The following is a 112,996-nucleotide window of genomic DNA, read 5'->3' as shown; positions in this document are numbered from 1 at the left end:
TGACCTTCTCAAGGTTGTAATGGTCTTTGTCTAGGATACTCTTTGCCCTCTCCAGATCGTAGTTGTCCTTAGTCTTCTTGTTCCAAGGAAGGTCAAGCACCCAGTCTAACCAAGTCCTTATAACACCAGCTTCTGCCGAATCGGGGTGTAACCTTTCAAACCTATCTATCTGTTTTTTTATCTCCTCCCTTATCTCTTTACTGAGCTTGAGCTTTTGGAGTTTTTTCCTGTACTCGTTGGCTTCTACCTTCCTCTGATCCTCTTCCCCAAGTTCTTCTTGTATAGCTTTTAGCTGCTGGCGGAGAAAGTACTCCCTCTGTTCCTTCTCCATCCTCTCTCTGGCTATCGACCTTATCCTGTTTTGGATCTCCAGAAGACCCACCTCGTTTAGCAAATGATTATGGACTAGCCTTAGTCTCTTTATGGGATCCAAGGTCTCTAGTATCTTCTGAGCTTCGGAGGACTTTATGTCAAGCAAGGAGGCCGTAAGGTCTGCTATCTTTCCAGGATCTTCTAGGTCTTTTATGAGCATTACCAAGTCTGGAAGTACCTGCTTACCTAACGCCAAAGCCCTATCCAAAAGTTCCTTCGTAGAAGCTATGTAACCCTTATCTTCTTGCGTGAGTGACTCTATAGGTACTTCTATCTCCTTTATAGGCTCTACGGTTGCTACCCAATGATCTTCCTTTTGCACAAAATCTATAAGCCTTGCCCTTTGAACGCCCTGAACTAATGCTTTCAATCTACCTTCTTCTATAGTGGCACTCCGAAGGATCTGAGCTATTACTCCAAAGTCGTATAGATCCTCTCTCTTTGGATTCTCTTCATGTTTGTCCTTTTGCAGTACCAAGAATATGAGCCTATCCCTTCTTAGAGCCAGCTCCACAGACCTTACAGACAAATCTCTTCCTACGAAGAGGGGAACCACCATAGAAGGGAAGACCACTATGTCTCTCAAAGGCATTGCAGGTAGCTCAACTATACCCTCAGGTATAGGTGGTTCCTTTGCAAGCTGTTCTTCAAAGAACATCCTTACCTCCTCAGCTTAAAAGTTCTTCCACGAAGGCTTCAGGTTCAAAAGGCTGAAGGTCTTCTAAGCCCTCTCCTAAACCTAAAAGCTTTATAGGGATCTTGAGTTCCTGACAGATAGGCACTACGGTACCCCCTTTGGATGTACCGTCTAACTTAGTAAGGATTATACCAGATATGTCTACGGCTTCTTTGAACACTTTTGCCTGGGATATGGAGTTCTGACCTATGGTAGCATCAAGAACCAGTAGTGTTTCCACATCTTCCTCACTCACAAACCTCAATATTGTCTGCTTTATCTTCCTGAGCTCCTTGATAAGAGGTTCTTTGGTATGCAATCTTCCAGCAGTATCTATTAGTACCCTCTGATAACCCTCACTTACAGCTTTTTGAAGACCTTCGTAAACTACCGCTGCAGGGTCAGAACCTTCCTGCTTTTTTACTATGTCTGCTCCGCTCCTCTGTGCCCAAACTTCTAATTGCTCTATGGCCGCAGCTCTAAAGGTGTCTGCCGCACATAGTAGAGTTTTTTTACCTTCCTTTACAAAGCGGTAAGCAAGCTTTCCTATAGTAGTAGTCTTTCCAGAACCGTTTACGCCTAAAAAGAGGTAAACTACAAGTTCATCTTTCTGTTTTATCTCACCTTTACAGTCCTTTATGTACGATATGAGCATGCCTTTCAGAAGATCCTTTAACTCTTCAGCTTGTTTTATGTTTCTCCTTATAGCTTCTTTTCTTAGTTCCTCCACTATCTTAACCGTCAACTTGACTCCTATGTCTGCTCTTATAAGTCTCTCTTCCAACTCTTCAAACAACTCTTCATCTACCTTCCTTCCCCTGAAGAGAAGACCAAACTCAACAGCCTCCTTTGTCTTCTTGAGACCTTTTTTAAGCTTGTCTATAAAGCTTTCTTTTTTTACTTCAACCAGACCAAGATCCACCTTGACCTTCTGTATCTTTTCCTCTAGGGTTTGCCTTTCCAAAAGTGGAGCTAGTTTGAGCGCTCTTTGATATACTTCAAGAGCTTTTTCCTTTTCTCCCATACTGTAGAGAAGATCACCCGCATGAATAAGGCTTTCAAAATCTCCTACCTTGAGATACTCTTCTACAGCCTTTTTATATTGGCCTGCCTTTGCATAGACTAAAGCCCTCTCCTTTGCTGTCCCTAAGTTCGGGTCATAACCCTCCAATAGTTGATAGGCATAGTAATACTTACCTTCCTTCAAGTAGAGGTCAAACAGGATAGGTCTTAATTGAGGGTTGTCTTTAAACTTTTCAAGTATCTGTATAGCCTTCTTTACCTTGCCTTTCTCTATGAGGGAAAGGATGGCAGTCTTGTCTCCTTCCTCTGCCTTTCTTTCCTCCTCTGACTTTTTCCAAAAGAGCATGGTCTGATATTATAAACTCTCTTAACTTTATGCTATAATTTCTCTTTAAAGCTTAGCCCAGGTAGCTCAGTCGGCAGAGCACACCCTTGGTAAGGGTGAGGTCGCCGGTTCAAGTCCGGTCCTGGGCTTTATCAGGAGGTAAGCTATGGCGAAGGAGAAGTTTGTAAGAGAGAAAGAACACGTAAACGTGGGGACCATAGGGCACGTGGACCATGGAAAGTCCACCCTTACATCTGCCATAACATGCGTGCTTGCAGCTGGCATAATGCCAGGCGGCAAAGCTAAATGCTACAAATACGAAGAGATCGACAAAGCACCAGAAGAAAGAGAAAGAGGTATAACCATAAACATCACACACGTAGAGTACGAAACTCCTAAAAGACACTACGCCCACGTAGACTGCCCAGGCCACGCAGACTACATAAAGAACATGATCACAGGCGCAGCTCAGATGGATGGAGCTATACTCGTCGTATCAGCAGCAGATGGCCCCATGCCCCAAACAAGAGAACACGTCCTCCTTGCAAGACAAGTTAACGTCCCATACATAGTAGTCTTCATGAACAAGTGTGATATGGTAGATGACCCAGAACTCCTTGACCTTGTAGAGCTAGAAGTTAGAGAACTTCTGTCTAAGTATGAGTATCCTGGAGATGAAGTACCTGTGATAAGGGGTTCTGCTCTGGGAGCACTTCAAGAGCTTGAGGCTGGAAAGCCAGACAAATGGTGCAACGCTATAGTAGAACTTCTGAATGCCCTTGACGAGTACATACCCACACCTCAGAGGGATGTGGACAAACCTTTCCTCATGCCTATAGAGGACGTCTTTAGCATATCTGGGCGTGGAACAGTGGTTACTGGAAGGGTCGAGAGAGGTGTACTAAGACCTGGTGATGAAGTTGAGATAGTAGGTCTTAGGGAAGAACCTCTGAAGACAGTGGCCACTTCTATAGAGATGTTCAGGAAGGTGCTTGATGAGGCTTTACCTGGTGACAACGTAGGAGTGCTGTTGAGGGGAGTAGGTAAGGACGATGTGGAGAGGGGACAGGTGTTGGCAAAGCCTGGTACGGTGAAACCTCACAAGAGGTTCAGGGCACAGGTGTACGTGCTTTCCAAGGAAGAGGGAGGAAGGCATACACCTTTCTTTGTGAACTACAGGCCACAGTTTTACTTTAGGACTGCGGACGTTACTGGTACAGTGGTTAAGCTTCCAGAGGGTCAGGAGATGGTAATGCCTGGTGACAATGTGGAACTTGAGATAGAGCTTATAAAGCCTGTGGCTATGGAAGAAGGTCTTAGGTTTGCTATAAGAGAAGGTGGTAGAACTGTAGGCGCAGGCGTGGTCACCAAAATACTTGACTAAAGGAGTTGAAAGATGGCTGCAAAGGCAAGGGAAGTTATAGTTTTAGCATGTACGGAGTGTAAGAGGAGGAACTACTCCACTACCAAGAACAAGAAAAAGCACACCCAGAGGTTGGAGCTTAGGAAGTATTGCAAATGGTGCAAAAAGCATACATTACATAGAGAGGTCAAGTAGGGGCACTAGCTCAATTGGCAGAGCGCGGGACTCCAAATCCCGCGGTTGGGGGTTCGAGTCCTCCGTGCCCCGTATGGAGAACCCATGGAAAAGATAAAAAAGTTTCTGAGTGAAGTAAAGCAGGAACTTAGGAGAGTTAGCTGGCCTGATAGAGACTTGGCTCTAAAGGCCACTTTTGGTGTTATAATGTTCTCTTTAGCTATAGGATTGTACTTGTGGGTTGTGGACCTTATCCTTGTTAGGTTGGTACACATGCTTTTGACTTTGAGGGGTGGCTGATGGACGAGGCAAAGTGGTACGCCTTACAAACAGAAGCAGGTAAAGAAGTAGTTGCCAAAGAAAACCTCCTAAAGGTTCTAGCTTTAGAAGAGCTAGAGGACCTTGTAGAGGAAGTGGTAGTCCCAGCAGAGGAAAGAGTAGTCATAAAGGCTGGGGGTAAAGAAAAGTACAGACTGTCTTTGCACGGCAACAATAGAGACATAAGCGTACTCGGCAGAAAAGGCGTTACCACCTTTAGAATAGAAAACGGCACAGTCAGAGTGATAGAGGCACCGGAGGGTGATACATGCATAGAAGCACCACCCATATCCAAACCTGGTCAAAAGATAGTATGTAAAGAGAACAAAGTAGAAGCAAAGATAATACTAGATTCTAAGATGTTTCCCGGATACATACTGATAAAGGCAAAGATGAACGACAAGCTGCTTAGAGTCATAGAGAAGACACCGCATATATACAGGCCAGTGCTGGTGGGTGGAAGAATCGCACCCATAGAGGAGAAGGAAGTAGAGAGGATACTCAACTTTGTAAAGAAGGGAGTCAAGCCCACCAAGGTACCCTTTGAAAAAGGCGATCAGGTAAGAGTTATAGAAGGCCCATTTATGAACTTTACAGGAACTGTAGAAGAGGTAAATCCACAAAAAGAAAAGCTTACAGTGTTGATAAGCATATTTGGAAGGCTAACGCCTGTAGAACTTGACTTTTCCCAAGTTGAGAGGTTGTAAGGAGGAGGTAATATGGCTAAGAAAGTTACAGCTGTGGTTGAATTGATGCTTCCTGCACAGCAAGCAACGCCGGCACCTCCCGTAGGTCCGGCCCTTGGTCAACATGGTGTTAATATAATGGAGTTTGTCAAACAGTTTAATGCAGCTAGCAAGGATTACGAACCTGGTACAATACTCCCTGTCGTGATAACCATATACTCAGACAGAAGCTTCTCTTTCATAATGAAAACTCCCCCTGTTTCGTACCTACTCAAAAAGGCAGCAAAAGTAAAAAGTGGCTCTGGAGATCCTAAAAAGCAAAAAGTGGGCAAGATAACCCTTCAACAGCTTAGGGAGATAGCCATGATAAAGCTTAAGGATATGAACACCAGAGACATAAACGCCGCCATGAGGCAGATAGCTGGCACAGCAAGAAGCATGGGTATAGAGATAGAAGGTTATAAGGAGTAAAGCCATGAAGAGGAGCAAAAGATATCAAAAAATGTTATCCTTGTACGATAAGGACAAGGCTTACACGGTAGAAGAAGCTGTAAGTATATTGAAGAAAATGCACGAAGTAGCTGGTCCCAAATTTGACCAAACGGTGGAGCTAGCATTCAGACTAGGTGTGGATCCCAAGTATGCCGACCAGATGGTAAGGGGTTCTGTTGTCCTTCCTCATGGCCTAGGTAAACCTATAAAGGTTCTTGTATTTGCAGAAGGCGAAGCTCAGAAGATAGCTCAGGAAGCTGGTGCAGATTACGTAGGTGGTGAAGATCTCATAAACAAGATACTAAAAGAAGAATGGGTTGATTATGACGTAGTTATCGCTACGCCCGAGATAATGCCCAAAGTAGCCAAGCTAGGTAGGATACTAGGTCCTAGAGGTCTCATGCCAAACCCAAAGACGGGAACTGTGACTACTAACATAAAGCAAGCTGTAGAGGAAGCAAAGAAGGGTAGGGTAGAGTTTAAGGTGGATAAGACTGGTAATGTGCATGTGCCTGTAGGAAAGATTTCCTTTGACGAAAAGAAGCTTATAGATAACATATACGCAGTTATAGATGCTGTCGTAAAGGCAAGACCGCCTGGAGTAAAAGGACAGTACATAAAGAACATCACCCTCAGCGCCACAATGAGCCCAGGTATAAAGATAGATATACCATCGACGCTTAGAAGGCTTCAAGAACTGGTAGCATAAGGAGGCAGAAGATGAGAAGGAGTTGGGAAATAAAAGGAAAGCTCATAGAGTCCTACAAAGAGAGGATAAACAGGGCAAAGCTTGTCATCTTCTTTGACTTTACCAAGGTAGATGCCTATCCTCTCAGTAAGCTTAGGCTTGACATAAAAGATCTTGGTGGTGAGATAGTTGTAGGTAAGAATACCCTGTTTTACAGAGCCTTTATGGACACGGTTATAGCAGATCATAGGGAGGTGCTTGTAGGTCCTACAGCTTTAGTTTTTGCCTACCAAGACCCAGCAGCTGTAGCTAAGAAGATCTTTGAATTTTCAAAAGAACTCAACAAAGACAATCCACTGGCTAGGATACGCGGTGGTTATATGGAGGGTAGATTCCTAAAGCCCTCCGATGTGCAGATGATAGCAGAGCTCCCTCCAAAGGAGGTACTCGTAGCAAAGCTTATGGGTGCACTCCAGGCTCCTCTGATAAACTTTATACTTGCTTTGAAGAGTGCACCACAAAAACTTGTACTCACTTTGAAAGCCATAGAAGATAAAAAATCTCAAACTTAAGGAGGTTGAACCATGGCAACGCTGAGCATTGACGAGATCGTAGAAGCCATAGGCAACATGACCCTTTTGGAGATCGCCGAGCTTGTCAAGAAGCTTGAAGAAAAGTTCGGCGTCTCTGCTTCTGCAGTCATGGCAGCGCCCGTAGCTGTTGCAGGAGCTGGAGCACCTGCTGCAGCACCAGCTGAAGAAAAGACTGAGTTTGATGTAATACTCAAGAGTGCAGGTGCCAACAAGATAAACGTCATCAAGGTGGTAAGGGAGATAACCGGTCTTGGTCTAAAGGAAGCCAAGGATCTTGTAGAAAGCGCTCCCAAACCTATAAAGGAGGGTGTATCCAAGGAGGAAGCAGAACAGATAAAGAAGAAACTCGAGGAAGCTGGTGCAGAAGTAGAAATAAAGTAATCTTGATGGGTCTTTTACATCAGCTTTTCAGGGGCCATTGGCCCCTCTTTATCTACTTGACAAGACGCGTTTCTTCTTTTATAATATCCTGTTCCAACACTAAACGTATGAGGGTTACAGCATGAGGAGGAACATAGCGCCTTTAAGAAAGTATTTTGGCCCTAGTGAATCTGTTTTATCGCCACCATACCTTCTCTTTCTGCCAAAAGAGTCCTTTGAAAATTTTATCCAATTTTACAAGAAACCGCAAGAACGTAAGAATGTAGGCCTAGAATACGTATTTAGAACGTCTTTTCCTTTTAAGAATCCAGATGAGCAGATAATAATAGAGTACCTTGGTTACGAGGTAGGTGATTGGGAGTGTAAAAAGTGTGGTTATAAGTCTAGTACGGACAAATCCTTCCTGGCTGGCTATGGTGTAAACTGCCCTAAGTGTGGTGCTAAGCTTATATACAGAGAAAAGCATACACCCGAAGAGTGTAAGGTAAAAGGTTTTACCTACAGCATACCTCTAAGAGTTTTGGTTAGGTTGAGAACTAAAACCAAAAAGGGAGAAAGAGTAGGAGAGCCCGTAAAGATATCCTTCGGTGAGATTCCTCTTATGACGCCGACTGGATCATTCATAATAAACGGGAGTGAAAGGGTAGTTGTTAACCAGCTTATCAGAACTCCAGGTGTCTTCTTTGAAGAAAAGGATGAAAGACAAAGAGAAAGCACCGTAGTAAGGTTACTATACAGAGCCAGCATAATATCTGACAAGGGCTCAAGGATAGAGTTTGAAATATCAAGCACTTCAGACATACTTGCAGCCAGGATAGACAAGAAGAAACTGGCCGGCGGAACTTACATACTAAGAGCCTTTGGCCTTGAAACAGCCTATGACATTCTCAGATACTTCTACCCTCAAACAAAGAAGCTATTTGTAAAAGGCGGATCCATCTTTGATGCTACTACAGGTGAAGAATACTCTCTGGATGACCTGTCTAACCACTACATTTTTGCCTTACTAAGGTATCATGCCTCCATAGAATCTAAGAAAACAGAGGAAGAAGTTATAGAAGAGAGATACATAGAAGACATAGGTCAACTTGATCGGATATTGAAGGACGAACGTATAAAGATAGATATGCTAGCTATAGTTCCCAAAGAAGCCGTAGCTCAAAGTAAGTACGGAAGGATAATCCTAGAAACACTTATAGCAGAAACCCTTAAGAGAGATCATACAAGTCAGATGGTCATAGAGTCCAAGTACACCCTCAGGGACATAGCTCTAGTGGATATCTATAAAAAGGTAAGGTCCATAGAACCTACCGTTATGGACCAGGAAAGCCTAATTCAAAGGGCAAGGTCTTACTTTGAACTTTACTTTAGAGACTTAACCAGATACGACCTTTCTGGTGTAGGAAGGGTTAAGATAAACGCAAAGGTACATAAGGTTCCAAAGGTCCTAAAACCTACAGACATAGACTTGCTCAATGAACTACCTCCCCTCGCTCTGGATGAAGATGTAGACAACTACACGAAGGGCACCCTTTTAACAAGGGAGATTCTAGAGGATATCTTCAAAAGCAGGAGTGAAGTTAAAGTAAAGGAACATACAGAAGGAGAGTCAAGACTTTTACAACCCATAGATCTAATAAACATCATAAAGTACCTTATTGACGTCCGTTATGGAAGGGAGAAGAAGGATGACGTGGCTCACTTAGGTAACAGAAGAGTGCGCGCCATAGGAGAACTCCTAGAAAACCAAGCTAGGATAGGCATAGCTCGTATGGAGAAGTTCTTCAGAGATAGGTGTACTACAGTAAACCCAGATGACCCTAACCTCAGGCCGCAGGATCTTCTAAACCCCAGGTACCTCACAAGTACCATATACGAATTCCTCAAGGGTGGACAGTTGTCCCAGTATTTGGACAATACAAACCCTCTGTCTTCTCTAACGCATAAGAGAAGACTTTCAGCTTTAGGACCCGGAGGACTAACGAGAGAGAGTGCAAAGTTTGAGATAAGGGACGTCCATCCATCCCACTATGGAAGGATATGCCCCATAGAGACGCCAGAAGGTCAAAATATAGGACTTGTTACTTCCCTGACAGTTTACGCAAGGGTAAACGAGCTTGGCTTTATAACCACACCATACAGGAAGGTTGTAAACGGAAAGGTTACAGATCAGATAGAGTACCTTGCAGCTTACGAGGAAGAGAACTACGTAATAGCCCAGTACACACCTACAGACCAAGAGGGTAGATTGCTTGCAGACAGAGTATACGCACGTTACAAGAACGATATACAGATAGTAAAACCTGACAAGGTCCAGTATATGGATGTATCTCCAAAGCAGGTGGTGTCCGTCTCAGCTTCACTCATACCCTTCTTGGAACACGACGATGCTAACAGAGCCTTGATGGGTTCGAACATGCAAAGGCAAGCTGTACCTCTCATATTTACCTCCTCTCCCATAGTAGGTACGGGTATGGAGAGTAAGGTAGCTCGTGACAGTGAAGCAGTTGTAGTAGCTAGGAGAGGAGGAGTAGTAGAAGAGGTAGACAGCAGCAAGATAGTCATAAGGGTAAACCCAGAGGAGATAGATCTAAACGATCCCACAGATGTTGGCATAGACGTTTATAAGCTTGTAAAGTTTGAAAGGACCAATCAAAACACGTGTATAAATCAAAGACCGCTGGTTTACAGAGGTCAAAGAGTAAAGGCAGGAGAGCTAATAGCCGATGGTCAGTCAACTTATAAAGGTGAGCTTGCTCTAGGTAAGGACGTGCTGGTGGCCTTTATGCCATGGAGAGGTTACAACTTCGAAGATGCCATAGTCATCTCCGAAAGGCTTGTCAAGGATGATGTGTACACCTCCATACACATAGAGGAGTTGGAAGTAGAGGTAAGGGAAACGAAGCTCGGTGCTGAGGAGATAACAAGGCATATCCCCGGTGTTCACGAAAGATTCCTGGCACATCTCGACGAGTTTGGCATAGTTAAGATAGGAACATATGTAAAGCCCGGTGATATCCTCGTAGGAAAGGTAACACCTCAATCAGAACAACAGCTTACCCCTGAGGAAAAGTTACTGCAAGCCATCTTTGGAGAAAAGGCAAGGGATGTAAAAGACACCTCTTTGAGATGTCCTCCAGGCATTGAAGGAACGGTTGTAGACGTACGTATATTCATCAGAAACGAAGGACCAAAGAAGAGCCCACTCGCAGAGCTCGTAGAGCGAGAAGAAAAGGAAAAGTTAAGAAAAGAGATGGAAACCAAAAAGAGGATCATAGTGGAAGGTAGAGACCAAACAGTAAAGGAACTCCTGCTGGGTAAGAAGCTTGAGAAGGATGTCACCATAAAGCGTAAGACTTACAAGGCTGGTACTGTTATAGACGAAAAGTTCCTAAACGATAACCTAAACCACATAATCACTAAACCGGATAACTTCTTTGAAGATGAAAAGCTTGTAAAACTCATAGAGGAGCTAAGAGAAAGAACAAAGATCCAGGTAGAAACCATAGAAGCTATCTACAAGGAAAAGATAGAAAACGTAGGAAAGCGTACGGATCTTCCATCGGGAGTGTTAGCTCTGGTCAAAGTTTACATAGCCCAGAAGAGAAAGATAAAGGTTGGAGACAAGATGGCAGGTCGTCACGGAAACAAAGGTGTCATATCAGTAGTCTTACCCGTGGAGGACATGCCCTTCCTTGAAGATGGTACACCTGTGGATATAGTACTCAACCCTCTTGGTGTTCCATCCCGTATGAACGTAGGTCAAATACTTGAAACACACCTTGGGTGGGCTGCCAAAGAACTAGGCAAGAAAGTGGGTAAACTCCTTGAAGAGGCAAGAACTAGAGAAGAGATAACCAAATACCTGATGGAGATCTACTCAGTGGGTAAAGGTAACGCAGAAGAGCTCAAGAAGTACCTTGACGATCTCTCAGAGGAAGAATTCAGAGAGCTCATAAAAGAATACGCAGAAAGAGGAATACCCATGGCCACTCCCGTTTTTGAAGGAGCTACAGAAGAAGACGTTAAAACACTCTTAAAAATGGCAGGACTTCCTGAAGACGGTAAGACGGTCCTGTACGATGGGCTTACTGGTGAACCTTTTGACATGAAGGTGACAGTTGGATATATGCACATGCTCAAACTCATCCATATGGTAGATGACAAGATACACGCAAGGAGCACTGGCCCTTACTCCTTGGTCACGCAACAACCTCTGGGTGGAAGAGCCCAGTTTGGTGGTCAAAGGCTTGGAGAGATGGAAGTTTGGGCCTTGGAAGCACACGGTGCTGCCTACACACTACAGGAGATGCTCACCGTAAAGTCAGACGACATAGAAGGAAGGACAAAGGTTTACGACTCTATCATCAAAGGAAAATACCACTATACTCCAGGTATACCAGAGTCCTTCAGAGTACTTGTGAGAGAACTTAAAGCCTTAGCCCTTAATGTAGTTTGTGAAAATGGCGAAAAGAAGCCTTGTGATCAAGTAGAGATAGAAGAGGAGGATAAAACATGAAGAAGGGTATCCTTCCCTTCAACAAGATAAAACTTATGATAGCTTCTCCAGATGAAATAAGAAGCTGGAGCTATGGTGAAGTTAAGAAGCCTGAAACCATAAACTACAGAACTCACAAACCTGAAAAAGAAGGACTTTTCTGTGCGAAGATATTCGGTCCTATAAAAGACTATGAATGTCTGTGCGGTAAGTACAGAGGAAAGAGATTTGAAGGGACCATATGTGACCGCTGTGGTGTTGAAGTCACAAGGTCCTACGTAAGAAGACAAAGGTTTGGACACATTGAACTGGCAGCACCAGTTACACATATCTGGTTCTTAAAGAGTACACCGTCCAAGATAGCAACACTGCTAGGTATATCTTCGAAAGATGCCGAAAGGGTAGTCTACTTCGACTCATATCTGGTCATAGAGTATCCACTCACTGAAGAGGAAGAAAGACAGTTTGAAGAAGCTGAAGACACCATACCCATCAAGGATGAGCTAGGATACACAAAGTTCATAAAGCTTCACGTAGTAGACGAGGATACATACCAAGCCCAATACGCTACAGACTTAGAACACAAGTACGAAGGTGGCATGGGCTCGGAGATGATAAGAAGAGTCCTTGCCAGCCTAGACCTTGAAGCCTACGCAAAGAAGCTAAGAGCTGAGATCAAACCTTATAGCTTTGGCTTTGAAGATATGGGCAAAGCTATAGAAACGCCCAAGTATAAGAAGATATACCATCGAATGATAAAAACGGTAGCAGATTTCTTCAGAACTTTCGGTCTAAACCTAGAAATACCAGAAGGTAAGACACTGGAAGAAGTTCTACTGGGTGTGTTCAACGAGGAACTCTACATAGATCCTAATACAGGAAAGGTTTTAGAAGAAGAATGTGAAGGGTGTTTGACCGGTAAGGATGCCATAAAGGAGTTCTATGAGAAACAAAGACAAAAGATAAAAGACCTGCCTGTGTTTGAAAGGCTCAAGGAAGAGGTAAGATCAACAGTCCTAAAGGAAGTTTCCGAATCCAAGATAAAGAAGCTTCTTAGAACGTTGAAGATAGTAGAAGACTTCATAAACAGTGGAAACAGACCTGAGTGGATGGTGCTCGAGGTACTTCCTGTTTTACCCCCTGAGCTAAGGCCTCTTGTTGCTCTAGAAGGTGGAAGGTTTGCCACCTCTGACCTTAACGACCTCTACAGGAGGATAATTAACAGGAATAACAGACTAAAGCGTATGCTTGAACTGGACGCACCAGACATCATAGTACGTAACGAAAAGAGGATGCTCCAAGAGATAGTAAGCGCTCTTATAGACAACGGTAAAAGAGGGAAAGCAATAACTCAGAATGGAAGACCACTCAAATCCCTGGCAGACTATCTAAAAGGTAAGCAGGGTAGGTTCAGACAAAACCTCCTAGGTAAGAGAGTAGACTACTCAGGAAGGTCTGTGATCGTAGTGGGTCCACACCTTAAGATGCACCAGTGCGGGCTTCCGAGGATAATGGCTCTGGAGCTCTTCAAACCTTTCGTGTACAGAAGACTTGAAGAGAAGGGATACGCCACGTCCATCAAGAGTGCTAAAAAGCTAGTAGAACAGAAAACACCCGAGGTCTGGGAATGCCTTGAAGAGGTGGTAAAGCAGCACCCCGTACTCCTAAACAGGGCTCCAACCCTCCACAGGATGTCCATACAAGCCTTTGAACCTGTGCTAGTAGACGGTAAGGCTATACAGCTTCACCCGCTTGTATGCCCACCCTTCAACGCAGACTTTGACGGTGACCAGATGGCAGTTCACGTACCCCTCAGCATAACAGCCCAGCTTGAAGCTTACATTCTTATGCTCTCTACCCAGAATATCCTCTCTCCCGCACACGGAAAGCCAATAACCATGCCATCCCAAGACATAGTACTAGGTATATACTACGCAACGCAGGAGGCTGTAAAAGCCAAGGGTGACGGAAAGCTATTCCTATCAAAGGAAGACGTGCTTCTTGCCCTAGAGAACGGAGTGGTTGACATACACGCCAAGATAAAGCTAAGACTTGAAGACGGAAAGGTAATAGAAACCACACCCGGAAGGGTACTTGTGAACACCGTATTTCCAGAGGGTTATCCCTTTGTGAACGAACCAATAGACAAGAAAAAGCTCTCCAAACTTATAACGGATGTGTATGTCAAATATGGAGTTGAAAGGACTGCCAAGTTCCTAGATGACCTTAAAGACCTCGGTTTCAACCTCAGTACGAGGGCAGGCATCTCCATAGGTATTACAGACCTGCAGGTACCTCAATCAAAGAAGGAGATAGTTCAAAAAGCCTTTGAACAGTCTGACGAAATAGCAGACCAGTACATGAAAGGCTTGCTGACTTCAAAAGAGCGCTACAACAGGATAATAGACCTCTGGTCTGAAATAACCGACAGAGTCTCAAAGGCCATGTTTGAAGAGATAGAAAAAGGAACCATTACTGTAGGGAACAAGGTACTAAAAGGTGTGTTCAACCCTATATACATGATGGCCAATTCAGGAGCTAGAGGAAACAGAGATCAGATAAGGCAGTTGGCTGGAATGCGTGGTCTTATGGCAAAGCATACGGGTGAGTTCATAGAAACACCCATCACGTCCAACTTCAGAGAAGGCCTATCCGTCCTTGAATACTTTATATCCACCTACGGAGCACGTAAAGGACTTGCCGATACAGCTCTAAAGACAGCCTTCGCTGGATACCTAACAAGAAGGCTCGTAGATGTAGCTCAGGACATAATGATAACTGAACACGATTGTGGTACTACAAAAGGAATAGAGATGACAGCCATAGTGGAAGGTGGTGAAGAGAAGGTTCCCCTCAGGGACAGGATAATAGGCAGAACCTTAGCTGAAGATGTGGTAGATCCATACACAGGAGAGATAATAGCCAGAAGGAACGAGATAGTGGACGAAAAACTTGCAGATAAGATAGTCCATGCTGGTATAGAAAAGGTTATAGTCAGGTCACCCCTCACCTGTCAGACTAAGTTTGGCGTGTGCGCTATGTGCTACGGATGGGACCTTTCTCAAAGGAAGCTCGTCGACATAGGAGAGGCTGTTGGTATCATAGCCGCCCAATCCATAGGTGAGCCCGGAACACAGCTCACCATGAGAACCTTCCACATAGGTGGTGCAGCTATAGCAGAAAAAGTTCAGAACTTCCTCCAAAACGAACAGGCAGGTTGGGTTAAGTTCTACAACGTGAAAACCATAATCAACAGACAGGGTGAAGTGATAAACATCTCAAAAGATGCAGCCATAGGCATAGTGGACGAATCCGGTAGGACCATAGAAAGACACTCAATACCTTACGGAGCCCACATCTTAGTAGAGGAAGGCAAGCGTGTAGAAGAAGGTACCATACTGGCCGAGTGGGATCCATTTAACATATACATACTGGCTGAGAAAGCTGGAAAAGTTGAGTACAAGGACATCATCCTTGACGTAACGGTAAAAGAAGAAAGAGACACTCTAACAGGTAAAAGCTCCACGGTCGTCTCCTTTACAAGACCAAAGGATGCAATGCTCCACACTCCACGTATATCTATAATCACTGAGGATGGAACAGAAGTAGTCTATGACCTCCCAGTAAACTCCATACTGAACATACCAGAAGGAAAGGTAAGCCTAGAGTGGTACGTATGCCCTACCTGCACAGAATCCGAAGGTACAGAAGTTCAACATAAGTACTACGTAGTAAAGGATTTCTACGCCCAACCCGGAGATGTGCTAGCAAGGATACCCAAGGAAATGGCCAAAGTCAGAGATATAGTAGGTGGTCTCCCGAGAGTGGAAGAACTCTTTGAGGCAAGAAGACCCAAGAACCCAGCAGTACTTTCGGAAATAGATGGCATAGTCCGTATATACGAAGATGCAGATGAAGTACTCATATTCAACCCCAAAACCATGACCACCAAAAAGTACGATATAAAGAAGGACGAGTACATACTAGTATCACACGGACAGTACATACAGAAGGGAACAAAGATAACAGATACTATAGTAGCTGACATAGACGGGCAGGTTAGGATAAAGGGTAAAGGCTACAAAGTCATAGTCTACAACAAAGAAACAGGCCTACAGAAGGAGTACCACATACCTAAGGGTAAACATCTCCTTGTAAAGAACGGAGATACGGTAAAAGCTGGAGAACCTCTAACAGATGGTACTCCAGATCCACAGGAAATACTGAGAATAAAAGGAGTTGAAGAGGTTCAGAAGTTCATACTCAAGGAAGTACAGATGGTTTACAGACTTCAAGGTGTAGACATAAACGACAAGCACTTTGAGATAATCATCAGGCAGATGCTCAGGAAGAGGCGTGTCATAGATCCAGGAGACAGCAGGTTCCTAGTAAACGAAGAGGTAGACATAGAAGAGCTTGAGAGAGAGATAGAGAGGATAAAAGCAGAAGGTGGTAAGCTACCCAAGGTAGAACCTATACTGGTTGGTATATCAAAAGCAGCCCTAACATCCCAAAGCTGGATATCCGCAGCATCCTTCCAGGAAACAACCAGGGTACTTACAGATGCAGCCTGCGAGGGTAAAGTAGATCCCCTCAGAGGTATAAAGGAAAACGTAATAATAGGTAACCTCATACCAGCAGGAACTGGTAGATACAACCCTGAAGATGTAGAGGTTTCTCAAGAACTCGCCAAGGTTCAAAAGGATGTGCTATAATAATAGCTTACGCTTAAGGAGGTAGGTTATGCCCACCATAAACCAGCTTGTAAGATATGGAAGAGAGGTTAAAAAGAAGAAAAGTAAGGCTCCTGCTCTACAGGGTAACCCTCAAAAGAGGGGAGTATGTGTAAGAGTATACACAGTAACACCTAAGAAGCCTAACTCCGCCTTAAGGAAGGTAGCCAGGGTAAGACTATCCAACGGCATAGAGGTAACTGCATACATACCCGGTGAAGGGCACAACCTACAGGAACACTCTATAGTACTCGTTAGAGGTGGAAGGGTAAAGGACCTACCAGGTGTTAGGTACAAGATAATCAGAGGTGTCCTTGACGCCGCCGGTGTTGCAGCAAGGAGACAATCACGTTCTAAGTACGGAACCAAGAAACCTAAAGCTCAAGGTCAAACTCAAGCAGGAGGTAAAAAGTAATGCCAAGGAAAGGCCCAGTACCTCCAAGACAGATACCACCAGATCCCAAGTACGGAGATGAGCTTGTACAGAGGCTTATAAACAGGGTTATGAAAGATGGTAAGAAAAGCGTAGCAGAATGGATAGTCTACACCGCTCTCGAGGAAGCTGCCAAGGTTGCAAAGATGCATCCCGTTGAGCTTCTCCATAAGGTAGTAGATAACCTAAAACCAGAATGGGAAGTAAGACCCAGAAGGGTAGGCGGTGCCACGTACCAGGTACCCGTGGAAGTTCCACCTAGGAGGCAGATAAGCCTAGCTCTAAAATGGCTTGTGGAAGCAGCCAGAAGCAGACCAAGGCATAGGGGTAGCTATACCATGATAGAGAGACTAAAAGCTGAACTCCTAGATGCCCTTGAAGGGAAAGGTGGAGCTATCAAGAAGAAAGAAGATACCCATAAAATGGCAGAGGCTAACAAAGTCTTCGCCCACTTTAGATGGTAAGGAGGTAAACCATGCCGAGAATGGTCCCAATAGAGAAGCTAAGAAACATAGGTATAGTAGCTCACATAGATGCTGGAAAGACTACCACCACAGAAAGGATCCTCTACTACACAGGTAAGACCTATAAGATAGGAGAGGTGCATGAAGGCGCTGCTACTATGGACTGGATGCCACAGGAAAAAGAAAGGGGAATAACCATAACCGCCGCTACCACAGCATGTTACTGGAAGGACCACCAGATAAACATAATAGATACTCCTGGACACGTAGACTTCTCCGTGGAAGTTGTCCGTTCTATGAAAGTCTTGGATGGTATCATATTCATATTCTCAGCAGTAGAGGGAGTACAGCCTCAGTCTGAAGCAAACTGGAGATGGGCAGACAGGTTTAACGTACCAAGGATAGCTTTTATAAACAAACTTGATAGACTTGGTGCAGATTTTTATAGAGTTCTCAAGGAAATAGAAAATAAGCTTTCTATAAAACCAGTTGCCGTACAGATACCCATAGGTGCCGAGGATCAGTTTAAGGGTGTTATAGACCTTATGAACATGAAAGCCATCATATGGTTGGAAGAAACCCTCGGTGCCAAGTACGAGATAGTGGACATACCTCCAGAGTACGTAGAAAAGGCCCAAGAGTGGCGTGCCAAGATGGTAGAGACCATAGTGGAAAAGGATGACGAGCTAATGATGAGATACCTAGAGGGAGAGGATATCCCTGTAGAAGATCTAAAGAGAGTACTCAGGAAGGCTACCATAAACAGAGAACTAGTACCCGTTCTGTGTGGTTCTGCCTTCAAGAACAAAGGAATACAACCACTCCTTGATGCTGTCATAGATTATCTACCTTCACCCCTGGATCTTCCTCCTGTAAAAGGAATAAACCCGAAAACAGAGCAGGAAGAGATAAGAAGACCCTTAGACGATGAACCTTTCTGTGCGTACGCCTTCAAAGTTATGAGCGATCCATACGCAGGACAGCTCACGTACATAAGAGTATTCTCAGGAAAGATTACGGCTGGTTCTTATGTATACAACGCCACAAAGGACAAGAAGGAAAGAGTAGGAAGACTATTGCTTATGCACGCTAACTCAAGAGAAGATGTACAGGAAGCTGCAGCTGGTGAAATAGTAGCCGTTGTAGGTATGGATGCTACGACAGGTGACACCATCTGTGATGAAAGGCATCCCATAGTCCTTGAAAAACTTGAATTCCCAGAACCTGTCATATCAATGGCTATAGAACCAAAGACTAAGAAGGATCAAGAAAAACTTTCACAAGTTCTCAACAAGTACATGAAGGAAGACCCTACCTTCAGGGCTACCACAGACCCAGAAACAGGCCAGATACTCATACACGGAATGGGAGAGCTACACCTGGAGATTATGGTAGACAGAATGCGCAGAGAGTACAACATAGAAGTCAACGTAGGAAAACCTCAGGTAGCCTACAGGGAAACCATAAGAAAGAAGGTGGTATCAGAAGGAAAGTTCATCAGACAGACAGGTGGAAGAGGTCAGTACGGACACTGTGTTATAGAAATAGAACCTTTAGAAAGAGGTCAAGGTTTTGTGTTTGAAAACGCCATAGTGGGTGGTGTAATTCCAAAAGAGTTCATACCTGCAGTCGAAGCTGGTATAAAGGAAGCTATGCAATCGGGAGTCTTGGCAGGATATCCAGTGGTAGACGTGAAGGTAAAGCTATTTGACGGTTCTTACCACGAAGTGGACTCCTCAGAACTAGCCTTTAAAATAGCTGCTTCTATAGCCTTTAAGGAAGGTATGAAGAAGGCAGATCCCGTTCTACTTGAACCCATAATGGAAGTAGAGGTAGAAACCCCAGAAGAGTATGTAGGAGATGTTATAGGAGACCTCAACTCAAGGAGAGGAAAGATCGTGGGTATGGAAAACAAAGGAGTGATAACAGTTATAAAAGCTTACGTACCTCTAGCTGAGATGTTTGGTTATGCCACAACCTTGAGAAGCTTGACACAAGGACGTGGAACCTTTATAATGAAATATTCCCATTACGAAGAAGTTCCTCAAAGCATAGCCGAGCAGATTATAGGAGAGCGTATGGCAGCAACAAAAGGATAAAGGAGGTAAGCTATGGCGAAGGAGAAGTTTGTAAGAGAGAAAGAACACGTAAACGTGGGAACCATAGGGCACGTGGACCATGGGAAGTCCACCCTTACATCTGCCATAACATGCGTGCTTGCTGCAGGTATACTGCCAGGCGGCAAAGCTAAATGCTACAAATACGAAGAGATCGACAAAGCACCAGAAGAAAGAGAAAGAGGTATAACCATAAACATCACACACGTAGAGTACGAAACTCCTAAAAGACACTACGCCCACGTAGACTGCCCAGGCCACGCAGACTACATAAAGAACATGATCACAGGCGCAGCTCAGATGGATGGAGCTATACTCGTCGTATCAGCAGCAGATGGCCCCATGCCCCAAACAAGAGAACACGTCCTCCTTGCAAGACAAGTTAACGTCCCATACATAGTAGTCTTCATGAACAAGTGTGATATGGTAGATGACCCAGAACTCCTTGACCTTGTAGAGCTAGAAGTTAGAGAACTTCTGTCTAAGTATGAGTATCCTGGAGATGAAGTACCTGTGATAAGGGGTTCTGCTCTGGGAGCACTTCAAGAGCTTGAGGCTGGAAAGCCAGACAAATGGTGCAACGCTATAGTAGAACTTCTGAATGCCCTTGACGAGTACATACCCACACCTCAGAGGGATGTGGACAAACCTTTCCTCATGCCTATAGAGGACGTCTTTAGCATATCTGGGCGTGGAACAGTGGTTACTGGAAGGGTCGAGAGAGGTGTACTAAGACCTGGTGATGAAGTTGAGATAGTAGGTCTTAGGGAAGAACCTCTGAAGACAGTGGCCACTTCTATAGAGATGTTCAGGAAGGTGCTTGATGAGGCTTTACCTGGTGACAACGTAGGAGTGCTGTTGAGGGGAGTAGGTAAGGACGATGTGGAGAGGGGACAGGTGTTGGCAAAGCCTGGTACAGTGAAACCTCACAAGAGGTTCAGGGCACAGGTGTACGTGCTTTCCAAGGAAGAGGGAGGAAGGCATACACCTTTCTTTGTGAACTACAGGCCACAGTTTTACTTTAGGACTGCGGACGTTACTGGTACAGTGGTTAAGCTTCCAGAGGGTCAGGAGATGGTAATGCCTGGTGACAATGTGGAACTTGAGATAGAGCTTATAAAGCCTGTGGCTATGGAAGAAGGTCTTAGGTTTGCTATAAGAGAAGGTGGTAGAACTGTAGGCGCAGGCGTGGTCACCAAAATACTTGACTAAAGGAGTTGAAAGATGGATCGGGAATACATACGCATAAAGCTAAGATCTTACGACCACAGGCTCTTAGATCAGTCCGCGAGACAGATAATAGAAGTGGCCAGAAGAACAGGTAGTATCGTCAGAGGTCCCATACCACTACCCACCCGGGTGAGACGCTGGGTGGTCCTGCGCTCCCCTCATAAATTTGACCAATCAAGGGAACACTTTGAAATAAGAGAACACAAAAGGATAATAGACATAGTAAGGATAACTCCACAGACGGTAGAATCCTTGATGTCTTTAAATCTACCAGCAGGTGTAGACGTAGAGATAACATAAAGGTGAGAGGTGGAAGATGGGTATAGGAGTTATAGGTAAAAAACTTGGTATGACAAGGATTTTTACGAAAGATGGTATAGCTGTACCCGTAACCGCTATAAAGGTACCTACAAACTACGTAGTGGCCATAAAAACTGAAGATAAGGACGGTTATAAAGCTATAGTTGTAGGAGCTTTTGAAGCAAAAGAAAAACACTTAACCAAGCCACTCATAGGTATGTTTAAAAAAGCTGGTGTAGTTCTCCTCAGAAGGCTTAAAGAGTTCAGAGTGGACAACCCTACCGACTACCAGGTAGGACAAGAACTGAAAGTAAAGGATGTATTCTCTCCCGGTGAACTTATAGACGTAGTAGGTATAAGCAAAGGAAGAGGATTCACCGGTACCATGAAAAGATGGGACTTTGGTGGTTTTCCCAAATCTCACGGGCACAGGTACCACAGAGCTGTTGGTTCCATCGGACAAAGAACAGATCCAGGTAGAGTATGGAAAGGTAAAAGAATGGCAGGACATTACGGAGCTCAAAAGGTCAGAGTCCAAGGTCTGCTTGTGATGGATGTACATGATGACTTACTCCTTGTTAAAGGTTCCATACCAGGACCAAACGGTGGTATAGTTCTGGTGGAAAAAAGCACCATAGCCAACCGCAAATCCCAAAAGTTGAAGCTAAACAGAGAGAAGCACCTTGTTGAAAACATACTCAAAGGGGTTGAGACATGAAGGTGGGTGATGTAGAACTACGGGATGACGTCTTCAACGTAAAAGTTAAAAAGCATATCCTTTGGGAAGTGGTAAAGTGGCAACTTGCATGCAGAAGACAGGGAACACACAGCACCAAAACAAGAGGAGAAGTCAATTACAGCGGCAGAAAGCTACTACCTCAAAAGGGAACTGGAAATGCAAGACACGGTGAGAGAGGAGCAAACATTTTCGTAGGTGGCGGTGTCGCGCATGGACCAAAACCAAGAGACTATTCTTACACACTTCCTAAAAAAGTAAGGAAGCTGGGTCTGAAGATGGCCCTTTCTGATAAAGCTCAAACTGGAAACCTTATCTTTGTGGATGAAGTAAACGTAGGAGATGCACCCAAGACCAAGAAAGCTGTTGAGTTTTTGAAGAATCTGGGTGTGGATAAAGAAAAGGTCTTGTTGGTGCTACCTGAAAAAAGAGAAGTGGTGATAAAGTCTTTCAGGAACCTTCCTAACGCTAAGGTACTCCCTGTTGAAGGTCTTAACGTCTATGACATCCTCTGGTCGGATAAGCTTATCATAGAAAAACCCGCCATAGAACTAATCTATAAGAGGGTGGAAGCATGAGAAGACCTGAGGAAATCATCATAAGGCCTATCATAACGGAGAAGACAAACAGGCTTATGGAAGAGAAGAAGTATGTCTTTGAGGTAGCCTTAGATGCCACAAAACACGAGATAAAGTATGCCATAGAAAAGCTCTTCTCCGTACCCGTTCTTAAGGTAAACACCATGATAGTAAAGCCAAAGAAAAAGAGGATATTTGGTAAGATAACAAGGCGTTACGGTTATACCAGGAAGTACAAGAAGGCTATAGTGACTATACCACCTGATAAAGAGATAGATCTTCTTAGTTTGTGAGGTGAGAAAGGATGGGTGTAAGAAAGCTTAAACCAGTAACCAACGGACAGAGACATGCAGTTCTTTATGACTTTGCTGAGGTAACAAAGGAAGAGCCCGAAAGGTCATTATTAGTATACTGGCACAGAGCAAAGGGTAGATCCAGACAACAGGGTAAAATAACCACCAGAGGAAGAGGTGGTGGAAACAAGAGAAAATACAGGCTCATAGACTTTAAGAGAGATAAGAGTCTCGTACCGGCAAAGGTTGTAGCCATAGAGTACGATCCTAACAGGTCGGCAAGGATAGCCCTTCTGCAGTATGCAGACGGAGAAAAAAGGTACATACTCTGGCCTGAAGGTCTATCCGTTGGAGATACAGTTATGTCCATCTCCTACGAAGATGCGGAAGCAGGTAAACCCCTCCCCGAAATAAAACCTGGTAATGCACTCCCCCTTAAGTATATACCTGTGGGTACTCTTGTACACAATGTGGAGCTTCACCCTGGGAAAGGCGGTCAGCTCATAAGAGCAGCAGGTACATCAGGACAAATACTTGGTAAGGTGAAAGATTACGTGCAGATAAGGCTACCCTCTGGAGAGGTAAGGCTTGTACACCAAAGGTGTATGGCAACCGTAGGAGTTGTTGGTCTTGCGGAACACGAGCTTGTAAAGCTTGGTAAAGCAGGAAGGGCAAGGTGGTTAGGAAGACGTCCCATCACCAGAGGTACAGCTATGAACCCAGTAGACCACCCACACGGTGGTGGTGAAGGAAAGACTAAGGGTAAACATCCAGAATCCCCTTGGGGTTGGAAGACAAAAGGATACAAGACCAGAAGAGGTAAGAAGTACTCAGATAAGTTCATCCTCTCAAGGAGGAAGGAGGTCTTCAAGCAATGAGTTTTAGGGGTGCGTGGAACAAAAGGAATAAGCTTATAGAGGATCTGGATAAATTCCTGAAGCTTTACAAGAAAGTCCAAAGGATATACAAAAGAGTAAGAAAGGTTCAGCATACTCCTGAACTCTTTGAAAAGGCAGTCCAAAAGTATAACGAAGTATGGAATGAATACAGAAAACTCGTGAACAAGAAGGCCTGGGTTGACCCTAAGCTTTGGATGAGGATACGCAAGATGAACGAGGCAGGAGAGAGAAAGGTTATAAAGACCTACAGCAGAGACAGTACCATAATACCTGAGTTTGTAGGACACACCATAGCAGTCCACAACGGGAAAACCTTTGTACCAGTCTACATAACTGCAGATATGGTAGGACACAAGCTAGGAGAGTTTGCTCCCACAAGAACCTTTAAAGGCCATCCAGAAAAGACTGCAAAGGTAGCAAAGAAGAAGTGAGGTGTGTAGCATGGAGGTAAAGAAGGAAGCAAGGGCTATACTTAGGTACGCCAGGATAAGCCCTACAAAAGCCAGGCAGGTGTTGAACGTCATAAAAGGTAAGTCTGCAAGTGAAGCTCTCTACCAGCTTAAAGTAATCCCTAAGAAGGCAGCACGTATAATAGAAGGTGTGCTCAAGAGCGCTATAGCTAATGCAGATCAAAAAGGTTTAAACCTTGACAAGCTCTACATAAAGAAGGCTGTAGCAGATCAAGGCCCCATGTATAAAAAGTGGATGCCAAGGGCACACGGTAGAGCTACCATGATACGTAAGAGGACCTCTCACATAACCATAGTGTTAGAAGAAAGGGAGGAAGACTGATGGGTCAGAAGACACATCCTATAGGCTTCAGGCTTGGAATAATAAAAGATTGGCAGTCAAAGTGGTTTGAGAAGAAACAAAGGTATACCACTTTCCTCCATCAGGACATAAAGATAAGGGAGTACATTAAAGAAAGGTATGCCTCTGCGGGTATATCCAAGGTGATCATAGAAAGGCTTGCCGGTGTAATAAAGGTAAGGATACAAGCTGCAAGACCTGGTATAATAATAGGTAGAAGGGGAGCAGAGGTAGAGCAGCTTAAAAAGGACATAGAGAATATAGCAAAGACAAAAGACATTACCATATCTGTTGAAGAGGTAAGGACTCCCGAACTGGACGCTCAACTTGTAGCTGAGGAAATAGCCCTTCAGATAGAAAGAAGGGTATCCCATCGAAGGGCTATGAAAAGAGCTATAGATAACGCCATAAAGGCTGGAGCAAAAGGAGTAAAAGTCCAGGTAAAGGGACGTATAGGTGGAGCTGAACTCGCTAGAGCAGAATGGTTCCTAGTGGGTAGGATGCCACTGCAAACACTAAGGGCAGATATAGACTACGGATACGCTAGAGCTTACACCAAGTACGGTGTCCTAGGTATAAAGGTTTGGATATACAAGGGTGATGTACTCAAGGGCGGGAAAGAAGAGATAATAAAGAAGATAGAGGAAGACCTGAAGAAGGCAGAAAAGGAGGTGATTTAATATGTCTTTCCTTGCACCTAAAAAGACCAAGTACAGAAAAGCTCAAAGAGGTTCTATGAAAGGATTCGCTTTTAGGGGTAATAAACTAGCCTTTGGTGAGTATGGCATACAAGCCCTTGAAAGGTGCTGGCTTACCCAAAGACAGATAGAAGCTGCAAGGGTAGCCCTAGTCAGATCTTTGAAGAAAGGAGCAAAGGTGTGGATACAAATCTTCCCAGATAAACCCTACACCAGAAAGCCTAACGAAGTACGTATGGGTGGTGGTAAGGGAGATCCAGAAGGCTTTGTAGCAGTGGTGAAGCCAGGTAGGATACTTTTTGAATTCTCTGGCGTACCTGAAGATGTGGCAGAAGAAGCCTTTAAGCTTGCTGCTGCTAAGCTTCCCATAAAGACTAGGCTGGTCAAGGGGGGTCTAAGAGCATGAAGGCCAGCGAACTTAGAAACCTTACCATAGAAGAGCTCAGGAAGAAGGAAGAAGAGTTAAGGAGAAAGCTCCTGAGCCTCAGGATAAAGAAGAAAATAGAAGGTCTTAAGAATCCTATGGAGATAAGACAGATAAAAAGAGATATCGCTAGGATACTAACTGTTATAAGAGAAAAAGAGTTAAGAGGTGAGTCATGATGGAGAAGAAGTGGCACGAAAAGAGAAAAGAGCTTGTAGGTGTTGTGGTTAGTGATAAAATGCAGAAAACAGTAGTGGTTAAAGTTGACAGAAAAGTTCCACACCCGCTTTACAAAAAACATATCATAAAGAGCAAAAAGTATCACGCCCACGACCCTAACAACGAATGCAGGATAGGGGACGTAGTGGTGATAAGAGAAACCAGGCCTATCTCAAAGACGAAAAGATGGGTTGTAGTTAAAATACTTCAAAGAGCCAAGACTCCTCAAGAAGAAGTTGGATGATAATTACCAGGTTCGCTCCAAGCCCTACGGGCTATCTACATCTCGGGAACGCCAGGACGGCAATCTTTAGCTACTTGTTTGCTAGACACCATAAAGGGAAGTTCATACTACGTATAGAGGACACAGACCTAGAGAGGTCCACGAAGGAATTTGAAGAGTCCATCATAGAAGATCTAAAATGGCTCGGTATAGACTGGGATGAATTCTACCGCCAGTCAGAACGTTTTGATATCTACAGAGAATATGCTCAAAGGCTTTTAGATTCAGGACACGCTTACGCATGCTTCTGTACATCAGAAGAACTGGAAGAAGAAAGGAGGATAGCTCAAGAAAAGGGGATAGCCTACAGGTATTCGGGTAAGTGCAGACATCTAACCAAGGATGAGGTAGAGAAGTTTAAAAAGGAAGGTAGACCCTATACCATAAGGTTTAGAGTTCCTGACGGTAGAGTAGTAGTTTTTGAAGACCTTATAAAAGGTCACATAGCCATAAACGTGGATGATTTTGGAGATTTTGTTATAGTCAGGAGTGACGGAACGCCCACGTACAACTTTGTTGTGGTGGTGGACGATGCTCTGATGGGTGTCACCCACGTGGTAAGGGGGGAGGATCACATACCAAACACACCTAAGCAGATACTTATATATGAAGCTTTAGGCTTTAAGGTTCCTCTTTTTGCTCACCTTCCTGTCATACTTGGACCAGATAGGAGCAAACTTTCCAAAAGACATGGAGCTGTTTCTGTGAGGAATTACAGGGAGGAAGGTTACCTTTCTGAAGCTATGTTTAACTATCTGTGCCTTCTAGGATGGTCTCCACCAGAAGAGGGTAGGGAAATCTTTTCAAAGGAAGAGCTCATAAACCTCTTTGACTTGAGTGCAGTGAACAGTGCACCTGCTATCTTTGACAAGGAGAAACTAAGATGGATGAACGGAGTCTATATAAGACAGATTCTGGATTTGGACACTCTTGCAGAGAGGATAAAACCCTTCTTCCATAAGGCTGGCTACAGCTTTGAGGACGATTACCTTAAGAAGGTTCTTGAAAAGGCTAGAGATTCCTTTAGTACTTTCTCAGAAGCCGTAGAAAGATTGAGGCCCTTCTTTGCCGACCCTGAAGAGTTCTCCGAAGAAGCAAAAGCCATCCTTGAGACTGAAAATTCCTATAAAGCTCTATCTTTCGTGTTGTCAAAGTTGGAAGAAGCCCAGGAGATAAGTGGACAGTGGATAAAGGAGGTGGCAAAACAGGCTCAGAAGGATCTTGGTATAAAAGCAAAGGACTTTTGGCATGCCTTGAGAGCCTGTCTTACCGGTAGCTTAGAGGGAGTGGGTGTAGACATACTGTTTGATGTTCTTCCCAAGGACAAAGTAGTCCAGAGGATAAACAAAGTCTTGCTAAAGTTCTCCTAAGAGTGTAGGATATCCCTATAGGAGGGGGTGTTTCATGGGTGGGAAAAAGCTCTTGGCTCTTGGGCTTTGTCTTGGACTTCTAGCTTTTGCTCACGAGGACACAAAAGACAAGAAGGTAACCATACAAAGGCCGCCCAAGTCCTTGGACAACTACTATCCACCCAAGGATAAGAACCTCTCCTTTGTGAAGGATATGCACGCTATGAGCGTGGCTTTTTATGGAGTTCGTGTGAACGTAAGCCAAGGCGACTGGGAAAAGGCTCTTATGTGGGCAAAGCAGTTGGAGGAGGTTTATGTAAACAACTCTAAGAAGGTTCCCGAATGGAAAGATCACTACAAGCCTGAACTTGCTAAAAAGCTTGTGAAAGCAGTACAGTCAAAGAACCCAGACCTCGTAGCCAAAGCAAGCAAAGCTTTGGGAGAGACTTGTCAGAAATGTCACGCACAACACCAGATAGCCGTAAAACTATACTATCACTTTCCACCTTACGACAATATAAAACTCGAGGATCCTGTTGAACTCCAGGTATTGGGAGTCAAGGATTATATGGTAAACATGACCAACTCCCTAAAAGGCCTTATAGTTTTTCTAAACCAGGGAGAAGAGGATAAGGCGAGGGATGAGGGAAAAAAGTTCGTGGAAAGGGCAAAAAGCCTTACCAAGATGTGCTACGAATGTCACAAGTCAGAGAAAACCATAGAATCCTTGGCAGGGCAGGACTACAGGAGCACATTGGAAGACCTACAGAGCTTTTTAAAAGAACAAAAGTTGGACCACCAAAAGATATTCCAAAAGCTTTCGCAAGTAGAAAACTACTGTTACAGGTGTCACAACGTACACCTTGTACCGGCACTTGTCAGGGATGCTCTAAAGTGACCTGAGGGAACTTTCAATCTGCTCCCTCCACTTCTTTGCTATAAACCTTAGATAATCCATGTCTATTGTCTTTAGTTCCCTCTTTTCCATGAGAACCTTTCCCTTACATATTACTGTGTCTATGTCGGACGATTTGGCACTGTAGATGAGCTGAGCCACAGGATCGTAAAGGGGTTGAAGATGTGGCTTGTCCATATCTACTAGTATTAGGTCTGCTTCGTAGCCTTCCTCCACTTTACCGGCTTTTATCCCACATGCAGAAAAACCGTTGTAAGTAGCTATCCTAAGAGCTGTTTCTGAATCCATAGCCTTCGGGTCTAAGCTTACACCCCTCTGGAGCTTTACCATGGTAGAGGTTTCCTCAAGCATGTCCAGGTTGTCATTGGAAGCAGGCCCATCTGTACCAAGGCAGACGTGTATGCCTCTTCTTACGTAATCCCAGACAGGCGCTATACCAGAGGCTAGCTTTAGATTACTCTCTGGGCAGTGAACTACCTTTACGTTCCTCTCTTTGACCACTTGTCTTTCTTCTTCGGAGAGCCAAACCATATGGGCACAGATAACCCTATCAGAAAGAAAACCAAGACTCTCCAGGTGCATCACTGGAGTTTTTCCATAAGTTTCTCTTATCCTTTCTACCTCCTCCTTAGTCTCTGCTACATGTATGTGGATGTATAGGTTTTCCTCATCCGCGAGCTCCTTTATCTTAAGGAGTGTAGAAGGTCCGCACGTGTAGGGGGCATGAGGACAAAGTACAGGGAAAACCAGATGAGCACCTTTGAAGACTTTTACAAACTCCCTGGCTCTCTTTATATACTCCTCTTGAGTCTTGGCTACCTTTGTGGGAAAATCAAGGATACCAAAGCCAAGGCCTATCCTTATACCCACTTCCTGGGCTACAGCTCCAATCTCCTCTTCAAAGAAGTACATGTCCATCAGCAGGGTAGTACCTGATAGAATACTCTCAGCTATTCCCAAGAGGGCACCATCCCTTACAAACTCTGGGCTTACAAACTTACCCTCCAAAGGCCATATGACTTTCTCTAACCAATCCTTTAATGAGAAGTCTGCACCAATACCCCTAAGAAGGCTCATGGATATGTGGGTGTGCATGTTGGCAAAGGCAGGAAATACATACTTACCATGGGCATGGATGATTTCCTTAGCATGACTTTCCCTATCCCCTACGTAGGATATGACACCATCCTTTATACCTATGTTTACCCTTCCCTTACCTGGCAGTTGAGCATCTTTTATAAGAAGGTCAAACATGTTTAAGTATTATAAAAGCAGGCGGTCAAAAAGCTTCTTAGGCCAATCTTCATCATCTAAGAACAATACATTTTTTCGTTCGTACTCACTTTGCTTTGGAGGAGAAGCAACACCCTTTATAAGATCGTTGTAAGGTGTAGTTGATAGGATAAAGGACTCTAGGACAAGGTCCTTCTTGCCTATACTCTGCTCTATCTCTTTAATCTGGTGGGCAAACTTTATTTTTTCGTCATCTAAACCTTTAGCATGTATCAATCCGTGTGGTTCAATAAACACAATAATCTGTTTTTCAGGCTTCTTTACCCACATGATAAAGTCAGGATAAAAACGTGACCATTCTAGTTGGAATCCAATGCCAGACCTTGACTGATTTCGTAAAAGGTAGATCTCAAGGTTTGTAAACCTGTCTTTGTTCTTCTCTATATACTCCATTAAGCCGATGATAAACTTACCTTCACTCTCTACAAGACCAGAAGGACTAATGACTATATCATAATCCTTATCCTTACTGTCCTTTTTCAGGAGTATTGGTAGGTACAGATGTCTATCAAAGCAAATCACTTTCAAGATGTGATCTTCCTGACACAGTTTGTTTAAATCTTCTGCTAGCTCCTTTAATCTTTTTATCAACTCTTCATTTTTCTTACCATTTTCCTTACTCTTAGTAATCTTAACTTCATAGCTATAAGGAGATGATACAAAGCCGGAAAGCACATATTCTCTGCCCAGATGGTTACAGCTCATGTTTTCTGTCTCAAAACGCCTCGCATGCCGTTTGTAAAACTGGTCTATGTACTTTTTGAGAATCAAAATTGCTATTTCTTCCACTCTGATCAAGTCATCCAAAGTTTTCACTTCAAGACTTTCAGGTAGAGTATTTACTTTGTAGTTATCCGATTGTAGGATTGTTTTCAGTGTATCTATGTCAAAAACTAGGTTCCAGTACCCTCTCATGATTTTAAAATCATAAATCTCCTTCCATATCCTTTGCCAGTTTAGTAGATGTATGGTCTTCTCTGGCAGTCTTTGTCCAGTTCTTAGTTTAATCTCTTCTGGACCTTCATCTTCTTCCAGTTTTCTTCTTTCTACTTTTTGTAGTTTTATCGAAACATCCAGGTTTATAAAGATCTTATCATCCAAGCTTAACCTTAAAACTTCCTCTTCCTCAAACTTTTTGCCTTCTTTTGGGGCAGGTATATAAAGGTCTTTCCACTTTTCCTCGTGCAGTAGTTTGATGGGTATCCTTATGGTCTCAAACTCAACCCCTTCTTTACTGATGGCCTCCAAGAATTCATCAAGGTAATCACCCTTTATGCTGTATATGTTCAGGGTTTCTAGAATCTTGAGTGGACCTTCTTCTCCACTTCTCTTAAGGGACATGTCTTTACCCTTTAGCCTTACGCCCCTTCCAAAGAGCTGAATGATCTGAGGACCCTGACCCTTTCCTATGTTGATAAGGCCCATAGATGAAACTCTCCAAGTGTCCCACCCTTCTATGAACTTCTTGGAACCTATTAGGATGTTTATGAGAGAATCTGGCTTCTTGATGTCATCAAAGAGAGAATCAGATATTGCATCATCTTTTATAGATATTCCTTCCTTTTTCAATTCATCCTTGAACTTACTAGTATCACCTATGTTTACTACACCAAAGTAGGGATTGTCTCCGACCCTTAGACCAAACTCACCCTGAGCCCTTTTGATTTCGTACACTTGGAAATCTCCTTTACCACCAAAGATTCTCATGTAGAGATCATCAACTTCAAACCCTAGTTCCCTTATGTAATGAAACTTATCCCTAAAAATATCACCCCCTTCATCTCTCAACTTCCCACTTAGTATCTCTTCCACTTTTTCTCTTAACCAGTCCTCCTGCTTGATCACCTTTCTGATAAATTTCACTATTTCGACAACATCTGAATTTTCTCCTTTACCCGTGACTGTAGCTCCAACAAAGACCCAAAGTGGTTTTTCAATATTGTATTCTCTAGCTATATTTCTATTCTTTTCATAGACAAGTAACTGTTCATAGAAGTCAAGCATATTGGCAACAAACATGATTTCTCTGAAATTTTCCATAATCTTTTTATTCTGTTTTATGTCTTTGACATTAAGCACGTAAAAATCTTTACCATAACCATCTAAATAAAAGTACTTGTAGGAGTAGTCAAAGATTATGGCCTTGGCATACTCCTTAAGAGTATCTTTGTTCTTTTCATCCAGTATCTGACCAAAGGTGGCACTGTATTCAAAAACAAACCCATCCTCAGCGAGTTTATTCCTTATCTTTGCCCATTTTTGTTCTTCTGATCTTTTACCTTTATGGCCTTCGTCCACAAATACAAGGTTCCTACCTTCAAAAGCACTCACAGGTATGGTCAAACCACCACCTTTTTTCTCTTCCACAATCTTCGTTATCTCTATGACTAAAACTTCGTTATTTCCTCTGTATAGCCTACTTCCGTTTAAGTTACCCTCGTAAAGCCTACATGGCACACCACTCTTCTGTAATTCTTCAAAATGTTGTTTTGATAGCCCTTCGTTTGGTGTGAGAAATATTATGTTGTCCGGTGAGAATAGATTGTAATTAAAGAATTGGTGGTAGTTTATATGAGCTATTAGAGTTTTACCCGAGCCAGTAGCCATCCAAAAAGCAATCTTGTTTAAATCACGTTCCGTGAATTCATCTATCAAATCAATATCTCTCTTCTTCTTGTAATCTTTAAGGAATTCGTTAAGTTCTTGGATGAACTCCGCCTTTCTGTTTCTGAGGTTGTCCAAAACTATTTCAGTAAAGAGTACTGCAAGGTATTGGAAATACTTAAGCTTTATAGGTCCTCTTTTATGACTAATCTTCCTAACGTAATTTTGGATGTTTTGATCGTAAGTAAGTAGAGCATCCTCTGAAATCTTCCTTTCACGGAAGGATTTTAGGACATTTATAAAATGACTTCTACCATCACTATCCACACCCTCCTCTACATCTTTTAGCCTCTTTTGAAGTTCCTTAAATTCTTCAACGCCAAAAAGTGAAAGCAGATACTTATTTAATACAAGGTGCTTTTCTATCCTTTCTATTTTCATGGTACGGTTTCTTCCATCAGCTTTCCAAACTCTTGTTCAATGCACTTTATCTCTACTGTGAGTTTTCCAAGCCTCGGAGTTAGAACACTTTGGCCGTTAACATAGACTACTGCAGGCTCCCAATCCTCAAGCTCCTTTATGATAAACTCTTTATCCTTCTTAAAATCTTCTTCAGTCCATGTATCTTCGTACTCACGCCATACAACAGCAATGTTTTTATCATCCTTCTCACCAAGAACAAAAAGGTACTTTCTTCCATCGTTGTTTCTTACCTTTACCTTCTTCACCTTCAATCCTATTAGGTAGTTAAAAGTCTCGGGTATGTCTACTACCATCTCCTGTGGTTCTCCTACACTTGTAAGATTTACCTTCAGTTTGTAAGCAAAGGGGTTTTTAAGCATTTGAATGTTGAGTAAGTATGGGCTTTCTCTTGTCTCAAAGCTAAGGAAGTACTTAAGAAGGTACTCATCTTTAAACATCTCTTGCAATTCTTCCTTTGGCGTAAGCTCAATGTTGTCCAATGCGTCCTCGTACTGTTCAAGGATTTGATACTTGAAAAAGCCGCCTGCAGTCTTTTCATTGTACTTTTCCTTTACATCCTTTTCCTTGCTTATTCCTGATTTGTCATAAGCTAAGACCTTTTTCATTCTTGGCAAAATCACTGTCCAAAAATGTTCTCCTGCTTCTATACCAATCCATTTTCTTTTAAGCTTATGTGCCACTGCTGTGGTAGTACCAGAGCCAAGGAAGAAATCCATTACTAAATCGCCTTCGTTGGATGTGGATTCTATAACACGCTTGAGAAGGATTTCGGAGTTTTCGGTTGGGAAATAATTATTTATTAACTTCGAGGTAATATTTGAATAACTAGGAATATCAACCCAATTAGAATCTACGGCTAATTCCTCGCTTTCCAATTTATAAATCATTCCTCTTTGAAATTTAATTTTTAATTTTTCGATTTCTTCTCTAGGTAATTTGGATAGTATTTCTCCTTCATCTGTAATTGCAATTATTTTCCCTTCATTAAATAATCTATCTATATTTTCTTGACTTTGATTCCAATGATATCCAGAAGGACTTACAAATTTAATTCCATTTACATAGCACCAATTCTTAATTGGATTATCCTTAGGAGATAACATTTTTACCCATTTTAATTCATGATCCTTTTTCTTAACTATCGGTTTGAACAAACCTGTTTCCAAATTTTTAAAATAAAAAAATAAAAAATCAGTAGCTGGATTAAATCTTGAAGGCAATGCAGCTTGAACATTTCCTTTTCTTAATATTATCTCATTCCTAAAATTCTCCTTTCCAAAAATCTCATCCATCAAAGGTCTCACAATCCAGTTTCCGTTATAATCACATCTTACAAAAATGCTTCCCTTTTCATTCAATAATTCTCTTGCTAATCTTAATCTATTCTCAAGCATCGTTGCCCACGTAGAATCTTTATACTTCACGTTGTAAAGGTAGTCAGCATCTTGCTCTTTGTTAAAGGGTGGGTCAATATAAATCGTCTGCACTTTTTCCTTAAACTTTGGCAGAATGGTATTCAGCGCCTGCCAATTCTCACTCTTTATAAGCAAGCCATCCAGGATATCATCTAAATCCCTCTCCTCTGTTAGCTTCTCCAGCAGCCTCTCCTTAAACTCCTGACTGAAGTACCTTGTGTCTATGGGTAGCTTCTTCCACTCTTTGCCGTGTAAAGTTTTGTTCTCAATTAAATCTTCTTTCCCCTTAACTTCAATGCCAAACAATTCCTTCCATTCCTCTAGCTGCTCCTTGTTTTTCAAAATCTCGTCTATGATTTCTTCTAAAAAATCTTCTCCTGCGTGTTCCTTGATCTTGTCTAAGGTTATCACATACTCAGTCTTTATCACAAACTTTTTCTTCTCCCACAACCTCTTCTGAAAATCCTCTATCTGAGAAAGGAAGTCTATTATGGCCTCTCCTATCTCACGCACTACCTTTGCCCTGGTTATATGCTTGTCTAAAAACTTTTCTTTTTCTAACGTCTCGATGGAAAGCACTTCTGACTTTATAAAGTAGTCTAGTTGCTCCGACAAAAATCTTTTTAAGTTCTTGTGAATGAAGAAATCCCTTATGTTTTTTGCGGTAAATCTAGAAATTTGATACAATAAAAGCTGCTTGCCCTTGTAGTCTTTGGCCAAAACTTTCTTTAAGTGTGGATCATCCACTTTACTTATTATCTCCTCGTAAATCCTTTGGTTTATCTTTTCCTGTTTTGAGCTGATGCTTCCACTCTCTACCTCGTACTCTTTTATCTCTTCTTCTGTCAACACCCTGTACTGAAAGCGGATTATGAAGGTTTTATCATCCAATCTCTCCAATGGTTTTTCCTTATCAAGGACAAAAAGCTTTCCTTTTATATCTTTGTTTGGTCCTATTTCATCCTGAGCCTGGACTGTACGGAAGATTATAGTATAGCCATCGGCTTTAAAGGTGTAGTCCCTGAAAAGCGTGCTTGTCTTTATGTAGTACTGGTCATAGTTTGCCCAATAGAGTTTTATCTCCTCTCCGTTGTATGGGATAGCGTACTTATGTCCCTTTATCGAATACCTATACTGTGGAATAAAATCACCATCCTCGTAGTACCTTGAAAAGAAGTTGTAAAGATCGTTAAACACCTGCGACTTTATCTGGTCTATGGTTTCCATATCTTCTTTACGTTGCTTTAACTGAAGGTATTCCCTGCCAAGCGGTGTTTCCTTAAATTCTTCTTTAATGTCTCCTGTTGATGTAATGGCATTTTCACCCAAAGCTTGAATAATCTTTTTCTTTAAATCTTTAAGTTTTTCATTTATGTCCTCAAGCCTTTCATCCTTGTACTTAGAAAAAGCTTCATCAACCTTCTTTTTTAAATCTTCATCAATAAACTTTTTTATCTGTTCTCTTTTGTAGTTTAAAATCCTGTAAATGCCAAAGTCTAGGTCTGAGGCTTCAAACTCAAAAAGCTTCTCCAATAAATCCTTGAATTTCTCGAAACTATCCATCATACCTTCCTAATTATAAGTATCATTATACTAAATTGCCTTAATATTATATCCTTATGCTAGGGGTAATAGGTGGTAGCGGGCTTTACAGCATAGAGGGTTTAAAGGTGGTTGAAGAGGTTGACGTTTCTACACCTTTTGGTAAACCTTCTTCCACTGTTGTTCTCTGTGAGCTGGAAGATAGAAAGATTGCCTTTATTTCAAGGCATGGAAAAGGTCACTCCATTCCTCCTCACTTGGTACCTTACAGGGCTAACCTTTGGGCCCTTAAAGAGGTAGGAGTTAAAAGGGTGCTTGGTATTTTTGCTGTCGGTGGCATATCACATTATCTAAAACCTGGTGATTACGTGGTGGTGGATGATTTTATAGAGTTTACAAAGGGAAGGGTAAGCACCTTTTATGAGGGTGCTATGTCTGTAAAAGTGGAGGGCAAGGACAGACCGTCGGAGCTCCTTAAGGCTGGTAAGGTAGTTCACATAGATCTTAGTCAACCTTACTGTCCGCAGATGAGAAAGGTTCTTATTGATGTTCTTGAAGAGCTGAGGCTTCCTTATCATAGTTCTGGTGTGTACGCGTGTACTGAGGGTCCAAGGTTTGAAACACCAGCGGAGATAAGAGCTATAAGGCTTTTGGGTGGCGATGTGGTGGGTATGACAGGGTACCCTGAGGTTGTTCTGGCGAGAGAGTTGGAGATGTGTTACTCTGCTCTGTGTGTGGTTGCAAACCCTGCCGCAGGAATATCATCCAACAAGCTTACCAGCGATGAGGTCATACAGATGATGAAACAGAAAGAGGAGGAGATAAAAGAAGTGATAAAGCTCTTTGTCAAGAACCTTCCTGAGGAGAGAGTATGTCCTTGTCCTTCTGCCCTTGAGGGTGCTGTGGTTTAACTTATGAGGGAGTACCAGAAGAGTAGACCGTCGTGGTATCCGAGGATATCCTCGCTTGCCCTCTCTGGATGTGGCATAAGGCCAAAGACGTTACCTTCTTTGTTACAAACTCCAGCTATGTTAGATATTGAGCCGTTTGGGTTAGCTTCTTTGGATATGTTTCCATCTCTGTCACAGTATCGCAGGACTATCTGACCGTTCTCCTCAAGGGTTTTGAGTTCTTCTTCGCTTACGTAGTACCTTCCCTCTCCATGTGCTATGGGGACTACGAGGACCTGTCCTTTCTCCATGCTTTTTGTAAAGGGTATGGCGTTGTTCTCAACCCTAAGGAAAACATCCTTACACACAAAACGCATGTTTTCGTTCTTGAGTAGAGCTCCTGGTAAAAGGTGAAGCTCTGTCAGGATCTGAAAGCCGTTGCATATACCTAGGACAAGGCCACCTTTTTGGGCAAAGTCGTATACAGCCTGTCCGAGGGGTGTCTTGCTGGCCAAGGCTCCTGCTCTTAGGTAATCTCCAAAGGAAAAACCTCCTGGTAATACTACACAGTCCACGTTCTCTATCTTTCTGGTAGTATAGGGCAAGAAGACTACATCCTTTTGAAGAAGGTCCCTTATTATGTAGTAAGTGTCATAGTCACAGTTAGAGCCAGGGAAAACACAGACACCAAACTTCATTCTATCAGATACTCCTCAATGAGTGGGTTTACCAAAAACTTCTGTACCATCTGATCCACGTTCACGTCACCATCCACCGTAATTTCTAACACTTTTCCAACCTGGACATCCTTTACAGGATAACCGTTTTCTACAAGCATCTCTTTTATAGCTCTCCCTTCAGGATCAAGCAGGCCTTTTTTGGGAAGTATAAGGACTCTATACCGTTTCATGGAAAAGATTATAAGCCAAGCAGAAGGTTGTACAGGAAGAAAATGGGTGGTACTATGATCCTCTGGATTATACCAAACATTAAGAGCACCATTATTATCCAAAAGCCATAGACCTCAAACCTGTAGAAGAGATCCCAGTATCTCACGGAGAAAAGGCTCATAAGGACACGACTTCCGTCTAAAGGTGGTATGGGTAAGGCGTTGAATACTGCCAGCACGAGATTCACAAGCACGACCTTGGCTGAGAATATAAGAAGAGGTTCTGTGATGCTAAGTGGTAGTACATCGTACAGCTTTTTGTCTAAGATGTTGTATAGGATGGAGAAGATGATAGCAAGCAGAAAGTTCATGCTTATGCCAGCTATGGACACCAAAAAAGTACCGAGCCTTAGATTCCTAAACCTCAAGGGGTTTATGGGTACAGGCTTTGCCCATCCGAAGAGGATGGGAATACCCATCAGCATAAGGAGGCCTGGAAGGATTATCGTTCCAAAGGGGTCTATGTGTGGCAAGGGGTTTATGGTAAGCCTTCCTTCTTCCTTCGCCGTAGCGTCTCCCATCCTGTAAGCCATCCATCCATGAGCGTACTCATGAAACACTACGGCCATCATTAAAGCTGGAAGGGATATGACAAGGTTTCTAAGGTCTGGTTCCATCAGAGCCTTACCTCTTTAAGCCAGTCCCAGTTTTCTAAAAACCACTCTACCGTCCTTCCTATGCCTTCCTCTAGGCTTACTTTAGGCTCCCAATCCAAGAGCCTCTTTGCCTTCTCTATGTTGGCCCATGTGGCCTTCATGTCGGCTTTATGAAACTCTCTGTTTTGCACTGAGACCTTTTTGCCCGTGTAATCTTCTATGAGGTTTATAACCTCCTGTAGGGTGTGAGGGTTGTTGTTACCGAGGTTTATTATCTCATAGCCTAATGGCTTTAGGGCTTTTATGGTTCCTTCGGCTATGTCGTCTATGTATGTAAAGTCTCTGCTTTGGGCTCCGTCTCCGAATACCTCCAAAGGTTTCTCCTCTAGGGCCCACTTTATAAACCTAAATATGCTCATGTCTGGTCTGCCTGCAGGACCGTAGACAGTAAAGTACCTAAGCACGGAGACATCTATACCGTAAAGGTAATGGTATGTATAGCTTATGACTTCCGCGGCCTTTTTGGAAGCAGCGTACGGGGATATGGGGGTGTTCACGGGAAGGTCCTCCGTAAAGGGCATGGGTTGTCCTGCATACAGGGATGAAGTGGATGCGAGTACAAACTTTCCTACTTGGTATCTTCTGCAAAGTTCAAGCAGGTTAAGGGTTCCGTTTGCGTTGGTGGTCATGTAAACGAAGGGATTCTCCATAGAGTAGCGCACTCCAGCTCTTGCAGCTTCGTTTATAACTGCGTCAAACTTATACCTTTGGAATATCTCCTTTAGACCCTCAAAGTCCTCTATGTCCACTTTGTAGAAGATGAAGTTCTTGTGATTTTGAAGGTCTTTAAGCCTGTATTCCTTCAGTTTCACGTCGTAGTAGTCGTTTAGGTTGTCCACACCTACTACCATGTGGCCTTCTTCAAGGAGTTTCTTTGACACTTTCCAACCTATAAAGCCTGCGCAACCTGTAACCAGAATCATCATGCTCATATTTTACTTTTTCTTGGGTATCCTTCTCTCCCTTTTGTAAAACTCCTCCAGTTTTCTTACCACGAGCCTGTCAAACCTATCAGCTGGCATATCCATCATTAGTTCTATAACATCATCCACGTGGTCGACCGTGTATATGTGAAACTCTCCTTTTTGCAAGCTTTCAAGGACTTCATCGTCAAGGACTAGGTTGTCGTAGTTTCTCGAAGGTAGGACCACCCCCTGTTTACCGTTCAGACCCTTTGCCTTGCAAACCCTATAAAAACCTTCTACCTTCTCCCTAATGCCACCTACGGGTTGTACGTTGCCATACTGGTCTACGGAACCTGTTATGGCTATGTACTGAGGCAAGGGAATACCACTTATGGCTGATAAGATGGCCATAAGTTCGGCTACAGATGCACTGTCTCCTTCTACTTCATCGTAAGACTGTTCAAAGGTGATGCTGCAGGATATATGCAAAGGTACATGTCTTGAGTACCTACTGGCGAGAAGTCCAGAGAGTATGAGTACAGCTTTTGAGTGTATGGGCCCGCTTAGCTCTACTTCCCTCTCTATGTTTATGACTCCTTTCTCTCCAGGATAAACGGTTGCACTTATGCGTACGGGTCTACCAAAGCTTATGTCTCCTAACTCGTACACGCTTATACCGTTTACCTGACCTATGGCCTTTCCTTCTACGTCTACTATGATTTTCCCCTCTACTATTGCCTGTCTTACCTTCTCCTCAATCAGGTTTGATCTGTAAACCTTTTCCTTCAGGACCCGTCTTATATCCTTAGCATCTATCATGGATTCACAGATGGCAGAAGCTTCTCTCAGGATGTCCACTATGGGTCCCATGATGGTGGAAACCTTATTCCTACTCCCAGACATCCTTATGGCTTCTTTAAGTAGCTCAGAGAGTCCATCTGCCGTAAGGTCTTTTAAACCCTCTTCCTGTACTATCTTTTTGATCAACCCAGGGAAGACCTCTATCACCTCTTGGTTTAACTCTACAGTTGGATCAAACTCAGCTTTTACTTTGAATAGCCTGTTAAACTCTGGGTCGTACATGCTAAGAAGGTGGTATGTGAGCGGATCACCGAGGAGTACCACCTTTATGTCTGCAGGTACAGGCTGGGGATTTATGCCCACGTGAGGGACTATAAGGTCGTCCAAAAACCCTGTCATGTGTATCTTCTTGTGCATGAGGACCTTCTTAAGAGAATCCCAAAGAAAGGGGATCTTAAGCACATCCAAAACCCTTAGGACTAAGTAGCCACCCCTTGCCCTGTGTAGAGAGCCACAGCTCAAACTCATGTGATCTGCATAAAGAACTCCCATCTCAGCCGTGTAGGATATTCTCCCAAAGAGTGTTTGAAAGGAGGGGACTTCCTCAAACACTACGGGAGCTCCCTCCAAAGCCGAGTTGTCTACGAGGACATTCACCTTGAAGATATTAAAGTATTTCTCCAAAGCTCTAAGCTGGGATGGGTTTCCTTTTGAAATGTGCCACTCCATAAACAAGTCTATGTTCTTTACTATCTCCTGCTCAAGTTTTTCGAAGAAACTTACCACCTGCGGTATGTCCTTGTATTTCTCCTTGTAGCGGGAAAGAACTTTATCCACCACGTACATAGCTGTTTTCTCTCTGAGCTCCAAAAGCTTGTCTGAGAGCTCATGGTCTATTTCTCTCAAGGTCCTTAAGTATTCTCTGAACTTGTCCTCAAAGGCCGAGTAGTTCTTCTCGTAAATCTCTTGTAACCTTGGGTTTGCCATGAGCTCATCGTGTGGGACTATCCTTCTTCCTACAAGTGGTAAAAGCCTTATACCAGAGGGTGTAAAGATAACACCCAAACTGTGTTTTTCTGCATCCTGTATAAGGTTGTTTATGACTTCCTCCCTTCTTCTCTCAAACTCCTTGGTTATCCTCGCTACTTCCTCATCGTATTCTTTTGATTCAAATATCTTGGGAAGTTCTACCTTTAGGGATTCTATAGCCTTGTCCACATCCTGGCTTAGGGTCTTGCCCATACCCGGTGGTACGAGGAGATAAAGGGGGTTCATGGGACTTTCAAAGTTGTTCACGTAGCAGATGTCCTCGGGTGTCGGCTTCTTCTTTGCCTCTTGCAAAAGACGTCTGAGCGTATAGGTAGCCTTACCTATGCCTTCTGGACCTGAGACGTAGATATTGTAACCCTCCTTGTCCACTAGGAGAGCAAGGTCAAAGGCCCTCTTTACCCTATCCTGCCCTATGAATACTTCTACAGGCTTTACCTTGTCTGTGGAGACACTGTAGCTTACGTTTATGGTAAGCTCCTGATGGCTGAGCTTCTTTATCACACTAGCTTACCTTCTTTATCTGCCTTCCTATCTTCTTTTCTACAGATTCTACCTTTGACTTTATCCTGCCAGACTTGCCTTCCCTGTAGTCTATCTTCATGGTTATGGAAATGCGCGGACAGTCCTTCTTAAGAGCTTCAAAGCCCTGCTTTAGAACCTCCATAACCTCATCCCATGTTTCTCCCTCTATGATGGTACCCATGGGGGTGAGTATGTAGTCAAGGCCAGACTTGTCTACTATGTCCACAACCCTAGCCACGTACTCACTCACACTCTCTCCCTTTCCTAACGGTGTCATGCTAACGAACACGAGTACGCTCATGGTGTTTAAAATTTTAATCTGTTTTTTCCTGAAGTTCCACGTAGGGCATTATTTCAGCGAGGTCTATGAATTTATCGCACGCGTTGATGAGCTCTACGGAGGAGCTCTCTCTTGTAGAGACGCAGACTATTTCTTTCCCAAAGCTCCTTAGAGTCCAGACGAGCTTTTCAAAGTCGCTGTCGCCTGAGCACAGCACCGCCACGTCGTAGTTATCCTTAGTTAGTATCATATCTATGGCTATGTCCACGTCCAGGTTGCCCTTGTAAGAGCCATCCTTTAAATGCTTTATAGGTTTTTTTATGACTGTAATCCCACTGAAGGCCAAAAGCTTTATAAAACTCTCTTGTTTTTCGTCGCCTTCCCTGTAGGACAGGTAGAAAAAGGTGTTGTATATATCGTAATCCTTCCTAAAAAAGTCTACAAACTTGTGCAGATCCACCTTTTTGTTGAGAATATGCCTCTGCATAAAGTAGAAGTTTGTACCATCTATGAATATGCCAGCTCTTTTTCTTATTCTTGCATGTACCATACTCTAATCCCAACTGTTACGTGGGTGTTCCTTTCCCAAAGAGTCTCTACGTTTATAACCTTGACGTTGTTTATCTTTATCCATTCGTTTACTTGCTTCTCTATAAGCTCGTCCAGGCTCTCGTCCTTGAAGGGGGTCATCTTCCTGTGAAAGTCCTTGTACTTTATAACCATCACGTTACCTCTTCTTCGGGTACTGATACAATGACTCTTGCAGGCCTGAGGACCTTATCGTGTAGGTAATAGCCTTTCCTTACCACTTTAATCACTGTGTTAGGTGGTACATCTGGGTTGTAGTCTTTGTCCACCGCTTCGCACAGGTACGGGTCAAAGACGGAACCTTCTACTTGCATTTCCCTTACGCCATAATTTTCAAGTATGTTCTTCAGGGACCTGTATATGATCTCAAAGCCCTGAAGATATGAACTCTCATCCTTTGGTATGCTCTCAAAAGCCCTCTCGAAATCATCAAGCACGTTGAGAAGTTCCAAAGCAAGCTTCTCGTAGCAGTACTTTTTATGCTCTTCCAAATCCCTCCTGTACCTTTCCTTTAGGTACTCGTACTCCTTTTGGAGTTCCATAAACCTTTGGTTTACCAACCTAGCTGTATTTTCAAGCTTGGCAAGCTTCTCCTTATGCTTTTCTAATTCTTCCTTGAGCTTTTCCAGCTCCTCCTGTTGCTGAGCTTCTTGAACTTGCTGTAGCTCCTGTACTTCTTGCTCTTCCTGCCTCTTTTCAGCCTCCATATCCATAGAAAGATATTATAGAACTCGTTTGGCTTATAATGTAAATTGAGAAAAATTTGCAAGGAGGTGAAAACATGGCAGTACATAAAGTTCAACCCAAGGACCACCTTAAACCTTCAAACCTCAAGGGCATATCTGACCAGCAGATAGAGCCACACTTTGAAGCTCACTACAAGGGTTATGTAACCAAGTACAATGAGATACAAGAAAAGCTAGCGGACCTTAACTTCTCTGACAGATCTAAGGCAAACCAGAACTACTCTGAGTACAGAGAGCTCAAAGTAGAGGAGACCTTTAACTACATGGGTGTAGTCCTGCACGAGCTGTACTTTGGACATCTTGGACCCAAGGGTCAACCTTCTGAGGAGCTAAAGAAGAAGGTAGAGGAAGACTTTGGTTCATGGGATGCCTGCGTGCAGGAGATAAAGGCTGCAGGCATGGCCTTCAGGGGATGGGCCATACTAGGACTAGACATCTTCTCCGGAAGGCTTGTAGTTAACGGCCTTGACGCCCACAACGTGTACAACTACACAGGACTCATACCCCTTATAGTGCTGGACACTTATGAACATGCTTACTACGTGGATCAAAAGAACAAGAGAGCTCCTTACATAGACGCCTTCCTAGAAAACCTAAACTGGGATGTAATAAACGAAAGGTTTGCTAAGGCTATGAAGGCTTACGAGGCACTCAAAGACTTTATCAAGTAAACCGCGGGGGCCTTCCCCCTTTTTTAATGAAAGAAACCAGGATAATAAAGTACATAAAGAGCCTTATAAGGAACAGAAAGTACATGACCACAGAGGATATAATGCTTTACCTTGAGAAGTACTACAGTCTTCCTATTAACATACCATCTGTGTACTACAAGTACAGGACCATAATAAGAGAGTGCAGGAAGGAAGTCTACAAGGAAAGGAGGAAAAGGAAGAAGGATGGAGTTTGACCTTGTAATAGTAGGAGCAGGCTCTGGTGGATACGAAGCCTGTCTTTATGCCCACAGAAGGGGACTCAAAGTAGCCCTCGTGGAGCTCTCTCCCGAGACGGTAGGCGGTAACTGCCTAAACAGGGGATGCATACCATCCAAGTACATGAGACACGGAGCTTATCTGATTGAAAAGCTAAATCACATTAAAAACTACGGCGTGCATCCTCAAGGCTATACCCTTGATATGAAAAGCCTCAAGGAAAACAGAGACAGGGTAGTGGTTACCATAAGGGAAAACTTTAAAAGGTTTGCTGAGCACATAGGCATACCCATATTCTACGGAAGGGGTATCTTAGAAGACAGGAACACTGTCTACGTGGAAGGGTCCGACGTAAAACTAAAGGCCAGGTTTATCCTCTTGGCCACTGGTTCTTCAGTAGCATCTTTGGGTGATCTAAAAAGCGATGGCAAGTACATCCATGACACGGACAGCATATGGAGCTTAGAGGAGTTTCCCAAGAGGATGCTAATAGTTGGTGGTGGTGCCGTAGGTGTTGAGTTTGCCTACATCTACAGGATGTATGGTGTGGATGTCATACTGGTAGAGATAAAGGACAGGATCTTACCCTCTCCTGACATACCCGAAGATTCTGCCAGATACTTAGGTAGGAAGCTCAAAAAGCTAGGTGTAGACATAAGGCTTAAGACCTCTGTACAGTCCTGCAGCGTGGTTGATGGCAAGGTCTACGTCAACCTATCGGATGGCAAGCAGGAGGTGGTGGACCTTGTACTTCTTGCAGTGGGTAGGACTCCCAATACCTCTTACATAGGTCTTGAGGATATAGGTGTTGAAAAGGATCAAAAGGGCTTTGTGAAAGTAAACTCCTACTGTCAGACAAGCGTGTCCAGCGTATACGCCTGCGGAGATATAACCTCCCAACTCATGCTGGCCCACAAGTCCATGTATGAGGGGAAAGTGGCCATAAGTCATATGCTTGGAGAGACAGATTTAAAGAAGGATGACAGATGGGTACCTAAGATCATATACTCAGCTTACGAGGTGGCCAGTGTGGGACTTACAGAAGAACAAGCCGAGGACGAAGGCTACGACGTGAAGGTGGGTGTAGTTTCCTACGTTACAAACCCTAAGGCTATGGACGATGGTGAGAACGAAGGTTTTGTCAGGTTAGTGGTAGACAGCGACTCTGGCAACATACTAGGCTGTCACATAGTCGGCCCCAATGCAGGTGAGCTTATACACCAAGTGGTACATGTAATGAGGGCGGGACTTAAAGCGGATTTCCTCTCCAGAAGCATGTACACACATCCATCCCTCTCAGAGGCTATAGGTCAAGCTGCCTCAGAGGTTCACTACGGACCCATATCGTGGTCTAGAAGAGCCTAAGCCTTTTGGTTTATCATAATCTCATGTATCCTATAACCTTTAAAAGAGACGTATCGGAGGACTATTTCCTTCTGGGGATAGAAGCAAAGCATCTGACAAACTTCCAGCCAGGACAGTACGCCATTTTGCAGACAACAGAACTTTCGGAGAGGATACCCTTGAGCATACTGAGGGTAGAAAACGACAGAGTTGAGTTTCTGGTTCAAAAGAGGGGTAAGAGCACGCTTGAGCTTTACCACTCTACTGAGATCTTCTACGTGGCAGGTCCTCTTGGGAAGCCTTTTCCTCTTGGCGTGTACGGTAAGGTCTACATGTACGGTATAGATTGGGGTCCAGCATCCCTTTACAGCGTGGCCAAGGCTCTAAAGTCCTTAGACAATAAGGTCTACCTTTTTGTATCCGGAAAGTATCCACCCTTGGAAATTGTAGAAGATGCCTTTGATAAAGTCTCTCTATCCTTTGAAATGCCAAAAGATGCTGACCTTGTGGTGGTGGCTGGAAAGGCCTCGGAGCTAAAGGATTTTGTAGAATCCCTTAAGGGTTACCCTTGCATAGCTCTCTCCACAGCTCCTATCCTGTGCGGGGTAGGCCTATGTCTCTCCTGCAGGGTATACTCAGAAGGTAAGGAAAGGCTCTCGTGTACCGATGGCCCTTGGTTTGAAGCAAGCTCCTTAGACTGGCAGAGTCTCACCCTGAGAGAAAACCTTTACGTGGAGGAAGAAAGCCTAGCATTAGAAGAGTACCTTAAGGAGCTTAGAAGAAGAGCTTTGAGGGAGGCCACATCATGAAAATAACTGTAGTGGGTGCTGGCTACGTGGGCCTCACCACAGGTGTATGCTTTGCACACCTGGGACATGAAGTTATGGTAGTTGAGAAGATCCCTCAAAAGGTTCAAATGCTAAAGGAGGGAAAGGTTCCCATATACGAGCCTGGCATGGAAGAGATGCTGTCAGAGGTCCTTCGGAAGGGAAGGATACACTTTACCACAGAGTTGGCAGAGGGTATAGAGTTTTCGGATGTTATCTTTATATGTGTAGGTACACCACAAAAGCCCGATGGCTCTGCAGAACTATCGCAGGTAGAGGAAGTAGCAAGGGAAACAGCCAAGCTTATGAACTCCTACAAACTCCTAGTGGAGAAGTCTACAGTACCAGTAAACACCCACAAGCTAATAAAGAGAACTGTACAGAGATACCTAAAAAAACCTATAGAGTTTGATGTAGCTTCAAACCCTGAGTTTTTAAGAGAAGGTAGTGCTATAAAAGACTTCTTAGAACCAGACAGGATAGTAATAGGTGTAGAGAGCGAAAGGGCTCGCAAGATACTCGAAGATCTTTACAAAGACTTCAACTGCCCCATACTCGTCACAGATCCCGCAACTTCAGAACTCATAAAGCATGCTTCCAACTCTTTTCTGGCAATGAAGATCTCCTTCATAAACATGGTGGCCGACCTTTGCGACAAGGTGGGAGCCGATGTAAAGCTCGTGGCTGACGGCATGGGTTTTGACAAGAGGATAGGTAGGGCTTTCCTAGATGCTGGTCTTGGTTGGGGTGGTAGCTGTTTTCCAAAGGACATAAAGGCATTTATAAAGATGGCAAAGGACCATGGCGTGGACTTTAGCCTCCTTGAGGAAGTAGAGAGGATAAACAGCAGGAGGATTGACGTTTTTATAGATAAAGTGAAGCAAGCTCTTTGGAGCCTAAAGGGTAAAAAGCTTGCTGTCTGGGGCTTAGCCTTTAAACCCAATACGGATGACATAAGGGAAGCTCAATCCATAAAGGTAATAGAGAGACTGCTAAAGGAAGAGGCTATACTGCACCTGTACGATCCAAAGGCCATGGATAACTTTAAGCTCCTCTTCCCAGAAGGAAAGCAGATAAAATACTTCCCAGACATGTACTCAGCCCTAGAGGGTGCCACAGCCTTACTCATCCTTACTGAGTGGGACGAGTTTAAGAAGGCAGACCTACAGAGGGTAAAAGATTTGCTGGAGATACCAGTAATAGTGGACGGAAGGAATATGTTTGACGTAGCATGGATGAAAGAGCTGGGTTTTGAGTACTATTGTATGGGAAGATGTTAAAGGACCTCTAGCTTAGCCTTCAGAGCTCCAGCCTGCTTGATAGCTTGAAGTATAGATATTATCTCGCGTGGAGTAGCTCCTATCCTGTTTAGAGAGTCCACCAGCTGCGAAACAGTAGCTCCCTGTAAGCTTAGTATTCTCCTTTCTGCTTGTTGTACCTTTACCTCCGTCCTTGGTACCACTGTTGTCTGTCCACCCGATAGGGGTGGTGGTTGGGAAACTTCCGGTCTTTCTGTTATGGTTACCGTAAGGGTACCCACAGTAACCGAAACAGGGTCTATCGTTACGTTACCACCGAAGAGAACTACACCAGACCTTCCATCTATCACAACCTTGGCCGGTGCAGACACGTTTACGTCTATATCCTCCACCTGCGCTAGGAAGGCTATGGGATCCATTCCATCAGGCAGTGTAAGCTTTATGGTGGAGCTGTCTACCGCCTTAGCCACCTGCTTGCCAAAGTGGTTGTTTATAGCTTTCTCTACAAGGTTTGCAAAGTAGAAGCTCGGGTTGTCCAAATACAGACGCACCTCCGAAAAGTTTGAACTAAAAGGTAACTCCTTCTCCAAAACTCCACCGTTGGGTATCCTACCCACAGTGGGTGTGTTCTGTACCTGTCTTGCCGCCTGGCCTCTAGCCTCGTAGCCGCTTACTATCACCTGCCCCTGAGCTAGAGCGTAGATTTCACCATCTGGACCCTTAAGAGGTGTCATCAGAAGAGTTCCGCCTTCTAAACTTTTAGCATCACCAAGAGATGAAACCTCTACATCAAAAGTCATACCAGGCTTTGCATACGGTGGTATCTTAGCAGTTACCATAACTGCCGCCACGTTCTTAGTGGTCATTCTTCTTGGATCTACTTTGATACCCATACGTGTCAGCATGTTAGCTATGCTCTGTACTGTAAACAGGGTACTTTTGCTGTCTCCCGTGCCTTTTAATCCCACAACCAGGCCATAACCTACAAGGTAGTTACTCCTGTTACCTTCTATGGTGGCTATATCCCTTATCTTGGCTCCAAAGGAAACAGACACAAAAGCTATCAGAAGGGCAAGACTTTTGCGAATATACGGGCTAACCATCCTGGAGTACCCCCATCCTCAGCAAAACCCTTACCATCCACAAAGACATAAAGGTTCGCTATCTTGTTGCTAGGTACAGTGTTAGAGCTATCAAGATCTTCCTGTCTCACTATACCCATTATGACTACTTCTTTGTTTGAACCATTCACGTATATGGTCTTTCTAGCTTCAACGAGCATAGTACCGTTAGGGTATACCTTCATCACCCTGCCTGCCAGGGTAGTTGTAAGGATTTCGGAGTTTTGGGATTGAGCATTAGCTGAACTGTTAAAGCTTCCAGAACCAGAAGCCGAAAGCTTGTTTAAAAGACTCTGACTTAAACCAAAGAAAGAAGCTACAGACTCTTTTACAGAGGCACTCCTCTTACTCTGATTGGCCACACTTTGCACAGCCCTTAAACTTTCAACCACGTTTATAAAGATAACGTCCCCCACCCTGCTGGCTTTTGCATCTGCGTACATGTTTACATCAACATTCTTAGGCATAAGGCTGTTTTTAGAAGCGTAGATTATACCCTCCTTACCAGGGTAAGGATTTTCCTTTTCGTACTGCTCTAACGTCGTTGCCTTTTGAGAGCAAGAAAATAAAAAGGCCAAAAGTAGAAACAAAATGCTGAACATACTTAATAATTTAAACCCCCCAGCTTACTTTCCACTAGCTTCACATCTTCTTCTGTATCTACTCCATGGTAGTAGTTTTCTGTGATTATGACCTTTATACTTATGCCGGCCTGGAGCAGTCTTAATTGTTCCAAACCTTCTGTTTTTTCCAAATCCGATACCTGCATGTTTACAAACTCAAGCAAAGTTTCCTTTCTATAAGCGTAAACACCCACATGCTTTAGTGGGTAAAACTGATGCTCTTCCCTAAAGTATGGTATGGGGCTCCTAGAAAAATAGAGGGCCCTGCCCAAGTTGTCTAAGACTACCTTAACAGATGATGGGTCAGTGTAAGCATGTGGGTCCCTTACCGCAAGGGTAGCCACGCTGTAATCTTTTAGAGCTTCAAAGAGTTTCTCTATGTCTTCCTTGTACACGAAGGGTTCATCTCCCTGATAGTTGATTACGTAGTCAACAGACAAATCCTTTATGGCATAAGCGACCCTGTCGCTACCTGAAGGTAGATCCGAAGGCGTAAAAACCACTTCTACGGGTAGGTCCTTTACACAGTCGGCTATACTCTGACTGTCCGTAGCTAGAAGTACCTTCTCACCAGTTTTTAAACATCCTTCAACCACCCACCTTATAAGCGGCTTTCCTGCTATTACTCTTAAAGGTTTATTAGGCAACCGAGTAGAAGAAAGTCTTGCTGGAATAACTATAAGCCGCATGGGTTATAATCATAAAGTGTATCCTATTCTCCTTATAGTTATACTTTTTGTTTCCAACTTCATAAACCTTCATCTTTACGAATTTAAAGGGGAGGAAGACCTTCGTCTGGAAGTAGCCTACGAAATGTTCCATGGTGGAAACTACTTCCAGCCTACTCTCTTCGGGCATTATTACTACAACAAGCCCCCCTTTTTTAATTGGCTTATTCTGCTGTCCTCCCACTTGGTGGGATGGAATGAGCTAACAGGTAGAGTAGTATCGTTAATCTCCCTAGCAATCCTTCTTGTAGTATGTTTTATCTTTTCTTATAGACTCTATAGGAATTTCTTCATTTCTGCACTTTCCGCCCTTATCCTCATAAGTTTTGGAAATGTACTTTTTTTCTATGGGTACCTAGGTGAGATAGACATAACCTTTACCCTTTTTGTCTTCATCACGATTATCCTTCTGTACCTTTCTGTGGTGGAAGGTAAGTCTTATTTACTTCTTTTTGCTGGACTTTGGAACGGATTAACCTTCTTATTGAAAGGTCTACCAGCTTATGCCTTTTATGGTCTTTCTCTGATAGTGCTTTCGTTGTACAAAAGAAATCTTAGACTTCTTCTCTCTGTGCCAGCCATACTTTCTTACATTCTTTCTGTACTCTTACCCACGCTTTGGCTCATGAACACAGTAAACCCTCTAAAATACGCTGCAGTGTTGATTCACGAGAGTATTGCGAGATTAGAGAATGAAGATAAATCAAGTTTTATATCCGCACTTCTCAAAACTTTCAAGGATCTGCTGCCGCACTCTGTTCTTTTTTTTGTATCCCTCTATATACTGCGTAGGCATAACAACCTAAGCGTTCCAAACAAGCCTCTCTTATTGGTTTTGGTAGTAAATTCCCTTCCTTATCTGCTCTCTGGTAATGCAGGTAGGTACATCCTTCCCCTCTACCCGCTGATGGCTATTCTTATGTCCTATTACGTGGTGAAGGCTTTTAAACTCTCACAAACCTTCAGAAAAGTTTTCTTCTGGACCATACTCGGCGTAATCATCCTTAGAATACTTTACGGTGCTTTCTTCTTTCCAATATACGACAAAAAGAAATCTGCAGCTATGGAAATGATGAAGGTGGTAGGTACTTCGGAAGTAGCATGTGACTGCATCAAGCTTAAGGCTTTATGCGTCTATGTAGGCATATGGAAAGGCAAACCGCTAAAAGCTCCAGACCTATCTAACTGGGATTACCTGATAACATGTAAGCCTGTACAGGGTCTTAGGACTTTGAAACACTACAACTTTGGCAATGACAAAGAAGTCTGGCTACAGGCAAGATAAACCTAACAGTCTACCCTTTCAACTCCACACTCCACCAGGAAGATTAGAAACTTCATAATTTCAGAAAACTGCTAAAGCTTGAAAATCACTTTCAACTCCACCAGGAAGATTAGAAACTAGACTTTACTTACAAAGCAGAGATTAACGAGATCGATGCTTTCAACTCCACCAGGAAGATTAGAAACTTGTAAAAATCTTTTAAAGGAGGTAGGTGCCATGAAGCACTTTCAACTCCACCAGGAAGATTAGAAACTTTCATCTGCATCACGTAAGCGATTGAAACAGTTATTCTTTCAACTCCACCAGGAAGATTAGAAACCTCGTCTAAGTTAATTGAATACAATGCTTCACTGTATCTTTCAACTCCACCAGGAAGATTAGAAACCTGTCTGAACCCAGACAACAGCGCGCCGGTAATCATCCTTTCAACTCCACCAGGAAGATTAGAAACTGTAGTGGGTGCTGTACGTGTGCGTTTTATAAGCGGCTTTCAACTCCACCAGGAAGATTAGAAACGTTGAGATCAAGACATACAAGCCAGTGCAGCTAAACAAACTTTCAACTCCACCAGGAAGATTAGAAACTGGCGAAGTGGCTTCGTAAGAAGCCACGAAGCCACGGCTTTCAACTCCACCAGGAAGATTAGAAACATCTACAAGAGCTTGAAGACCAAGAGCAACCAGGTCCTTTCAACTCCACCAGGAAGATTAGAAACTTCATTACCATCTCACCAATATCGTGCGTGCTCCGTACTTTCAACTCCACCAGGAAGATTAGAAACTCTAGTAAACATCCCAGCTCCATTTAATTTCAATCACTTTCAACTCCACCAGGAAGATTAGAAACATGAATACACTTCAGAAGCGTGCTTATTGAAATTTGTCTACTTTCAACTCCACCAGGAAGATTAGAAACAATTTTCCGCTCAAAGAACTCAAGATAGAAGCATCAGGCTTTCAACTCCACCAGGAAGATTAGAAACAAATTTTTAAGCTATATTGATAGACATGAAAACTTTTGACTTTCAACTCCACCAGGAAGATTAGAAACGGTACGGAAGTACATCATAGAACACTTTTAACCATCCAGGCCCTTTCAACTCCACCAGGAAGATTAGAAACTAAGAGATAAGTTTTTAGAGTATGATAGAGAGAAGTATCTTTCAACTCCACCAGGAAGATTAGAAACGTTCGACAGGCATAAAAAGAAAGACCTAGAAGAAGACTTTCAACTCCACCAGGAAGATTAGAAACACTGATAAATACGCGATAGCTACAGTTTTTAATATAGAGCCTTTCAACTCCACCAGGAAGATTAGAAACCTCAACTTTACCTATCTATCTATTATACACACTTCAAAGATTTTGTCAAGGGGGTACCCCCTTCAAGTGAAGGTGCATTTCCGGAAACCGCCAGTGGGCCAGAAGGACCCTCAAAAACAGCACTTTCACCCTCCTAAAGTCATTGAGTATCAAGCCTCAGAAATGCATAAACATGAGGAATCCAGATATCTAAAAATTTGAAAATAAAGACTCTCCATACCCTTCACAAATCTTTGATTTTCAAGCTTTTTAAAAGATACACATCAGTTTTAGACACCCATAAGGTCAAAAAGTGCAAAAATTGCGTTTTTCCAAAAGTATTCCCAAAAGTACCCTTATAAAACTTTTGTCTTGCAAGGACTATATGGCAGTAAAACTGAACGACAAAATTTTTAACACCTCAAGGATGGTAATCTTTGATTTTTGGGAAACTATGCCATCGAACACTTTGAGTATCAACAACTTCACAACACGACTCTACAGAATATAAGGTTAGAGATAGTTAGGGTGATCAATCCGAGACCATACAGAAAAATCTTTATAAGATCTGTGTAGAGGCTATATTTAAATTTGTTTGTGGTATGTGGTTGATCAGTCTTATACTGGAGGTGATCCTTATGAGTGTAGCTCTCGCGAGTCCTCTAAAAGTTTACAAGCTGCCAAACGGTGCTACCTTGGTTATAAAAGAGAGAGAAGATACCCAAGCTGTGGCGTTGCACGTTTGGTTTAAGGTAGGTTCCATCTATGAAAATTACACCCAGAAGGGAATGGCACACTTTTTAGAGCATATGTTATTCAATGGTTCTGAAAAGTATCCATATGGGCAGATAGACAAGATAGTTGAAGGCTACGGTGGTCATATAAACGCAGGAACTTCCAAAGAGTACACCTTCTACCATATAGAGATAGCAAAACCCTACTGGAAAGAAGGACTCGAGATCCTTTACCAACTTACACAAAAACCACTCCTTTCAGAGGACATGATAGAGAAAGAAAAGCCCATAGTCATAGAGGAGCTAAGGAGAGGCAAGGACAACCCTCAAGACGTCCTTTGGGAAGAGTTTGAAGCTCTTGCTTACAAGGTCTCCAACTATAGGTATCCCATAATAGGCTTCGAAGATACCATAAGGAAGTTTACAAGGAAAGCACTCCTTGAATTCTTCAACAACTTCTACCAACCTAGGAACATGTACATAGTGATTGTGGGTGATGTAAATCCAGAGGAGGTAAAGGAGGAAGTCTTAAAAACCTTTGGTAAGGAAGAAGGCAGACCCGTGGCTAGGCCTGACATCCTCCCAGAACCTCAACAACTCGAAAGCAGGTTTAAGGAGATAGAGGATAAAAGACTAGAAAGATCCTATTGGGTAATAGGATGGTGGGCACCACCAATAACTTCCAAAGAGTACTATGCTCTGTTGGTTCTTGATCAGATCTTAGGATCTGGAAGGACATCTCTCTTTTACAGGGAGCTCAGAGAAAAAGGCTTAGTCTATAGCATAAGTACCTATGACTTTGGAAGACCCAGGGATAACCTATTCGTAATCTACGCAGCCCTTGATAGAAAGATGTACCCAGAGGTCAGGACAAAAGTGTTCGAACTCCTTGAAAAACTTAAAACAGAACTAACAGATGATGAAGTAGAGAAGGCAAAAGATAGGATAATCAACTCAGAACTCTTCGCGAGGGAAAAGGTGGACTCCGATGCTTACTATATTGGCTATTCTCTTACCGTTGCCGGTACCCTTGATTTCTACAAGTACTTTACTAACAACATAAGATCGGTAAGAAAGCAGGATGTGATAAGAGTATTAGAGAAGTACATCCTGGGCAAACCTTACAACGAGCTTCTTATGGTACCATGATATACCTTCTTCTGCTTTTAACTTTCTTTTTTTCAGCCTTTGGCTTTGGAGGAAGCAGGATGGTGGAAAAGACCTTGAACAACGGAGTGAGGATTATACTCAAGGAAACCAAAGGAGAAGGCATACTAGGTGGTTACACTTTTATAAAGTCTGGAACTCACGAGGAATGGAAGAGAGGTCTCACAAACCTCACGTCAATAATGCTCCTGAGAGGGACAAAGAAGTTTGACAGTTTCCAGATAGCCTCTGCCTTTGAGGACTACGGTGGCAGTATATCTGCGGACACTACGGACGACTATGTACAAATAGGCTTTGCCACTAAAACAGAAGGATTAGACAAAGCTTTGGAAGTTTTAGAGAGTATGCTCCTTGAACCTACCTTCCCAGAGGAACAACTCGAGAGGGAAAAGAAGAATGTCATAAGCGCCATAAGATCTAAGCGGGAGAAGGGCTTTGAGCTTGCCATGGAAAACTTAAGGAGGTTGACCTTTAAAGGTACACCCTACGAAGTTTCACCATTAGGGACCGAGGAGGATGTCTCTAAGATAGAAAAGGATGACCTTGTCAAACGTTGGAACCAAATACTAAAGGGGAAAAATGTGGTGTTTGTCTTGGTTGGAGACTTCAATGCAGAAGAAGTCCTCCCAAAGGTGGAGAAAGTCCTCTCTAAGATACCACCAGGAGAATTTACTTTCAAGGAGGAGAACACATCCGTAGAAGAGTCTAAGGTGGTCTACGTAAGCAGACAAGGTGCTCAAGCTACTATCCTTTGCGCGTGGAACGGTCCTAAGTTGGATGATGGCAACTGGTTTTCTTTCAAAGTCCTTGACGCAGTCCTTGGAACAGGGATGACCTCTAAACTCTTTCAGTTTTTGAGGGAGCAAAAAGGGTATGCGTACGCCACGTACTCCATGTTCCCTACAAGGTTATTCTCTCCGAGACTCTTCACATACGTGGGTACCTCTCCGGATAAAGCTGAGGATGCCCTTAAAGATATGCTTGAAGTTGTAAGAAACTCAACCATAAAGGAAGAAGATGTAGAGCTTGCAAAGAGCAAGATAATAGGTGGGTTTCTCCTTAGCCATCAAACAAGGTTAAGCCAAGCCTGGTACCTGGGATTCTACGAAGTTATGGGCTTAGGCTGGAAGATGGACGAAGAGTATCCAAAGCTGATACAAAAGGTAAGCCTAAAGGACGTTTTATCCGCCAGGGATAGATTTATAAAAGAACATCATTGTGTGGTAGTAAAGCCATAAAGGAGGATATCATGAAAGGTTTTACTCAAGCAGGAAAGGATAAGGGTGACCTGGAAAAGGAGCTTGAAAACCTCATAGTTTCCATAAAGACCACCATCAGAATGTACTCCGCAAGCATAGAAGACCTTACAGAAGAAGAGCTAAGGTGTGACCTTGAAGAGTATCAAAGGCAGTACAAAGAGCAGGTTAAACCCATCGTGGACAGAGCCTTTTTGACAAGGAATGAAAAACTTATGAAGATGGCTAAAGAATATGAGAACCTCCATCTTAAGCTTATAGAACTCATAAAACAGAGATTAGATACTTTCTGATCTTCTCAATGGCATCCTCTTTTATCTGGGATACTCTAGCCATGGAGACGCCCAAAATCTTAGCTACTTCCTTTATGGGTAGTTCTTCATAAAACACAAGTTGCAGCACCAATTTTTCTCTATCGTTCAGCCTTTCTATGGCTTCCTTTAACTTTTCCTCCAGGTCCTCCCTGATGACTATATCTTCTGGAGTTTCCTCCGAAGAGCTGAATATCTCTTCATAACTCCTTCCCTCTTTAAAGATCTCATCCAGATAGAGTATTTGCGAGGCTGAAAGCTTTTGTAGATCCTTATGGAGATCCTCCACACTTACGTCTAGGTACTTAGCTATTTCTTCATCCGTAGGTTCCTTTTCTTTGCTTAACTCCTCAAGGGCCTGCCTTATCCTTTTAGCCTTATCTCTTAAGCTTCTGCTTACAAAGTCCAAACTCCTAAGGTAGTCGTACATAGCTCCTCTTATTCGTAGCCTGAGGTAGGCTTCCGGATTTTTTGTTTTGTCTAGCTTGTTTATAGACTCTAAGATGGCTAGCACTCCATAACCTATAAGGTCACGTATGTCCACAATGCCGTAAACATGCCTGTGAATGCTTTGAGCTATCCTCCTTACCAGAGGAAGGTATTCCAGTACAAAAGCCTCCCTGTCCTTCTCGTACTTCTTCATAGTAGTTTATCCAGCTAAGTTTTAAAATTATAAAGACTAGATGATTTATAATCCTTCACATGCCCGTAATCAGGGAATACAAGGGTAAAAGTCCAAAGATAGGTGAAGGTGTTTTCATAGCGGAGAATTCTGTGATCATAGGAGACGTGGAGATAGGACCTGACTCGAGCGTGTGGTATGGTACAGTCATAAGGGGTGATGTAAACTACATACGCATAGGGAAAGGAACCAACATACAGGACAACTCAGTCGTACACGTGACGCACGACACGCATCCCACTATAGTGGGAGATTACGTAACGGTGGGTCACAGAGTCATACTCCACGGCTGCACAATAGGGAACTACGTATTGGTTGGTATGGGAGCTGTGGTCATGGACGGCGTGGTTGTAGAGGACTTTGTACTCATAGGTGCTGGTGCCTTGCTTACTCCCAACAAGAGGTTTCCGTCGGGTGTACTGGTGGCTGGGGTGCCGGCGAAGATAGTGAGGGACCTAAGACCTGAAGAGATAGAGCTCATAAAAGAATCTGCCATGAACTATATAAACTACAAAAATCAGTACCTTTCGTCAAAATAGACCGAAGTACTTCAATAGAGCCGTAGCTACCACGTTTAGCAGGGCTATGGGTAGCATGTACTTCCAAGCTATCTCCGTTATGTCCTTGGCCTGAAAGCGTGGAAGCGTCCAGTGAAGCCACAGGATAAAGAATACCAAGGCAAAGGTTTTTGCCAGGAACCAGAAGTAGGGTGATATAGGTCCTAGGATGTTTGGACCGTGCCATCCACCGAAGAAGAGTATGACGGCTACCATAGAAAGGGCCATGACGTTTAGGTACCACTCAGCTAATGGGAAAACACCGAACTTCATACCACCGTACTCTACGTTATAACCGGTGACTAGCTCAGCCTCAGCCTCCTGAATGTCAAAAGGTACCCTTCCAGACTCGGCAAGCATACAGAACAAGAACAGTATGAAAGCAACAGGTTGGTACACTATGAACCATGTACCCTTCTCTATCTGGGCCTGTACTATTCCGGTGGTGCTTAGCGTACCGGCAAGAAGCAGAGGACCAAGAGCAGCAAACCCAAGCACCACCTCGTAACCTATTATGACGGCGGACTTCCTAAGGGAACCTATAAAGGCGTACTTAGAGTTTGAAGCCCATCCTGAAAAGATGGTACCGTATACGGCCAAAGATCCCATAGCAAAGACTATAAGCAGGGCTATGTTGACATCAGCCACTATGGGTTTTATCTCATGGCCGAAAAGCTTAAAGGAAGGACCAAAGGGTATGACAGAGAAGATAAGAAGAGAAGGAGCAAGGGCCATAACTATGGCAAGGTAATAAACAGGCTTGTCAGCACCTCTTGGTATTATAGCTTCCTTGGTAAGGAGTTTTATACCGTCTGCCAGCGGTTGCAAGAGGCCAAAAGGGCCTACGAGCTTTGGTCCCATGCGGGCCTGTATGTGTCCTGCCAGCTTCCTTTCAAACCAAGTCAGGTAAGCGCCCACACCTAAAAGTACTCCTACAAGTACCACTATCTTTACCAAGGTAACCAATACGTAAAGAGCTAGCTCACTCATCTGTCCGTCTCTCCTACAACAGGGTCTAAGCTTCCAAGTAAAGCTATTGCATCGGCTATGGTCCTACCTTCTATTAGCTTAGGAAATATAGATAGGTTGTACAGGGCTCCAGACCTTATCCTTAGCCTGTAGGGTTTTGAACCACCTGTAGAGTAGATGTAAAAGCCTAGCTCTCCCCTTGGGTTCTCACCGGAGGCGTAAACCTCTCCCGGTGGAGCGCTTTCTCCATGTACTACTATCCTAAAGTTCTTAACCATGTCCTCGAGGTCGTTAAACACATACTCCTTAGGAGCCATGACAGCAGGATGCTCTTTGTTTACGTACGGAGCGCTCTTTGGCATCTTCTCAAGCTTTGCCACGCACTGCTCTATTATGCGCAAGCTTTGGACCATCTCCTCCATTCTCACCAGATATCTGTCGTAGACATCTCCTACCTCTCCCACAGGTATGTCAAACTCTACCTCATCGTACGCTGCATAAGGTTCCAGCTTTCTGATGTCATAGGGTACACCTGAACCTCTTGCCACTGGACCTGTAAGTCCATAGTTGAACACGTCTTCTCTGGTAATCACTCCCACGTCTTTTGTCCTACGTAACCATATGCGGTTCCTGGTAAGAAGCTGATGGTACTCTGCGAGTCTCTTTGGAAAGTCTTTTATGAAGGCCTTTACCACATCCAGAGTTCCTTCGGCCAGATCATAGTGTACTCCACCTATGCGGAGAAAAGCTGTGGTAAGTCTGTAGCCTGCGTTTCCTTCTATTATATCCATTATCTTCTCTCTTTCTCTGAAGGCGTACAGGAACACGGTTAGAGCTCCAAGGTCAAGGGCTCCCGTGCCAAGCCACAGAAGGTGGGAGTTTATCCTCTGAAGCTCAGCAAACATGGTCCTTATATACCTTGCCTTCTCGGGTACTTCTACGTCCAAAAGTTTCTCCACTGCTGTTACGTAGGCAAGCTCGTTGCATATGGCCGATATGTAGTCCATCCTGTCTGTGTAGGGTAAAAACTGGAAGTAGTAGAGGTTTTCGGCTATTTTCTCCATACCGCGGTGTAGCTGGCCAAGGATAACATCACATTGGACTACCTTCTCACCATCCAGGTCAAACATAAACCATATGGTTCCGTGAGTACCTGGATGCAGAGGGCCCCAGTTTAATACTAGCTGCGCCTTCTTCTTAAGCCTAGCCTTTTCTGTTCTTTCAAGGTCTTCTAGAGTAGCCAACTTTGTGTGAAGGAGTTCAAAGTCGTGGCTAGGTGGGTCTGTTCTTCCAGCTAGCACCTCTGTCAAAGAGGGTAGCTCCACTTCTGGGAAGCCCTGCAGAGGGAAGTCCTTCCTAAGAGGAAAGTACTCATAGCCCTCCCACATAAACATACGTCTTAGGTTCTCGTGTCCTTCGAACTCCACGCCAAACATATCGTAGGCTTCTCTTTCCGCCCACTTGGCACCAGCCCATAGGTGGGTAAGGGTAGGGAGCTTACCATCCTTTGCCCAGGTCTTTACCAGAACCCTCTCGTTGGTGTCTGGATTATAGAGATGACAGACCCCCATAAACCTGTTTTTCGTCTGTGGAAAGTCTATGCACGTAAAATCTATGAAATGTCTAAAACCTTCTTTTTCCTTTAGATGCCTTAGGAACTCTATGTACTTGTCCCTAGGCACGTGAATGCTTACGCTCTTACCTTCTTCTACAGTTATGTCCTTGAACTCAAACTTCAGCCTTTCTAGAGTTGCTCTGTTTATCCAGGGCATTAAACCTCTACCTCTTTAAGTCCTTGTCTTACAAGGTCCTTTTTGAACTCCTCAAAGGCCTTATCATACTTCTTGACACCTTTTTCCTTTATCTTCTTCTGAAGCTGTAGGATGCCGTATAAGAGTCCTTGGGGATGTGGCGGACAGCCTGGTATGTACACGTCCACGGGTATTATCCTGTCTACACCTTGGAGGGTTGAATAAGTTGGGAAAGGTCCTCCTGCTGAAGCACAACCTCCCATGGATATGCACCACTTAGGGTCTGGCATCTGGTCCCAAATGAGCTTTAGCATGGGCGCCACTTTGTTGACAACGGTACCTGCTACTATGAGTAGGTCCGCTTGCCTCGGAGAAGCTCTAAAGATGACTCCAAGTCTATCTAAGTCAAAGCGGGAAGCCGCTGCATGCATCATCTCTATAGCACAACAGGCAAGGCCTATGGTCACAGGCCAGAGGGCGTTTCTCCTTCCCCAGCTTAGAAGCTCATCCACCGTGGTAAGTACAAAGCCGTTGGAGTTTATGCTAGCCATATTCCAACCTCCTTGATTATTATAAATTTAACTTTTGGTAGGCTTACTCAAAAACTGTTGATTCAGATCATAACTGCCAGTCAAGACCACCCTTCTTCCACTCGTAGAGAAAGCCTACAGTAAGGATGACTATGAAGAGCAGAGCGCCTATGAGGCCTTGAGTACCTACATCCTTAAATACTACTGCCCAGGCAAAAAGGTAAGCTACTTCTATGTCAAAGAGTATAAGAAGTAGCCCAAGGAGGTAATAACCCTGGTTGAAGTTTCCTCTTGCCTCTGGATCGTAGAGGGGTACTCCACATTCGTAGGGATAGTCTTCAAGCTTATCCTTTGCTTTGGGGCCAAGAAGGTCGTTTAGGAAAGCAAAAGCGAAACCTATAAACAGAGCTACTAGGAAGAATATCAAAATTCCTAAGTATTCCATGGTTTACCTTTCCCTCCTTATGCTGATTTCCTTTATGTCTCTAAGATAGAAGCTGGCATTCCCTATGGAGCTCTTGCCTTCACAGTAAAGGTTCTTTGATACATGCAGTTTCTCTCTCTTCCCTGAACTCAGGGTTAGCATGACGGATAGTCTATCTCCTTCCTCTTGTAGAACTTTAATGTCCCTGATCTCCGACAGAGGAACTGAAAACTCTACAGCGCCTTCCTTTGCTCTAAGGTAATCCTTGCCGGAGCAACTCAGGGAAGAGAGCTCAAAGGTGTTGCCATACTTGTCTGTAACCTCTACTTTTGCCTCTTTGAGGTATACGGGCTCTCCCATTGAGAGAATAAGGGGTAAAAGGATTAAGATCCTCCTCATCGGGGTTTAATTATAATGCAAGCCCCCAAAAGGGGGCATGTACCATCAGCCGTAGTTCCTGACTATGACTATAAGTCCCACTCCTATCCACACGATAGCCCACAGGATGACCACGAATACAGCCGCATCACCCAAGTGATGTTCCGTTTCGTTAGCTTCGTACACTTTGCCGCGTTGTGTCCTACCGGCTCGGTAGGCCATCCACCATGCGTAGGAGTATAGTATAAGACCCGTGAGCGTAGTACCGAGAAATAGCAGAGGGCTGTACCATTCTAAGTTTAGCTTGTACTCGTATATGGAGTATCCAAAACGCCCCACTGAAGCCATCCTTAGGTATTCCCTGAAGACTGCTACCAACAGTATGGCTAAAAAGCTAGACAGAACAGAAGGAATGGAGAATTTGGCAGGGTTTTTCTGAGCTACCAGGATAACACCGGCGCAGATCAACAGTCCAAGCACGCTAAGCCACGTTATAGGATTAGTCTTAACTCCCCATTCGGATGGGACTGAGAGGATGTAAAGGGTATGGGAAGAAAGCCAACCTAATCCTCCATAAAGAGCCAACTTAGAACCAACGCTCCCGGCCCAGTCTAAGTAAGCCTTATCCATGTCCTCCCTCGGGTAGAAGTACCAGTTGTACAGCATCAGGAGTACACCCGTAACCGAAACAGCTGGAAAGACCAAGAAGGCCAGGTATCTAAAGAGGTTAAAGGCGTATATGTTCCACCCACTCGTGTTCATAGTGGTACCACCGGATGTGTACCACTCTACCCACTTCTCCGGATAGAGGGCCTGATAGTTGACCACGTGGATGATAAAACCTACCATCAGCAGAAAAACGACTCCTAGTAAAGAGAATACTAAGGCTCTTTTGGGGTTGTCTTTCATAAAGTAGGATGCCCATATCATGTAGTAGCCTATGAGTAGGAATACTATGAACATGATGTACCATGCAGCTGAAAGGTTCGCAGACGTATACCAAAGCGGATCGTAGATAACCTGATAAAAGAGTAACGGAGCCACTCCAAGTACTATAGCAAGCGACACGCTCACCTTTGCTAGCTCAAGGGTGGCCTTAGCCAGTCTAGTCCAGTTTTCTCCACCTTTAGAATAGCCGTATATGCTTACAAAAAGCCCTCCTATTGATGTATAGACGAACAACATGTGCAGTGCCCAAGTAAGTACCTGTAGCACCTGCATGACGACGGGAAAGAAGGGAGAGCCAGCTTTATCTGCCTGGGCTTTCAAGAGAGAACCCACATCCACAGCAAAGGAAGATCCGTAAACCAGCATTAGAGACAGCACAAGGAGAAGGAACCATCTTACAAACTCCATCTCACTCACCTCCTTACTTTTTAGCCTCTAAGCTCTTCTGAGGCACTACAATCCTGGCCGATACAGAACCACCCTTGGATACAAGGTCTGCTATGTAAGCGGCAAGTGCTCTTATCTCTTCATCTGTACCCACCAACCTTGGCATGTATGGCGGAGGGTTGTCTCTGAGGTAAGACACCAAGAAGTTATACACGGAGTTTTCATCGGTCATGCCTGCAAACTTCTGGCCGAAGGGTCTCAGACCTGTGGAGCCTGTTACGTTATGGCATCCAGAACAGGCCAGGACTGCAAAAGCTTTTCCAGCCATGACCTTGTTCTCAGGCGTTATGGTCTTTAGGCCCTCTGGTACGAAGGGATCCAGCTTGAGTAGACCCTTCTGGTTTATTACAGGTACCTCGGAGCTTATACCCTTCGCCGGCACATCCTTAGCTATAATCTGGTTGACCCATACGAACTCTCCAGCCACGTAAGGTTTACGTATGGTCTCCCTTATCTTCTCTTCTGGATAGACACCCAAGAAGAATATGGATATGTACAAAGGATAAGCTACCCACACCCTTGCAAGATCAGGTTTCACTGCTGTTAGGAGGAAGTGGGCAAGCAGCAGTACAACTATGATACCTAAGGGTACTATAAGGTAAGAGGGTATGATGGAGTTTAGCTGTAGTATGGATCTTTCTGGTAGTGTAGATACGTACCAAGCAAAGAACATAAGGCCAAAGACTATGCCCCCTATCCCCCAGTAAGACATAGTCTTTACTATGTCTTTGTAAGTTTTTTCATCTACGTCCTTCTTCATCAATGCTGCTATGGCTATACCTACGGTACCGGCTATGGCGAACATAAAAGAGCTCCTCATAAGTAGGTGTGGAAAGTAGTTCTTGTTATAAAAAGCGTCCAGTATATTACCAGTAGTAAACCACTTTTCGTGTCCAGGAGAAAGCATGAAGGAGAGTATTCCAACTATCACGTACATGGTAGCCCATGATCCTATGGCGAACGTCCATACAAGCCTAAGCCAGCTCTTCTGATCTATGCGTCCGAGTGTATAAAAGAGTATGTAGACTAACGTGACCTCTGCCACGAACCATATCCATTCAGAAGCCCAGACCCAAACGAAGTTGTGTATGAGTGCCGATATACCCCTTGGGTTGGCAACTGTTGCGGAAAACCATATACCCGGACCAGTTATAGATCCAGACACGTAGGAAAACACAAGAAGACCAAGAAGATACTTTTTGATGTAGTCGTAGATCTTTGGGTTGTTCTCTTTGTACGCTTTAGTAGCAAGGTAAGCGAGGAGTATGGAAGCTCCTACAGAGGTGTGTGAAGCCATCACATGGATGGTAGCTATTAGGGCTATGGTAAAGGCACTACCAAAGATCGGTACGTACCACATGGGGTACAGACCTAGCACATCCATGACCGCTAACCTCCTACGTTATTTATAACGTTAATTTAATTTTAATATTAACTTAATTTTAACACATGTCAAGATAGTAAAATCACACAGATCGCCGAAGAGGATCCTAAGGGTAGTCCTGCTTAAGGAGCTAACACGTGTTTTTCAGGTACTACACAGATAAACTCTCCTTCAAAGACTTCTTCTCCACCTCTGGTTACTGTAACCTTCACTATGCGTTTTTTACCTTCTTTGGATAAGAGCTTTCCTTCTGCAAGAAGTGTATCTCCTACCACTACGGGCTTTTTGAACTTGACGTTGGCTCCAGCCAAGACTACAGTCTCCTCGTTTACCGTAAGCATGGCACAGTAGTCTGCTAGGCTGAAGATAAATCCACCGTGGACAAGGCCCATCTCGTCTGCAACCATACGCTCGTCTGTCTTGAGCTCCACGAGCGCATAACCTTCCTTTAGCTCTATAGGCTTTCCGCTCAAGCTCTGGTCAATCTTTAGATGAGTCCTTAACTGCATGCATGAACTCCTCCATTTTTTTGTGGTCTTTTACACCAGGAGACTTTTCTATACCAGAGGACACGTCAACTGCGTAAGGCCTTACTTCTTTTACGGCTGCTTGTACGTTTTGTGGGTTCAGTCCGCCTGACAGGAATATCCTAAAGCCCCCCTCCACGAACCTTCTGGCTACAGACCAGTCAAAGGTCCTTCCTGTCCCACCGTAAAGGCCTTCTTGGTACGTATCTAGAAGGATGGCGTAAGCTTCCTTCCAGCGTTGGTCTATACTAAAGTCTTGTTTAACCCTGAAGGCCTTTATCACCCTTTCCATACCTATTTTTCTGGCAAAGTCTATGCTTTCATCTCCGTGCAACTGGATAAGATCAGCACCATAGTCTAAGGCAAGCTTAACTTCCTCGTAGGATGGTTCAACAAAGACGGCAACCTTCTTTGCATCCTCAGCCACTTTAAAGAGCTCCTTCAATCTTTCTGGCCTTACATACCTCTTGCTCAAAGGGTACAAGATAAAGCCTACGTAGTCCACACCCAGGCTTACGGCTTTGGAAACGTCTTCTTCTCTCGTAAGGCCGCAGAACTTTACCTTCATACTATAAATATGAAGGTATTAAAAGCTGCTGAAATGTCATCGGCAGACAGGAGAGCTATAGAGTACTACGGTATACCCTCCGTAGTACTCATGGAGAGGGCTTCCCTTGGCCTATTTAGAGCTATAAGGGATGAATTCCCTTACGCAAAAAGGGTTCTTGTAGTAGCTGGTAAAGGCAACAACGGGGGAGATGCCTTAGCCCTTGTAAGGCATATGCACCTGCATGGCTACAAGGTAGACTACCTTCTTCCCTTAGGAGAAGACCTGAAGGGTGATGCCAAACTGCAGTTTGATATTCTCCTAAAGCTAGGTAAGGAACCCCTGAAGGAATTCCCCTCGGGTGGTTATGACCTTATAGTAGACGGCCTTTTTGGTACGGGCTTTAGACCGCCCGTTGATGAGAAAGCTAGCCGTGTAATAGTCTGGATAAACTCCTTGGGTGTACCAGTGGTCAGTGTAGACATCCCCTCGGGTCTTTCTGCGGACAAGCATACTATCTACGAGCCTTCTGTAAGGGCAGACCTTACAGTCACCTTTGCCTTTCCTAAGGTTTGCCATGTGTTACATCCCGCCGCCAAGAGGTGTGGAAAGGTTGTAGTTGTGGACATAGGCATACCAGAGCAGGCCGCTGAAGGAGTAAAAAGATGGATAATAGGGGATGTAGAGGTTCCAAAGAGAGAAGTGGACGTGCACAAAGGTATCATGGGTCACGTGCTTCTGGTGGGTGGCTCCTTAGGTAAAACAGGAGCCCTCATGATATCTGCAAGGGCATGTACTAGGACTGGTTCTGGGCTTGTGAGTGTAGGAGTTCCTAAAGGCCTTAGCCACATCTTTGAGTCTTCCCTAGTGGAGGAGATGAGTATACCCCTACCTGGAGACGAGAGGCTTGATGAAAAGGCTCTAAACCTTATCCTTTCCATGAAGGATAGGTTTTCTGCTCTTGCTGTTGGCATGGGCATGGACAGGTACAAGGAGGGTCAGAGGATAGTCTGCGGTCTGCTGGAAGGATGGGAGGGACCCCTCCTTTTGGATGCAGACGGTCTTAACAACCTATCGGACGGTAAATGTTTGGAGCTTCTCAAAAGAAGGAAGTCTCCTACAGTGCTCACACCTCACGTGGGAGAGTTCTCAAGGCTTACCGGCTACAGCAAGGAGTACATACTTGAGAACTTTATAGACCTTGCGCTGGAGTTTTCCACAAACTACAGCTGTTACCTGGTGCTAAAGTCTTCAAGGACTGCTGTAGCAACTCCAGACGGCAAGGTTTTTATTTCCCTTAGAGGCACACCAGCTATGGCCAAGGGTGGTGTAGGTGATGCCTTGGCAGGCGTGCTTACTTCTCTCCTTGGAAGGGGCATGCATGTAGAGGATGCGCTAAAGCTTGGAGTCTTTTTGCACGGAATTGCCGGCGAGATAGCACACGAGAAGCTACACAGGGAGAGCATAGGAGCCATGGACCTTGTAGAATGCATACCTGAAGCCTACAAGAGAATAGAAAATGGTACTGTTACTGATAGCATTAGCCTTATTGTTTAGTGGATGCGCTTCCACAGACAGGTGGCAAGCGGAAGAGCACAAGGCAAAAGAGGTTACATCTTGTAAGGTGCATTTTAGAGAAGAGAAAGATTTTTCCTTCTTCAGGATAGAGGCAAACAGAAAGGTGGACTACAGAGTGTTTACGATGAAGAACCCAAGCAGGGTAGTTTTGGACCTCTTCTGTCAAGATGTAAAGGTCTCTACTGGACCTATCCGCGTAGGCAAACATCCTTGGGGGACGAGGATAGTCTACCAGGCTCACGTAAAGAAGATAAGGGAGGAAATAGTAAGCTCAGAACCTTTCATATTGGAGATCAAGGTAGAAAGGCAGACAGAAAAACTTCCAGAGGAAGAAAAACCCCTAAGGGTAAAGGTGCCCGCCTTTTCTGTAAGAGGCATAAAGAAGGAAGCCAAAGGCTACTGGATAGAGACATCCTGTGATGAGTTCTTCAGGGCAGTAGAGGATGGGCAAGTACTCTACGCAGGTAACGATTTAAAAAGCTACGGATGGGTGCTCATAGTAAAACACAAAGATGGGTACATGTCTGTTTATACCTACGCGAGTGATCTTTTGGTGAAAAGGAGGGGAGAGGCTGTCAAAAAGAACCAACCCTTAGGAAAGGTAGGCAGGAGAGACGAGTCATGTGGAATCCTCTACGAGCTTAGGTTCCCAGATGGCTCTCCAGTCAAGTTTGAGTTGGAGAGATAACTCCTTAGGAACTCTATGGCTTCCTCCTTTGTCTTCACCTTTCCTTCCATCTGGGCCTCTAAGAGTAAATTTTTTAGCTTACCGACAATAGGACCCTGCGGAACTTTGAATATCTCCATGATCTCTTTTCCGTTGAGCAGTGGCTCCAGCTTAGTTTGACTATTCATAGAAAGCTTAAAGTGCGTTAGCTCTTCTATGGTTTTTAGTAGGTTTAGCATCTCCTCCTGAGAGTCTCCACTTGCTAAGCCATCCGCTATGGCGTGCAAAAACAGGTGCGGAGCTACATCTTCACAGTCTACCCAGAACCTAGCCAGACCCTTCCTGGTTAGCTGTCCTTTTTCCAACGACTCCCTCAGGTAGAAAGGTCTTAGGTGATGTTCCACTATCTTTGCCACGAACTTTGCGGCCTGCTCTCCTAGCCTTAACCTTCTGCATACTTCAAGGGCTATCTGGCTTCCCAGCTTGTCGTGATTGTAGAAGGTTACCTTCCCGTCCTTTATGGCAAAGGTATGAGGCTTGGCAATGTCATGGAGCAGACTAGCAAGCTTTAAAAGCTCAACGTCAGAAAAATCGCCGTGGACATGCATAGAACCCAGATCCTTAAGGAGTTCTGCATGTAGGTACTTTTCCTTCTCCTTTAGCACTTCTTCAAGATGCTCCAAGACCTTAAGGGTGTGCTCGTCAAGGGGATATATGTGGTGCTGTCCTTGATCCTTTATTTCTCTTAGCCTTGCCACCTCTGGTACTATCACTTCTAAAATACCATGCTCGTAGAGGTCCCTTATTACCCTTGCAGACCTCTCACTCCTCAGGATCTTAAGCAGTTCCAGGCTTATCCTCTCCGCAGGAGCTTTGGCTAAAAGGTGGGCTTTCTTCTTCACAAACTGGTAAAAGTCTTCTGTAAGCTGTAGATCCTTTTCTACAGCAAGTCTAAAGCCTCTAAGTATCCTGACAGGATCCTCCTCTAAATTCTGTGTGGACACAGGCCTTAGAATACCTTTCTCCAGGTCTTCCACTCCGCCCGTAGGGTCGTATATTATGGTCTGCTTTGCTCCTATACTTAGAATGTCGTCTATGCTTACAGCCATAGCGTTGGCTGTAAAGTCCCTACTTTTTAAGTCCTCTATAAGAGCCTTCTCCACATCCCTGCCCTTTATCTGAGAGAAATCAAACCTGTAACGGTATGGTCCAAGTCTCAGCACTACTGTAGCTACCGTGGGTCTTCTCAAAAGTCCCTTCTTCTCAAACTCAAAGTATGAACCACCTATAAGCTGAGCAAACTCCTTAGCTATCTTTGTAGGACTGCACGTAACCAAAAGGTCTACATCTACACTGTAGCCTATGGGTTCCCCCAGAAGTCTGTCTCTTACCCAACCGCCCACCACAAAACAATAGTCTTCTCTAGGTAGCAGTCTTGCAATGTCATCAAAGTAAGACAGGTAGAAGTTGAGTCCGTGCGCCGTATGCTTTACTCCCTTGACAAACTCTACGTTTTCCATCATGATGATATAATTTATCCACAAAGGCGCGTAGCTCAGACGGAAGAGCGCCGGCCCGACACGCCGGAGGTCAGGGGTTCAAGTCCCCTCGCGCCTATTTTAGAAGACATGAAAAGGCTTATCTACCTTCTCCCCATCCCTCTAGCTGTACTCTTAGTCCTTGGTATCATCCACAAGCTTAGAGAAACAGACAAACACTACACAGTCCAAGAAAGAGTGATAAAGGTAATGGTCTATGCCTCAGGCTACACAAGACCAGAAAATTATGTGATCGTAAAGTCTGAAGTTTCGGGAGTAGTGAAAGATGTCTACGTTAAAGAGGGTGACTTTGTAAAAAGAGGCCAGGTTTTGGCCACCATAGATAGCTCAACCTTAAGAGAGCAGTTAAGGGCTCTAAGGGAGAGACGACTGTTAGTCGAAGAGAGATTAAAAGAAGGCTCACCCTACAGGAAAAGCCTTGAGGAGGAGATTCAAAATCTTGAGGAGAATGTACAGAAGCTAAAAAGCTACTACGAGAGGAGGAAAGAGCTATACAAGCAGGGTCTCATACCAAAGGAACAGATGGAGGAGGCCGAAAGGAGCTATACAGCAGCACTAAGATCTTACGAAAGGGCAAAGAGCTCCTACCAGGACAACATAAGCGCCCTCACGACAGAAAGGAGAGAACTCCTTGCTCAAGAGAAAGCCCTCCAAGAGGACATCAGAAAATACACAGTAAGGAGTCCTACGGAGGGATACATCCTGGCAAAGTACGTAAACCCAGGCGACTACGTAAACTCTGTATCCGACAACAGGATGTTTGAAATAGGCGATATAAAAAAGATGGAGGTGTGGCTGGACGTAGATGAGGAGTACATGAGTCTTCTAAGGGAAGGGCAAAGGGTGTTCATAAAGCTTGATGCCTTTCCAGGCAAGACCTTTGAAGGCAGGCTCGTCCTGGTGAATAGGAGCATAGACAAAAGCAGGAGAACCTTTAGAGTAAAGGTGGAGGCAAACCTTCCACCCGATACCCCAGCCAACGCCACAGTAGAGGCCAATGTATTCGTTGAGGAAAAAAAGGCTCTACTTATACCAAGAGAAGCTTACAAGGACGGCTATGTGCTCAAGGACGAAGGCATAAGGGTGGTAAGGGTACCCGTCAAGGTAGGCCACATGGTGGAGGATAGGTACTATGAAGTGCTTGAAGGTCTAAAGCCAGGCGATAAGATACTCCTACCATGATACACATCCTCTTTGTCTCTTTTAAACTACTTACGGAAAGAAAAAGGCAAACCCTGGTCTCCATCCTTGGCGTGGCCATAGGTGTGACTGCTTTCGTGGTAATGACATCTCTTATGTTTGGCTTTCAGCATTACTTCGTAAACCAGGTTATAGATCTAGAACCTCACATAAGCATAAAACCTAAGGAAGACCTAAGGATTAGTAGGATAGTAGAAGGGTTTGTGGAGGTCTATGGAAGCAAACCAAAGGAAGAGGACAGGATAAACGGATGGTTTGAGCTAATGAGGGAGCTAGAAGGTATGCAAGAGGTGATAGGTGTAGCCCCACACCTGGTAGTGAGGGGTGTGCTAAAGTACGGAGTAAAGGAGAAGCCAGTGAACATAATAGGCATAGATCCAGAGTACGAAAGGCGGGCAACGGTCGTAGAGAGGTTTTTGGAGAACAAAAGGCTCCACTCGCTCAGCACCAACAAGGATGGAATAATACTTGGAAAGTTGGTAGCTAGAGACCTTGGCATAGAAGACCTTGGTAAGAAAGTGATCCTTGTTACTCCTAACGGAAAGACTACCCTTCTTAGGGTTCAAGACTTCTTTAACTCTGGTATAACCAACATAGACAACTCAAGGGTCTATGTGAACATAAAAACTCTCCAAGCTTTAACAGACAGACCCAACGAGGTGAACGAGATAGTGGTAAGGATAAAGGACGTGAATAAAGCCGAGAGCCTAGCCAGGATGATAGCAAAGGAGGTAAACTACCAAGTGGAAAGCTGGCAGAGGGCCTACGTAAACTTCTTGCAGATCTTTAAGATACAGAATCTCATCACCTACATGATAGTCTTTGCTATACTCACCGTGTCAGCCTTTGGCATATTCAACATAATAATGATGAGCGTGCTGGAAAAGAGAAGAGACATAGCCATACTCATGGCCATGGGTTACTCAACAAAGGACATAACCCTCATATTTCTGCTGGTGGGAACCCTTATAGGCATCGTGGGAGGATTGATCGGATGTTTGGGAGGCTTCTTGCTTCAGGAGTATCTTTCCTCCGTGGAGCTTGAAGTGGAGGGCCTAATAAGAACCAAAGGCTTCATACTGGATAGGGATCCCATGTACTTTGTCTATGGGTTCATCTCCTCCTTTATCTTTTCGTTGCTTGCAAGTCTTTATCCTTCCTACAGGGCTAGCAAGGTAAACCCGGTAGACATATTCAGGAGTTCAGGCTAAAGAGGCTGTCCATAAGTTGGCTCTTCTTTTCCTCCATGGCTTTACCCAAGTCTGGTCCAGAGAGTCCAGAAAACTCCCTTGGGTCCACCTTAACATGTCTTAGCTTCTCAAGGTAAAGCTTTACTCTGTCTTGAACCTCTGGGAAACTCATAAGCAGGAGGAGTACAGAAAGATGCTTACCTTTAAGGAGTCTGTAAACCTCCGAGGGTTTTTGGGCCTTCTTTAAGTCTCCAAGCAGTCTGTCTAGATCCTTCTTGAGGAAGGTATACCCCTGCCTTACCCACGAAGGTGCGTTAAGGAAATTCATGTAGCCAGCTGCGTCTACCCTTAGGAGAAGGAGCATGAGGTAAAGCCACCCGTAGTCTAGACGTTCTTGAGGAAATTCTATCCTGTGCCATTCTATAACGGACCTTAGACCTTTCAACCTTCTCTCCAGCTGATCGTCCCAGCTGAAGCCTTCAAATAAACTCTCCAGCACACGGTACTTTTTGTAAAGCTTTATTATCTCCGGAAGGTTTTCTTCCCTTAGTGCTAGCCTTATCTCAGAGAAGATCCTGCCTTGTGGAGCTTCCTTCAAAAGGCCTAACTCTACTGCTTTTATCAACAGTTTTTCTGTACTCTTTGAAAGCCTAAAGCCAAGCCTGCCTGCAAACCTTAGAGCCCTAAGTATTCTTACAGGGTCTTCCACGAAGGATAGTGGGTGCAGAACTCTGATCAGCTTATCCTTTAGGTCTCTTAGACCACCAAAGTAGTCTATAAGAGTACCAAAGTCTTCAGACATCAAGGAAACGGCCATGGCGTTTATGGTAAAGTCCCTCCTTAAAAGGTCCTCCCTTAAAGATGCAAACTCTACTAACGGGTAAGCTCCTGGATGCGGATAGGTCTCCCTCCTGGTGGTGGCAAACTCAAGCTTTATGGAGTCTATCTTAAGGTGTGCTGTTCCAAACTCTGGGAAGGGATGGAGATCCACGCCATGGATCCTGGCGAGCTCTCCAGCAAGCTCTATAGCATTGCCCTCTACTACCACATCCAAATCCCAAACTTCCTTGTTCATGAGCATATCCCTCACCACACCACCCACCAAATAAGCCTTGTATCCCATCCTCTCGGCAAGTGATCCTATTTCCCTACACAGGCTTTCTATGTTCTTGGGAAGCTTCAAAGTTTTTATATGTGCCTTCTGTGGATAGGTATGCTCCTTTAGGATCCTAAGTATGTCAAACCTTGTGACTACACCCACAGGCGCACCGCTGTCATCCACTACCGGTATGAGTTTCTCTCCAAAGCTGGAGAGGATCTCCTCGGCCTTCCAAATGAGGTCATCTTCCTTGAGGGTGTGTACCTCTTCCACCATAAAGTTCCCTATAGGGTCTTCCTGATATCTTTTTAGGACCTTAAGGAGGTTCTTCTTGTAGACCACTCCCACCACCTTGCCTTCATCGTCTACCACAGGGCAGCCGGCGAAGTTTCTCTGGGAGAGCTCGCTCACAGCATCTTTCACAGAAGTGTCCTTATGCAGGACAAAAGGTGGATAGCTCATCACATCCTTCACACGTAGTGGAACGTGCTCACCTTTAAGGAGTTTGACAAGTAAAGACCTTACCCTTTCGGCAGAAACATGATGTAGCTTTAGAGCACTGGCATATTCGTGTCCACCACCACCTAGCTTTTCCAGAACCTGGGCCACATCAAAGGAGCCTCTTATGGATCTTCCAAAAAGGTACACCTTGTCCCCTGCTTGGACTATCACGAAGAAGGCATCAGAGTCCTCAACCTCTCTGAGCCTGTAGACATCCTCCAACAGACCTTCCCTGTACTCCTCCGCCTTAAAGACCAAGATGACTATTCTCTTGCCGTTTAGGTATAGCTCTTCTATGGACTCTACGCTTTCCGATAGGAAACGAAGATCTTGAAGACTCACGCGCCTGTGTAATATGCTCTTTATGAGCTTAAGGTCCACCCCAAAGCCGAAGAGCCACTCAAGGGCTTTCACGTCCCTCTGTGTAGTACCTTCGTAGGTGAGGCTTCCCGTATCCTCATAGATACCCAGGGCTAAGAGGGTAGCCTCCTTAGAAAACAAGGAAATCCCCCTCTTCATCAACTCTTCTACCACCAGCGTAGTGGTGCTTCCCACAGGCTCTACCTTTCCATCAAAATCCTTGGGCGCCTTTGGATGGTGATCGTAGATGTAAACCTTTTTTATCCTATAGAGTCCTAGGTAGTCTTCCACGTTGTGAGAGTCTACAAGAACAAGCTCAAACTCCTCGGGTAGCTTGTCCGTCTTTCTTATGATGTCGGAAAATATCTTATAGGCCTGCGATGCCCTGTAGGAGAGTTTAGAAGGCACGTAGACGTATGCATCTTCAAACAGGAGGGTCACACCAAAAGCGGAAGCCAGAGCGTCCAAGTCTGCCCCTTCTTCTAATACCACTACCTTCATCACATAAATAGCTTAAAATAGTTGGACTATGGAGCTTCTGAAGGAGTACAACCCCTATTTGGAGTATAAAGATGGTGAGCTTTACATGGAAGGTGTTTCTCTAAAGGAGCTTGCCCAAGAGTACGGGACCCCTCTGTACGTCTACAGCGCAAGCTACATAAGGGACAGGATAAGAGAATACAGGAAGGCCTTCCCAGAAGCCCTCGTGTGCTATGCGGTAAAGGCCAACTTCAACCCTCACATAATACAGATAGCCAAAGAAGAAGGTGCTGGTGCTGACATAGTATCGGGGGGAGAGCTACACGCCTGCCTACTGGCTGGCATGGACCCTAAGAAGATAGTGTACGCGGGTGTGGGGAAGACTATCCAAGAGCTTGAATACGCTCTAAGGGAAGATATCCTTATGTTCAACGTAGAGTCTCTCATGGAGCTTGACGTACTGAATGAGCTAGCTGGGAGGTTAGGAAGGAAGGCAAGAGTAGCCATAAGGGTAAACCCAGACGTAGACCCAAAGACCCACCCTTACATATCAACGGGGATGAAGAAGAGCAAGTTTGGAGTGGACATAAAGACTGCGAAAGAGGTATACGAGTATGCCAGAAGCCTTAAAAACATAGAGGTTGTAGGCATACACTGTCACATAGGCTCTCAGATACTGGACATATCACCTTACATAGAAGCTGTTCAGAAAGTAGTAGAACTCTACGAGTACCTAGAGAATAAAGGCTTTAACATCCAGTATCTGGACGTAGGTGGGGGTCTTGGCATAAAGTACAAACCGGAGCAGGCAGCTCCTCATCCCTCGGACCTGGCTCAGGCCATAGGTCCTATCCTTAAGGGAGTGAGAGCTAGACTCGTGCTTGAACCAGGAAGGTCCATAGTAGGGAATGCAGGCCTTCTGATAACCCAAGTACAGTTCCTTAAAGACAAAGGACACAAACACTTCATCATAGTGGACGCAGGTATGAATGACCTTGTAAGGCCTGCCATGTACGAAGCTTATCACCACATAGTGCCTGTGGTTTACAAGGATACAGGTTACCTAAAGGCAGACGTGGTGGGTCCCATATGCGAGACGGGAGACTTCCTAGCGTTGGACAGAGAGATACAAAGGGTAGAGAGAGGAGACTACTTGGCTGTACTCTCGGCTGGTGCCTACGGCTTTGCTATGTCTTCTCAGTACAACGCAAGACCAAGAGCGTGCGAAGTGCTTGTGGAAAAAGGTCAGGTCAGAGTCATAAGAGAAAGGGAAAGCTACGAAGACCTTTTTGAAAAGGCAAGGGTATGAAGATAGGCGTCATAAACTTGGGCTGCGCCAAGAATCTCGTCGATACAGAAAACCTAATAGGCAGGCTTCTGGCTGGGGGTGCAAACATAACGTCCAACGCAGAAGAGGCAGACCTCATCATAATAAACACGTGCGGTTTTATAGAACCTGCCAAACTGGAAAGCATACAGACCATTCTGGAATTTGCTGAGAACAAGAGGGTTATAGTAATGGGGTGCCTGGTAGAAAGGTACAAAGAAGAGCTACAAAAAGAGCTTCCAGAAGTAGAAGCCTTTTTTGGAACACAGAGCCACGAGGAGATAGCCAGGTACCTCAATCTCGAAGAAAGGCCCTACGAGAGAGTCCTTACCACCCCCGGTGCTTACGCTTATCTAAAGATAGCCGAAGGATGTAACAGACTCTGTTCCTTCTGTGCCATACCTATGATAAGGGGGCGACACAGATCCAAACCTATTGAGAAGATAGTCTCGGAGGCTGAGAACCTGGCCAGGAAGGGTGTTAAAGAGCTATGCATAGTCTCCCAGGATACAGGCTACTATGGAAAGGATCTATACCACAGGAAAGCTCTAGTGGAACTCCTTGAAAGGCTTCAAAGGATAGAAGGAATAGAGTGGATAAGGCTTCTCTACCTGTATCCTTCAGACGTGGACGAGGATCTCCTTTCCTTTATGGCCAGCTCTCAGAAGGTATTACCCTACCTGGACATCCCCCTACAACACGTATCGGACAAAGTCCTAAAGAGTATGAGAAGAGGCTACACAAAGAAGGACATCATGGATCTTCTGGATAAGATCCACAAACACCTACCCAACGCAGTACTTAGGACAACCTTTATAGTAGGCTACCCAGAGGAGGAAGAATCTGACTTTCAAGAACTACTTAGGTTAGTTGAAGAGGGACACTTCCACTGGGTGGGAGTCTTTGAGTATTATCATGAAGAAGGAACGCATGCCTACAGCTTGGGAGATAAGGTACCCAAGAGGGAAAAGCACAGGAGGTTTAAAGAGCTCACATCCCTGGCCAAAAAGATCTTCAAAAAGAAGGCAAAGGAGCTCGTAGGTAGGAGGCTGATGGTTCTTGTGGATGGTTTTGACCAGGAGTTTGGTCTTGTACCCATCGGAAGGTCTTACATGCATGCTCCAGAAGTAGACGGAGTAATTTACATAGAGTCAGAAAGGGAGCTAAGGAAGGGAGACATGGTAGAGGTTGAGGTGCTCAAAGTCAAAGATTATGACCTTGTAGCCCGCGTGAGCTAACAGAAAGACTGATGGACCTTTTAAAGCTACCTCTGAGGCTGCTTGGAATAGTGGAAGAGGGATGTATAAACTGCGGTGGTACTTTAGACAACCTCAGTCAGGGTTACTTCTGCAGTCCCTGCCTTGACAGCATAAAGCCCTTCCATCCGTACGAGTACAAGAGGATTCCTTATCTCTTTTCGTACAGAGTGTTTGGTCTCTACCAAGGGGTACTCAGGGAGGTAATAAGGGTTATAAAGTTTGAAAACTCCAAGACTCTTGCTTATGAGCTTGGCAGAAGGATAGCACCATACCTTTGGGAGTACATAGAGGAGATAGGGCCAGACGTAATAACCTACCCACCTTTAAACATAAGAAGATTTTGGTCCAGGGGCTTTAACCACGTGAAGGCCATACTACAGGGAGCACAGGTGCCAGCTCTACAGCTATTTGAGAGGGTTGGTCTTTCCAAACCCATGGCCCTAGCAAAGGGCAAAGAAGAGAGAAAAAGATATGCTAAAGAGTACAGGCTTAAGAAAGAGATCATAGACTTTGTGGAGGGTAAAAGGATACTAGTAGTGGATGATCTTATAACCACGGGCACTACAGTCAGCAGGCTTGCAGAACTTTTACTCTGCGTAGGTGCGGATGAGGTTCATGGCTTTTTTGTGGCGGGAGAGTGAGGGAATCGAACCCTCCGAGGAGTAGCCAGAGCTACCCTCCACGGGATTTGAAGTCCCGGGGCGACACCAGTCCGCCATACTCTCCCTACCTAAGTACGAGAGTAAAACTGCCTAAGAAGTTGGAATACTCATCTTTCATCCAGTTCATACTGCCATAGGCTCTGATCGTAGCTCCTTTTTCCTGGGTAGTACCCTGAGAAGAGTCCAGTTTCTGGATCGAAGTTGTACGTGTCTTTCACTATGTACGGTGCGTTGGTAAAGTGCTTTACATACTCCTCGTTGTACCTCACTATGCTCTCGCATCTGTTTATAAGATTTCCTTCCACTCTTTGGCTCCAGGTGGTCTGTAGAGGGGTTTTATAGGTATTTGGGGTGAGTTTATAAAGTCCCTGATTAAGGTCCTTTGAATTATTCCAAAATGTACTTGATGATTTCTTCAAAGGGAAGGTTATTCACTTTCAACCCTTCTAAAGGTATGTCATCCACCACCAGCCTTTTTACACCCCTAAGATCCTTCCAACCTTCTAAAAAGACTACGTGAAAGTCTCTAAAGTACTCCTCAACTATCCTAAAAGGGTCGGGTGTACTTTTGTCCCAGAGAACTACAAAGTCCTTTGATATTAGGCATACCCTGTCAAGGATGGAGAACATCCTGTGGGTGTCCGAACCTTCCTTATCCGTCCTGGCGTGACCCTTTGGATCATGCTTGACGTACCCAACCCTGTAGCCTCTCCTTTGCAGCTCCTGGGAGAGCTTCTCTATGAGGGTGGTCTTCCCGCTGTTGTGGTATCCGCTCACAAAGATGAGCTTAGGCATTTAATCCTCTCCATTATGTCCTGAGCTACCTGTCTGTAGACCCTTGGACTCTCCTCTTCGTGGTGATAGACCACAGGCTCACCTATAACCACCTTTATAGGATGTCCCAACGATGGAAAGCTCTTTCCTCTAGGAAGTACCATATCCGTACCATGTATGTATACGGGGAGGACAGGCTTTCTGCTCTTTACGGCAAGAAGGCCCACCCCCAGCTTAGGCTTTAAAAACTCGCCTGGGTTTGCCCTCGTACCCTCTGGAAAGATACATACCTTACAACCTTTGCGGAGGAGCTCCAGGGATATCTCCAGTACTTCTACATCGCCCGAACCTCTTTTTACGGGAACAGCCCCCATGTGGGGAAGTAAAGGGCCCAAGAAGGGAACCCTGAAGAGTTCCTCCTTGGCCAAAAATCTGAGCGGTTCATCAAAGACGGAGTTGAGTACAGGTGGATCCAGGTGGCTCCTGTGGTTGGAAGCCACTATGCAGGATCCTCGCGGAACCTTGTCTAAACCGTATACCTCTATCTTGAAGATCTTTCTAAAGAGCTTCTTAGTTATAGGGCAGAAGGGCTTTAGGAAAGCTCTAGCGAAAAAACTATGTGGGCACGCTTGCCCCATGCCCTAAAGCTCTCCTAAGATGTTCTTCAAACTCCTCTACTGACATGCTTCCTAAATCTCCTTCTTTCTTACTCCTTACAGACAAGGATTTGCTTTGAACCTCTTTGTCTCCCACTATGACCATGTAGGGTATCTTTTGGAGTTCTGCTTCCCTTATCTTGGCTCCAAGTCTCTCCTCTCTTTCATCTAGTTCCACTCTAAACCCCTTGGAGGTTAGATAATCCTTTATCTCCCTCGCGTACTGGATGTGTCTGTCTGCCACAGTGAGTATCCTCACCTGTACAGGAGCTAACCAAAGAGGTAAAAGTCCCGCATAGTGTTCGAGGAGGATGCCTGTGAACCTTTCTATGGAACCTAGTATGGCCCTGTGTATGACGTAGGGTCTGTATCTTCTGTTGTCAGATCCTACGTACTCTAGATCAAATCTTTCGGGTAGGTTAAAGTCAAACTGTATAGTGGAGCACTGCCAAAGCCTGCCTATAGCATCCTTGATCTTTACGTCTATCTTGGGACCGTAGAAAGCTCCACCACCTTCGTCTATTTCGTACTCAAGACCTAGACCTTTAACGGCTTCTACAAGGGAGCTCTCTGCTAACTGCCACTGCTCTTCGGAGCCTATGGCATCCTCCGGCTTAGTGGAGATGTAAACTTTAAAGTCTTCAAACCCGAAGTTTTTGAGCATCTGTATGGCAAACTCCAAAGTTTCCTTTATGACCTCCTGCACCTGTTCCTTAGTGCAGAATATATGAGCATCATCCTGTGTAAAACCTCTTACTCTCATAAGCCCGTGCAGCACTCCAGACATCTCGTACCTGTATACGGTCCCAAGCTCTGCCAGCTTTAGAGGAAGTTCCTTGTAACTCCTTACCTTACTCTTATAGATGGTTATATGGAAGGGGCAGTTCATTGGCTTTACGAAATATTCTTCGTTTTCCATCTTCATCTCTGGGAACATGTTCTGTCTGTAGTAGTCGAGGTGCCCGCTTATCTCCCAGAGTTTAGCCTTTCCTACATGCGGTGTGTACACGAGTTGGTAGCCTCTCTTTAAGTGTTCCTCCTTCCAGTAGTCTTCTAAGATTTTCCTGTATATGCCGCCTTTGGGAAGCCATATAACGAGGCCACCCCCCACGTCTTCATCTATAAGAAAAAGCTCAAGCTCTTTGCCCAGTTTCCTGTGGTCTCTTTTCTTTGCCTCTTCTAAGAATTCAAGCCTCTTCTGAAGGTCTTCCTGGCTCCAGTAGGCTATGCCATATATCCTTTGAAGCATAGGCCTTGAGGAGTCACCCATCCAGTAAGCGCCGGACACATGGGTTAGCTTGAAGGCTCCTGCCATGCCCGTGGAGGGCAGGTGCGGACCCTTGCACAGATCCACGAACTCCCCCTGTCTGTAGACAGAGATAACCTTGTCCTTCTCTATCCTCTCTATAAGCTCTATCTTGTAAATCTCTTTTAACCTTTTGAAAAGCTCTATGGCTTCTTCCCTGCTTAACTCCTCCCTCACTATGGGATAGTTTCTTTGGATTATCTCCCTCATCTTCTGCTCTATGACTGGGAGGTCTTCTTCCGAGATGGTTTTACCCTCTACCTGCACATCATAGTAAAAGCCATCCTCAGTAGTAGGACCCACACCTAGGTGTACCTTATCATCTCCATAGAGTTCCTTTAAAGCTTGCGCCATTATGTGAGAGAGGGAATGCCTTAGTATCTCTAAGCTTTCAGGATCCTGTTTTGTTATCACCTTAACCTTTCCCGATATCCTTATTGGTGTCTGAAGGTCCAAGACCTCACCATTCAACTTTATACCAAGGGCATCCTGTACCCCCACCTGGGAAAGGAAGTCCCTTACAAGCGTTCCTTTGTCTATCTCATACGTCTGTCCATTGAACTCCAAGCTTACCTTTTCCATAATGGATAGTATAATTCTACTCTATGGACAAAAAGCTCCAGGAGTACTACAGGGATATACCCTTGGAGGAGCTAAAGCAGAAGCTTACGCGTAGACTGTCTGAAATACCACCCACCATGGAGTACGTGAGGAACCTCATCCTTGATGCCAAGATGCTCTTAAGGATCCTCCTAGACCCAGACTTTGATTTAAAGGAAGAGGCAAGAAGAGACTTTGTAGGAGCTTTACTCTTCCTCATAGAGAAGAAAAGCCGACTTCCCCTAATAGGTCTATGGGAACATTATAAACTCCTAAGGTACGTAAAAGAAAAGCATAAGGATGAGATAGAGAGGTACTTTTCAACCACTAAACATTATATAGCTAATTACTTCTGATGTTTAGATTCTTGTTCTTTAGACTTCTTCAGGCCATACCTACGGTAGTAGGTGTTACCTTTCTCTCCTTCCTTCTTATAAAGCTTGCACCCGGAGACTACCTGGATCAGCTTAAACTAAACCCACAGGTGTCTCCTCAAACCATAGAGATGCTAAAAAAGCAGTACGGATTGGACCAACCTATCATCCTTCAGTATCTAAAATGGCTCAAGTCTGCTATCCTCTTTGACCTTGGTTACTCTTTTCAGTACCACGCCCCAGTAGCAGATCTTATAAAGGAGAGGATAGGAAACACGCTCCTGCTTACAGTAAGTTCCGCCATCCTATCCTGGTTTTTTGCCTTCTTCCTAGGCTTTGTGGCAGGCATGAAGGAGGGGAGTCTTCTAGACAAGCTTATAAGGCTCTTCTCTTACACCTTTATGTCTGTCCCTTCCTTTTTCCTTGCTTTCTTACTCATACTTCTGAGTGCCAAGACAGGAATCCTACCCGTAGGTGGCATAAAAAGCCCCAACTACGATAACCTTTCTACCGTAGGTAAAGTTGTAGACATACTAAGGCATATGGCATTGCCTGTCTTGACACTTACACTCATATCAACAGCAGGGCTTTTAAGGTTAGTAAGAAGCAGCGTCATAGAGTTTTTGAACAGCCCCGTAGTGGTAATGCTAAAAGCCAAGGGAGTCTCCCAATGGGTGCTCATAAAGCATGCCATAAAGAATGTACTCAATCCGTTTACCACTTTGATAGGTTTTGAGATAGCCGGTCTTCTTTCTGGTGCAGCGTTGGTAGAGATAGTTCTAGATTGGCCTGGTCTTGGCTCCTTGATGCTAAACGCCGTCCTCTCTCAAGACCTGTATTTGGTGATGGGTGGACTCTACATAGGTACCCTCATGCTCATAGTAGGAAATCTCATAGCTGACCTTCTCCTAGCGTGGATAGACCCAAGAGTAAGGGAAAGGGAGGTCAGAATCTAATTCTGCTATAATTTCAGGCTGTAGGTCTTATGGGTATACTAGACAGGTTTAGGAGAAAACCTCAGCAGGAAAGTCTATGGACCAAGTGTCCTGACTGTAAAACCATCCTGTATATCCCAGAGCTACAGAAGAACCTGAAAGTGTGCCCCAACTGTGGCTACCATTTCCAGATGGGTGCTTTTGAGAGGATATCAAGCCTTCTGGACGGTACTTACGAGGTACTCTTTGAAAACGTCCTACCAGATGATCCTCTAAAGTTCAAAGATACAAAACCCTACAAGGACAGATTAAAGCAAGCTCAAGAACAGACCAAGCTTACAGAGGCTATGGTAGTGGCAAGAGGCAGCCTTGTAGATCAGGAAATTATCCTGACAGTCATGGACTTTGAGTTCATAGGAGGAAGTATGGGTTCTGTGGTGGGAGAAAGGTTCTACAGGGCATGTCTGTTGGCAGTAAAAGAGGGCATACCCTTAATAAGCGTCATAACATCTGGTGGTGCGCGCATGCAGGAGGGGATAATATCCCTCATGCAGATGGCAAGGACATCTATGGCCGTCGGCTTTCTTAACAACTCTGGAGTTCCTTACATAACGGTGCTTACTGATCCTACCATGGGCGGAGTCTCTGCCAGCTTTGCCTTCTTGGGGGACATAATAATAGCCGAACCAAAAGCTCTTATAGGCTTTGCAGGTCCAAGAGTGATAGAGCAGACCATAAAGCAACAGCTTCCAGAAGGTTTTCAAAGGGCCGAATTCTTACTAAAAAAGGGTATGGTGGACATGGTAATAGACAGGAGGCAGCTTAAAAGCACACTACACAGACTTTTAAAGATGAGTACCTTTTGGAGGAAGGCCAAAGATGGTAAAGGATATGCTTAAGGAAAAAGCAGGATACATACTCTCAAACTTGCTTTCTAAGGGAGGAACTTACGGAGAGATCTTCTACGAAAGATCCAGAACGTGCAGGATGCACTTAGAAGACAACAGGATAGACAGAGTACTATGGGGTGTCGAGGAAGGCGTAGGCATAAGACTCATAAAAGACAATAAGACCTATTACGGATACACCACAGAACCAACTTACGAGAACCTCCTTGAGATAGCCAAAGCTCTAGCTGGTGGTTCAGGACACGGTCCTGTAGCCATAGGAAAGAAGTATATCCTAGGTCGGACAGACTGCCTAATAGACATAGACCTTGTGGATCTAAGATACAGAGAGGAAATACTTAAAAGAGCAAACGATGCAGCTAGAAGCTACTCAGATAAGATAAAGCAAGTGCAGGTAGTCCTTATGGACAAAACTAGAGAGGTAATGATCATAAACTCTCTCGGACAGCTCGCTGAGGACACCCAAAAGAGGGTAGTGTTCTTTGTGGAGGTAGTGGCAAGCGATGGCCAAATACTACAAAGGGGTTATGAGTCCTTAGGTGGTATGGGTGGTTTTGAAATCTTTGAAAGGACACCACCGGAACAAGTGGCCAAGAAAGCAGCTTCAAGGGCTGTTCTGATGCTTTCTGCAAAGCCCGCTCCCGCAGGAAACTTTACCGTGGTTATGTCTGCTCAAGCTGGTGGGACTATGATACACGAGGCAGTTGGTCACGGTCTTGAAGCAGATCTTGTGCAAAAGGGCCTCTCCGTTTATAAGGACAAGCTTGGGCAGAAAGTAGCCAGTGAGCTAGTCACCGTGGTAGACGATGCTACTCTTCCAGGACACAACGGCTCTTTTACTGTAGACGATGAAGGAGTACCAGCCCAGAGGACTGTACTCATAGACAAAGGTTACCTCGTAGGCTACATGTACGACAGATTGAGCGCGATGAAAGATGGTAAAGAATCCACCGGCAATGGAAGAAGACAGAGCTTCATGCACATACCCATGGTGAGGATGACCAACACCTTTATAGCACCTGGTAAAGAAAATCCCGAGGACATAATAAAAAGTACCAAGAAAGGTGTGTTGGTAGTAAAGATGGGTGGAGGCGAGGTCAACACGGTAACAGGAGATTTCGTCTTTGAGATAATGGAGGGGTACCTGATAGAAAACGGTCAGATTACACATCCCATAAGGTCTGCGGTTCTTATGGGAAACGGTCCCAAGGCCCTTATGGATGTGGACGCCGTTGGTTATGACCTAGGATGGTCCATAGGCACGTGCGGTAAGGAGGGTCAGGGTGTACCCGTAACGGACGCCCAACCCACAATAAGGATAAGGAACCTCCTCCTTGGTGGAACACAAGTCTAGGCTTAAATTAGAAAATTATGCTCTTCAAGGAATTAGATACCCAAACTCAGGCCGAAATAAAGGAGTACTTCCAAAACAAGGACTACATGGTCATAGCCGTACCAAGGTACGAACCCATAAGAGTATACACCCTACGTGCAACTAACACAGTAAAAACAGCTCAGAACATACACAACCTGGACAAGGATAAAGCTAAAGTCCTCGGAGAGGCCCTAATATGTGCCCTTATGCTTACGTCCTTGCTAAAGCATGCCACAGACCAGAAGGTACTCTTTAAAGTAGAACACGCCGACGGTGTCGTAGTAGCTGAAGCAGATGCAAAGGGTAGAGTAAGAGGTTTTATAGAAGGAGATATTCCCCGGTACCCTGATGGAACCCTCATGGTAGTCAAAGAACTACGCCTGGGAGTACCATACACAAGCATAGTACCGCTGGTGAGTACAAACCTAAAAGAAGCTCTAAACTACTACTTTTACCAATCAGAACAGCTAGAGACCTATACGGACATGGCTGTACTCTTCGACGAAGGAGGAAGGGTAAGCTTTGCCGGTGGATACATGGTCCAGGTGATGGGAGGAGCAACCCAAGAGGCTAAGGAGCTCATAAGTTCAAGGGCAGCCTTCTTACCTCCCATGGAAGAGCTTGTAAACAAGAGGCCAGAGGACATAAGTGTAGAGCTTCTTAAAGGTATGGAACCAAGAATCTTAGGACTAAAGGAAATAGAGTATTACTGTCCGTGCAACGAAGATATAGCCAAGGCCAGCCTTCTTTTACTCTCAGAAGAGGAACTCTCTGAGATACTCAAGGAAGGTCCAGCTGAAGTAGTATGTAAATTCTGTGGCAAGGTCTACAGGTTTTCTCAAATATAAGCAACTTCTGCTATAATTTTAGATGCCATGGAAAGCATAAGCTACACGCATGTCTACCTGGGTATAGTAGCTATGGGAATATCCCTAGCTCTTATACTGATGGCTGGCAAACCTTCCATAAGGCCTACTAAATTTCAAGCCATCTGGGAAGGGTACCTCAGGTTTGTCAGGAGTATGATACTGGAAAACATAGGAGAGGAAGGATTAAGTTATGTACCTTTGATAGCAAGTATAGGACTTTTTGTCTTCTTTTCTAACCTTCTCGGCATGGTGCCAGGTTTAGAAGCTCCAACAGCTAACGTAAACACAAACTTGGCTTTGGCTTTACTCGTCTTCCTTTTTTACAACTTTGAAGGTTTTAGACACCATGGTATAGGCTACCTTAAGCATTTCATGGGACCAAACGTCTACCTTGCTCCCGTCTTTTTTGTGATAGAAGTGATTTCACACCTGGCAAGGCCTATAACTCTAACCTTAAGGCTTTTCGCCAACATGAAAGGTGGAGCTCTACTCCTATTAGTGTTAGTAAGCTTGGTTATCAAAAACTACCTTATAATGGCTGTATCACCACTTTTGCTGCTATTTATAATAGCTATAAAGTTTTTGGCTGTGTTCATACAGTCATACATATTCATGATACTTTCGGTAGTATACCTCGCAGGTGCAGTTGTCCATGAAGAACATCACTAAGGAGGTTGAAAGATGAAAAGACTTCTAAGCCTTATGGGTCTATTGCTGCTTAGCGGTTTGGCAATGGCTCAGGAGCCTGGAAACGCAGGCAATACCCTCAAAGAAGGGCTCATGTACCTGGGTGCAGGCCTAGCCATAGGTCTCGCAGCTCTGGGTACAGGTATAGGTATGGGCCATGCTGTTAGGGGTACACAGGAAGGTGTAGCCAGGAACCCAACCATAGGTGGTAGGTTGCAGACCATAATGTTCATAGGCCTTGCTTTCATAGAAACGCTAGCCTTGTATGCTCTACTCGTCGCTATAATATTACTGTTTGTAAAGTAAGGGGGTTTCTCCCCTGCTTTTTTAAAAGGAGGAACCCATGGCAAGCGCCAGGAACATAACTCACATCTCTAACCTAAAAAGGAAAAGGAAGAGTGGTTTTTTAGCCCGCATGTCTACTAAAAGCGGTAGGAAGATCATAAAGAGAAGAAGGAAGAAGGGCAGACACAGACTAACACCCTGATGAAGAAACCTCTTATCCTTTTCTTAAGATTGTGGAGGCTTTTTGTATCGCCCTTTTATCCTCCTTCTTGCAGGTATTATCCCTCTTGTTCTGAGTACGCCATAATGGCTGTAGAAAAGTACGGCGCTTTTAAGGGTATGTACAAGGCTATAAAGCGTGTGCTCAGATGTCATCCTCTAGCAAAAGGAGGCGTTGACTATCCCTGATGGAAAACAAAGACCTGGATGCAAAAAGGATATTCCTATTTGCCCTTTTAGTCCTTTTGATGATGTTTGCTTTACAAACTTACACCCTATTCTTTTCTCCCAAGGAGACACGAAAGCCAGAGCAAACAAGACAAGAGAAGACTGAAGCACCCAACCTCCTTCTAGGAACTACTAGAGAAGGTCAACCACCAAAGAATGTACAAGAGTTTGACTTTCAAAACTTCAAAGTCTCCGTAGCCCAAGAAGGTGGAAAGATCGTAAGCATCTGGGACAAAAAGTACAATCATCAGCTTGTATCTGAGTTGGAGAAAAAGCTAAACGTATACCCACTCGAGGTGTTCACCGGAAACCCAGAATTAGACTTTAAGCTAAACTTTTCCCCCTACCAGCTGCAGCAGCAAGGAAACTCCATAAGGCTAGAGTATAAGGATGAGCAGGTTAGAGTAGTCAAAACTCTCTCCTACATGGGTTCGTACTTCAAGCTTACTCTTCAAGTAGAAGGTATAACATCACCCTTGTATGTACTTGCCGGAAACCTAAGTAAAGAGGACAGCTTTTATACACACGCTGGTCCAGTGCTAAACCTAGATGGTAAAGTGATCAGAATCTCCACAGAGGATGTGAAAGGAAAGGAGATATTCCAAGGTAGCATAAGCTTTGCTGGTGAAGAAAACAGGTACTACTTTAAAGGTTTTTCTGGCAAGATTGACACCGTTGCAGTATACAATGTGGATGGTAAAGATACTTTTGTAGCAGTAAGATACAAAGAACCTATCTATTTCTATGCAGGTGCAAAAGAATACACAAGGATAAAGGATATAGGCCTTGTGGACGTTATAGACTGGGGTATGCTAAAGTGGATAGTAAAGCCCCTCTTTGTGTTCATGTACTTTATCTATGAACATTTACACTCTTGGGTAGTGTCCATACTTGTTCTTACACTCATAGTCAGAGTGTTTATGATACCTCTGACTTATAAGAGCACAATTTCCATGATGAAACTCTCAGAACTAGCACCCAAGATGCAAGAGATAAGGGAAAAGTACAAAAACGACCCAGTAAAAATGCAGGAAGAGATCATGAAGCTCTACTCAGAAGCTGGCTTTAACCCTCTTTCAGGATGCCTGCCCATACTCTTTCAGATCCCAGTATTCTTTGCTCTGTACAAGGTCCTTATAATCACAGCAGACCTGCAGCTAGCCTCCTTACTGTGGATACCCAGCCTGGCTCAAAAGGATCCCTACTACATCCTCCCCATACTCATGGGGCTAACCATGATAGGACAGCAGTTCATAAGTCCAAACCCTGACAAAAGCCAGAACGTGATGATGTATGTCTCCTCTGTTATATTTACTTTCCTCTTTGCCAGCTTTCCATCAGGCTTGGTACTCTACTGGACTTTCAACAACATCCTCAACATAGGTCAAAGCTACTTTATAAAGAAGTACATCCTTAAAGATAAAGGTAAGATGACCAAGGAGAAAACTAAGAGGAAAAAATGAGGGTTTTAGTAACAGGTGGGGCTGGCTTTATAGGTTCAAACATCGCAAAAGAGATAAACAAACTCTATCCAACAGCAAAGGTTTATGTACTAGACAACTTCTCCTCTGGACACTTTAAGAACCTCATAGGCTTTAAGGGTGAGGTAATCACAGGTGACATAAAGGACCCAGAGCTGTGGGAGTACATTGAAAAAAACTTCCAGTTCGATGTAATATTCCACGAAGCCGCCATAACGGACACCACTGTCCAAGATCAGTTTTTGATGATGAAGACAAACTCAGACAGTCTTAGGTACGTACTGAACTGTGCTTTAAAGTGGAAGGCAAAGGTGATCTATGCTTCCTCAGCGGGAGTTTATGGCAACTCATCACCACCCATGAGAGAAGACAGAGGATTAACTCCAGAGAACGTATACGGATTTTCTAAGCTCATAATGGATCAGATAGCCCTAAACTTCGTGCAGGAATATCCAGACTTGAAAGTAATAGGTCTTAGGTACTTTAACGTCTATGGCCCTGGTGAGAGCTTTAAAGGTAAGACGGCAAGCATGGTTTACCAGATCTACCTCCAGATAAAACAGGACAAAAGGCCAAAGCTCTTCAAGTGGGGAGAGCAAAGAAGGGACTTTGTCTACATAAAGGATGTGGTCAAAGCCAACCTACTAGCCATGGAGAAGGATGTATCCGGAGTCTTCAACGTGGGTAGTTCCCAAGCGAGAAGCTTCAACGAGATAGTACAGATAATAAACGGACTATTGGGCAAAAACATAGAACCTGAGTATATAGACTGTCCGTATGACTTTTACCAGAACTATACCCAAGCAGACATAAGCAAAGCTAGAGAAATACTAGGCTACAGCCCAGAGTACTCCTTAGAAGAAGGCATAGAGGAGTATGTAAAGTTTTTACAAGGATTATAATAATTAGGCTGGTCCAATACCGCCCGCTGGGGAGGACCAGCCTTGAAAAGGCGGGATACAAATACCCCAGCCTGGCTGTGTTGAAACACAGTCAGAGAGGTTTTAAGAGGGTATGAACATAGAATTTGTGGGAAAGTCAGTTGAGTGGACAGAAGCTATGAAAAGCTTCGTAGAAGGTAAGCTCCAAAAGTTCTCAAGGTTACTGAAAGAGGCCGACGAAGACCAAGTAGAGGTGGTTGTAACGCTCTCTACTTCAAGGGCAAAGCAGAAAGATTTCGCTGGGGAAAGCAGGCCTACCATATACAGGGTAGACATAGACATGTACCTAAAGACGTGGGGTGGGGGTGCACTCCATGCTTGGGAAGAAGACACAGACGTTTTTTCAGCCCTTGATAAGGTCCTGGATGAGTTGGAAAGGCAGATAATAAAGCTCAAGCAAAGGAGACACGAAGCCAAAAGACGGGGTGCCAAGATAAAGGAAGAGATGCATATGGCAGAGGTTTTACCCTCTGAGGAAAGAGAAAGACCGCTAGTAGTAGAAGAGGAGCTCATCGTAGAAAAGCCTATGAGTGTGGAAGATGCTATCCTTGAACTCAATACTACAGGGGCTTACTTTATGCCCTTTGTGGACTCTAAGACTGGGACGCTGAAGATAATCTACAGGAAAAGGGGTGGGAACTTCGGCGTGATAAATACCAAGTGTAAAAGTCTCTAACGACACGGGGGCAGGCCATTTAAAAGTATCTGCCTGGCCTTCCTTTCTTCATCCTTTGCTTTCTCTTCGTTGAACCGTTGTAGTATACAGCTTGCATCTTTTTTTGCATTTAGCTTTATCAGAATCTTAGCAGCCTCCAATACAGCAGAGTTGTAGACTTCAGATTCTGGAAAGTTTACTACTACATCAACAAAATCTTCGAGAGCACGCTTCAGGTCCTTCTGTCTTTCGTAGTCTAAACCAGAAAGGTAAAGAGCCTGGGTTACAGTAGCCTTATTTGGGCTACTTTTCAGGTATTCAAGGTAGGTCCTGTCTTGTGTTGCCTTGTACAGCTCAAAGAGGGTGTTTTCAAAGCCCTCACTTCTGTATTTGGAATCCATGAGATGTTTAGCAAGCTGTTTGGCTTTGTCCAACTTACCCAACGATATGTACATGTCTATGGCCTTTACTTTATCTTCTGGTGGACCCTCTGAAAGTAGATCGGCCATCCCTTCCTTGTCTCCCACTTGAGCGAAGATGTTGATAAGTTCCTTCCTAGCTTTTTCTCTTTCTTCTCCTTTCGCTTCCTTGTAGACTTTGTACAGGAAGACAGCTTTTTTAGTCCTGTCCTCTTCAAGGTCTGCCAGCTTAAGTAGTGCCTTGTATACCAAAGGTGTTTTTATGAGATCTTGAAGTATGGCTTTTGCTTTTGTAACTTCACCATTGCTTATGTAAGCTTGGGCAAGTTGGTATTTTAGTTCATCCTTTATAGGACTATTCGGGTTTTGCTTAAGGTAGTTCTCTATAAGCTTTACCATCTGCTGTCCCTTTATAATACCCTCACCACCCAACTCTACGATGGACAGTGTGGCATTCTGCGCCTCTTGGGAGTCTGGGAACTCTTTTAGAACCCTTTGGTAATACTCCAGAGCCTTCTCTTTATTACCAAGGTTGTAAAAGGCATCTGCAGATTTGAGAAGAGCTTTAGACTTTAGTCTATCCTCTACTTTCTCAAAATGTTCTACAGCTTTTTCATAGTCTCCCATAAGAAAGTACGAAAGCCCAAGAAGGTAAGACTGCTCATCTGCATCATCCTTGAGCATCTTCACAACTTCCTGAGGTTCAGAGAGCATAAGATAAGCTTTTGCCTTTAAGATCAGAGCATGCTTACCAAAACTCGTTGAAAGCGTCTCGATCACCCTTCTGTAATCCCTAGCGTTGTAAAAGCATACAGCTTTGTAGTATGGGTCGTCAAGGTACTGAGCAGCCTCAAACCACTTCCTCTCTCTGAAGAGCTTCCAACCCGTGTATTCTTTGGCAAGCTCTGGATAAATTCCAGACACTTCTGATATCGGCCCTTCTAAATCCTTATCGGACCAGTAGGCACTTTCCAGAAGCCACACATAGTCCTCACGATCTTTATCTTTCTTCTTTACCAAAAGCTCGTACGCTTTTTCATAGTTGCCCATACGTATAAGAGAGTAGACAGCATACTTTACATTCCCAGCATCCAAGAAGTTTACAAGTGCCACCGGATAATCTCCAGAGTTGTAGGCTTCTACACCTGCCTTCTCTAAGAAAAGCTTATCTCCTGTAAAAGTGTAGGCTACACGGGACAGGAGTGGGTTCTGAGAGTACACCTGAGAGTAGTAAAGCTTGGCAAGCTGAGGGTCTATGCTGTCAAGTATGCTTCCGTAGTATACTACCTTATCCTGTTTTCCTCTTTTAGCCTCTATCAAACCCATATAAAAGATGGCTACCCTTCTGTAAGGAGCCGAAGGCTTTGCGTACTCTTTAAAGATCTCCTCAGCTTGGTCATAGAGCCCTGCGTTGTAGAAAACTATAGCTCTCCTTAGGTTAGTACTGTGGAAGTACTCTGGGTCTGTTTGACCTTGGTAAAAGTTCTGAACGTAGATGCAGTATCTGCTAAAAATCACTCCCTCACAGTTTGGGCTTTTCACAGAACCCTTCTGTATGCTGTAGACCGCACCCCAAAGAGGGTCATCGTTTTCTGGTACACCCTGACCTAGAGTAAAGCTAAGGGCGTAGTAAGATTCACATGAAGCCTTCTGATAGATGCTGGAGTACTTACAAGAAGATGCAAATAGGTCCTTTGCTCTTTCAAGGTTTCCCTCCTTGTAGTATATAAGGCCAAGCACATACTCAGCCATAGGTTTAAAGGCTGAAGGCATTGATACTACCTTTGAAAGCTCCTCCTTAGCAGGCGAGTACTTACCCTGTAGGTAGTAATCAACTCCTAGCCTATAGGCTAGAGCATCCTTAGGCTCACCACAGCTTACACCGCTTTCCTTCTTTACAGGTAGGACCTTAGCTTCTTCAAAGGTCTTAGGAGGTTCCAGTAACATGTAGCTTAGGTCAACGGGTTGCGGCTTTGGCAACGACAGCTTTTCCGGTGGTTCTAGTCTTGGTTTTTCTACGCTGACCTTTCCTACAAGCTCTACTTCAACGTCAAACTCCTTTTTAACCTGAGCAAAGGCCACTAGCACTAAAAGCACAAAACTAAAGACCTTTATGCGCTTCCACATAGAACTCTCCTAGGTGACATGTCATGTTGAGCTTCATTATAACGTTTCTCCTTTCTTCCATATGCACCACCGAGTAACTAGCATTATCGCAACCAAAGCTCCAGAATACGGAAAGAGGAACACCCAGGAGGATACAGTACATGACCCTTATAGGTACTGTATGAGAAACTACAACGATACTTTGATCCCAATGTTTTCTTTTTACGTCCTCTAAAAAGCTTTCTACTCTCTGTCTTACATCCTCTAGACTTTCTCCTTCAGGAAACTTCACTTTATGAGGTTCTTCAAGCCAGAGCTTAAAGTCCTCTCCGAATCTTTCTTTTACTTCTTCCTGTAGTAACCCTGACCACAGCCCGTGGTCTATCTCTATAATCCTTTTGTCTTCTATAACCTCAATGTTATGGTTTTTAGCTATGGCTTTTGCAGTCTTTAGGGTCCTCCTGAGAGGTGATGAGTAGATAGCATCTATATTTATGTGGGAGAACTCTTTTCCGAGGAGTTCTGCCTGTTTTTCACCCCTAGGAGAAAGATCAGGATCTAAAAGGCCTTGGTATCTACATATGGGATTCCACTCGCTTTCTGCGTGTCTAACTATGTATAGCCTTACCATAGACCACCTTCAAGGAGCCTCTGTGAAAAGGCTTTAACTCCCGAACCGAGCTCTACCGGAAAACCTAGCTTTTTGAGCACCACTTCAAGCACGCCTATGAGCATAAGGGCATCCTTTGGGTCCACTCCCATGTGTGATATACGGAATATCTTACCCTTCAACTCCTCCTGTCCTCCAGCTACCCTTATACCCAGCTTTAAAAGTTCCTTCCTTATCTTCTCCGATTGATCTGATGATATGGCTGACACGGATATGGCTGGGTTTTCAGCGAAAGGTTCAAGACCCATGACCCTCACAGCTTGAAGTGTTCCCTCAGATATAAGCCTATGCCTTTTCTCTACCTTCGGCATAGTTTCTTCCAGAAGCATGGAAAGGGATTCTTTTAGGGCAAGTATAAGGCTTATGGCGGGAGTCCAGGCTGTCTGACCTTCTACCTGTTTTTTTAGCTCCTTGCTTACGCTAAAGTAGAAAGCTCTGTCTGTTAAGTTCTGTCTTGCCCTTTCGGAGAACCAGATGACAGAAAGACCTGGTGGGAGCAACAGAGCTTTCTGAGAGCCTCCCACTATGACGTCTATGTTATCCTCTTCTGGCTTAATGTGGTACACACCTAAGGCAGTTATGGCATCAGCTACACACAAGGTGTCAAACTCTCTACACACTTTACCTATGTCTTTATATGGGTGGAAAGCTCCTGTAGAGGTTTCGGAGATCTGAAAGAGTACACCTTTACAAGGTTTTTCTCTAAGCATTTCCCTTATCCTATCTGGATCTGCAGACTTACCCAAAGGTAGCTTGTACTCTATCACCTCGAGCCCCCAGTGTCTAGCAAGGAGCATCCACCTTTCTCCAAACTTACCACCGTTTACCACCAGAACCCTGTCACCTTCTTTGAAGAAGTTGAGAATGGCAGCTTCCATAGCACCAGTACCCGAGCTGGCGAAGAAGACGAAGTTCTCCGAAGGGCTTTCTAACAGCCTCTTGAAGAGTTCTCTTACCTCAAGGAAGGCATTTTTGAACTCTTCGGTACGGTGGTGTATTATCTGTCTTCCTAGGACTCCTCTTACCCTTTCCGGCAGTTCTACAGGACCAGGAGTGAAAAGTCTTTCCATGCTAAACTATTTTACCCTATGATTGGTCTTCTTTTGGCCTTCATATCCTCCTTTTTCTGGGCTACCAACGACTACTTTACAAAAAGGCTCATAAACAAAGGTTATGACGAAAACCTCATACTATGGATAAGGTTCCCCATAGCTACTCTGATCCTAACCCCCTTGGGTATCTACTTCTGGGACTTTAACCTAAAGCTGTTGACCTACACCTTACTGTGGCTTCCTTCTGAAGTGATAGCAAGTGTGCTCTTCGTAAAAGCCATAAAGTACGCTCCACTTTCGGTTGCCATGTCCTTTTATTCCTTCATGCCTTTCTTTTCAGCTTTTTTCTCCTTTCTACTGCTAGAAGAAAGAATAAGTCTTCTTGGCTTTTGGGGTATCTGCCTTTTAGTCCTTGGATCTTTGTTACTTACCAACTTTTCTCCTAAGGAATTTGTCCTGAACAGAGGGATACTTTACATGCTCCTGTCTACTCTCCTCTTCGGCTTTAACGTGGTCATAGGAAAGCTTTCCATCCTAGAAACTAATGCCTACTTTTTTTCCTGGTACTACACGCTGCTCATGAGCGCAGCCACCTTTCTGTTTGTTCCAAAGGGAAGCCTAAAAAATCCCAGGATAGAACCAAGTTTTTTACCCTTGGGAGTCTTTTTTGCTCTCGGAGATATTCTGTACAACTACTCTTTGGAGCTTATACCCACATCATACGTAGCATCCGTTGAGAGGGTATCGCTTCTTATGGTACTCATATATTCGAAGTTTCTCTTAAAGGAAGAGGCAAAGAACATGATAAAAGGCGCGCTTCTTATGTTCCTGGGATCTGTTCTTATAGCACTAGATTTAGGCTTCTAGCTTCTTATAAAAGTACAGGGGGCAGAGCCCCCAAGGTCTTAGAACTTCCAGTTTAGACCAACAGATATGGCGTTCTGAGCGTTGCTTCCTTCAACGCTAAAGCCCGGAACGTTACCTGTAGCGCTGACGGTCTTTTTGAAGGCGTGCTTGTAAGCAAGGTCCACGCTGAAGTTGGGGGTAAACTCGTAGCCAACACCAAGGGTTATGTGGTGCTCTGTAACAGCAGGGAAGCCTACAAGGTTAAAGTAGGCAATCTGAAAGTCAGAGAAAGGTGCTGCAAGGTTTGGTATGTTGTTAGCATTTGCAACGTTCTTGACTCCACCCCTTATGGGAGACTTTGCATAGTTGTAACCTGCCCTAAGGGCCAGCTTGGGTATGGGCTTGTACTCTCCACCTACAGCGAACACCCACTGATCCTTCCACTGGAATTCCTTGTATCCCTTAGCATCTGACCAGTTTATCCACCTTATGTCAAGGCCTACTTTGAAGTTATCCAGAGGTCTTACACCCACACCAAAGGCAACCTCTTGAGGTTGTGTGAGCTTAAGGTCTTCGAACATTCTATCATTATTAGAGTCAAACACCCTTTTGTAGGTCATGCTCACAGGACTCTGATAGGTCAGACCGGCGTAGACGAAGTTGCCCATATTGTAAGCCACACCTACCTGAAAGCCTATACCGTAGGTCTGACTCTGACCACCACCAGCGTTCCAGCAGTTACCAGTAATAGGATCGCATAACCTAGCTCCCATGTCAAGAGAGCCGTAGGCCAGGTGCAGGGCACCGGATATGGACAGGGCATCGTTTACCTTGTAGGCAAGGGCCGGAATGACTCTCATGAACTGGAGGCTTGTATGCATGTTAGAGAGCATAGGGTCTTTGTTCCTGTAGTCCACACCCATACCAGAAACGCCGAAGGCTCCTATTCCAAAGAAGAGCTTGTCGTTTATCTGGTGGACTATGCCCACCTCTGGGACTACAAAGGTCTTGGCTTGGCTGGTTTCTTTTCGACTACTAGTACCAAAAAGCGTAGCTTTAGCCTTTACCTCAGGCATAAAGAGGATTCCACCGAAGCTTAGGTTGAAGCCTTTGTAGTTGGTCATCCAGGCTGGGTTTCTGAATATGGTGTCAGATGGTCCTATGGGCATGCCTACACCTATTCCACCCATACCCCTTGAAGCTGGAGATACGCCTATGAGGTTGTCTCCGTTGGTAGCAAAGGAAAGCCCCACGCTTGCAAGAAGCACTCCAACGAGAAATCCTCTTTTCATCAGAGTTACCTCCCTTTAAATTTTTACAGGAATTAATTTTTAAACCATTCTTTTGTACTTCTGTTTAAAATGTTCTTATATACATATAATGTAAGCTTATACCTTGCGCGTCAGCTTTAGAATAATATAAAGAAGAGATATGGAAAAACCTACTAATGATAGAAAGAATATGTAAGGTCTTAATTTCTCAGATAAGCTTTCGTGTCCTACAGCATAATACAACGAGTCTTTTATATCCTGTACTTTGAACGTAACTCCGTACAAATACTTTTTTATCCTCATATCTGGAGATACAAACACTATGAAGTTTGGATGTACGAAGTCTTTGGTCTCTGGTATGCTCATAAATCTAAAATCTATGGCATCTACGAGCTCAAAAAGATCTTGGCGCGTCTTGCCTGTTGCAACTATCCACTCCTTTGGAAGACCTTCCCTTTCTTTGAACTTCCTGAGATCTTTAACTGTGTCTGTGTAGTCAAAGCTAAAGGAGATTACGTTGAAATCTTTACCTACTGTACCTACAGAGGGAAGTACCTCTTTTAAAGATTTGGTGATTATGGGACACGCAGAGGAGCAGTTGGTGTAGATGGGGCTTATGATAAGCGGTTTTCCTTTCAGTGAGTATAGTTCAAAGACTTTTCCTTCCGAGTCGATTAGGCTTACGTTTGGTAGCGGTTTACCTAAGGTCTTTGATTCATCGGGTGGAATACCCGTTCCTGAATTTTGAGAAAAAGAGAAAGTTATAAAAAAGAAAAGGGGCAGGAGCCCCAGTAGAAACTTCACTCTTGAGAAACCTTCTTATTTTGCTCTGCGCTACCCTGTGGCTTAGTTACAGGCATAGGATTCTTGTCGTTGTATCCTGGAGAGTCAAAGAATACACCCCTCTTGGTCACATCGTATAGAGGTGGTATGTAGGATATGAGGAACAACAAAGAGCTGAATACAGCCCAAGGTAGGATCTTGTTGAGAGCTGGTACCTTTTCATCATGATAGGCTTCAGCCGAAGGAAGCTCCAAAGTTTCTTCCCTTACCTTTGGTGATAGAAGCGTTCCGAAGAAGGATATGGCGAAGAAGACAAAGCCCAATACTATGAGAATTCCCGCAAATACAGACAGCTCTGCATAGCCTACCCATTCAGGCCTGTAGAGAGGAGAATCGGGGTTTAGGTAGGATATGCCCGTGTTGGTCCTTCTTGGGAAACCATGTAAACCGGCTACAGACATAGCGTACTCAAAGATGAGCATGCCTTGCCACCATAGCCAGGGGGCCAAAACGGCAAGCCCCTTAAACCTTATCTCCTTACCTGTGAGCTTAGAAACAAGGTACAGGGACATACCCAAGAAGGATAGCGTGACCAGACCACCTACGGTGGTGTGGAAGTGACCTGGTACAAAGGAGGTGTTATGAACCACAAGGTTCATGTTGTATGAGGCGTTGATTATACCAGTTATACCACCTACAAAGAAGAGGAATAGTCCTGCCATAAAGTAGGACACAAGCCACTTGTCTCCCTCTAAGCTTATGTAAGGTATCTTTGTCCACCAGTAGAATAGACTGTCCTTTAGCTCTGGATACTTGGACTTTATGGAATACTCAAGGGATGCCGCAACCGTAAAGGCTGTTAGCATGCTGGGGATAGCTACGCCAAAGGTAAAGAAGGCATGTATAAGCTTGTAGTTGTTTGTCACACCTGGCTCTGTAAACTGGTGATGGAGTCCTACTGGGAAGGAGAATATGAGGAACAGTATGAAGGCAAGCCTTGCCGCGGAGTCTGAATAGAGCTTTCCATCACCTGTAACTATCTTAGGAAGGACCGTGTAGAGCATCACGTAAGCAGGCAGTAGCCAGAAGTAAACCACTGGGTGTCCAAAGGCCCAGAAGAGAGTTCTTGCAAGGGAAGGGTTTATCTCACTCACGAGTCCCAAAGACAGCGGTAGTAGTTGGAAGAGTACCTCTATAACCACAGGTACTAGCATTATCACCCACATTATGTGGTTTACAAGCACACCAAAGACAGCAAGTGGCACCTTCTTGTCGGGGTTTTCCCTCTTCCAAGCGAGATAGTTAGGTATCCAATCAAGGAGAGGTACTATCGAACCTACAAGGAACAATGCTGCACCCAGGTAGAAGGTCCAATGGGCGAGGAGTGGTGGGTAGAAGGTGTAGAGCACGTTTGCCCTTCCTGTGAACATAGCCCATGCGGCCATAAGGGTACCAACAAACATGAGGATAAAGCTAGTCCATTGGACTGCAGGTCTCAGAGGCTTCTTAAGATGGTACCAGAAGACTGCATTACCAAAGGCCACTATAAACAGTGTTGTGAAAACTATGGCGTTTATGACGCCGTGGAGGGTAAGACCTTGGTAGTACTCAATGCTTGCGAAGGACATGTCCTTTATAACGCCTGCCCTGTAGAGAACTTGCATAAGTCCGTGATAGACACCAAACACCAAAAGGGCTATACCCAAAACTATCTCATATATGATGACTTGTTTGACACTGCTATCCGGCTTCATGGCCTCACCTCCTTATTTGACTATTATCTTTGTGCTCATATCTTGGTGACCTATACCACAGTACTCATGGCAGACTATGTGGTAAACGCCTGGCTTGTCAAACTTAACCCTCGCGTACGACACGGTACCTGGAATGGCCATAAGGTTTACGTTTGTGTTGGGTTGAATCTGAAAGCCGTGGATTACGTCTTTGCTGGTGAGGTATATATCCACCGTAGACCCAGCCGGTATCTCTACATCTGCCGGATCAAAGCCCCACATGTAAGCAAGGTAGTGGATCTCATACCTGTTGTCCGAAAGCTTTATAACCTTACCTTCTGTAAAGGGCTTTACATCTGTTATACAGGTGGGCACGTCAATGTTCATACCCTTGGCTGCGTAAACCAAAAGCCCAAAGAAGGTAAGCAAGAAAACAACAGCAGTAAAAAGGGCCCCCTTTTCCGCCTTATCCATGGTATCACCCCCTTGAAACCATAATGGAGTAAACTGACAGCCACACAATGGCGTAAAAGAGGAGCATTAACACAAAGAAGGCCACTGCCCCTTTCGGGAAGAAGTCACCCTCTCGCATGGCACACCTCCTATAAATTTTGTTTAACCTTTTATAAGCCAAGCTTATTTATAAGGATAATCTAATCATTCTTGTTTGTCAAGGGAAATTTAAAAGATTATTTAAAGAATATTCAAAGATTTTTAAATCATAAAATCATGTATGAGAAATAATCTTCACAAAGGAGATGCAGCGTAGCTGTAAGGCATGCACTATCTGTTGGTATAAATATCTTCAACTGGGTAACTACGCTTTTGACTGAACAGTATACCCAACGCTATGGTATCTAAAGTTTTTAGAGATGGCCAGCTTTTTGAGCACTCTCATCTTACTCTTTAAAGGCGTGGCCCTTAGGTACGTCTTTTTTTTCAAAAAAGGTTACAAATATCCTGTATATAGAGCGTTTGTAAAGGAATAGAGCAACTATGCCGTTACAAGAGAGGACAAAGACTTACTCTTTCTCGATTCAGAAGAACATCTCAAAAGGTTCCTAGAGAATTTTCAGGATTATAAAACCCTGAGGAAGTCAAGTTTTAGAAAAATCCAGGATGTGCACCTAAAATTCGTCAGTACACCGATTAGCATTGAAGAGTTTTTTTAAAATATCTTAGATGGGTAAAAGGCTAATAGTACTATCCAGTGAATATATAAGTCTATCTTTTCTTCTAGAAGGCTTTGAGCTTTATAAACTTGAAGTTGATAAAAGGAAAAAACAAAGGCTTGTGGGAAGCCTATTCAAAGGAAAGGTAAAAAGGATAGTGAAGGGAATGGGTGGTGTTTTCGTAGATATTGGTATAGGAAAAGAAGCATACCTCCCCATAAAAAAAGAAGAGTATCCTAGGGTAGGAGAAAGTGTCATAGTTCAGGTGGTAAGAGAACCCACAGAGGAGAAAGGAGCAAAGGTAACAAACAAACCTGTGTTAGTGGGTAAGGCCCTAGTTTATATGCCCTTATGTGAAGGAATAAAGTGTTCATCTAAGTTAGATCAAGCGGAAAAGTCTAAACTTATAGAAATGTTAAATCCACTAGTTCATGATAAAGAGGGATTCATAGTTAGGACTTCAGCCCAATTCTGCGAGTACGAGGACATAAAAAAGGATTTAGAATCACTAAGATCCACGTGGAATTATGTATTGAACAGATCTAAGATTATGAAAAAGCCAGGTTTAATACTGGAAGAATTTCCAAAGTACATTACCATCATAAGAGATTATTGGTATCAAATAGAAGAGATAATAGTAGATAACCCGGTAGTATGGAACGAAATAGTAAGCTTTTTGGAAAGTTTTCATCCTGAACTTCTAAAAAAGGTAGTTTACACCAAAGATTCACACATCATTATAAACAGATACGATCTTAATCATGCTCTTAGGAAGATCTTTAACCGGAGGGTTTGGCTCAAAAGTGGAGGGTTTATCGTCATAGACAAAACAGAAGCCCTGACGGTGATAGACGTAAACAGCGGTGATCCATCTGGCAACACATGCGATGAGAATGCTCTCAAAACAAATCTGGAAGCTGCCCATGAAATAGCAAAGCAGATAGTCTTGAGAAACATAGCCGGTATAATCATAGTAGACTTTATAGACATGCAAAAGCAAGAGCATAAAGAAGAGGTTATAAAAGCCTTACAAACAGCCCTTAAGGAAGAGTCATGCCACGTGCAGATATACGGTTTTACCAAGCTAGGTATGCTTGAAATGGTAAGGAAGAAAACAGACGAGAACATTTGCTGGATCCTTTCAGAAGAGTGTCCTGTTTGTAAAGGTAGGGGTAGAGTGAAAAGCGACGAGCTTCTAACCTTCGAGATAGAGAAGGACGTAGCCAAGATAACAAAACCTGCAGAGCTTTACGTAAGGCCAGAATACGTGCCTACTGTAGAAAATCTTTTGAAAAAGCTTGGTTTAGAGAGTAAAATAGAAGTAATCGGTTCTGAAGAGATGGAGTACGGGAGTTATGAGATACATTACAAAGCATAGGTGGTTTTTTATATTCCTTCTGCTGATGGTGGTTTCCTGCGCAAAGATGACTGAGGAAAAAAGGGCTAAGTTAGCCCAGGAACTCTATTCAGAAGGTATGTCTGCATACACCAACAGAAGTTATAGTAAAGCTACCCAAAAGCTAAAGGAAGCCCTCAAGTACATAGACCAACTAACACCCCAGCAGATAAAGGATCTAAAGTATGCACTCGCCGAGAGCTACTACCTTGATAAGGATTACATCAACGCCGTCGTCTACCTAGAAGACTATATTTTCCAATATCCTGATTCACCAGAAACGGAAAAGGCTTACTACATGCTAATAGACAGTTACGCAAAGGTAGCACCAGACGCATACAGGGATCAAACCTATACCCAGAAAGCTTTAGAAAAGGCAAGAGATTTCCTGAGTAAGTATCCCAATAGTCCATATGCAGATAGGGTAGCAGATATAATAGAAAGTATAAAGGGGAGAGAAGCAAAACATCAATATCTGATAGCACGTTTTTATGAAGACTACGGTTACTACTATTCAGCGGCAAGGAGGTACAGAGACCTCCTAATAAACTACCCCAATGAATTCTCAGAAGCAGAATTACTCTACAGGTACATAAAATCTCTTCTTCTGGTGAGAAAGCAGGCCCAAAAGATGGAAGAAAAATATAGAGGTTGGATAAACCAAGCTCAAAAACACCTAAAAGAAGCAAGAACAGAAGAAGAAAAGAAAGCCATTCAGAATAGAATAGATTTTCTGTCTAAGGAGATAGAAAGGTGGCGCAACATAGCTCAAGAAAGCTATCAAGAAGGTCTGGCACAAGCTCAAAAGTATAAAGAGGTTTTTGGAGAGAATAATTACTACAAAGATCTCCAAAGGTATATTAAAAAGGGTTGATGGATAAGCTTAGGATTATAAAAGAACTATTGGAGAATAAAAAGGCGGAGGATGTAGTGATTATGGATGTTTCAAGTCTTACTAACATAGCTGATTACTTTGTCATAGCTTCCGCTAACTCACCTACACATGCAAGGGCTTTAGCAGATTATCTCCGTGAAGAGCTTCAGAAAAGAGATGTATACGTGGATCATGTGGAAGGATATGAAAGCGGTGAGTGGATCTTGTTGGACCTTATAGATGTTTTGGTGCATATATTTTTACCAGATGTTAGAAAATACTACGATTTAGAATGGCTTTACGCTACAGCTCCGAGGGTAAGCCTATGAAGGTGTTAAAAACCATAGTCCTATTTGTAGTTATCTTCCTCTTCTCAATATTTGTAATGCAAAACACACAATTGGTAAACGTCAACATATTCGGAACTACTTATCAACTCCCTCTGTTCTTGCTCATACTTATCCTGCTATTTGGAGGCATAGGCTTAACAAGCTTAGTTCTTATGACAAAGCACAGCTTTTTAACAGGATCTTACAAAACAGTCCTTAAAAGTCTAGCAGAATTCTACAGAGGGTACACCTACAGATCCGGAGAGATTGCAAGGAAAGCTCTAAGGAAATACGATGAGGCTAAAGCTCTTTACGTACAGGCACTTGAAAGCTCCGAAGGTTTGCAAGAAAACATCTCATCAGAGAGTGGGCTCTCCGAAGCACTAGTAGGAAAGTATGCACTCATAAAAAGGGATACTCAAAAAGCAAAAGAGTATTCCCTCATAGCCCTCCAAAAGGACCCTAAAAATCTTACAGCCCTAAAAACTCTAAGGGATGCACATTATCTAGAAGGATTACATCAAGAAGCTCTAAACTACCAAGAGTCTGTATTAAAACTTTCTGAGAGATGGGAGAAAGATATTAACAAAAGGATACTGTCCGAGCTCTTAATCTTAACTTTTATAAACTCAAAGGACGAAAAACAACTCGAAAGAGCAAGAGATACATATGGATCTTTCTTTGTGTTAGCTGAGTATATATACTACCTGCTGCAGAAAGGTAAACAAAAGGATGTTCGTAAGGAGCTTGAAGGTGCTTTTGAAAAGGGTCTACAGAACGAGCTACTTTTAATCCTTTCCGAAAAAGGTGAAGAGATAAGGGAAATATTACCAATGGTGGAAGAAAGACAAGATAGTATAAACAAAGATGTACTAGCACTTTTTTATATGAGGCTTAACCTCGTAAGTAAGCTTGAAGATCTACAGACTTCTGTCAGTGAAAACATTGAGCTGCTTATATCATCTTACAAGCTAGGTGGTACCGTTGGAAAGCTTTTAAGGGATAAGCTAAAGGCCTTGAACAAAATGTGGGTATGTACAATATGTGGAAAGGAATATAATTTCTATGTACCCATGTGCGATGGATGTTTTACATGGGGAAAAGTAAATTCAAGGAGGGGATAGGATGATAGTAGACATAGAAAAGAAAATCGTAAAAGCCAAGATAGTTTACTATGGTCCTCCTCAATCTGGTAAAACTACAAACTTAGAAAAGCTCTCTGAAATTTTAGGACTCAATCTTTTGAAAATAGACACCTCTGGTGATAGAACTCTAGTGTTTGACTTTGCAACCAGACGCGAAGTAGTCAATGGAATAACTGTATCCTTTGCCCTCTACACAGTACCAGGACAGGAGATATACAAGGACATAAGGCTCACTGTGCTAAGGGGTGTGGATGCGCTAGTATTCGTGGCTGACGCCCAAAAAGAAAGGCTAAGAGACAACCTGTACTTCTATGACCTCCTGAAAGAAGACCTTAGAAAGGTTGGAAAGAGCATAGAGAACTTACCAATAGTTTTGCAGTACAACAAGATGGACCTTCCCAATAGTATGAATTACGAAAGCTTAGAAGAAGCATTAAACAAGTGTAGATATACATCTGTGTGTGCTTCTGCCATAAGGGGTGAAGGCGTTCAAGAAACATTAGACCTTCTAATAAACCAATATCTCATGAAGATTGGAGTTATAACAGTATAGATGCTCTCAGGAACAATTAGCACAAAGCAAGATCTGGTAGACCTTATAAACGGCTATCTTGCAAACAAAGCAGGGATATTGGACCTGTACCTTAAGGACAGGTTCTTATCCCTCTATTTAGAAAACGGTCTAGTTGTAGGGTTTTATGCTCCAAGCTTGGAGCTGCTGGGAGGTAACATAGTAAACAAGAAGTCTCTGCTTCTCTACCACTTCTCAGATGTTATGCAGAATACAGGCGGCTTCTTCACCTTCAGAAAGGATAATCCTTCGGAAGCATTTATTCTAATGGATTCTGGAGTCTCCGTTGAAGAGCTTGTGCTTCAATCACAGCTAGTAGAAGTAGAACTGAAGACTCTCTTAGAAGGAATAATAACACCGTATGCTGTCCTCAGAGTAATCAAGCCATTTCCCGGTATGGAAAACTACGATGGGAAGAGTTTCTACACAGTTCTAGCCTTATCTGAGGACTCACTTATAGAATCTATAAGAAAGCTTAAAGATCTTATAGCCAAAGGATTTGTGGATGTCTACCAGTTTTACTATCCAGAGGAAGGGCATAGCGTAAACCTTGATGTCGTTATACAGGATGTTGAACTGTCCAAGGTAAAGCTTCTAACTTTGCTTGAGAACTTTCACTACAGTAGGTTCACGGGCGTAATAAAAATACGGGATGAGAAGGATCTGGTTGAAATTTACTACATAAAGGGTAAGCTTGTAGCTGTCTACCCTGTAGACCATGAAGTATTCTACTACATGCTCGGCAACAGCGAGCGAGCACGCATAACGGCGTTGAGCATGGATGAAAGACTAATATCCCTGTACATGCTTAGACACCTTGAAAGAAAGGCCGTTTCTAGTTTGGAGCTTGATTTTATTGAGCTCGGAAAGGTCATCATGGGGATGAACAAAAGGCAGAAATCGGGTATTGTCACCGTGTATTCCTCGGGAAGCGTTGTGTACATGTTCTTTGACAAGGGTAGGATGATGGGTGTGGTTGAGGAGAAAGAAGGATCGCTAAGACTCTTAGAAGGCTTGGAGCTAAAGGATGCGGCTTGGATGGATCTGATCTTTGAAAGCCCGATGGAGAACATATCTTTGGTTGTACATCTGCTGTTAATAAATATCCTCTATGGTATCATCCTCAGACATAGTGTACAGAACGCCAACATAGTAATGAATCTGCTTGCCTCTTCGGACAGCCTTAAGTACGAAGATGGACAGATAAAATGTAGAAAGTATAACTACGTAGATAAGGAAGAAGTAACCAACCTCCTTAATTTTCTCCTTGATATGGCGGATAAAGTTCTGGGCAAGAAGAAGTTAGAAGAAGAACTAGAGACACTTATACAACCCTACAGGGAAGTGTTTAAGATACTTAATGTAGAGGATATCTTCCAGCTTACTAAGGAATGAAGGAGAGGATACTTCTGGTAGAAGATGATCTGTCCCTTGGAAGCATGCTCGTTGAAGGTTTAAAGTACGAAGGTTTCTCCGTGGATTGGGTCAAGGATGGCTTTAGTGCTATTAAAAAAGTGATGGAAGAAGAGTACGATGTCGTTCTCCTAGACCTCATGCTTCCTAAGATGGATGGCCTCAAGGTGTGCAAGACTATAAGACAAACCAAAGATATACCTATAGTCGTTATAACTGCCAAGTCCCAGATAGAAGATAAGGTTGAAGTTCTAAACGCCGGTGCTGATGACTACATAACAAAACCCTTTTCCTTCAAAGAACTCTATGCCCGTATAAGGGCTGTACTCAGGAGATACTCAAAGAACAACAAAGACCATATAAAAGTGGGTGATCTTTTCATAGATTTATCATCCGCACAGGTGATCTACAGAGGTGAACGTATAAACCTGACCAGGCGGGAGTTTGAGTTATTAAAGCTTTTGGCAGAAAACCCTAACACTGTATTAAGCAGAGAAAAAATATACAGCCGTATATGGGGTTCGGGTCATGAAGAAGGCTCCAACATAGTGGATGTTTATATAAAGAACCTAAGAAGAAAGTTAAAAGATGAAAATCATCAATTGATACAGACTGTACGTGGGTTTGGTTACATGCTAAAATCTAATGACAGTTAAACTAAAGATACTAATCATATTCTTAGGAGTTTACCTATTTAGTAATGTGATAACTACCGTATTCTTGGTATTAGCTATAAGGACAGTGCTTGTAGGTCACGCAATAGATTATATCGATGGATATGTTTCACCCATATTGGATGTATACAGAAAGCATTATAAAGACCCTAAGATCTACATAAGAGGTTTAGCGGAAGCTTTAGCTTCAGAAAGGCTATCCGTTATAGTGCTAAACAAAAAGAATAAGATACTTTACATCTATAGCTTCTCAAATTATGATGAAGAAAGATTGCCTCTTTTAGACGTAGAAAATGTAATCAAAGAGAAGCACGGTGTGATCAACGATTATATCTTCATAACAAAAACAGTCGGAAATTATAAGCTTATATTTTTAAACAAAATAGACGAAATAAAACAGATACAGAAGAAACTCATCTTTTTTACATTAGCACTTTCTTCTGTAGTATCTATCCTAACATCTCTAATAATAGTCTTTCTTGTAAGATCTGCATTTAAGCCGCTTACGTACTTAACGGATAAATTAAGAGAGGTATACAAAGGTAATATGGATGTTAACATAAAAAAACAAAACGCAAAAGATGAATTCTCCATACTTATAAACACTTTTGCAGATATGTTAGAAAAATTAAAAGAGACCTTCAACTTTCAAAAGGAAACAATAGCCAACTTTGCACATGCTCTCAAAACTCCACTTACCTACATAAAAGGTCAGTTGGAACTCTTAAGCTATGGCGTGTATGAAACCGATAAGGAAAAGTTTAAGGAGGTTATAAAAAGCATGCAGATTCAAGCAGAAAAGATGCATAGGCTCATAAATAAACTTTTGCTTCTTATGAGGCTTGAAAGCGGCATTCCCATAAAGAAGGAAGAACTGAGCCTTTCTGAAGTATTCGCAGAGGTGGAGGAAGAGTACGAGTACATAAGAAACACCCACAACTTTATAGTAGAGTATCCCAAAGAAGACTTAATAGTGCTCGCCGACAGAGAATACCTTAAAATAGCCATATCAAACCTTGTGGAAAACAGCTACAAGTACACACCTGAAGGAGGTACCATAAAGCTGTACATCAAGGAATACTGCGTAGTAGTAGAAGACACGGGCAAGGGAATAAAGGATACACAAAGGGTGTTTGAAAGGTTCTACAGGGAAGATGGTGAAAAGGAAGGCTTTGGCCTTGGCCTTTCTATAGTCAAAGCCATCGCCGATCTTCACGGGTTTAGGATACACGTAGAAAGTCAACCAGGAGCAGGTTCCAAATTTTATCTGTGTTTTTCATGAGTTTTTCATAAGACTCGTAGTACTATAATAATATAAAATCTTTGTAAGGAGGTTTAGCCATGAGGAAGCTTCTAGCAGCTCTATTAGCTGTAGCCTTTGCAGGTGCTGCCATAGCAGCAGAACAAGCTGCTCCTGCCGAGAAGAAGGAGGAAAAGAAGGAAGAAAAGATGGAACATAAGAAGGCTCACAAGAAGCACCACAAGAAGGCTCACAAGAAGAAGGAAGAAAAGAAGGGAGCAGAGCCTGCACAACCCGCTCAACCCGCTCAACCAGCTCAACCCAAGTAAGCTTGTCTCGGGGCCTATCGGCCCCTCCTTCAAAGTTCTACACTCTCCATAAAGTTTGGTATGTATACATTAAAACCCAATCTTTCCTTTATCTTTTGCTTGAGAATTTCCATCTTCTCCTCTTCTCCATGGATTAAATAAACCATAGAAGGGTTTTGAGTGTAAGAAAGCCACTCTAGAAGCTCTTCTTGGTCTGCATGCGAAGAAAAGCCATTTATGGTGTAAACCTTGGCGGCGACCCTTATCTCTTCTCCAAAGATGTTTACAGTCTCCTGACCATCTACTATCTTTCTTCCAAGTGTTCCTTTAGGTTGATATCCTACGAAGACTAAAGCGCACTCTTCCCTCCAAAGGTTGTACTTAAGGTGATGTAATATCCTTCCACCTGTAAGCATACCAGAACCTGCTATGATTATGGCGTTAGACCTTACAGAGTTTATAGCCTTGGACTCCTCCACGCTTGATGTAAAGTACAGGTTGGGTAACATAAAAGGGTTCTTTTCTAAAAACACCTTTTTGGTTTCTTCATCGTAGAATTCTACGCTGCTTAAAAAAACTTTGAGAAGATTAATCGCTAAAGGACTGTCCAAGAATATCTGACACCTTGGCAAAAGGTTCTTTTCATGAAACTCTCTAAGTACGTAGAGTATCTCTTGAGCCCTCTCTAAAGCATAGGAGGGTATTATCACGTTGCCATCTCTACTAAACGCGTAGTTTATGGCGTCTAGGAGTTCCATCTTAGAATCTTCGAAGCTTTTGTGAAGTCTATCCCCGTAAGTGCTTTCCATTATCACGTAGTCTGCCTTTTCAGGGTAGGATGGATCGTTTACTATGGGTTTATTCTTGTTACCAAGGTCACCAGAGAAGACTACACGTTTTATCCTTCCATCTTCGTATACTTCAAACTCTACAAAGGAAGAGCCAAGTATATGTCCTGCGTCCTTGAATGTGACCTTTAAGTGAGACGAAATAGAAAATTTTTCTCCGTACTTTAGGAATTTCTTAGGTAACTCAAACACATCCAGTACATCGTGTTCGTCGTAAAGCGGCTCTCTGGGTTCTTTACCTATCCTAGCATACTTCTTTAATGAAGTCTTGTAGTTTTCATACATTACCTTTGCTGCATCCAGAAGCATGAACCTTGCTATCTTGTACGTCGGTTCTGTGCAAAGTAAAGTACCTTTAAAACCCTCTTTTACTAAAAGTGGTAACCTACCACAATGGTCTATGTGGGCATGTGTTAGGATAAGGTAGTCTATGGTTCTGGGATCAAAAGGGAGAGGTTGGTAGTTCTTCTCCTCCTCCAATCCTTGGAACATGCCACAGTCTATAAGTATTCTCTTTCCAGAGGCTTCAAGCAAAAAGCAACTACCTGTAACACCCTTTGCAGCTCCAAAGAAGGATACCCTCATCTGTAAAGCCCCCTCTTGATTATGTAATCCTCCACCTCCTCCGGCACGAACCATTTTATGCTTAAACCCCTCTTTATACGGTTCCTTATCTCCGTTGATGATACATCTATCCTCCTTATGCTTAACATTATGTAGTCTTGATCTTCCTTCAACATGGGGAAGTTTTCCATAAGGTAGTTTTTCACCTCTTTACCCTTCCCATCTCTATCCACCACCACAAAACGTGCCATGTCTATAAGCTGTCTGTAATCTTTCCAAAGGTGGAGCTGAAGTATACTGTCCGCACCTACTATAAAAAAGGGTTTTTCTCCGGTTAATTTTAAAAGCTCTCTTGCAGTATCCACGGTATAGGATATACCACCCCTGTCTATCTCTATAGAGCTTACCTCAAAGAAAGGAAAATGTCTTATGGCGAGCTTTACCATATTAAACCTATCTTCTGGACTCGCCCTATGCTTTTCCTTCAAAGGGGCCTGAAAGGTTGGTATGAAGACTATCTTCTCGGGTAAGAGGTGCTCAAAAAGATCCCTGGCTACTATGAGATGCCCTACGTGTATGGGATCAAAGCTCCCTCCAAAGAAGAGTATCATCCTATCCTATAAACTATACTTCCCCTTTGAACAGTTTCTGGAGTAAGGGATATCTTCTCATTACTCATGAAGGAAACAAAGCCCTCTATTAGCCCAGCAAGGAAGTATATTACAGGCGATCCTATAAGATCGTTGCCCACTATAGCATCTGTGAATATGTCTTCATTGACTACTATCTTATCCTCCTGTTTTTGAATACTCTTTGCAAAACCCAGATCCTCAAGTATTGCACAAGCTCGCCTGATAGCTTCATCCTTGCTTAGAACTTCTGGAAAGTGTCCTATCAGGCTCTCTAAAAGCCTTGGCCCGGCCTGTCTACCTGCATCCCTCATAACGGCCTTTGCTCCCTTATCACCTATGAGCGTTTTTACGCCCTCCGCCATGTTTACTATGGCCAGGAGTAGTATATCTGGATCTACCACCTTTATCACCTCCTCTTACTTTTAATAGTTGTGCTATTGGTTATTATATAGAGAACGTAAAAAAAAGTGTGTACTATTAGAACAAAATAGATTAAGAATACAAGAATATTAGTACATAAAAAACACTTATTAACTTCTAAAAACATTTTATAACACTGGTGATGGTTTACGACTATAATCCTAAAGCAAGTATAGATACCAAGACGGGAGGTAAGTATCATGAATACAAGCAGAAGGTCCTTTCTCAAGGGCTTGGGCTTGGGTGGTGTTGCGCTTTCTACACCCAAACTCGTGTTTGCCGCCGCCGAGACGATAGTTAAAAAGGAAGCCATGCTACCCGAACCCAAGGGCAATAGAGTGGTGATAGTAGGTGGTGGATGGGCAGGCCTTACGGTAGCTAAGTATCTGAAGAAAGAAGCTCCCAACGCGGAGGTTATCCTGATTGAGAAAAGACCTAACTTCTTCTCATGTCCTATAAGCAACGAGTGGCTTGCAGATCTTGTAAGCCTTGACTTTCTCTCACATGACTACAACCAGCCTGCGGCCAAGTATGGTTACAAGTTTATAAACACCACTGTACTTGCCATAGAAAGGGATAAGAGAAGGGTTTACACACCGCATGGTTACATACAGTACGACTACCTTGTTCTGGCACCAGGTATAAAATACAACTACTCCGCATGGTTCAAGGATAACAAGGACCTCATAAAATACACGATGTTACACTATCCTTCTGCTTTCATACCAGGATCTGAACACCTGGCTCTTAAGAGAAAGATCTGGAACTTTGAGGAGGGTGAGTTTGTTATAACGGTTCCTCCCGGAGCTTACAGGTGTCCGCCGGCTCCATACGAAAGGGCTGCTATGATAGCCTACGTGTTTAAAAAGAACAAGGTAAAGGGTAGGGTAGTCATCCTTGACCCTAAGCCTGAGATAGTTCCAAAGGGCCCAGGGTTTATGGCTGCCTACAACGAGCTTTATGCAGGTATAGTGGAATACGTACCAAACGCTCATATAAAGGAAGTAGATCCTATAAAGAAAGTCATAAAGACCTCTCAAGGAGACTTTAACTTTACGGATGCAAACCTCAACCCACCACACCAGGCTGGTGAGCTCGTGTGGATGGCAGACCTCATAGCTAAAGACAAAGATGGTAAGCCTACAGGCTGGGCAGACCAAGACCATTTGACCTTCCAGGCCAAGTCAGACCCGAGGGTATTCCTTGTGGGAGACGTGATAGGTGGAGTTCCTTATCCTAAGAGCGGTCACATGGCCAACTCTCAGGGTAAGATAGTAGCAAAGATAATAGCCGCAAGGATGATGGGCAAAGATATAACTCCTGCACTGCCAGACAACACATGCTACTCCATGGTGAACGGTGACCCGCAGGAAGCTATAGTGATAAGCGTTGAGTACAGCTTTAACGAAAAGGAAAAGAAGATAGTGCCTAAGCCGAAGGTCATAAACCAAAGGTCTCAACAGCTAGCTAAAGCCACCTATGAATGGGCGAAGGGTTTATACAGGGACATGTTTGCATGAGGAGCTGATATGGATAGAAGAGATTTCATAAAGGTATGCGCCACCCTTGCGGTGGCTTCTTCCTTAAACCCATCCCTTATCTCTAACGTATTGGCAAATCAAGAGAACCTGCTCAAAAGGTACAACAAAGCTCTCTTAGTGGATGAAAAAGGTAACCCAATAACCGAAAGCCAGCTAAAACAAGAAGAAACTTACATCTTCTTTTATCCATACGCATCTACACCCTGTTTCCTCATAAACTTGGGCAAAGAAGTAAAACCTACTCAAGTAAAGCTAAAAGATGGTAAGACTTACACATGGCAGGGTGGTATAGGAAGCAAGAAAAGTCTTGTGGCTTACTCTGCCATATGCCCTCATCAGTGGAGCTATCCTACTCCCGATTATGCCTTCATAAGTTACTATGCAATGGACAAACCCTCCGAGACTACTAAAAAAGCCGGAGTCATACAGTGCTGCGCACACCTCAGCATATTTGACCCCGTGGAGGGTGGACAGGTGGTAGAAGGTCCCGCCGAAGTACCCCTTGCAGCTATAATTTTAGAAGAGGAGGATGGGAAGCTCTACGCCGTCGGTGTGCTGGGAGTGGATCAGTTTGAACCCTTCTTTGAAAACTTTAAACAGGACCTCAGAGAGAGGTACGGATCTACCGCAAAAGCAAAGGTCTTAGTGGATAGATGTGTAGTGATGGAGGTAAGCAAGTATGTCAAACAGCCCATCAGGTGTTAGTAGAAGGGATTTAATCAAAGCCAGTGCCTTTGGTCCATTTGCTCTTTCATCACTTGCCTTTTCAGGAGCTACTTTAAAGAAGGCTCAGGTGGTGATAGTAGGAGGAGGCTATGGTGGTGTAACAGCGGCCAAGTACCTCAAGAAGGAAAACCCAGAGCTATCCGTAGTCCTGATAGAGGAGAGACCCTTTTTTATGTCGTGCCCTATGTCTAACCATTATTTGGCTGGCCTGATGGAGCTTACACCCTTGTGCTTTTCCTACAACGTGCTAGAGGTCAAGCATGGTGTAAAGGTAATAAGGGATAAGGTTTTGGGTATAGAGCTGGACAAAAAACGCGTTAGGATATCGGATGCTTACATAAGCTATGACTTTCTTATACTATCTCCTGGTATAGACTACGATATAGAGAACAGACCAGATTATCAAGAGTCTGTTATATACAACCCGCCCGCTTTTAAACCTGGTTCTGAACATATATACCTGAAGAGGTTAATAGAAGAGTTCGAGGAAGGAGACATAGTGATGACTGTTCCGCCACCTCCCTACAGGTGTCCTCCGGCACCTTATGAGAGAGCGGCCCTAATCGCAAGCATGATAAAGAGAAATAAGCTAAAGGCTCATCTTTACTTCATAGATGCCAACGAAAGACCTATAATAAACGCAGAAGGTTTTCTGTCAGCCTACTACGACCTTTATAAGGATGTTGCTACCTACGTTACTGGAGTTACTGTAAAGGAGGTAGACGTTCACAAAAAGGTTGTTAGAACCTCTCATGGGGATTTTAAATACACCATAGCCAACGTCATACCACCTATGAAAGCAAATTCCCTTCTGGAAAAGGCCGGTCTTTTGAAGAAAGGTGAAAAATGGGTAGAGGTAGACCCTTTTACTTACGAGACTAAGGTAAAGAACGTGTTCGTTATAGGAGATGCTTCTCAGGGGTATCTGCCTAAGAGTGGCTTCGCCGCACACTCGGAGGGTAAGCTTGTAGCAAAGATAATAAACGCTAGACTAAAAGGTAAGAAAGTAGAAGAGGAAGCTCTTTACATGATATGCTATGCCATGGTAAACGACCGAGAGGCAATAATGACGGAAACTAGCTTTAGGTATGAGGTCTCTATGCATAGGTTCATACCTATCCATAGAGAGGACAATTTGCGTAAAGAATCCACCGCAAAAAGATACTACGAGTGGGCAAGAGGTTTATGGAGAGACATGTTCTCCTAAAATTATCTTCTATGGGTGAACTTCTTATGGAGAGCACCTTCGTGAGCATAGACTTAG

General features: G+C 43.8%; 113 protein-coding genes, 4 tRNA genes, 1 pseudogene and 1 CRISPR repeat array (2 of these 119 cut by a window edge). Of the genes and pseudogenes, 74 read left to right on the top strand and 44 right to left on the bottom strand.

The window, feature by feature from the left end:
• Both lon and ftsY read right to left on the bottom strand, forming a co-directional pair.
• Positions 1 to 1,030: the 5' portion of an endopeptidase La gene (gene lon / locus B5444_RS03345; RefSeq protein WP_079653827.1), read on the bottom strand. The gene continues 1,349 nt to the left of window position 1, outside the view; 1,030 of the gene's 2,379 nt are visible here — the first part of the coding sequence; its start codon is at positions 1,028 to 1,030; the stop codon falls past the left edge of the window.
• A gap of 10 nt (positions 1,031 to 1,040) precedes the next feature.
• Complete coding sequence (gene ftsY, locus B5444_RS03340; RefSeq protein ID WP_079653826.1) at positions 1,041 to 2,417, bottom strand: signal recognition particle-docking protein FtsY; 1,377 nt, start codon at positions 2,415 to 2,417, stop codon at positions 1,041 to 1,043.
• 55 nt (positions 2,418 to 2,472) lie between these two features.
• On the opposite strand from ftsY, the gene B5444_RS03335 reads away from it, so the two are divergent.
• From B5444_RS03335 to B5444_RS03195, 29 genes are all read left to right on the top strand, one after another.
• Positions 2,473 to 2,545, top strand: a tRNA-Thr gene (locus B5444_RS03335).
• A gap of 17 nt (positions 2,546 to 2,562) precedes the next feature.
• Complete coding sequence (tuf, locus tag B5444_RS03330; RefSeq protein ID WP_079653825.1) at positions 2,563 to 3,780, top strand: elongation factor Tu; 1,218 nt, start codon at positions 2,563 to 2,565, stop codon at positions 3,778 to 3,780.
• Positions 3,781 to 3,792: 12 nt separating this feature from the next.
• Complete coding sequence (gene rpmG / locus B5444_RS03325) at positions 3,793 to 3,954, top strand: 50S ribosomal protein L33 (RefSeq protein ID WP_079653824.1); 162 nt, start codon at positions 3,793 to 3,795, stop codon at positions 3,952 to 3,954.
• Positions 3,954 to 4,026 (top strand) — tRNA-Trp (locus tag B5444_RS03320). Before rpmG ends, B5444_RS03320 begins: the two co-directional genes overlap by 1 nt.
• A gap of 12 nt (positions 4,027 to 4,038) precedes the next feature.
• Entirely contained in the window at positions 4,039 to 4,233 is a 195-nt protein-coding gene (gene secE / locus B5444_RS03315; protein WP_079653823.1) for a preprotein translocase subunit SecE, read from the top strand.
• Positions 4,233 to 4,958 carry a transcription termination/antitermination protein NusG gene (gene nusG, locus B5444_RS03310; protein ID WP_079653822.1) on the top strand — a complete coding sequence of 242 codons (726 nt, stop codon included), beginning with the start codon at positions 4,233 to 4,235 and terminating at the stop codon, positions 4,956 to 4,958. Before secE ends, nusG begins: the two co-directional genes overlap by 1 nt.
• Positions 4,959 to 4,970: 12 nt before the next feature.
• Positions 4,971 to 5,408 (top strand): 50S ribosomal protein L11, encoded by a 438-nt coding sequence (gene rplK / locus B5444_RS03305; RefSeq protein ID WP_079653821.1) that lies wholly within the window; start codon positions 4,971 to 4,973, stop codon positions 5,406 to 5,408.
• Between the two features lie 4 nt (positions 5,409 to 5,412).
• Positions 5,413 to 6,138 carry a 50S ribosomal protein L1 gene (rplA, locus tag B5444_RS03300; RefSeq protein WP_079653820.1) on the top strand — a complete coding sequence of 242 codons (726 nt, stop codon included), beginning with the start codon at positions 5,413 to 5,415 and terminating at the stop codon, positions 6,136 to 6,138.
• 11 nt (positions 6,139 to 6,149) lie between these two features.
• Positions 6,150 to 6,689, top strand: a complete 540-nt coding sequence (rplJ, locus tag B5444_RS03295) for a 50S ribosomal protein L10 (protein WP_079653819.1) — start codon at positions 6,150 to 6,152, stop codon at positions 6,687 to 6,689.
• Positions 6,690 to 6,701: 12 nt separating this feature from the next.
• Positions 6,702 to 7,091: a 50S ribosomal protein L7/L12 gene (rplL, locus tag B5444_RS03290; RefSeq protein ID WP_079653818.1), complete on the top strand. Its 390-nt coding sequence runs from the start codon at positions 6,702 to 6,704 to the stop codon at positions 7,089 to 7,091.
• Between the two features lie 121 nt (positions 7,092 to 7,212).
• Positions 7,213 to 11,610: a DNA-directed RNA polymerase subunit beta gene (gene rpoB, locus B5444_RS03285; protein ID WP_079653817.1), complete on the top strand. Its 4,398-nt coding sequence runs from the start codon at positions 7,213 to 7,215 to the stop codon at positions 11,608 to 11,610.
• Positions 11,607 to 16,304, top strand: a complete 4,698-nt coding sequence (gene rpoC, locus B5444_RS03280; protein WP_079653816.1) for a DNA-directed RNA polymerase subunit beta' — start codon at positions 11,607 to 11,609, stop codon at positions 16,302 to 16,304. Before rpoB ends, rpoC begins: the two co-directional genes overlap by 4 nt.
• 28 nt (positions 16,305 to 16,332) lie before the next feature.
• Positions 16,333 to 16,737 carry a 30S ribosomal protein S12 gene (gene rpsL / locus B5444_RS03275; RefSeq protein ID WP_079653815.1) on the top strand — a complete coding sequence of 135 codons (405 nt, stop codon included), beginning with the start codon at positions 16,333 to 16,335 and terminating at the stop codon, positions 16,735 to 16,737.
• A complete protein-coding gene (gene rpsG / locus B5444_RS03270) occupies positions 16,737 to 17,219 on the top strand; it encodes a 30S ribosomal protein S7 (RefSeq protein WP_079653814.1) in 483 nt (160 codons plus the stop codon). The genes rpsL and rpsG overlap by 1 nt, the downstream gene beginning before the upstream one ends.
• 11 nt (positions 17,220 to 17,230) lie before the next feature.
• Positions 17,231 to 19,318: an elongation factor G gene (gene fusA / locus B5444_RS03265; protein ID WP_079653813.1), complete on the top strand. Its 2,088-nt coding sequence runs from the start codon at positions 17,231 to 17,233 to the stop codon at positions 19,316 to 19,318.
• Positions 19,319 to 19,330: 12 nt separating this feature from the next.
• Positions 19,331 to 20,548, top strand: coding sequence for an elongation factor Tu (gene tuf / locus B5444_RS03260; RefSeq protein WP_079653812.1), 1,218 nt, complete (start codon positions 19,331 to 19,333; stop codon positions 20,546 to 20,548).
• 12 nt (positions 20,549 to 20,560) lie between these two features.
• Entirely contained in the window at positions 20,561 to 20,866 is a 306-nt protein-coding gene (gene rpsJ, locus B5444_RS03255; protein WP_079653811.1) for a 30S ribosomal protein S10, read from the top strand.
• A gap of 16 nt (positions 20,867 to 20,882) precedes the next feature.
• Positions 20,883 to 21,584: a 50S ribosomal protein L3 gene (gene rplC / locus B5444_RS03250; protein WP_079653810.1), complete on the top strand. Its 702-nt coding sequence runs from the start codon at positions 20,883 to 20,885 to the stop codon at positions 21,582 to 21,584.
• Positions 21,581 to 22,180, top strand: a complete 600-nt coding sequence (gene rplD / locus B5444_RS03245; RefSeq protein WP_079653809.1) for a 50S ribosomal protein L4 — start codon at positions 21,581 to 21,583, stop codon at positions 22,178 to 22,180. Before rplC ends, rplD begins: the two co-directional genes overlap by 4 nt.
• A complete protein-coding gene (gene rplW / locus B5444_RS03240; protein ID WP_079653808.1) occupies positions 22,177 to 22,473 on the top strand; it encodes a 50S ribosomal protein L23 in 297 nt (98 codons plus the stop codon). Before rplD ends, rplW begins: the two co-directional genes overlap by 4 nt.
• A gap of 11 nt (positions 22,474 to 22,484) precedes the next feature.
• The gene (rplB, locus tag B5444_RS03235; RefSeq protein WP_079653807.1) at positions 22,485 to 23,351 is read left to right on the top strand and encodes a 50S ribosomal protein L2; all 867 of its coding nucleotides are present in this window, start codon (positions 22,485 to 22,487) and stop codon (positions 23,349 to 23,351) included.
• Positions 23,352 to 23,530: 179 nt separating this feature from the next.
• Positions 23,531 to 23,803: a 30S ribosomal protein S19 gene (gene rpsS / locus B5444_RS07765; protein ID WP_269456714.1), complete on the top strand. Its 273-nt coding sequence runs from the start codon at positions 23,531 to 23,533 to the stop codon at positions 23,801 to 23,803.
• Positions 23,804 to 23,813: 10 nt separating this feature from the next.
• Positions 23,814 to 24,164, top strand: coding sequence for a 50S ribosomal protein L22 (rplV, locus tag B5444_RS03225; protein ID WP_079653805.1), 351 nt, complete (start codon positions 23,814 to 23,816; stop codon positions 24,162 to 24,164).
• Positions 24,164 to 24,862: a 30S ribosomal protein S3 gene (gene rpsC / locus B5444_RS03220; RefSeq protein ID WP_079653804.1), complete on the top strand. Its 699-nt coding sequence runs from the start codon at positions 24,164 to 24,166 to the stop codon at positions 24,860 to 24,862. Before rplV ends, rpsC begins: the two co-directional genes overlap by 1 nt.
• 1 nt (position 24,863) lies before the next feature.
• Positions 24,864 to 25,286: a 50S ribosomal protein L16 gene (gene rplP, locus B5444_RS03215; protein ID WP_079653803.1), complete on the top strand. Its 423-nt coding sequence runs from the start codon at positions 24,864 to 24,866 to the stop codon at positions 25,284 to 25,286.
• Positions 25,283 to 25,483 (top strand): 50S ribosomal protein L29, encoded by a 201-nt coding sequence (gene rpmC, locus B5444_RS03210; RefSeq protein ID WP_079653802.1) that lies wholly within the window; start codon positions 25,283 to 25,285, stop codon positions 25,481 to 25,483. The genes rplP and rpmC overlap by 4 nt, the downstream gene beginning before the upstream one ends.
• Positions 25,480 to 25,767, top strand: a complete 288-nt coding sequence (rpsQ, locus tag B5444_RS03205; protein ID WP_079653801.1) for a 30S ribosomal protein S17 — start codon at positions 25,480 to 25,482, stop codon at positions 25,765 to 25,767. The genes rpmC and rpsQ overlap by 4 nt, the downstream gene beginning before the upstream one ends.
• Complete coding sequence (gltX, locus tag B5444_RS03200) at positions 25,764 to 27,176, top strand: glutamate--tRNA ligase (RefSeq protein ID WP_079653800.1); 1,413 nt, start codon at positions 25,764 to 25,766, stop codon at positions 27,174 to 27,176. The genes rpsQ and gltX overlap by 4 nt, the downstream gene beginning before the upstream one ends.
• A 34-nt stretch (positions 27,177 to 27,210) precedes the next feature.
• Positions 27,211 to 28,053 (top strand): hypothetical protein, encoded by an 843-nt coding sequence (locus B5444_RS03195; RefSeq protein ID WP_079653799.1) that lies wholly within the window; start codon positions 27,211 to 27,213, stop codon positions 28,051 to 28,053.
• Here B5444_RS03195 and B5444_RS03190 read toward each other — a convergent pair.
• The 3 genes from B5444_RS03190 to B5444_RS03180 are packed head-to-tail and all read right to left on the bottom strand — an operon-like array spanning position 28,045 to position 35,432.
• On the bottom strand, positions 28,045 to 29,325 hold the full coding sequence (locus tag B5444_RS03190; protein ID WP_079653798.1) for an amidohydrolase: 1,281 nt from the start codon (positions 29,323 to 29,325) through the stop codon (positions 28,045 to 28,047). The two genes, B5444_RS03195 and B5444_RS03190, sit on opposite strands and share 9 nt — an antisense overlap.
• A gap of 9 nt (positions 29,326 to 29,334) precedes the next feature.
• The gene (locus tag B5444_RS03185) at positions 29,335 to 32,409 is read right to left on the bottom strand and encodes a DEAD/DEAH box helicase family protein (protein WP_079653797.1); all 3,075 of its coding nucleotides are present in this window, start codon (positions 32,407 to 32,409) and stop codon (positions 29,335 to 29,337) included.
• On the bottom strand, positions 32,406 to 35,432 hold the full coding sequence (locus tag B5444_RS03180) for a DNA methyltransferase (protein ID WP_197680860.1): 3,027 nt from the start codon (positions 35,430 to 35,432) through the stop codon (positions 32,406 to 32,408). The genes B5444_RS03185 and B5444_RS03180 overlap by 4 nt, the downstream gene beginning before the upstream one ends.
• Positions 35,433 to 35,485: 53 nt before the next feature.
• Here B5444_RS03180 and mtnP point away from each other — a divergent pair, with 53 nt between their 5' ends.
• Positions 35,486 to 36,319, top strand: coding sequence for an S-methyl-5'-thioadenosine phosphorylase (gene mtnP / locus B5444_RS03175; protein ID WP_079653796.1), 834 nt, complete (start codon positions 35,486 to 35,488; stop codon positions 36,317 to 36,319).
• Here the strand turns inward: mtnP and purQ are convergent.
• From purQ to B5444_RS03130, 9 genes are read right to left on the bottom strand one after another with little or no spacing between them, the layout of a single operon-like run.
• Positions 36,316 to 36,996, bottom strand: a complete 681-nt coding sequence (purQ, locus tag B5444_RS03170; RefSeq protein WP_079653795.1) for a phosphoribosylformylglycinamidine synthase I — start codon at positions 36,994 to 36,996, stop codon at positions 36,316 to 36,318. The two genes, mtnP and purQ, sit on opposite strands and share 4 nt — an antisense overlap.
• Positions 36,993 to 37,208, bottom strand: a complete 216-nt coding sequence (gene purS / locus B5444_RS03165; protein ID WP_079653794.1) for a phosphoribosylformylglycinamidine synthase subunit PurS — start codon at positions 37,206 to 37,208, stop codon at positions 36,993 to 36,995. Before purS ends, purQ begins: the two co-directional genes overlap by 4 nt.
• Before the next feature lie 8 nt (positions 37,209 to 37,216).
• On the bottom strand, positions 37,217 to 37,864 hold the full coding sequence (locus B5444_RS03160; protein WP_079653793.1) for a site-2 protease family protein: 648 nt from the start codon (positions 37,862 to 37,864) through the stop codon (positions 37,217 to 37,219).
• Complete coding sequence (locus B5444_RS03155) at positions 37,864 to 38,829, bottom strand: SDR family NAD(P)-dependent oxidoreductase (protein WP_154021728.1); 966 nt, start codon at positions 38,827 to 38,829, stop codon at positions 37,864 to 37,866. Before B5444_RS03155 ends, B5444_RS03160 begins: the two co-directional genes overlap by 1 nt.
• A gap of 9 nt (positions 38,830 to 38,838) precedes the next feature.
• Positions 38,839 to 41,160: a Lon protease family protein gene (locus B5444_RS03150; protein ID WP_231967156.1), complete on the bottom strand. Its 2,322-nt coding sequence runs from the start codon at positions 41,158 to 41,160 to the stop codon at positions 38,839 to 38,841.
• A gap of 1 nt (position 41,161) precedes the next feature.
• Complete coding sequence (locus B5444_RS03145) at positions 41,162 to 41,482, bottom strand: MTH1187 family thiamine-binding protein (RefSeq protein ID WP_079653791.1); 321 nt, start codon at positions 41,480 to 41,482, stop codon at positions 41,162 to 41,164.
• A gap of 13 nt (positions 41,483 to 41,495) precedes the next feature.
• A complete protein-coding gene (locus tag B5444_RS03140) occupies positions 41,496 to 42,011 on the bottom strand; it encodes a LabA-like NYN domain-containing protein (RefSeq protein ID WP_172838423.1) in 516 nt (171 codons plus the stop codon).
• Positions 41,993 to 42,184, bottom strand: coding sequence for a hypothetical protein (locus B5444_RS03135; protein ID WP_079653790.1), 192 nt, complete (start codon positions 42,182 to 42,184; stop codon positions 41,993 to 41,995). Before B5444_RS03135 ends, B5444_RS03140 begins: the two co-directional genes overlap by 19 nt.
• The gene (locus B5444_RS03130) at positions 42,184 to 42,756 is read right to left on the bottom strand and encodes a nucleotide exchange factor GrpE (RefSeq protein WP_079654640.1); all 573 of its coding nucleotides are present in this window, start codon (positions 42,754 to 42,756) and stop codon (positions 42,184 to 42,186) included. The genes B5444_RS03135 and B5444_RS03130 overlap by 1 nt, the downstream gene beginning before the upstream one ends.
• Positions 42,757 to 42,830: 74 nt before the next feature.
• Here B5444_RS03130 and B5444_RS03125 point away from each other — a divergent pair, with 74 nt between their 5' ends.
• The 5 genes from B5444_RS03125 to B5444_RS03105 are packed head-to-tail and all read left to right on the top strand — an operon-like array spanning position 42,831 to position 47,175.
• Positions 42,831 to 43,466 (top strand): superoxide dismutase, encoded by a 636-nt coding sequence (locus B5444_RS03125; protein ID WP_079653789.1) that lies wholly within the window; start codon positions 42,831 to 42,833, stop codon positions 43,464 to 43,466.
• A gap of 26 nt (positions 43,467 to 43,492) precedes the next feature.
• Positions 43,493 to 43,702: a hypothetical protein gene (locus tag B5444_RS03120; protein WP_079653788.1), complete on the top strand. Its 210-nt coding sequence runs from the start codon at positions 43,493 to 43,495 to the stop codon at positions 43,700 to 43,702.
• A complete protein-coding gene (lpdA, locus tag B5444_RS03115) occupies positions 43,692 to 45,089 on the top strand; it encodes a dihydrolipoyl dehydrogenase (protein WP_079653787.1) in 1,398 nt (465 codons plus the stop codon). The genes B5444_RS03120 and lpdA overlap by 11 nt, the downstream gene beginning before the upstream one ends.
• Before the next feature lie 23 nt (positions 45,090 to 45,112).
• The gene (locus B5444_RS03110; protein WP_079653786.1) at positions 45,113 to 45,877 is read left to right on the top strand and encodes an iron-sulfur cluster-binding protein; all 765 of its coding nucleotides are present in this window, start codon (positions 45,113 to 45,115) and stop codon (positions 45,875 to 45,877) included.
• Complete coding sequence (locus B5444_RS03105) at positions 45,874 to 47,175, top strand: UDP-glucose dehydrogenase family protein (protein WP_079653785.1); 1,302 nt, start codon at positions 45,874 to 45,876, stop codon at positions 47,173 to 47,175. Before B5444_RS03110 ends, B5444_RS03105 begins: the two co-directional genes overlap by 4 nt.
• Here B5444_RS03105 and B5444_RS03100 read toward each other — a convergent pair.
• The 3 genes from B5444_RS03100 to kdsB are packed head-to-tail and all read right to left on the bottom strand — an operon-like array spanning position 47,172 to position 49,587.
• Complete coding sequence (locus tag B5444_RS03100; RefSeq protein ID WP_079653784.1) at positions 47,172 to 48,257, bottom strand: flagellar basal body P-ring protein FlgI; 1,086 nt, start codon at positions 48,255 to 48,257, stop codon at positions 47,172 to 47,174. The genes B5444_RS03105 and B5444_RS03100 overlap by 4 nt on opposite strands.
• Complete coding sequence (locus B5444_RS03095) at positions 48,218 to 48,877, bottom strand: flagellar basal body L-ring protein FlgH (protein ID WP_079653783.1); 660 nt, start codon at positions 48,875 to 48,877, stop codon at positions 48,218 to 48,220. The genes B5444_RS03100 and B5444_RS03095 overlap by 40 nt, the downstream gene beginning before the upstream one ends.
• Positions 48,878 to 48,879: 2 nt before the next feature.
• Complete coding sequence (gene kdsB, locus B5444_RS03090; protein WP_079653782.1) at positions 48,880 to 49,587, bottom strand: 3-deoxy-manno-octulosonate cytidylyltransferase; 708 nt, start codon at positions 49,585 to 49,587, stop codon at positions 48,880 to 48,882.
• Positions 49,588 to 49,603: 16 nt separating this feature from the next.
• Here kdsB and B5444_RS03085 point away from each other — a divergent pair, with 16 nt between their 5' ends.
• The 4 genes from B5444_RS03085 to B5444_RS03070 all read left to right on the top strand — a co-directional run bounded on the left by B5444_RS03085 (position 49,604) and on the right by B5444_RS03070 (position 55,662).
• On the top strand, positions 49,604 to 50,911 hold the full coding sequence (locus B5444_RS03085; RefSeq protein ID WP_172838422.1) for an ArnT family glycosyltransferase: 1,308 nt from the start codon (positions 49,604 to 49,606) through the stop codon (positions 50,909 to 50,911).
• Positions 50,912 to 50,933: 22 nt separating this feature from the next.
• Positions 50,934 to 52,233: a CRISPR direct-repeat array (repeat unit 29 nt; unit sequence CTTTCAACTCCACCAGGAAGATTAGAAAC).
• A gap of 617 nt (positions 52,234 to 52,850) precedes the next feature.
• Entirely contained in the window at positions 52,851 to 54,095 is a 1,245-nt protein-coding gene (locus B5444_RS03080; RefSeq protein WP_231967154.1) for a M16 family metallopeptidase, read from the top strand.
• Positions 54,092 to 55,351: a M16 family metallopeptidase gene (locus B5444_RS03075; RefSeq protein WP_079653779.1), complete on the top strand. Its 1,260-nt coding sequence runs from the start codon at positions 54,092 to 54,094 to the stop codon at positions 55,349 to 55,351. The genes B5444_RS03080 and B5444_RS03075 overlap by 4 nt, the downstream gene beginning before the upstream one ends.
• A gap of 11 nt (positions 55,352 to 55,362) precedes the next feature.
• Positions 55,363 to 55,662 carry a hypothetical protein gene (locus B5444_RS03070; protein ID WP_079653778.1) on the top strand — a complete coding sequence of 100 codons (300 nt, stop codon included), beginning with the start codon at positions 55,363 to 55,365 and terminating at the stop codon, positions 55,660 to 55,662.
• Here the strand turns inward: B5444_RS03070 and B5444_RS03065 are convergent.
• Entirely contained in the window at positions 55,634 to 56,323 is a 690-nt protein-coding gene (locus B5444_RS03065; RefSeq protein ID WP_079653777.1) for a sigma-70 family RNA polymerase sigma factor, read from the bottom strand. The genes B5444_RS03070 and B5444_RS03065 overlap by 29 nt on opposite strands.
• Positions 56,324 to 56,382: 59 nt before the next feature.
• Between B5444_RS03065 and B5444_RS03060 the strand changes: the two genes are divergently transcribed.
• The gene (locus B5444_RS03060; RefSeq protein WP_079653776.1) at positions 56,383 to 56,901 is read left to right on the top strand and encodes a gamma carbonic anhydrase family protein; all 519 of its coding nucleotides are present in this window, start codon (positions 56,383 to 56,385) and stop codon (positions 56,899 to 56,901) included.
• Here B5444_RS03060 and nuoH read toward each other — a convergent pair.
• The 9 genes from nuoH to B5444_RS03015 all read right to left on the bottom strand — a co-directional run bounded on the left by nuoH (position 56,893) and on the right by B5444_RS03015 (position 64,845).
• Entirely contained in the window at positions 56,893 to 57,909 is a 1,017-nt protein-coding gene (gene nuoH, locus B5444_RS03055) for an NADH-quinone oxidoreductase subunit NuoH (RefSeq protein WP_079653775.1), read from the bottom strand. The two genes, B5444_RS03060 and nuoH, sit on opposite strands and share 9 nt — an antisense overlap.
• The gene (gene nuoD / locus B5444_RS03050; protein WP_079653774.1) at positions 57,906 to 59,660 is read right to left on the bottom strand and encodes an NADH dehydrogenase (quinone) subunit D; all 1,755 of its coding nucleotides are present in this window, start codon (positions 59,658 to 59,660) and stop codon (positions 57,906 to 57,908) included. Before nuoD ends, nuoH begins: the two co-directional genes overlap by 4 nt.
• On the bottom strand, positions 59,660 to 60,190 hold the full coding sequence (locus B5444_RS03045; protein ID WP_079653773.1) for a NuoB/complex I 20 kDa subunit family protein: 531 nt from the start codon (positions 60,188 to 60,190) through the stop codon (positions 59,660 to 59,662). The genes nuoD and B5444_RS03045 overlap by 1 nt, the downstream gene beginning before the upstream one ends.
• A 67-nt stretch (positions 60,191 to 60,257) precedes the next feature.
• Positions 60,258 to 60,614, bottom strand: coding sequence for an NADH-quinone oxidoreductase subunit A (locus tag B5444_RS03040; protein ID WP_079653772.1), 357 nt, complete (start codon positions 60,612 to 60,614; stop codon positions 60,258 to 60,260).
• A 3-nt stretch (positions 60,615 to 60,617) separates the two neighbouring features.
• Positions 60,618 to 60,992, bottom strand: coding sequence for a hypothetical protein (locus B5444_RS03035; protein ID WP_154021727.1), 375 nt, complete (start codon positions 60,990 to 60,992; stop codon positions 60,618 to 60,620).
• A 45-nt stretch (positions 60,993 to 61,037) separates the two neighbouring features.
• Positions 61,038 to 62,327: a hypothetical protein gene (locus B5444_RS03030; protein WP_079653770.1), complete on the bottom strand. Its 1,290-nt coding sequence runs from the start codon at positions 62,325 to 62,327 to the stop codon at positions 61,038 to 61,040.
• 13 nt (positions 62,328 to 62,340) lie between these two features.
• Positions 62,341 to 63,750: a c-type cytochrome gene (locus tag B5444_RS03025; RefSeq protein ID WP_079653769.1), complete on the bottom strand. Its 1,410-nt coding sequence runs from the start codon at positions 63,748 to 63,750 to the stop codon at positions 62,341 to 62,343.
• Positions 63,751 to 63,872: 122 nt separating this feature from the next.
• Complete coding sequence (locus B5444_RS03020; RefSeq protein ID WP_079653768.1) at positions 63,873 to 64,259, bottom strand: hotdog fold thioesterase; 387 nt, start codon at positions 64,257 to 64,259, stop codon at positions 63,873 to 63,875.
• Positions 64,231 to 64,845, bottom strand: a complete 615-nt coding sequence (locus B5444_RS03015; RefSeq protein WP_079653767.1) for a phosphoribosylanthranilate isomerase — start codon at positions 64,843 to 64,845, stop codon at positions 64,231 to 64,233. The genes B5444_RS03020 and B5444_RS03015 overlap by 29 nt, the downstream gene beginning before the upstream one ends.
• 9 nt (positions 64,846 to 64,854) lie before the next feature.
• On the opposite strand from B5444_RS03015, the gene B5444_RS03010 reads away from it, so the two are divergent.
• A complete protein-coding gene (locus B5444_RS03010) occupies positions 64,855 to 66,381 on the top strand; it encodes an NAD(P)H-hydrate dehydratase (RefSeq protein WP_079653766.1) in 1,527 nt (508 codons plus the stop codon).
• The gene (locus B5444_RS03005) at positions 66,344 to 67,090 is read left to right on the top strand and encodes a peptidoglycan DD-metalloendopeptidase family protein (RefSeq protein ID WP_079653765.1); all 747 of its coding nucleotides are present in this window, start codon (positions 66,344 to 66,346) and stop codon (positions 67,088 to 67,090) included. The genes B5444_RS03010 and B5444_RS03005 overlap by 38 nt, the downstream gene beginning before the upstream one ends.
• On the opposite strand, the gene B5444_RS03000 is transcribed toward B5444_RS03005, so the two are convergent.
• A complete protein-coding gene (locus B5444_RS03000; protein ID WP_231967152.1) occupies positions 67,036 to 68,592 on the bottom strand; it encodes a tRNA nucleotidyltransferase/poly(A) polymerase-related protein in 1,557 nt (518 codons plus the stop codon). The two genes, B5444_RS03005 and B5444_RS03000, sit on opposite strands and share 55 nt — an antisense overlap.
• 21 nt (positions 68,593 to 68,613) lie before the next feature.
• Between B5444_RS03000 and B5444_RS02995 the strand changes: the two genes are divergently transcribed.
• The 3 genes from B5444_RS02995 to B5444_RS02985 all read left to right on the top strand — a co-directional run bounded on the left by B5444_RS02995 (position 68,614) and on the right by B5444_RS02985 (position 71,039).
• Positions 68,614 to 68,686 (top strand) — tRNA-Val (locus B5444_RS02995).
• An 11-nt stretch (positions 68,687 to 68,697) separates the two neighbouring features.
• Complete coding sequence (locus B5444_RS02990; RefSeq protein WP_079653764.1) at positions 68,698 to 69,810, top strand: efflux RND transporter periplasmic adaptor subunit; 1,113 nt, start codon at positions 68,698 to 68,700, stop codon at positions 69,808 to 69,810.
• Positions 69,807 to 71,039, top strand: coding sequence for an ABC transporter permease (locus B5444_RS02985; protein ID WP_079653763.1), 1,233 nt, complete (start codon positions 69,807 to 69,809; stop codon positions 71,037 to 71,039). The genes B5444_RS02990 and B5444_RS02985 overlap by 4 nt, the downstream gene beginning before the upstream one ends.
• Here the strand turns inward: B5444_RS02985 and B5444_RS02980 are convergent.
• Positions 71,023 to 73,479 carry a CBS domain-containing protein gene (locus B5444_RS02980; protein ID WP_154021726.1) on the bottom strand — a complete coding sequence of 819 codons (2,457 nt, stop codon included), beginning with the start codon at positions 73,477 to 73,479 and terminating at the stop codon, positions 71,023 to 71,025. The genes B5444_RS02985 and B5444_RS02980 overlap by 17 nt on opposite strands.
• A 28-nt stretch (positions 73,480 to 73,507) precedes the next feature.
• Here B5444_RS02980 and lysA point away from each other — a divergent pair, with 28 nt between their 5' ends.
• Genes lysA through B5444_RS02965 form a run of 3 tightly spaced genes read left to right on the top strand, consistent with a single transcriptional unit; the run spans position 73,508 to position 76,685 of the window.
• Positions 73,508 to 74,767, top strand: coding sequence for a diaminopimelate decarboxylase (gene lysA, locus B5444_RS02975; protein ID WP_079653761.1), 1,260 nt, complete (start codon positions 73,508 to 73,510; stop codon positions 74,765 to 74,767).
• Positions 74,764 to 76,023: a 30S ribosomal protein S12 methylthiotransferase RimO gene (gene rimO, locus B5444_RS02970; RefSeq protein WP_079653760.1), complete on the top strand. Its 1,260-nt coding sequence runs from the start codon at positions 74,764 to 74,766 to the stop codon at positions 76,021 to 76,023. The genes lysA and rimO overlap by 4 nt, the downstream gene beginning before the upstream one ends.
• An 11-nt stretch (positions 76,024 to 76,034) precedes the next feature.
• Complete coding sequence (locus B5444_RS02965; protein WP_079653759.1) at positions 76,035 to 76,685, top strand: ComF family protein; 651 nt, start codon at positions 76,035 to 76,037, stop codon at positions 76,683 to 76,685.
• Here B5444_RS02965 and B5444_RS02960 read toward each other — a convergent pair.
• From B5444_RS02960 to thrS, 5 genes and pseudogenes are all read right to left on the bottom strand, one after another.
• Positions 76,672 to 76,771: transfer RNA gene (locus B5444_RS02960), tRNA-Sec, on the bottom strand. The genes B5444_RS02965 and B5444_RS02960 overlap by 14 nt on opposite strands.
• A 45-nt stretch (positions 76,772 to 76,816) precedes the next feature.
• Positions 76,817 to 77,005 (bottom strand): annotated as a pseudogene (locus B5444_RS02955) (hypothetical protein); the annotation flags it as partial.
• Positions 77,006 to 77,093: 88 nt separating this feature from the next.
• The gene (locus B5444_RS02950) at positions 77,094 to 77,501 is read right to left on the bottom strand and encodes a molybdopterin-guanine dinucleotide biosynthesis protein B (RefSeq protein ID WP_079653758.1); all 408 of its coding nucleotides are present in this window, start codon (positions 77,499 to 77,501) and stop codon (positions 77,094 to 77,096) included.
• On the bottom strand, positions 77,480 to 78,118 hold the full coding sequence (locus tag B5444_RS02945) for a lysophospholipid acyltransferase family protein (protein ID WP_079653757.1): 639 nt from the start codon (positions 78,116 to 78,118) through the stop codon (positions 77,480 to 77,482). The genes B5444_RS02950 and B5444_RS02945 overlap by 22 nt, the downstream gene beginning before the upstream one ends.
• The gene (gene thrS / locus B5444_RS02940; RefSeq protein ID WP_079653756.1) at positions 78,096 to 80,024 is read right to left on the bottom strand and encodes a threonine--tRNA ligase; all 1,929 of its coding nucleotides are present in this window, start codon (positions 80,022 to 80,024) and stop codon (positions 78,096 to 78,098) included. Before thrS ends, B5444_RS02945 begins: the two co-directional genes overlap by 23 nt.
• A 23-nt stretch (positions 80,025 to 80,047) precedes the next feature.
• Between thrS and B5444_RS02935 the strand changes: the two genes are divergently transcribed.
• From B5444_RS02935 to hpf, 12 genes are all read left to right on the top strand, one after another.
• Positions 80,048 to 80,398: a hypothetical protein gene (locus B5444_RS02935; protein ID WP_079653755.1), complete on the top strand. Its 351-nt coding sequence runs from the start codon at positions 80,048 to 80,050 to the stop codon at positions 80,396 to 80,398.
• Entirely contained in the window at positions 80,398 to 81,372 is a 975-nt protein-coding gene (locus B5444_RS02930; RefSeq protein ID WP_079653754.1) for an ABC transporter permease, read from the top strand. Before B5444_RS02935 ends, B5444_RS02930 begins: the two co-directional genes overlap by 1 nt.
• Positions 81,373 to 81,401: 29 nt before the next feature.
• Entirely contained in the window at positions 81,402 to 82,250 is an 849-nt protein-coding gene (gene accD, locus B5444_RS02925; RefSeq protein ID WP_079653753.1) for an acetyl-CoA carboxylase, carboxyltransferase subunit beta, read from the top strand.
• Entirely contained in the window at positions 82,231 to 83,613 is a 1,383-nt protein-coding gene (locus tag B5444_RS02920) for a TldD/PmbA family protein (protein WP_079653752.1), read from the top strand. The genes accD and B5444_RS02920 overlap by 20 nt, the downstream gene beginning before the upstream one ends.
• Before the next feature lie 17 nt (positions 83,614 to 83,630).
• Positions 83,631 to 84,482, top strand: a complete 852-nt coding sequence (locus tag B5444_RS02915; RefSeq protein WP_079653751.1) for an Hsp33 family molecular chaperone HslO — start codon at positions 83,631 to 83,633, stop codon at positions 84,480 to 84,482.
• A 27-nt stretch (positions 84,483 to 84,509) separates the two neighbouring features.
• A complete protein-coding gene (atpB, locus tag B5444_RS02910; RefSeq protein ID WP_079653750.1) occupies positions 84,510 to 85,172 on the top strand; it encodes a F0F1 ATP synthase subunit A in 663 nt (220 codons plus the stop codon).
• 12 nt (positions 85,173 to 85,184) lie between these two features.
• Positions 85,185 to 85,496 (top strand): ATP synthase F0 subunit C, encoded by a 312-nt coding sequence (gene atpE, locus B5444_RS02905; protein WP_079653749.1) that lies wholly within the window; start codon positions 85,185 to 85,187, stop codon positions 85,494 to 85,496.
• Positions 85,497 to 85,533: 37 nt separating this feature from the next.
• Positions 85,534 to 85,677 carry a 50S ribosomal protein L34 gene (gene rpmH / locus B5444_RS02900; RefSeq protein WP_079653748.1) on the top strand — a complete coding sequence of 48 codons (144 nt, stop codon included), beginning with the start codon at positions 85,534 to 85,536 and terminating at the stop codon, positions 85,675 to 85,677.
• A complete protein-coding gene (yidD, locus tag B5444_RS02895; RefSeq protein WP_079653747.1) occupies positions 85,677 to 85,883 on the top strand; it encodes a membrane protein insertion efficiency factor YidD in 207 nt (68 codons plus the stop codon). Before rpmH ends, yidD begins: the two co-directional genes overlap by 1 nt.
• A complete protein-coding gene (gene yidC / locus B5444_RS02890) occupies positions 85,883 to 87,385 on the top strand; it encodes a membrane protein insertase YidC (protein WP_079653746.1) in 1,503 nt (500 codons plus the stop codon). The genes yidD and yidC overlap by 1 nt, the downstream gene beginning before the upstream one ends.
• The gene (rfaD, locus tag B5444_RS02885) at positions 87,382 to 88,305 is read left to right on the top strand and encodes an ADP-glyceromanno-heptose 6-epimerase (RefSeq protein ID WP_079653745.1); all 924 of its coding nucleotides are present in this window, start codon (positions 87,382 to 87,384) and stop codon (positions 88,303 to 88,305) included. Before yidC ends, rfaD begins: the two co-directional genes overlap by 4 nt.
• 112 nt (positions 88,306 to 88,417) lie before the next feature.
• On the top strand, positions 88,418 to 89,020 hold the full coding sequence (gene hpf / locus B5444_RS02880) for a ribosome hibernation-promoting factor, HPF/YfiA family (protein ID WP_079653744.1): 603 nt from the start codon (positions 88,418 to 88,420) through the stop codon (positions 89,018 to 89,020).
• On the opposite strand, the gene B5444_RS02875 is transcribed toward hpf, so the two are convergent.
• Genes B5444_RS02875 through B5444_RS02865 form a run of 3 tightly spaced genes read right to left on the bottom strand, consistent with a single transcriptional unit; the run spans position 89,017 to position 93,264 of the window.
• Positions 89,017 to 91,545, bottom strand: coding sequence for a tetratricopeptide repeat protein (locus tag B5444_RS02875; RefSeq protein ID WP_079653743.1), 2,529 nt, complete (start codon positions 91,543 to 91,545; stop codon positions 89,017 to 89,019). The two genes, hpf and B5444_RS02875, sit on opposite strands and share 4 nt — an antisense overlap.
• A complete protein-coding gene (gene pspA / locus B5444_RS02870; RefSeq protein WP_079653742.1) occupies positions 91,520 to 92,155 on the bottom strand; it encodes a phosphoserine phosphatase PspA in 636 nt (211 codons plus the stop codon). The genes B5444_RS02875 and pspA overlap by 26 nt, the downstream gene beginning before the upstream one ends.
• Positions 92,149 to 93,264: a pyridoxal-phosphate-dependent aminotransferase family protein gene (locus B5444_RS02865; RefSeq protein ID WP_079653741.1), complete on the bottom strand. Its 1,116-nt coding sequence runs from the start codon at positions 93,262 to 93,264 to the stop codon at positions 92,149 to 92,151. The genes pspA and B5444_RS02865 overlap by 7 nt, the downstream gene beginning before the upstream one ends.
• Positions 93,265 to 93,282: 18 nt before the next feature.
• Between B5444_RS02865 and B5444_RS02860 the strand changes: the two genes are divergently transcribed.
• On the top strand, positions 93,283 to 94,113 hold the full coding sequence (locus B5444_RS02860) for a DMT family transporter (RefSeq protein ID WP_079653740.1): 831 nt from the start codon (positions 93,283 to 93,285) through the stop codon (positions 94,111 to 94,113).
• 38 nt (positions 94,114 to 94,151) lie between these two features.
• Here B5444_RS02860 and B5444_RS02855 read toward each other — a convergent pair whose 3' ends face one another.
• The 4 genes from B5444_RS02855 to B5444_RS02840 all read right to left on the bottom strand — a co-directional run bounded on the left by B5444_RS02855 (position 94,152) and on the right by B5444_RS02840 (position 98,353).
• On the bottom strand, positions 94,152 to 95,384 hold the full coding sequence (locus B5444_RS02855) for an OmpP1/FadL family transporter (RefSeq protein ID WP_079653739.1): 1,233 nt from the start codon (positions 95,382 to 95,384) through the stop codon (positions 94,152 to 94,154).
• 96 nt (positions 95,385 to 95,480) lie between these two features.
• Positions 95,481 to 96,167 carry an SCO family protein gene (locus B5444_RS02850; RefSeq protein ID WP_079653738.1) on the bottom strand — a complete coding sequence of 229 codons (687 nt, stop codon included), beginning with the start codon at positions 96,165 to 96,167 and terminating at the stop codon, positions 95,481 to 95,483.
• On the bottom strand, positions 96,164 to 97,900 hold the full coding sequence (locus B5444_RS02845; protein ID WP_079653737.1) for a cbb3-type cytochrome c oxidase subunit I: 1,737 nt from the start codon (positions 97,898 to 97,900) through the stop codon (positions 96,164 to 96,166). The genes B5444_RS02850 and B5444_RS02845 overlap by 4 nt, the downstream gene beginning before the upstream one ends.
• Before the next feature lie 12 nt (positions 97,901 to 97,912).
• Positions 97,913 to 98,353 carry a cytochrome c oxidase subunit II gene (locus tag B5444_RS02840; RefSeq protein ID WP_079653736.1) on the bottom strand — a complete coding sequence of 147 codons (441 nt, stop codon included), beginning with the start codon at positions 98,351 to 98,353 and terminating at the stop codon, positions 97,913 to 97,915.
• A gap of 708 nt (positions 98,354 to 99,061) precedes the next feature.
• Between B5444_RS02840 and B5444_RS02835 the strand changes: the two genes are divergently transcribed.
• The 9 genes from B5444_RS02835 to B5444_RS02795 are packed head-to-tail and all read left to right on the top strand — an operon-like array spanning position 99,062 to position 107,022.
• On the top strand, positions 99,062 to 100,429 hold the full coding sequence (locus tag B5444_RS02835; protein WP_079653735.1) for an Rne/Rng family ribonuclease: 1,368 nt from the start codon (positions 99,062 to 99,064) through the stop codon (positions 100,427 to 100,429).
• The gene (locus tag B5444_RS02830) at positions 100,407 to 101,321 is read left to right on the top strand and encodes an outer membrane protein assembly factor BamD (RefSeq protein WP_079653734.1); all 915 of its coding nucleotides are present in this window, start codon (positions 100,407 to 100,409) and stop codon (positions 101,319 to 101,321) included. Before B5444_RS02835 ends, B5444_RS02830 begins: the two co-directional genes overlap by 23 nt.
• Positions 101,321 to 101,650 (top strand): ribosome silencing factor, encoded by a 330-nt coding sequence (rsfS, locus tag B5444_RS02825; protein ID WP_079653733.1) that lies wholly within the window; start codon positions 101,321 to 101,323, stop codon positions 101,648 to 101,650. Before B5444_RS02830 ends, rsfS begins: the two co-directional genes overlap by 1 nt.
• Entirely contained in the window at positions 101,647 to 102,774 is a 1,128-nt protein-coding gene (locus B5444_RS02820; protein WP_172838421.1) for a tetratricopeptide repeat protein, read from the top strand. Before rsfS ends, B5444_RS02820 begins: the two co-directional genes overlap by 4 nt.
• Before the next feature lies 1 nt (position 102,775).
• Positions 102,776 to 103,348, top strand: a complete 573-nt coding sequence (locus tag B5444_RS02815; protein WP_079653731.1) for a GTP-binding protein — start codon at positions 102,776 to 102,778, stop codon at positions 103,346 to 103,348.
• Positions 103,349 to 104,761, top strand: a complete 1,413-nt coding sequence (locus B5444_RS02810; RefSeq protein WP_079653730.1) for a hypothetical protein — start codon at positions 103,349 to 103,351, stop codon at positions 104,759 to 104,761. It abuts the gene before it with no gap.
• Entirely contained in the window at positions 104,758 to 105,435 is a 678-nt protein-coding gene (locus tag B5444_RS02805) for a response regulator transcription factor (protein WP_079653729.1), read from the top strand. Before B5444_RS02810 ends, B5444_RS02805 begins: the two co-directional genes overlap by 4 nt.
• On the top strand, positions 105,425 to 106,735 hold the full coding sequence (locus B5444_RS02800) for a sensor histidine kinase (RefSeq protein WP_079653728.1): 1,311 nt from the start codon (positions 105,425 to 105,427) through the stop codon (positions 106,733 to 106,735). Before B5444_RS02805 ends, B5444_RS02800 begins: the two co-directional genes overlap by 11 nt.
• A gap of 59 nt (positions 106,736 to 106,794) precedes the next feature.
• Complete coding sequence (locus B5444_RS02795; protein ID WP_079653727.1) at positions 106,795 to 107,022, top strand: hypothetical protein; 228 nt, start codon at positions 106,795 to 106,797, stop codon at positions 107,020 to 107,022.
• Positions 107,023 to 107,051: 29 nt separating this feature from the next.
• Here the strand turns inward: B5444_RS02795 and B5444_RS02790 are convergent, their stop codons facing one another.
• The 3 genes from B5444_RS02790 to B5444_RS02780 are packed head-to-tail and all read right to left on the bottom strand — an operon-like array spanning position 107,052 to position 109,455.
• Positions 107,052 to 108,434 carry an MBL fold metallo-hydrolase gene (locus tag B5444_RS02790; RefSeq protein WP_079653726.1) on the bottom strand — a complete coding sequence of 461 codons (1,383 nt, stop codon included), beginning with the start codon at positions 108,432 to 108,434 and terminating at the stop codon, positions 107,052 to 107,054.
• Complete coding sequence (nadD, locus tag B5444_RS02785; RefSeq protein ID WP_079653725.1) at positions 108,431 to 109,024, bottom strand: nicotinate-nucleotide adenylyltransferase; 594 nt, start codon at positions 109,022 to 109,024, stop codon at positions 108,431 to 108,433. Before nadD ends, B5444_RS02790 begins: the two co-directional genes overlap by 4 nt.
• Positions 109,021 to 109,455 (bottom strand): hypothetical protein, encoded by a 435-nt coding sequence (locus tag B5444_RS02780; protein ID WP_231967150.1) that lies wholly within the window; start codon positions 109,453 to 109,455, stop codon positions 109,021 to 109,023. The genes nadD and B5444_RS02780 overlap by 4 nt, the downstream gene beginning before the upstream one ends.
• Positions 109,456 to 109,665: 210 nt before the next feature.
• Between B5444_RS02780 and B5444_RS02775 the strand changes: the two genes are divergently transcribed.
• The 4 genes in view from B5444_RS02775 to B5444_RS02760 are tightly spaced (at most 11 nt apart) and all read left to right on the top strand, a layout consistent with a single transcriptional unit that may run on beyond the window.
• Complete coding sequence (locus tag B5444_RS02775; protein ID WP_079653723.1) at positions 109,666 to 110,985, top strand: FAD-dependent oxidoreductase; 1,320 nt, start codon at positions 109,666 to 109,668, stop codon at positions 110,983 to 110,985.
• Between the two features lie 9 nt (positions 110,986 to 110,994).
• Positions 110,995 to 111,711, top strand: a complete 717-nt coding sequence (locus B5444_RS02770) for a Rieske 2Fe-2S domain-containing protein (protein WP_079653722.1) — start codon at positions 110,995 to 110,997, stop codon at positions 111,709 to 111,711.
• Positions 111,686 to 112,939, top strand: a complete 1,254-nt coding sequence (locus B5444_RS02765) for an NAD(P)/FAD-dependent oxidoreductase (RefSeq protein WP_079653721.1) — start codon at positions 111,686 to 111,688, stop codon at positions 112,937 to 112,939. The genes B5444_RS02770 and B5444_RS02765 overlap by 26 nt, the downstream gene beginning before the upstream one ends.
• An 11-nt stretch (positions 112,940 to 112,950) precedes the next feature.
• On the top strand, positions 112,951 to 112,996 hold the 5' portion of the coding sequence (locus tag B5444_RS02760) for a 3'-5' exonuclease (protein ID WP_079654638.1). The gene runs 530 nt beyond the window's last position; the window shows 46 of its 576 coding nt (coding positions 1–46); it begins with the start codon at positions 112,951 to 112,953; its stop codon lies off the right edge, out of view.

This window comes from Thermocrinis minervae (assembly GCF_900142435.1).
In the GTDB taxonomy this organism is placed as follows: domain Bacteria; phylum Aquificota; class Aquificia; order Aquificales; family Aquificaceae; genus Thermocrinis_A; species Thermocrinis_A minervae.
Note: the sequence above shows the minus strand (reverse complement) of the source record. Positions and strands in the feature narration are given on the sequence as shown.

What these genes read in the sequence shown, in the direction of transcription:
- ftsY (WP_079653826.1), bottom strand. Translation starts at nt 2,417, where the DNA reads ATGCTCTTTTGGAAAAAGTCAGAGGAGGAAAGAAAGGCAGAGGAAGGA.
- tuf (WP_079653825.1), top strand. Translation starts at nt 2,563, where the DNA reads ATGGCGAAGGAGAAGTTTGTAAGAGAGAAAGAACACGTAAACGTGGGG.
- rpmG (WP_079653824.1), top strand. Translation starts at nt 3,793, where the DNA reads ATGGCTGCAAAGGCAAGGGAAGTTATAGTTTTAGCATGTACGGAGTGT.
- secE (WP_079653823.1), top strand. Translation starts at nt 4,039, where the DNA reads ATGGAAAAGATAAAAAAGTTTCTGAGTGAAGTAAAGCAGGAACTTAGG.
- nusG (WP_079653822.1), top strand. Translation starts at nt 4,233, where the DNA reads ATGGACGAGGCAAAGTGGTACGCCTTACAAACAGAAGCAGGTAAAGAA.
- rplK (WP_079653821.1), top strand. Translation starts at nt 4,971, where the DNA reads ATGGCTAAGAAAGTTACAGCTGTGGTTGAATTGATGCTTCCTGCACAG.
- rplA (WP_079653820.1), top strand. Translation starts at nt 5,413, where the DNA reads ATGAAGAGGAGCAAAAGATATCAAAAAATGTTATCCTTGTACGATAAG.
- rplJ (WP_079653819.1), top strand. Translation starts at nt 6,150, where the DNA reads ATGAGAAGGAGTTGGGAAATAAAAGGAAAGCTCATAGAGTCCTACAAA.
- rplL (WP_079653818.1), top strand. Translation starts at nt 6,702, where the DNA reads ATGGCAACGCTGAGCATTGACGAGATCGTAGAAGCCATAGGCAACATG.
- rpoB (WP_079653817.1), top strand. Translation starts at nt 7,213, where the DNA reads ATGAGGAGGAACATAGCGCCTTTAAGAAAGTATTTTGGCCCTAGTGAA.
- rpoC (WP_079653816.1), top strand. Translation starts at nt 11,607, where the DNA reads ATGAAGAAGGGTATCCTTCCCTTCAACAAGATAAAACTTATGATAGCT.
- rpsL (WP_079653815.1), top strand. Translation starts at nt 16,333, where the DNA reads ATGCCCACCATAAACCAGCTTGTAAGATATGGAAGAGAGGTTAAAAAG.
- rpsG (WP_079653814.1), top strand. Translation starts at nt 16,737, where the DNA reads ATGCCAAGGAAAGGCCCAGTACCTCCAAGACAGATACCACCAGATCCC.
- fusA (WP_079653813.1), top strand. Translation starts at nt 17,231, where the DNA reads ATGCCGAGAATGGTCCCAATAGAGAAGCTAAGAAACATAGGTATAGTA.
- tuf (WP_079653812.1), top strand. Translation starts at nt 19,331, where the DNA reads ATGGCGAAGGAGAAGTTTGTAAGAGAGAAAGAACACGTAAACGTGGGA.
- rpsJ (WP_079653811.1), top strand. Translation starts at nt 20,561, where the DNA reads ATGGATCGGGAATACATACGCATAAAGCTAAGATCTTACGACCACAGG.
- rplC (WP_079653810.1), top strand. Translation starts at nt 20,883, where the DNA reads ATGGGTATAGGAGTTATAGGTAAAAAACTTGGTATGACAAGGATTTTT.
- rplD (WP_079653809.1), top strand. Translation starts at nt 21,581, where the DNA reads ATGAAGGTGGGTGATGTAGAACTACGGGATGACGTCTTCAACGTAAAA.
- rplW (WP_079653808.1), top strand. Translation starts at nt 22,177, where the DNA reads ATGAGAAGACCTGAGGAAATCATCATAAGGCCTATCATAACGGAGAAG.
- rplB (WP_079653807.1), top strand. Translation starts at nt 22,485, where the DNA reads ATGGGTGTAAGAAAGCTTAAACCAGTAACCAACGGACAGAGACATGCA.
- rplV (WP_079653805.1), top strand. Translation starts at nt 23,814, where the DNA reads ATGGAGGTAAAGAAGGAAGCAAGGGCTATACTTAGGTACGCCAGGATA.
- rpsC (WP_079653804.1), top strand. Translation starts at nt 24,164, where the DNA reads ATGGGTCAGAAGACACATCCTATAGGCTTCAGGCTTGGAATAATAAAA.
- rplP (WP_079653803.1), top strand. Translation starts at nt 24,864, where the DNA reads ATGTCTTTCCTTGCACCTAAAAAGACCAAGTACAGAAAAGCTCAAAGA.
- rpmC (WP_079653802.1), top strand. Translation starts at nt 25,283, where the DNA reads ATGAAGGCCAGCGAACTTAGAAACCTTACCATAGAAGAGCTCAGGAAG.
- rpsQ (WP_079653801.1), top strand. Translation starts at nt 25,480, where the DNA reads ATGATGGAGAAGAAGTGGCACGAAAAGAGAAAAGAGCTTGTAGGTGTT.
- gltX (WP_079653800.1), top strand. Translation starts at nt 25,764, where the DNA reads ATGATAATTACCAGGTTCGCTCCAAGCCCTACGGGCTATCTACATCTC.
- B5444_RS03195 (WP_079653799.1), top strand. Translation starts at nt 27,211, where the DNA reads ATGGGTGGGAAAAAGCTCTTGGCTCTTGGGCTTTGTCTTGGACTTCTA.
- B5444_RS03190 (WP_079653798.1), bottom strand. Translation starts at nt 29,325, where the DNA reads ATGTTTGACCTTCTTATAAAAGATGCTCAACTGCCAGGTAAGGGAAGG.
- B5444_RS03185 (WP_079653797.1), bottom strand. Translation starts at nt 32,409, where the DNA reads ATGAAAATAGAAAGGATAGAAAAGCACCTTGTATTAAATAAGTATCTG.
- B5444_RS03180 (WP_197680860.1), bottom strand. Translation starts at nt 35,432, where the DNA reads ATGATGGATAGTTTCGAGAAATTCAAGGATTTATTGGAGAAGCTTTTT.
- mtnP (WP_079653796.1), top strand. Translation starts at nt 35,486, where the DNA reads ATGCTAGGGGTAATAGGTGGTAGCGGGCTTTACAGCATAGAGGGTTTA.
- purQ (WP_079653795.1), bottom strand. Translation starts at nt 36,996, where the DNA reads ATGAAGTTTGGTGTCTGTGTTTTCCCTGGCTCTAACTGTGACTATGAC.
- purS (WP_079653794.1), bottom strand. Translation starts at nt 37,208, where the DNA reads ATGAAACGGTATAGAGTCCTTATACTTCCCAAAAAAGGCCTGCTTGAT.
- B5444_RS03160 (WP_079653793.1), bottom strand. Translation starts at nt 37,864, where the DNA reads ATGGAACCAGACCTTAGAAACCTTGTCATATCCCTTCCAGCTTTAATG.
- B5444_RS03155 (WP_154021728.1), bottom strand. Translation starts at nt 38,829, where the DNA reads ATGATGATTCTGGTTACAGGTTGCGCAGGCTTTATAGGTTGGAAAGTG.
- B5444_RS03145 (WP_079653791.1), bottom strand. Translation starts at nt 41,482, where the DNA reads ATGAGCGTACTCGTGTTCGTTAGCATGACACCGTTAGGAAAGGGAGAG.
- B5444_RS03140 (WP_172838423.1), bottom strand. Translation starts at nt 42,011, where the DNA reads ATGGTACATGCAAGAATAAGAAAAAGAGCTGGCATATTCATAGATGGT.
- B5444_RS03135 (WP_079653790.1), bottom strand. Translation starts at nt 42,184, where the DNA reads ATGGTTATAAAGTACAAGGACTTTCACAGGAAGATGACCCCCTTCAAG.
- B5444_RS03130 (WP_079654640.1), bottom strand. Translation starts at nt 42,756, where the DNA reads ATGGAGGCTGAAAAGAGGCAGGAAGAGCAAGAAGTACAGGAGCTACAG.
- B5444_RS03125 (WP_079653789.1), top strand. Translation starts at nt 42,831, where the DNA reads ATGGCAGTACATAAAGTTCAACCCAAGGACCACCTTAAACCTTCAAAC.
- B5444_RS03120 (WP_079653788.1), top strand. Translation starts at nt 43,493, where the DNA reads ATGAAAGAAACCAGGATAATAAAGTACATAAAGAGCCTTATAAGGAAC.
- lpdA (WP_079653787.1), top strand. Translation starts at nt 43,692, where the DNA reads ATGGAGTTTGACCTTGTAATAGTAGGAGCAGGCTCTGGTGGATACGAA.
- B5444_RS03110 (WP_079653786.1), top strand. Translation starts at nt 45,113, where the DNA reads ATGTATCCTATAACCTTTAAAAGAGACGTATCGGAGGACTATTTCCTT.
- B5444_RS03105 (WP_079653785.1), top strand. Translation starts at nt 45,874, where the DNA reads ATGAAAATAACTGTAGTGGGTGCTGGCTACGTGGGCCTCACCACAGGT.
- B5444_RS03100 (WP_079653784.1), bottom strand. Translation starts at nt 48,257, where the DNA reads ATGGTTAGCCCGTATATTCGCAAAAGTCTTGCCCTTCTGATAGCTTTT.
- B5444_RS03095 (WP_079653783.1), bottom strand. Translation starts at nt 48,877, where the DNA reads ATGTTCAGCATTTTGTTTCTACTTTTGGCCTTTTTATTTTCTTGCTCT.
- kdsB (WP_079653782.1), bottom strand. Translation starts at nt 49,587, where the DNA reads ATGCGGCTTATAGTTATTCCAGCAAGACTTTCTTCTACTCGGTTGCCT.
- B5444_RS03080 (WP_231967154.1), top strand. Translation starts at nt 52,851, where the DNA reads ATGAGTGTAGCTCTCGCGAGTCCTCTAAAAGTTTACAAGCTGCCAAAC.
- B5444_RS03075 (WP_079653779.1), top strand. Translation starts at nt 54,092, where the DNA reads ATGATATACCTTCTTCTGCTTTTAACTTTCTTTTTTTCAGCCTTTGGC.
- B5444_RS03070 (WP_079653778.1), top strand. Translation starts at nt 55,363, where the DNA reads ATGAAAGGTTTTACTCAAGCAGGAAAGGATAAGGGTGACCTGGAAAAG.
- B5444_RS03065 (WP_079653777.1), bottom strand. Translation starts at nt 56,323, where the DNA reads ATGAAGAAGTACGAGAAGGACAGGGAGGCTTTTGTACTGGAATACCTT.
- B5444_RS03060 (WP_079653776.1), top strand. Translation starts at nt 56,383, where the DNA reads ATGCCCGTAATCAGGGAATACAAGGGTAAAAGTCCAAAGATAGGTGAA.
- nuoH (WP_079653775.1), bottom strand. Translation starts at nt 57,909, where the DNA reads ATGAGTGAGCTAGCTCTTTACGTATTGGTTACCTTGGTAAAGATAGTG.
- nuoD (WP_079653774.1), bottom strand. Translation starts at nt 59,660, where the DNA reads ATGCCCTGGATAAACAGAGCAACTCTAGAAAGGCTGAAGTTTGAGTTC.
- B5444_RS03045 (WP_079653773.1), bottom strand. Translation starts at nt 60,190, where the DNA reads ATGGCTAGCATAAACTCCAACGGCTTTGTACTTACCACGGTGGATGAG.
- B5444_RS03040 (WP_079653772.1), bottom strand. Translation starts at nt 60,614, where the DNA reads ATGGAATACTTAGGAATTTTGATATTCTTCCTAGTAGCTCTGTTTATA.
- B5444_RS03035 (WP_154021727.1), bottom strand. Translation starts at nt 60,992, where the DNA reads ATGAGGAGGATCTTAATCCTTTTACCCCTTATTCTCTCAATGGGAGAG.
- B5444_RS03030 (WP_079653770.1), bottom strand. Translation starts at nt 62,327, where the DNA reads ATGGAGTTTGTAAGATGGTTCCTTCTCCTTGTGCTGTCTCTAATGCTG.
- B5444_RS03025 (WP_079653769.1), bottom strand. Translation starts at nt 63,750, where the DNA reads ATGGATGTGCTAGGTCTGTACCCCATGTGGTACGTACCGATCTTTGGT.
- B5444_RS03020 (WP_079653768.1), bottom strand. Translation starts at nt 64,259, where the DNA reads ATGCAGTTAAGGACTCATCTAAAGATTGACCAGAGCTTGAGCGGAAAG.
- B5444_RS03015 (WP_079653767.1), bottom strand. Translation starts at nt 64,845, where the DNA reads ATGAAGGTAAAGTTCTGCGGCCTTACGAGAGAAGAAGACGTTTCCAAA.
- B5444_RS03010 (WP_079653766.1), top strand. Translation starts at nt 64,855, where the DNA reads ATGAAGGTATTAAAAGCTGCTGAAATGTCATCGGCAGACAGGAGAGCT.
- B5444_RS03005 (WP_079653765.1), top strand. Translation starts at nt 66,344, where the DNA reads ATGGTACTGTTACTGATAGCATTAGCCTTATTGTTTAGTGGATGCGCT.
- B5444_RS03000 (WP_231967152.1), bottom strand. Translation starts at nt 68,592, where the DNA reads ATGATGGAAAACGTAGAGTTTGTCAAGGGAGTAAAGCATACGGCGCAC.
- B5444_RS02990 (WP_079653764.1), top strand. Translation starts at nt 68,698, where the DNA reads ATGAAAAGGCTTATCTACCTTCTCCCCATCCCTCTAGCTGTACTCTTA.
- B5444_RS02985 (WP_079653763.1), top strand. Translation starts at nt 69,807, where the DNA reads ATGATACACATCCTCTTTGTCTCTTTTAAACTACTTACGGAAAGAAAA.
- B5444_RS02980 (WP_154021726.1), bottom strand. Translation starts at nt 73,479, where the DNA reads ATGAAGGTAGTGGTATTAGAAGAAGGGGCAGACTTGGACGCTCTGGCT.
- lysA (WP_079653761.1), top strand. Translation starts at nt 73,508, where the DNA reads ATGGAGCTTCTGAAGGAGTACAACCCCTATTTGGAGTATAAAGATGGT.
- rimO (WP_079653760.1), top strand. Translation starts at nt 74,764, where the DNA reads ATGAAGATAGGCGTCATAAACTTGGGCTGCGCCAAGAATCTCGTCGAT.
- B5444_RS02965 (WP_079653759.1), top strand. Translation starts at nt 76,035, where the DNA reads ATGGACCTTTTAAAGCTACCTCTGAGGCTGCTTGGAATAGTGGAAGAG.
- B5444_RS02950 (WP_079653758.1), bottom strand. Translation starts at nt 77,501, where the DNA reads ATGCCTAAGCTCATCTTTGTGAGCGGATACCACAACAGCGGGAAGACC.
- B5444_RS02945 (WP_079653757.1), bottom strand. Translation starts at nt 78,118, where the DNA reads ATGGGGCAAGCGTGCCCACATAGTTTTTTCGCTAGAGCTTTCCTAAAG.
- thrS (WP_079653756.1), bottom strand. Translation starts at nt 80,024, where the DNA reads ATGGAAAAGGTAAGCTTGGAGTTCAATGGACAGACGTATGAGATAGAC.
- B5444_RS02935 (WP_079653755.1), top strand. Translation starts at nt 80,048, where the DNA reads ATGGACAAAAAGCTCCAGGAGTACTACAGGGATATACCCTTGGAGGAG.
- B5444_RS02930 (WP_079653754.1), top strand. Translation starts at nt 80,398, where the DNA reads ATGTTTAGATTCTTGTTCTTTAGACTTCTTCAGGCCATACCTACGGTA.
- accD (WP_079653753.1), top strand. Translation starts at nt 81,402, where the DNA reads ATGGGTATACTAGACAGGTTTAGGAGAAAACCTCAGCAGGAAAGTCTA.
- B5444_RS02920 (WP_079653752.1), top strand. Translation starts at nt 82,231, where the DNA reads ATGGTAAAGGATATGCTTAAGGAAAAAGCAGGATACATACTCTCAAAC.
- B5444_RS02915 (WP_079653751.1), top strand. Translation starts at nt 83,631, where the DNA reads ATGCTCTTCAAGGAATTAGATACCCAAACTCAGGCCGAAATAAAGGAG.
- atpB (WP_079653750.1), top strand. Translation starts at nt 84,510, where the DNA reads ATGGAAAGCATAAGCTACACGCATGTCTACCTGGGTATAGTAGCTATG.
- atpE (WP_079653749.1), top strand. Translation starts at nt 85,185, where the DNA reads ATGAAAAGACTTCTAAGCCTTATGGGTCTATTGCTGCTTAGCGGTTTG.
- rpmH (WP_079653748.1), top strand. Translation starts at nt 85,534, where the DNA reads ATGGCAAGCGCCAGGAACATAACTCACATCTCTAACCTAAAAAGGAAA.
- yidD (WP_079653747.1), top strand. Translation starts at nt 85,677, where the DNA reads ATGAAGAAACCTCTTATCCTTTTCTTAAGATTGTGGAGGCTTTTTGTA.
- yidC (WP_079653746.1), top strand. Translation starts at nt 85,883, where the DNA reads ATGGAAAACAAAGACCTGGATGCAAAAAGGATATTCCTATTTGCCCTT.
- rfaD (WP_079653745.1), top strand. Translation starts at nt 87,382, where the DNA reads ATGAGGGTTTTAGTAACAGGTGGGGCTGGCTTTATAGGTTCAAACATC.
- hpf (WP_079653744.1), top strand. Translation starts at nt 88,418, where the DNA reads ATGAACATAGAATTTGTGGGAAAGTCAGTTGAGTGGACAGAAGCTATG.
- B5444_RS02875 (WP_079653743.1), bottom strand. Translation starts at nt 91,545, where the DNA reads ATGTGGAAGCGCATAAAGGTCTTTAGTTTTGTGCTTTTAGTGCTAGTG.
- pspA (WP_079653742.1), bottom strand. Translation starts at nt 92,155, where the DNA reads ATGGTAAGGCTATACATAGTTAGACACGCAGAAAGCGAGTGGAATCCC.
- B5444_RS02865 (WP_079653741.1), bottom strand. Translation starts at nt 93,264, where the DNA reads ATGGAAAGACTTTTCACTCCTGGTCCTGTAGAACTGCCGGAAAGGGTA.
- B5444_RS02860 (WP_079653740.1), top strand. Translation starts at nt 93,283, where the DNA reads ATGATTGGTCTTCTTTTGGCCTTCATATCCTCCTTTTTCTGGGCTACC.
- B5444_RS02855 (WP_079653739.1), bottom strand. Translation starts at nt 95,384, where the DNA reads ATGAAAAGAGGATTTCTCGTTGGAGTGCTTCTTGCAAGCGTGGGGCTT.
- B5444_RS02845 (WP_079653737.1), bottom strand. Translation starts at nt 97,900, where the DNA reads ATGAAGCCGGATAGCAGTGTCAAACAAGTCATCATATATGAGATAGTT.
- B5444_RS02840 (WP_079653736.1), bottom strand. Translation starts at nt 98,353, where the DNA reads ATGGATAAGGCGGAAAAGGGGGCCCTTTTTACTGCTGTTGTTTTCTTG.
- B5444_RS02835 (WP_079653735.1), top strand. Translation starts at nt 99,062, where the DNA reads ATGGGTAAAAGGCTAATAGTACTATCCAGTGAATATATAAGTCTATCT.
- B5444_RS02830 (WP_079653734.1), top strand. Translation starts at nt 100,407, where the DNA reads ATGAGATACATTACAAAGCATAGGTGGTTTTTTATATTCCTTCTGCTG.
- rsfS (WP_079653733.1), top strand. Translation starts at nt 101,321, where the DNA reads ATGGATAAGCTTAGGATTATAAAAGAACTATTGGAGAATAAAAAGGCG.
- B5444_RS02820 (WP_172838421.1), top strand. Translation starts at nt 101,647, where the DNA reads ATGAAGGTGTTAAAAACCATAGTCCTATTTGTAGTTATCTTCCTCTTC.
- B5444_RS02815 (WP_079653731.1), top strand. Translation starts at nt 102,776, where the DNA reads ATGATAGTAGACATAGAAAAGAAAATCGTAAAAGCCAAGATAGTTTAC.
- B5444_RS02810 (WP_079653730.1), top strand. Translation starts at nt 103,349, where the DNA reads ATGCTCTCAGGAACAATTAGCACAAAGCAAGATCTGGTAGACCTTATA.
- B5444_RS02805 (WP_079653729.1), top strand. Translation starts at nt 104,758, where the DNA reads ATGAAGGAGAGGATACTTCTGGTAGAAGATGATCTGTCCCTTGGAAGC.
- B5444_RS02800 (WP_079653728.1), top strand. Translation starts at nt 105,425, where the DNA reads ATGACAGTTAAACTAAAGATACTAATCATATTCTTAGGAGTTTACCTA.
- B5444_RS02795 (WP_079653727.1), top strand. Translation starts at nt 106,795, where the DNA reads ATGAGGAAGCTTCTAGCAGCTCTATTAGCTGTAGCCTTTGCAGGTGCT.
- B5444_RS02790 (WP_079653726.1), bottom strand. Translation starts at nt 108,434, where the DNA reads ATGAGGGTATCCTTCTTTGGAGCTGCAAAGGGTGTTACAGGTAGTTGC.
- nadD (WP_079653725.1), bottom strand. Translation starts at nt 109,024, where the DNA reads ATGATACTCTTCTTTGGAGGGAGCTTTGATCCCATACACGTAGGGCAT.
- B5444_RS02775 (WP_079653723.1), top strand. Translation starts at nt 109,666, where the DNA reads ATGAATACAAGCAGAAGGTCCTTTCTCAAGGGCTTGGGCTTGGGTGGT.
- B5444_RS02770 (WP_079653722.1), top strand. Translation starts at nt 110,995, where the DNA reads ATGGATAGAAGAGATTTCATAAAGGTATGCGCCACCCTTGCGGTGGCT.
- B5444_RS02765 (WP_079653721.1), top strand. Translation starts at nt 111,686, where the DNA reads ATGTCAAACAGCCCATCAGGTGTTAGTAGAAGGGATTTAATCAAAGCC.